Here is a 114,950-nt window from a genome sequence, read left to right on the forward strand (position 1 = left end):
CGGCCACCGTCCCCGCCGGCAAGGCCGTCACGATCCAGCCGTATCCCGGTGAGCGGGTGTGGATGGACGGCTCGGAGAAGATCTCCGGCTGGACAGCATCCGGCTCCTCGTATTACAGCCCCGGCTGGACGTACGACTTCGACTCGACGCCCTCGTTCACGAAGGGTCAGGCGGACGGCACCTCGCCCGGCTGGCAGTGGGTGAACCCGGCCTACCCCATGGCGGCCCACCCCGAGCAGGTCTGGATCGACGGCGTCCCTCAGCGTGAGGTCGGCTCGCTCGCGCAGCTGACGGCCGGGACGTTCTTCACCGACACGGCCGGCGACCGCCTCTACCTCGGCACCAACCCTTCGGGTCACGAGGTCCGTGCGAGCACTCTCACCAAGGCGCTGTCGCTCCGCGGCGAGGGCACCGTCGTCCGGGGCATCGGGGTTCGCGGCTACGCGACGTCGATCTGGATGATGGGCACGATCACGGTCGAGGCCCCGAAGACCCGGGTCGAGAACGTCGAGGTCTACGACAGTGCGAGCACGGGCCTGTTCGTCGGTGCCGCCGACGCCGTCGTGAAGAACGTCACGCTCGCTCGCAACGGCCTGATGGGCCTCGGCGCCAACTACGCCGACCGTCTGTCCGTCGAGGGTCTCCTCGCCGTCGAGAACAACAGCGAGCACTTCAACCAGGCGCCCGTCTCGGGCGGGCTCAAGATCGCGAAGTCCCGCGGCTTCATCGTGAAGTCGTCCGCGTTCCTGCGCAACGACGGACCGGGTCTGTGGACCGACCAGTCGGTGTACGACATGGACATCTCCGGCTCCGACTTCGTCGAGAACAAGGGCACGGGAGTCTTCCTCGAGATCTCGCAGAAGGTCGACTTCGTCAACAACCTGGTGCTCCGCAACGTGGGCAACGCGATGAAGATCAACAACACCGGCGATGTCAACATCTGGAACAACACGATCGTCGGCGGTGATCGCGTCCTCAACATCGTTCAGGACGAGCGCAGCGCGACCGACGCGTCGGTGCCGGGTCACGACCCGCGCTACCCGTTCCCGGACCCGACGATGCCCTGGGTCATCCGCAACGTCTCGATCGGCAACAACGTCATCGCCGGGAGCACCGGAAACTGCACGATCTGCGTCGAGGACTACTCGCACAAGTACGCCGCGAGCGACCTGAACATCAAGTCGAACGGCAACATCGTCCAGCGGGATGCTGTCAACAAGCCCACGTGGTTCGTGGTCTGGTCGCGCGGCGCGGCGAACGTCAACCCGTACGTGTTCTCCGCGTTCGCCGACTACCGGTTCACGACCGGTCAGGATGCCCGCTCGCTGGTGGTCGAGGGACGAGCCGTGACGGACGCCAAGGGCAAGATCCTCTCGGACGTCGCGACGCAGGCCGCCAACGTTGCGCTCGCTCCGCCGACGGCTCTTGTGGGTCTCCTCGGGAGCAGCACGGCGACGATCGGCGCACGCATCCCGTGACCCGACGCTGACGCCTCCGAGCACAAAACGCACCCGGGGTGGACTGAGAGATCAGCCCACCCCGGGTACGCCCGTCTACTGGGCGGGTCCTGCGAAGAATCCGTCGTAGCTGTAGACCACGGGGACCGTGGTCGCGCTGGATGACAGGTAGCTGTTGATCCCGACGTAGCCAGGCGCCTGCAGGACGGCCGTGCTGTCCGTCGCCGTCAGCGTCCAGGCTGCCGGCTCGGCTGTCCCAGTCCGCCAGATCTTGGCCTTGAGGGTCGTCGCGTTGACGCCCGTGACCTGCATCCGGACGTTCAGGCTGTCCGGCGTCGTGACCGACAGTCCCGGGATCGTGAGGCTCGTGAGCACCGTCTCGACTCCGCCGACGGTCCTCGTCAGCCACAGCGCGACCGCCCCTGTCGACGCGACGCGGAACTTCGCGCGGTAGTCGTTGAGGTTGTCGATCTGCCTACCGATCGCCGAGAAGTAGTAGCCGCCGCCGGTCGAGACCTGGTTCACCGCCACAGTGAAGCGCTCCTCGGTGTTCGTCGAGAGCGTGGCTCCGGGAAGCGACGCCGTGTAGCTGTTGCCGGCCGACAGCGTGACCTTCCCGACTCCGCTCGCCACCGAGAACTTGCTCAGCGCCGTCGCCGTTCCCGGGTTCATCACCCATGCGCCGCCGACCTCGGAGGTGCCCCAGCCGTTGGTCGCCGTGCGCTCGAAGCCGTCCTTCGCCCACACCAGCGGCGCCGTCGCCGTCACCTGCTTCGTCGTGGAGTTCGTGGCCCCGCGGTTGTCGGTGACGGTGAGCGTCACAGTGTAGGTGCCGGGGTTCGCGTACGCGTGCGACGTCGTCGCGCCGGAGCCGCCGGAGCCGTCGCCGAAGTCCCACGCGTACGACGTGAGCGTGCCGTCCCCGTCCGTGGATCCCGAGCCGTCGAGCGCCACCGTCTGATCGGTGGCCGTCGCCGTGAACGCCGCCGTCGGCGTCTGGTTGACGACCGCGATCACATCGCGCGTGGCGGTCGCGGTCCCGCCCCGGTTGTCGGTGACGGTGAGCGTCACGGTGTACGTGCCCGCCGCGGCGTAGGTGTGCTGAGCCGTCGGGCCGCTGCCCGTCGAACCGTCGCCGAAGTTCCACGCGAAGTCGGTGATCGTACCGTCGGAATCCGTCGAGCCCGAGCCGTCGACCGACGTGACCAGCAGATCCGTCGAGGCCGTGAACGCCGCGACAGGCAGCACGTTCGGCGCCTCCGACACGGTCAGGCTCTTGGTCGACGTGCCGACCACGCCGTCGTTGTCCGTCACGGTCAGAACCACGGAGTAGGTGCCCGCCGCCGCGTAGGTGTGCGAAGCGGTCGAACCCGTGCCCGTCTCGCCGTCCCCGAAGGCCCACGCGTAGCTCACGATGCTGCCGTCCGAGTCGGAGGACCCCGCCGCGTCGAAGCCCACGGCGAGATGCGTCGCTGTGCTCGTGAAGGCCGCGGTCGGCGCCTGGTTGGGCGCCACGGTCACCGACTTGGTCGTCGTGTGGGTGAGCGACGTGGCATCGGTGACCTTCAGCGTGATCGTGTAGGTCCCGGCCTGCGCGTAGGTGTGCGAGGCGGTCGCCCCGGTGGCGGTCGAGCCGTCGCCGAACGTCCACTCGTACGTGGTCAGATTGCCGTCGGCGTCCGTGGACGCCGTCCCGTCCACGGACACCGCGAGGTGGTTCTTCGTGACGGTGAAGGACGCTTCCGGTGCGCGCTCGGTCGGAGTGCGACCGCTCGCGGCGTAGTGCGAGCGCATGCGCTCCTCGCTCAGCGCGACGGGATACACCGCGACCTCGTCGATCGTGCCGTTGATGTAGTTGCTCGACGTGCTGCCGAACGTCCTGTCACCGCCGATGCGCCAATAGCCGCGGTAGTTCTGCCCGCCTGTGACCGCGTTGCTCGCCACGAGCTTCGTGTCGACCCACAGCTTCATGCCGGTCAGTCCTTGGGTCGCGACGGCGTAATGCCATTGGCCGTCGTTGTACGACGTGGGACTCACGAGGCTCACCTGGCCCCCGCTGTTGACGCCGAAGCTGAGCCTGCCGTTGCTCTGCATCACGATGTGGCGGTCATAGCTCGTGCTCAGCCCGCTCGTGGCGTTGCCGAAGCCGATGAGCTTGCCACCGCTTGTGCTGGTCGTCTTGAACCACAGCTCCGCGGTGAAGGCCGCCGGCGCATTCGTCGCCTCCTGCGCGACGACGAGGCCGGACGAGCCGTTGAAGCTCGTCGCTGTGTCACCCGGAACCGCACCCGCCTGGTTGCGCGTCACGGTCCCGGTCTGGTTGCCCGTCGAGCCGCCGACGGAGTAGTCGCGGATCGTGCCGGATGCCGTCTCGTTCAGGCGCCAGTACAGGTCGGGCTGGTCGGCGGAGACGTCGACCCCGTAGGCATCCGTCGGCGCCAGGGTCCACGGCGACACGCGGCCGCTCGTGATGTAGTGCGACTGGATGTCGCCCTTGGTCAGCGCCTTGGCGTAGACCGCGACGTCGTCGATCGTGCCGGCGAGCCCGGCGTCGTTCGGCCGGTTGGTGAAGCCGCTCGTCTGGTCCGCTCCGATGCGCCAGTACCCGTCGATCGCGAGAGGCGTTGTGTGGGCCTGGTCGCGGCCGACACGGGTCCCGTCGACGTAGAGCTCCATGCCGGCGCTGCCGACGGTCCCGACGATGTGGTGCCACTGACCGTCGTTGATGCTCGAACGGCTGTAGACCGTGCGGTACGACCCGTTGTTGATCGCCCAGTTGACACGTCCGGACGCGTCGAGGTAGAGCACCCGGTCGGTCTGGCCCGAGGTCGAGGTGCCCGTCGCCGAGTTGCCGTAGCCCACGATGCGGCCGCCGCGCGTGCTGGTGGTCTTGACCCATGCTTCGACGGATGCCGCGGTCCCTGCCGGAGCGATGTCCGAGGTCGTCATCCTCGGGTTGCTCCCGCCGGCCGACGTCACTGCGGCGTCGCTGTCGTTGAGCAGCGCGCCGCCGGCGCCGAGCGTCAGGCTCAGGAGCGTGCCGGGCGCATCGCCGATGTCGTCCCAGAGCTTCGTCCCGGCCGTCTCGTCGAGGCGCCAGTAGTGCGTCGCGCCGCTCGCGCGGATCGCGGACCGGTAGGCGGATGTCGCGGCGCCCGAGACCGTGATGTACGGGGACCACGCGCTCCACTGGATGTTGCCGTCGGCGTCCTTGGCGCGGACCTGATAGCGCACCTGCGCTCCCGGCGTCTGTCCCGTGTCGGTGATGCTCAGGCTCGGGAGCTTCCAGAACTCGCTGTCGGTCCGTGTGAAGGTCGCGATCTTGGTCGCGGGGCTGCGGAAGACGTCGTAGGTGATGGACGCATTGTCACGGTCCCACACGCTGCCGAAGGGAACCCGGACCACTCCGGCCTCGTTCGAGTACGGGGCAGGCGTGAACGCGGTGTTGTTGATGGGTCCCACGACGTGCGGAGCTGTGGCCCGATTTGCGAACCTCACGAGTCCCTGCTGCGACGTGTTGTTGACCTTCGGGAACTCCCCTCCCAGCACGATGTAGGTGTCGTTGCCGGTCACAGACCAGGCCGCCTGCCGGTCACTCGTGTACGTGCCGAACTCGAGGTCGGGGTACCAGTGCAGCAGTCCGGCGTAGGGGAGTCCGGTGTAGTCCCAGCCGTACGCGTCCTTCCTCGTGGTCATGCCAGTCGGGAAGGTCGGCTCGGCTGTCGCCTTCATCCAGCGCGAGCGCGGGCTCGTGTCGGGGAAGCCGCCGACGACGGTGCAGTCGTGGCGGTGTCCGACCGAGTACAGCACCTGGCCCTGCGGGAAGCTCGAATACGTGTCACCCAGGCAGTCGTTGACCCAGTTGATCTGCCCGGTGTACGGATCGGCCGCAAAGGTGCCTTCGAAGGTTGCGCCAGCGCCGAAGGCATAGCCGGTCCCGTATACCTGCGTGCCGTCGGTGCTGAGGCTCGAGATGGCGCCGTTGAGTCCCGCAGTGCGGATCCGCTCGACCGCGGCCCAGGGCAGGTTGCCGCCGCTCGTCGCGTCCAGGGACCCCATGCCGTACGCCGACTGGTCGTTGAGCATCGTGAAAGATCCGGCGACGATGACGCGCGATCGGTCGGGGCTCGTCACCATGTCCCAGACGAAGCCGTCGCCGGTCGCCGTCGGCGCCCACCCCGTGAGCGTGCCCGTGGTCACGTTCCACGCGGCGAGCTGGGTCCGGGGCTGACCTCCGCTCGAGCGGAAGTTGCCGCCGACGTAGACCGTGTCGCCCGCGAAGGCGAACCCGCGGACCTGGCCGTCCGTGCGGGGCGCCCACGAGAGCAGCGCGCCCGTCGCGACGTCGAACGCAGCCACGTGCGAGCGCGCCTGGCCGTCCGCTGTCGTGAAGTCCCCGCCGAAGTAGACCGTCTTGCCGTCCGGTGCGGCACGGACGATGAGCCCCTGCGCGTCGAGCGAGTGCGAGAAGTTGGGGATCGGATTGCCCGTCCTGATATCGAACGCGAAGATGTTCAGCGCATCGATCTCGCCGGCGCCACCGGCAGCCACCCCGGGGGGACGGGCTTTGGTGAAGCTGCCGGTGACGTAGACGTTGTTCCCGACGACCGCCTGGCTCCATACGACGCCGTTGATCTGCCACGTGGGCAGCACGTCGGCGGTCACGGTGTCGGGCAGGGGCGGCGGGTCGGCCGCTGCCGCGGGCGCGGACGGGACGACGACGAGGGCGAGGGTGGCGATGGTCACCACCGCAGCCGTGAGCGAGGCGACGATGCGGCGGGCGGAGACGCCCAGGCGGTCGCTGATTGTGGCGTGCATGCGAGGTCCTCTTGTCGGTGGTGCACTGTGCGTGTGGTGAGAGCGTGCGGACATGTCAGTCGATCCCTCCGCGGAAGACGGCGGACGTGTGATCCGCATCGAAATCGACCACGAGCGTGATCTGGGAGTGGGAGTCGTCGGGGACCGCGAAGGCGTAGACCGCGGTGGTGGACTTCCCTGAGGCCAGGGTCCCGGCGAAGTCCTGGACGTCCGCCTCGTCGGCGTAGACGGGCTGGACCCGATTGTCGTCCTTGTCGAGAACGGTCAGCACCGACGTGTTGAGGTCGATCTCTTCGGAGGATCCGTTGGACAGTTCGAGGGTCAGCCGCGCGTAGCCGCGCCCGGGGAAGCTGCCCGGGCCCTTCGCGGTCTCCTCGCCGAACGAGACGTCCGTGATCCGGACCGTCACGCCGTCCGGATAGCTCACGGGGTCCGAGGGCGCCTCGGGTTCGGCCGACTGGGTCGGCTCGACCGGTTCGCCGCCGCGGCCGACCTTCGGGATCGGCTGGTCGGGGTCGGCGCCCGGCGTGGGAGCGGGGTCCTGGCCCTGATCGCCGCCCGACGCGGACGGCGAAGCCGACGCGGTCGGGGCGGGAGTCGTGGCGGCCGATGTCCTGGTGGGGTCCGGCTCGGCGCTCTCGGCGGTCGGCGCCGCAGTGCACGCGGACAGCCCGAGGCAGAGCAGCGCTGCGGCGATCGACGCGGCCCATGCCGTCGATCGCGGACGCCGGAGCGTCAGTCGAGCACTTCGCGCGGCGACCACGAGGCATCCTTCATCGACGGGCTCGGGACAGGGAACGCCTGTTCCGCGAGCGCTTGGGACAGGCGGGCATGGAAGCTCTCGGGCCCGTAAAGGCGGCGGGCGCGCGGTGCATCGCTTCGGGCGGCGCGGCGATAGTCGGTCCACTCCTCGTGGACCCGGCTGAGTCCGAGCGCGAGCGCCTCGGCGTCATCCGGGGGCACCAGGACGGCCGCGGCGAAGCCGCTCGCCGCCTCCGCGAGGCCCGTGTGGTCGGCCACGACGACGGGCCGTTCGCTCAGGAGGGCCTCGATCACGACGTTCCCGAACGACTCGTCCAGCCGCGAGGGCACGACGGCGACGTCGGCCGCCGCGAACTCCTCCCAGACGACTTCGCGGAAGCCTGCGAACCGGACGTGGCCGGCGAGCCCGAGCTCGTCGACCAGTTCGCGGAGCTCGGCCTCGTACCACTCGTACCCGGGGAAGACCGAGCCGACCAGCTCGACGTGCGGCTCGATGCCGGCGTCGCGCAGGAGGGCTGCCGCCCGCACGACGAGATCCACTCCCTTTCGGGGAGAGAGGCGTCCGACATAGACGATGTGGAACATGTCGTCGAGGCGCTCGCGCGCCGCCAGGGTCTCGGGGGGGCCGCCCACGCCGTTGGGGACGACCCGCGCCCGATCCCTTCGCTCCAGCCCGGGCCACCCCGACACGCGTCGGCTGGTCTCGGAGTTGAAGATGACACCGTTCGCCAATCGCAGCGGGGCCGTCAGAAGCGTGCGGGCGAGCCCGGACAGCGCGGCCTCCGCCTCGTGCACGTAGACCACGACCGCCTCCCGGCACGACCGCGCCGCCAGCGTCCAGAAGGGCAGCGTCACGGTGTTGGCCAGCACGACATCCGGCTGCTCGTCCTTGATGAGTCGACGCATGCGGGGCAGCTGGGTCAAGACGTCGCGGCCGAGGGACAGCATCCCTCGCGCGCTGAGCATGCTCTTGCGGACGACCGGGACATCCAGGATCACCACCTCGGCACCGGCGGCACGCAGCTGCGGGACGAGGGGTCCGTCCACCGAGCATGTGACGACGACCCGCCAGCCGAGCGAGACGAGTCCGCGCGCCGCCTCGAGGGCCATCCGATCCGACCCGTAGAGGTCGGCCGAGGGATTGGCGATGAGGATGGTGCCGCGGGGCTGCGAGCGTTCGCCCGGGAATGCCATGTCAGCCTCCCGGCCAGTACTCGTCGACGAGGTCGACGGTGGACGCGATGTGCGCGCGGCTCGACGCTCCGAACACGATCGACTCGAGGTTCGGCAGCGCGCACACCCACTCGAGGGCCTCGCGCGGGGGGACGGCGCCGCTCGCGAAGACCGACATCGCGACGGCGCGGAACGGCCGCTTCTGCATGGCGTCGAGGTAGCCCTCGACCCCGCCCGACATCCGGAATCCGAGCTTGTTGATGTTGGAGCACACGATCGGGTTCTCGACGCCGACCCTGTCGAGGTCGTCCAGCAGGCGCGGCAGGTTCATGGTGATGAACCCGGCCTGTGCGCCGTAGCGCTTGCTCACGTGATCGGCGAAGATGCGCAGGGCGTCGGTGAACCCGAGTCCGGACAGCAGGTCGACGACGACGTTCTGCATCCAGATGACGGGCGTCTCGAGACCCGCGAACATCTTGAGCTCGGCATCCACGAGCAGTGTCGAGACGCCCTCGATGTCCTTCCGCGCGAGCGAGCCGGCGCCGCGCGCGATGCTGTCGAGCAGGCCCTCCTCGGGGAGGAACTTGCGGATCGCGCCCAGGAAGCCGTCGTCCGTCACGGCGTTGGCGTACTTGTGGGCGTATGGCATGCAGGGGAAGAGCTTGAACCCCTCGTACCGCGCCGGGTCGGCGCGCAGCCGGTCGCACACTTCGCCGATCCGGTCGTGCGTCGTGCACATGAAGGTCCGCACGCCCTCGTCGTACGCCGCGTCGATGACCTGCATGATGGCGTCGGTGTCCTGGAAGCGGATCTGCTGCGCGCGGGCCTTCTCCTCCGACATGTGGTTCACGCCGAAGAACTGGTTGTCGCCGAAGAGGAGCCGGTCCATCGTGCGGGTCGCGGTGATCGCCATGGTCAGCTCCCCACTCGCAGTCCGCGCAGCGCGGCGCCGAGACCCCGCCGGGCGGTCGGCTGGCGGCTCGACCCGGTGTGGGTCAGCCGGGCATCGTCGCGCGCAGCGTCCTCGCTGATCATCGCGATGACGCGGTCGGTGACGGATGCCGAGGCGAAGTCGTTCTCGCCCTCGATCGAGCCGTCGATGATCCGGTGCACGAAGGCGTCCAGCTGTGCGCTGTACTCCTCGCCGCGGAGGTAGAACCAGGGCGCTTCGGTGAGCTCCGTCGTGTACCTCACGTTCCACCCGGCGCGATAGCCGTCCGGGATCGGCGCCGTGTCGCGCAGGTATACCTGGATCTCCTGCCGATCGGCGTAGATCCGCCCGTGGGCGCCCCACAGGGTGATCTTGGTCGTCATCTTGCGCTGCGACTCGTCGGACCAGTTCGCCACGATCTGCGCCGTGCCGCCGGAGTAGTGCAGCGTGCTCGCGACCGCATCGTCGATCTGCGCGGAGAAGATGCTCGTGAGCTGGCTGCCGCTCACCGAGGCCGGCGCACCGAGGTACCACGTGAGGAGATTGAGCGGGTGCGCCGCGTAGTCGTAGAGACAGCCGCCGCCGGTCGCGCGCTGACTGCGCCACGTGTGCCCCGACGGCTTGAGCACGACCGGGCCGTACGCCTCGGCGAGTGCCGTGCTCACCGGGCCGACGGCACCGAGTTCGAGCAGCCGGTGCACTTCGCGGAAGGCGCCGACGAAGCGGTTGTGGTAACCGACCTGGGTGACCAGGCCCCGCGCGGCGGCGGCATCCGTCAGCACGGCGCTCTCTGCGGGGTCGATGACGAGGGGCTTCTCGCAGAACACATGGATGCCGCGATCGATGGCCGAGCGGATCATGCCGGCGTGCAGGTGGGTCGGCGTGGCGATGATGAGCGCCTGCGGCCTGGCCTCGTCCAGCATCCGATGGAGGTCCTTGAACGTCCGCACGCCGGTGTACTTCGCCAGGATGTCGAGCAGATACCCCGTCGCGTCGCACACGCCGACGACGTTCACGTCCGGATGCGCCTTGATCATCGCCAGATGGGACAGACCCATCTTCCCGAGACCCACCACCCCCACGTCGATCATGCGAGGGCTCCCACCTTCTTCTCCGGCACCTTGTTCTCGGGCACTTTGCTCTCGGGCACTTTGCTCTCGGGCACTTTGCTCTCGGGCACCTTGTTCTCGGGCACTTTGATCTCCGGCACCTTGACCTCGGGCACCTTGATCTCCGGCACCTGCCCCTTGCGCGCGAGCGCGTCGACGAGGGCGTGCTCGTACTGCGCGCCGATCTTCGCCCAGGTGAACTCGTCGCGGAACCGGGCGCGGCTGGCCGCTCCCATGCGCCGCCGCCGATCGTCGTCCCGCAGCAGGTCCGCGATGGTGCGGCTGAGATCCGCCGGACTCGAGAAGTAGGCGTTCTCGGGGCCTGCGACCCACGTGTTGTACCGGTTGCCGTGCGCGACGATCGCATTGCCGGCCGCCATCGCCTCGACCAGCGAGGGGTTGGTCCCGCCGACGGTGTGGCCGTGCAGGTAGAGCGCGGCGTGGAAGCGCAGGGCGTCGAGACGTTCGTGCTCGAAGATGGCGCCCGGGAAGATGACCTCGTCCGACGCTGCGGCCCTCACGCGCACCTGGTACGGGTCGTCGTCCCCGTACGGTCCGACGACGACGAGCGGCATCCCGCGCCGCTCGCTCGACCACGCGGTGACGATCTCGAGCACCGAGTTCTCGGGGATGGGCCGGCACACGATGATCCCGTAAGCGCCCGGGGTGAGGCCGAGTTCAATCGCCGGCGCAGTCGACGCCCGCGCCACTTCGTGGGCGCCGTACGTGATGGTCTGCACGCGCCTCCGGCCGAAGTGGCGTTCGAGGTAGGTCGCGATCACGGGGTGGTCTGCGATGAGGACGTCTCCCACCCACCCTGCGAATCGCTCGTTCCCGAGCAGGATTCCCTGCTTCACGGGTCCCCAGCGCTTCCGGGTCCACTCCATCCCGTCCATGTTGATGACGTTCGGGATGCCTCGGAGCCGCGGGATGACGTTGAAGACGCCCGTGTTGTAGCCGAACGTCAGCCACACGTCGCCGGGCTCGTGGGCCGCCATCGCATGGCGGATGGACGTCAGATCGAATGCCGACGTCCCGAGCCACCCTTCCCGCGGCTCGTGGATCATCGTGCGGGTGATGCCCTGCCACTCGTCGACCTCGAGGGGCCCCGTGCCCGTCAGCTGGCAGTAGACATCGACGGTCCACCCGCGGTCGCGGAGGTAGAACGCGACGTTCTCCGCCGCGGTCTCGAATCCGCCGTAGTTCGCGGGGACCCCATGGGTTCCGAGGATGCGCACTGTCGAAGTCACGATATGGACGTCACCTTTCCCAGCGGACGGCGGAGGCCGCGGCGCGATCGCGGCCTCCGCACAGGTAGCTGCGCCGCCCGCTCGCTATGGAGGGGACGAACACGTGCGGTCGCATGATCCTGGGTTTGGGGCTGCTGCCCAGGTGCGGGCCGCGCGGATGCGAACGGGCGACGCAGGGATCGGGGATCTGGAGGAGGCTGCTCATGTCAGTAGGCGCCTTTCGAGGCCACCATGACCTTGGCGGTGCGCCACATGATCATGAGGTCACTGGTCAGAGACCAGTTCTCGACGTAGCGGAGGTCGAGTCGCACGCTCTCCTCCCACGAGAGGTCGCTGCGTCCGCTCACCTGCCACAATCCGGTGATGCCGGGCTTGATGTAGAGGCGCCGTGAGACGGTGCCGTCGTACTCGGTGACCTCGCCCGGGAGCGGCGGTCGGGGGCCCACGACGCTCATGTCGCCGACCAGCACGTTGAAGAACTGGGGCAGCTCATCGAGCGAGAACTTCCGCAGGACAGCGCCGACCCGCGTGATGCGCGGGTCGTGCCGGAGCTTGAAGAGCGGACCCGAGCCCTCGTTCTGCCCACGGAGCGACTCGAGGCGTGCCTCGGCGTCGGCGGTCATCGTGCGGAACTTGAGCATGCCGAAGTGCCGCCCGTCGCGGCCCACGCGGGTCTGACGGAAGAACACGGGCCCGCGCGAGTCCAGCTTGATGACGAGTGCGATCAGCGGGGTGATGAGCAGGATCGGGATGAGCGCGAGCGTCGCGAAGCCGATGTCGAACGCGCGCTTGAGAACGTGCACGCCACCCTCGAACTCCGGGATCTTGACCCGGATGAGCGGCAGACCGTCGAGCGGTCGCAGCGAGATACGGGGTCCGGCGACCTCGGCGAGACGGCTGCAGAGCACGAGCTCGGCCGCCGTGCCTTCGAGCTGCCAGCTCAGCCGCCGCACGAAATCGCGGTCGTTCGTCGGAAGGCTCGCGACGATGATGGCGTCAGCACCGGCTTGACGCGCCCGCGCCGCGATGGACTGGATGGGGCCGACCACGGGGTATGAGCGGCCATCGACCTCGATCGGCTCGATGTCGGCATCCGTCGTCGTGACGCCGATGACGACGTAGCAGTGATGGGGATCGCGGACGAGGTTGCTGATGACGTACTCGACGTCGTCGCGGGTGCCGGCGACGAGGGCGCGTGAGACGCAGTCTCCCTGTCGGCGGTCGCGGATCAGCGCCTTCCGCCAGAGCCACCGGCTGATGAGCAGCGCGAGGAGCCCCGCCGGCAGCGCGATCACGAGCTGCAGCCGCAGTCCCGGGAGCTGAAGGACGAGGAAGAGCATCGAGAGGATGCCGAATGCGAGTCCGGTCGCGTGTGCGATCCGTGCGTACTCGGTCGCCCCGGACCCCAGCACCGCGGGGTCACGGGTGCGTCTGAGCCACAGGAGCGCGAGCCACGTGCTCGCCACGAGGACGGCGACGCGCATCCCGGATGAGACCAGGGCGCTGGTCGACCACACGGTGACCTCGAGGGCGCCGGTCGCGAGCGAGACGCCGACGACGCAGACGGTGTCGGTGAGGGCGAGCCGCCGACGGTATCGGCGCTCCCAAAGATGCCTCCGCACGAGCGAAGGCTGAACACGCGGCGCGATCGCAGCGGGCACAACCTCCGGCCGTAGGTGAGTCGTCGCCGGGCGCCGAAAGAGAGTTCGGGTCTCTCCTCCGGCGCCCGTAGTCGACGCGTCCCCTACGGTCAGATTCAGTCCGCGGTCCGCGGCGCGCACGACAGTGCGTCCCCAGTAGACATACCATTCCCCAACAAAGACGCACCAAACAGCGGCGAGGCTGTCCGGCTCGTCTCCTCCTGCGCGGACTCGATCGGGTCAGAATCGAATCAGTAAGGCTCCCAAGCCCTTCGCGCGTTCACACTGTACCTCTGGGTGTGGCCAAAGGAAAGGGACATTTTGCGTGTTGTTCGCACGCCCGTAACCGCAGCCCGTCCGACGTCCCGCCGATTCGCTGGGGATGCCGAATCACGTGATATCCGGTTGACCGGAGCTGGCTCATTCGGCAGGCGCGGAGTCCTCGTTCCAGGCGTTCGACCGGATTCGGCTCTCGCTTGTCCGGTTCGTCGGCGGTATCTCGAACCGCACTCCGGCGAGCTCCTCCGACACCTCCAGGATCCGCCGCGCCCGCGCGGTGTCGGCGATCCGGCGGTACACGCGCTGGCGGCGAGGCGGCCCCTGCAGATGCAGCATCCCGCCGGGTCCGTAGAACCTGCCGGGTGCAGCGTCCGGATGGGCCGCGGCGTAGAGCGCGGGGAGGGATGCCTCGGCCGGCGTCCCGCCGACGCCGGCGTCCATGATCCTCCGCGCGAGGCGGGCCCACACGCTGCGGCTCTCGAGAAGTTCTGCGGGCGCGATGTTGGTGATCGCGATGCCGGGATGCGAGAGGTTCGTCGTGATGGCCCAGCCGGCGTCCGCACTTCGGCGTCCCAGCTCGAGCGCGAAGAGGCTCAGTGCGGCCTTCGACGCGCCGTAGGCCCCGAGCACCGAGTAGTGCGTCGCGAGCTGCAGGTCGTCCCAGCGGATCCTCGCGAACCTCGCGGCGAGACTGGACTGCACGGTCACGCGCGCCCGGCCGGCGGAGAGCAGGGGGAGGATCCGCGAGACGAGTGCGAAGTGGCCCAGGTGGTTCGTCTGGAAGTGCAGCTCGAAACCGTCGGCACTCAGGTGCCGCTCCGGATCTCCGAGCGCGATCATCCCCGCATTGAGGACCAGGACGTGGATCGGCAGGCCGTCGGCGAGCAGCCGGTCGGCGGCCGCCGCGACCGAGCCGAGCCGAGCGAGATCGCAGTCGACCAGCGTGAGCGCGGCATCCGGAGCGTCCTCCCGGATGAGGGCGACCGCACGCTCGCCCTTCGCCCGGTTGCGGACGGGAAGGACGACGTCGGCCCCGGCAGTCGCGAGCCCCCTGGCGATCTCGATCCCGACGCCGTCGCTCGCCCCCGTCACGACGGCTCGCCGCCCGGCCAGATCGGGGAGGCTGACGGTCCAGCGCGGAGGACGCGACGAGTCCATGGAGGGGTCCTCTCGGCGACGGGGGTGCAAGGACCGGGTGCGCTGGTGGTCACACGCTAGCGGTCTGCACCGTCGCACGGGAAGACTGACCGTAGGAGGCCGGGTGCGGATCGGGATCATCGGAGGCGGCGGAGCCGGGCTCACCGCCGCCTGGCTGCTCGAGCAGCACCACGACGTGACCCTCTTCGAAGCCGACGAGCGGCTCGGCGGTCACGCGCACACCGTCGACGTCGAGGCGCACGGGCAGCGGTTCGGGGTCGACGCGGGGTTCCAGTTCTTCGGTCCCGGGTCGACGTACGCGACGTTCAACCGTCTGCTCGCGGCGCTCCAGGTGCCGGTGCGCACCTATCCGGCGACGATGACCCTCCACCGGATGCCGGATGGCGCGCAGGTCGCGCTGCCCCCGTGGCGCGGCGGCAGGATCGTGTGGCCGTCGGTGACCCCGTCCGCGATCCACGACCTCGTGTGCTTCCGCCGGCTGCTGAGCGGCATCCCCGACTTCCTCGGCCGCCGCGACACGACGGTGACGACCGAGGAGTACATCGCGTCGCAGCGTCTGCCCGCTCGATTCGTCGATCGCTTCCTCTACCCGCTGCTGCTCGCCCTGTGGTGCGTCGAGCCGCAGCAGCTCAAGGGATTCGCCGCGTACAACACGCTCTTCTACCTGGGCGAGTCGCTCGCAGACGGCTTCCATCCGCCGAAGCAGCTCGAGATCGAGGGCGGGATGCGGACCTACGTCGACGCGCTGGCCCGCAGCCTCACGCGGGCAGCGATCCGGACGCGTGCGCGTGTCGACGCCGTGACCCGCGACGGCGAGGCCTTCACGATCCGGGATTCCACGGGCTCGACCTTCGAGGTGGACCGCCTCGTGATCGCGACCGGCGCGCGCCAGGCGCTCGCCCTCGTCGAGCCGCTGGACGGCCTCGACGACGTGGCCGCTCAGCTGCGTCGCTTCCGATATTTCGACACGACGATCGCGGTCCACGGCGACCGCCGGCTCATGCCCCCCAGCGAGTCGGCGTGGTCGGTCGTCAACGCGCGGTGGGACGGCCGCCACAGCCAGCTGTCGATCTGGAACCCCGAGCGCGGACTGCCGGTCTTCCGCAGCTGGGTGACGTACGAGGAGCGGATGCCGGAGCCGCTGTACGCGACGGCCGGATACGAGCACCTCCTCGTGACAACCGAGCACTTCGATGCGCAGGCGCGCCTGCACCGGCTGCAGGGACGCGCCGGAGTCTGGCTCGCGGGCCTCTACACCGACGACGCCGACTCGCATGAGAGCGCAGTCCACTCCGCTGTCACGATCGCGCGAGAGCTGGCGCCGGATTCCCCGCGCCTGAGGCTCCTCACCGGGTAGGGCGGGTGACGGATGCTGTCACACCCGTCGCAGGAGGGAAAAGCGAAACCCCCGCGATGTAGAAGCTACGCGGGGGTTCCTGGGGTGATTGTAACGATCACCCTTGTGGCTCCGACCGGCATCGATCCGGTGACCTTTCGATTTTCAGTCGAACGCTCTACCAACTGAGCTACAGAGCCGCACGGCATCCGAGGAGCCGTGTCCTAGACGAAAGGCCCTCTGGAAACCAAAGGGCCCGTCGCTTTAGAGCGACCCTGACGGGACTTGAACCCGCGACCTCCGCCGTGACAGGGCGGCACGCTAACCAACTGCGCTACAGGGCCATGCTTATTCAATTGTTGTTCGGGTGGTGACCCCAACGGGATTCGAACCCGTGCTACCGCCGTGAAAGGGCGGCGTCCTAGGCCGCTAAACGATGGGGCCGGATGAACCCCCGGCTCATCGCCCGGCGCTCACGCTTACCGACGCTCAAGCATAAGAGATCTCCGGCGAAACCGCCAATCGAGGGCGGGTCCCCCTGGAAAATCGCGGGAAGTCGGCGCACGATAGGTGATGTGTCTCGCCCCGCGAAGGGCGGGGCGGCGCTACGGCAACCCCTTGCACGTGTGACTCATGTTGCTACTGTGAAAGTTGTTGTCCTGAACGGGGAGGTTCGCGTGGAGCCGGATCACGCCCTCGAAGAGTGCGGCTGCGCGCCCACTCCACGAGAGCGCCGCGCCCTGTGGCCCTCGGTCAGCAGGCGCACGGCCCTCGGATTGGGTGCCCTGGGCATCGTCGGGATCGCCGCTCTGGCGGGCCCGCTGCTCCCGCCGGCCTTCGCCGCCGACTACCCCTCGTGGGACGACGTGCAGGCCGCCCGCGCCAACGAGGCCGCCAAGGCGGGTGAGGTCAAGCGGATCAACGGGCTCATCGACGGCCTCACGGCCGAGGTGGCCCGCACGCAGGCCGAGGCCGAGCGCCTCGCGGGTGAGTTCTACACGGCACAGCAGGAGTACTTCGACGCAGCCCAGCGCGCCGAGCAGCTGCAGCAGCAGGCCGACGAACAGGCCGCCAAGGCGGTGGACGCCGCGAACAAGGCGGGCCGGGTCGCGGCTCAGCTGTATCGCAACGGCGGCGACGACACGTCGCTCGAGCTCTTCTTCGCGGGCTCCGCTGCGTCGGCGGACGATCTGCTCGCGCGGCTAGGGACGATGGATCAGCTCATCGCCCGCAACGAAGCCGTGTACTCCGAGGCGATCACGGCGCGAGACTCGGCGCAGAGCCTCAGCGACCAGGCCGTCGTCGCCCGCGACGAGCGCGATCGGCTGCAGCAGATCGCCGAGCAGAAGATGGTCGAGGCTCAGCAGGCTGCGGACGCAGCGCAGGCTGCGCTCCTCGAGCAGCAGAAGCACCTCACCGTCCTCCAGGCCCAGCTCGCCGCGCTGCAGGACAAGACCGCGAAGACGATCGCCGGCTACAAGGCGGGCGTCGAAGCGGCTCGCAAGGCCGCAGAGGAAGCCGCGCGGCGCGCTCGTGAAGAGGCCGAGCGGCTCGCCCGCGAAGCCGCAGCCAACGCCGGAGGCGGCGGTGGCGGAGGCGGTGGAGGCGGCGGCAACGGCGGAGTCGTCGTGGGCACCGGTTGGGCGCGCCCCTCGTCGGGCTGGCGCACCTCGGGGTACGGTCCCCGGTCGGTGCAGTGCGGCAACGGCTACTGCTCCAGCGGCTTCCACTACGGCGTGGACCTCGCGTCGGGGTGCGGTTCGGCGATCTACGCGGCCCATGCCGGGAGCGTCGTCTACGCAGGCCCCAACGGCGGGTACGGCAACTACATCAAGCTCGACCACGGCGAGGGCATCGGCACGGGCTACGGCCACATCCAGAACGGCGGCATCCTCGTCCGCTGGGGACAGTGGGTCGAAGCCGGACAGCTCATCGCCTACGAAGGCAACACCGGCAATTCGTTCGGCTGCCACGTCCACTTCGAGACGTACGTCAACGGCTACCCGGTCAACCCCATCAGCTTCATGGGGCAGCGCGGCATCTCGGTCTGACCCCGACGCGCCTCAACGCAAAGGGACGGATGCTGGCAGCATCCGTCCCTTTCGTTTCAGGTGACCGGTCAGACGTTCGGGCCGGGCTCCGTCGTCTTGGGGGCGACTCCCTCGCCCTGCGTGGCGGTCTGGCCCTCGTGCTCCTTGAAGCGGTCGAACGCCTCGCCCACGAGGCGCTCGGCCTCGGCCGCGTCGGCCCACTCGTCGACCTTGACCCACTTGCCGGGCTCGAGGTCCTTGTAGTGCTCGAAGAAGTGCGTGATCTCCTTCTGCGTGTACTCGGGGATGTCGGCGACGTCCTGGATGTGCGACCAGCGCGGGTCCTTGGCGAGCACCGCGACGACCTTGTCGTCGCCGCCGGCCTCGTCGCTCATCTTGAGCACGCCCACGGGGCGCACCTTCGCGAGGATGCCGGGGGAGAGGTCCTGGTCGAGCAGGACGAGCACGTCGAGCGGGTCGCCGTCCTCGCCGAGCGTGTTCTCGAAGAAGCCGTAGTTGGTGGGGTAGCCCATCGGCGTGTAGAGGATCCGGTCGAGGTAGACGCGGCCCGTGCCGTGATCGACCTCGTACTTGATCTTGCTGTTGCGCGGGATCTCGATGACGGCGTCGTACGCGCCCATGTGGGACTCCTTAGGAAGACGGGGATGCCGCGACAAGCCTAGCCGCGGGCCCTGGGCGGCCCGAACTCCGGCTGCCTGGGACGTGAGGCCTCTCCGCACGGCGTGTCGCGCCCCACGCGCACAATCCAGCCGGAGTTGCGCACGTCCCGGGTCGGTAGCGTGGTGACGTGACGCATCGACCTGGCCTCGATCCCGCCGTCGCCGAGGTGCGGCGTGCCGTGCGCGCCGCGCTCGCAGGCCTGGCCGAGGGCGCGACTGTCCTCGTGGCCCTGTCGGGCGGCGCCGATTCGCTCGCCCTTGCCGCCGCGACGGCGTTCGAGGCGCCGAAGCTCGGCCTGCGTGCGGCATCCCTCACGGTCGACCACGGGCTGCAGGCCGCCTCCGCCGCCGTCGCCGAAGCCGCGGCCCGTGCCGCGACCGCGCTGGGCCTGGAGGCGCTCGTCGTCCGCGCGGAGGTCGGTGCGGACGGGGGTCCCGAGGCGGCGGCACGCGACGCGCGCTACCGCGCGATCCGGGATGCCGCGATCCGCGTCGACGCCGCGGCGGCGCTCCTCGGCCACACGCTCGACGACCAGGCCGAGACGGTGCTCCTGGGGCTCGCCCGCGGGTCGGGCGCCGCGAGCCTGCAGGGGATGGCGCCGGCCTCCGAGCTCGACGGGCTGCCGCTGCTGCGTCCGCTGCTCGGCATCCGCCGCGTGACGACCCACGCCGCGTGCTCGGCGCAGGGCCTCCAGCCGTGGCACGACCCGCACAACAACGACCCCGCCTACGCGCGCGTGCGCGTGCGGCGCAGCGTCCTGCCCGTGCTCGAGGAGGAGCTCGGTCCCGGCATCGCCGAAGCGCTCGCGCGCACCGCGGAGCAGCTGCGTGAGGACGCCGCGGCGTTCGACGACATGATCGACGAGACGATCGAAGACATCGTCGAGCACGCCGAGGCGGGGATCTCGGTGTCCGTCCCGGCGCTCGCGGCCAACCCCGCGGCGCTGCGCAACCGGATCATCCGGCATGTCGTGGCCGCCGAGTTCGGGCAGAGCCTCACGCGCACGCAGACCCTCGAGGTCGCGCGGCTCGTGACGGACTGGGCGGGGCAGGGCCCCATCGACCTGCCCGGATGCACCGCCCGGCGTGCGGGCGCACGGCTCGAGTTCACCGCCCGCTGACCTCGTCCACACCAGTTCGTCTCCGTCGAACGCGCGTCGGCAGAGCCGAGAAGCCCGCGTTTCACGGAGAGGAACTCCGAGGGCGGGGCGGCAATCCGTCGGGTGCTTCGCCGAGACCGGCACCCTAGAGTGGGTGCCATGCGGGCTGCCGACATCCAGAGCGACATCACCGAGATCCTCCTGACGGAGGAGCAGATCCGAGAGAAGCTCGAGGAGATCGCGGCGCAGGTCGCGGCGGACTACGAGGGCAAGGACCTCCTCCTCGTCGGCGTCCTGAAGGGCGCTGTCATGGTCATGGCCGACTTCTCCCGCGCACTGCCGTTCCCCGTGCCGATGGACTGGATGGCGGTGTCCTCCTACGGCGCCGGCACGAAGTCGAGCGGCGTCGTCCAGATCCGGAAGGATCTCGACACCGACATCCACGACAAGCACGTGCTGATCGTCGAGGACATCATCGATTCGGGCCTCACGCTCAGCTGGCTGCTCGAGAACTTCGCGTCGCGCGGCGCGGCGTCCGTCGAGGTCTTCGCGCTGCTGCGCAAGCCGGAGGCCGCGAAGGTCCACGTCGACTGCCGCTACGTCGGGTTCGAGATACCGACGGAGTTCGTCATCGGGTACGGGCTGGACTACGACGAGAAGTACCGCAATCTCCGCGACATCGCGGTGCTCGCGCCCCACGTCTACGCGTGACGGCGGCGTGCGGCATCCCGTCGAGCGTCAGGGATGCTGTACGCCGTGGGCGAATGCACAGATTAGGCATAGTCGGCTAGCGATACCCTGATTCAACCGCCGCCGCAAGCTCTCGTCGCGCGCGCCGGCTCGCTGACGAAGGGAACGGGCCCAGCCCGCACCATGGACCTCAAGAAGATCACTCGCAACCCGCTCTTCTACGTGCTGATGATCGGGTTCCTCCTCGTCGTGGGGTTCTCGCTCATCTCGAGCCTGGGCGGCGCGAAGCAGATCTCGACCCAGGAGGGTCTCCAGCTGCTCGCCGGCGACACCGTCACCGAGGTCACGAACACCGACGGCGACCAGCGCGTCGACATGAAGCTCTCCGAGCCCTATGAGGGTGCGACGGACGTGCAGTTCTACTACGTGTCGGCCCGCGCGGACGAGGTCGTGGACGCCGTCAACGCGGCCGACCCGACCGAGGGCTTCAACGACGCCGTGCCGCGGGCGACGTGGTTCGACGGCTTCATCTCCCTCTTCCTGCCGATCCTGCTGCTCGGCCTGCTCTTCTGGTTCCTGCTCTCCAGCGCCCAGGGCGGCGGCAGCAAGGTCATGCAGTTCGGCAAGTCGCGCGCGAAGCTCGTGACGAAGGAGACCCCGACGGTCACGTTCGGCGACGTCGCGGGCTCGGACGAGGCGATCGAGGAGCTCCAGGAGATCAAGGACTTCCTCAAGGACCCGGCCAAGTTCCAGGCCGTGGGTGCCCGCATCCCGAAGGGCGTGCTGCTGTACGGCCCTCCCGGAACCGGCAAGACGCTCCTCGCGCGCGCCGTCGCGGGCGAGGCCGGCGTGCCGTTCTACTCGATCTCGGGCTCGGACTTCGTCGAGATGTTCGTCGGCGTCGGCGCTTCGCGTGTGCGCGACCTCTTCAACCAGGCCAAGGAGTCGGCCCCCGCGATCATCTTCATCGACGAGATCGACGCCGTGGGCCGCCACCGCGGCGCGGGTCTCGGCGGCGGTCACGACGAGCGCGAGCAGACGCTCAACCAGATGCTCGTCGAGATGGACGGCTTCGACCCCAAGGCGAACGTCATCGTGATCGCGGCGACCAATCGCCCCGACATCCTCGATCCCGCACTTCTGCGCCCGGGCCGCTTCGACCGCCAGATCGGCGTCGACGCGCCGGACCTCAAGGGCCGCCAGAAGATCCTCGAGGTGCACGGCCGGGGCAAGCCCCTCGCCGACGGCGTCGACCTCGAGGTCGTCGCGCGCAAGACGCCCGGCTTCACGGGTGCCGACCTCGCGAACGTCCTCAACGAGGCCGCGCTGCTGACGGCGCGCTCCAACGCGCAGCTCATCGACAACCGCGCGCTCGACGAGGCGATCGATCGCGTCCTGGCCGGTCCTCAGCGCCGCACGCGGGTGATGAAGGACAAGGAGAAGCTCATCACGGCCTACCACGAGGGCGGTCACGCGCTCGCGGCGGCGGCGATGAACCACACCGACCCCGTGACGAAGGTCACGATCCTTCCGCGCGGGCGCGCTCTGGGCTACACGATGGTGCTTCCGCTCGACGACAAGTACTCCGTCACGCGCAACGAGCTGCAGGATCAGCTCGCCTACGCGATGGGCGGCCGCGTCGCGGAGGAGGTCGTCTTCCACGACCCCACGACGGGCGCTTCCAACGACATCGAGAAGGCGACGAACATCGCCCGCAAGATGGTCACGGAGTACGGCATGACGACCGACGTCGGACCCGTCAAGCTCGGTCAGGCCTCCGGCGAGATGTTCCTCGGGCGCGACATGGGCCATGGCCGGGACTTCTCCGAGCGCATCGCCGAGCGCGTCGACGTCGAGGTCCGCGCACTCATCGAGCAGGCGCACAACGAGGCGTACCAGGTCATCAACGCCAACCGGGACGTGCTCGACAAGCTCGCGCTCGCGCTCCTCGAGAAGGAGACGCTCGACCACCTCGAGCTCGCCGAGATCTTCAAGGACGTCAAGAAGCTGCCGCCGCGCCCGCAGTGGCTCTCCAGCGACGACCGCCCGGTCTCGGAGCTCCCGCCGGTCGACGTGCCCCGCACGCGCGACGAGGCCGGACTGGCCGCGTCCGTCGAGGCCGAGCAGCCCGCCGCCGAGAAGGCGCCCCGCCGCCGTCCGACCGGTCAGGCGCGCCCCGCGACCGCGTAGGCTCGGCGTGTGGCGGTCGATCGTGAGCGCGTCGCGGCGCTGATCCGTGAACTGCTCGAGGCGATCGGGGAGGATCCCGATCGCCCAGGGCTGAAGGCGACGCCCGGTCGTGTCGCGGACGCCTACGCCGAGTTCTTCGGCGGCGTCGGGCAGGATGCCTCCACGCCTCTGGCCAACACGATCTCGATCGCGCACGGGCCCGCGCCCGAGACGTCGCCCTCCGGGGCCGTCATGCTCCGCGACATCCAGTTCCGGTCGGTCTGCGAGCACCACCTGCTCCCGTTCCGCGGCAAGGCGCACATCGCCTATCTTCCGGGCGACCACGTCGTCGGGCTCGGCGCGCTGCCCAAGGTCGTCGACATCCTCGCGTCGCGTCCCCAGGTGCAGGAGCGCCTGGGCGAGCAGATCGCGGATGCCATCGCGGATGCCCTGGATGCCCGCGGAGTGCTCGTCGTGCTGGATGCCTCGCACGGATGCGTCACGATGCGCGGCGACCGGCAGCACGATGCGTCGACCGTGACGATCGCTGCCCGCGGCGAGCTGGCATCCGCTGCCGCGCGGGCCGAGCTCATCGCGCTCATCGGCGCGGGCCGGGAGTGAGGGCCGCCGCGATGCCGTGCCTCGTCATGGGGATCGTCAACGTGACACCCGACTCCTTCAGCGACGGCGGCCTCTTCCTCGCCGCCGACGCCGCGATCGCGCACGGGCTCGAGCTGCGGGCGCACGGCGCCGACCTCCTCGATGTGGGCGGCGAGTCGACGAGGCCGGGAGCCGAGCGCGTCGATCCCGCCGTCGAGCAAGGGCGCGTCCTCCCGGTCGTCGAGGCGCTCGCGTCCTCGGGGGCGATCGTGAGCATCGACACCATGAACGCGTCGACGGCGGTCGCCGCTGTCGAAGCCGGCGCCCGCATCGTCAACGACGTATCGGGCGGCCTCGCGGATCCCGCAATGCTCGCCGCCGTGGCGGGGACGGATGCCGAGATCGTCGTGCAGCACTGGCGCGGGCACTCCGCCGACATGTACGCGCAGGCGACGTACGACGACATCGTGTCGGACGTCGTCGGCGAGCTCGCGCGTCGCGTCGAGGCCGCCGTGACCGCGGGCATCCCGCCGGAGAGGGTCATCGTCGACCCGGGGATCGGGTTCGGCAAGAAGGGCGCACAGAACTGGGCCGTGCTGCACGGGCTGCCGCGCCTGGCGGCCCTCGGCCACCGCGTGCTCGTCGGCACGAGCCGCAAGCGCTTCCTCGTCGAGACCCTCGAGACGCGCGGAGGCGAGGCATCCATCCCCCGTCGCGATCTGGCGACCGCCGTCACGAGCGTCCTCGCGGCGCAGGCCGGCGCGTGGGGTGTGCGCGTCCACGACGTCGCGGCGACCGTCGATGCGCTCGATGTCGCGGCGCAGTGGGAGAGTGGATCGACATGGACTTCGTAGACGAGATCGCGATCACGGGCATCCGCGCCTTCGGATTCCACGGTGTGTACCCGGACGAGAAGCGCGACGGGCAGGAGTTCGTCATCGACGCGCAGCTGTTCCTCTCGACGGCCCGCGCGGCCGAGACCGATGACGTCGCCGACACGGTGCACTACGGCGAGCTCGCCGAAGAGATCGCGGCGATCGTGGCCGGCGACCCGGTCGACCTCATCGAGACGCTCGCGAGCCGCCTCGCCGAGGCCGTCCTCGCGCACGACCTCGTCCAGATGACGCGCATCACGGTGCACAAGCCGTCGGCGCCCATCGCGGCGCCGTTCGCGGATGTCACGGTGACCGTCACGCGCACGAGGAGCGAGCGATGAACCGGCGCCTGGCGCAGGGATTCCGCGGCGCCGAGCGCGGCGAGCCCCGTCCGCCCGTTCGCGCGGTCGTCGCCCTGGGCGCGAACCTCGGCGACCGGGCGGCCACCCTGCGCACCGCCGTCGCCGAGATCGCGCGGCTGCCCCTCACCGCCGACGTCCGTGCCGCCGACGTCATCGAGTCCGTCGCCATCAAGCCCGAGGGACCGGATGCCTCGGCCCCCGCCTACCTCAACACCGTCGCCCTCGTGACGACGCGCCTCGCGCCCTCCGTCCTGCTCTCGTACCTCCACGCGATCGAGGCGCGCCACGGCCGCGAGCGGACGGAGCGCTGGGGCGACCGCACGCTCGACCTCGATCTCATCGCCTACGGCGACGCGCGCAGCGACACCCCCGAGCTGCGCCTCCCGCATCCGCGCGCGGCCGAACGGGACTTCGTTCTGGCCCCCTGGCTCGCCCTGGATCCCGACGCGGAGCTCCCCGGAGCCGGCCGCGTCGACGAGCTGCTGCGCCGGCTGAGGTCGGCTTCGTGAGGCGCACAGGCGCCGGCATCCTGATCCTGACGGCGGCGATCGGGCTCGGAATCGGCTTCCTCGTCGATCAGCTGCTCACGAGCGCGGGGCGCGCGACCTTCGTCCCCGGCGTGACGCTCCCGATCCTCCTCGTACTGCTCGGCGGCTTCGTCGTCGTGCTCGCGCTCCCGATCCGCCGTGCGACCCGTGGAGTCGCCGGGACGCCCGTCGACCCCTTCCGCGCCGTCCGGATCGCGATGCTCGCGAAGGCCTCGAGCATCGTCGGCGCGGCGTTCGCGGGGTTCGCCGGCGGGCTGGCCCTCTTCCTCCTGACGCGCCCCGTCACGCCCTCGGTAGGCTCATGGGGCGCCGTCATCGCGACCATCGTGTGCGGCGTGCTCCTCGTGGCCGCGGGCCTCGTGGCCGAGCATCTGTGCACCATCCGGAAGGACGACGATGACGAACACCCCGGCGACCCCGGTCCCGGATTCGACGCCCATTCCCACTGACGCCGACCCCGCCCCCGTCGGCGCCGCCGTCGAACTCGAGCAGGCGCAGGTGGCGGTCGCCGCGACGGATGCTGCTCCCGCCGCGGTCGTGGGAGGGACGGATGCTGCTCCCACCCCCGCGGCCGTCGAGGGAGCGACGGATGCCCCTCCCGCTGCGGCGCCGAGCGTGCCGGCATCCCTCGACCAGGGCACCTACTCGCGTGTGATCGAACCGCGCTCCCCGCACCGGCTGGAGCTCGAGCGGGGCACGTGGCACCAGATCTCGCGCAAGTACCTCTGGGTGCAGCTCATCTCGTCGGGCGTCGTGCTCGTGCTGGTCGTCGCCGCGATGCTCACGCTCACGCTCGCTCTGGGCCAGCCGTGGGCGCTCATCCCGGGCGGCATCGTGAGCGTCATCCTGATCTGGACGATGGCGATCCTCCCGCGGCAGGTCCGGGCGATCGGCTATCAGCTCCGCGACGACGACCTCGTCTTCCGGCGCGGCATCCTGTGGCAGCGGATGGTCGCGGTGCCCTACGGGCGCATGCAGCTCGTCGACATCACCCACGGCCCGCTCGACCGCGGGTTCGGCATCGCGCAGCTCAAGTTCGTGACGGCGGCCGCGACGACGGGCGTCACGATCCCGGGTCTCCAGCAGACGACGGCCGAGACGCTCCGCGACCACCTCGTCGCGGTCGCTGAGAGCCGCCGGACCGGGCTGTGACCGACTTCAGCCTCCCACCCGCCGAGTCGCCGGCCGAGGCGACGGCCGCACCGACGGCCGCACCACCGCCTCAGGACCTCGTGCGCTCGCCGCTCAGCGACGGCGAGTGGCACCGGCTGCATCCTCTGACTCCGCTCCTGCGCGGCGGGCTCTTTCTCGTCGTCGTGATCGGCATCATCGTCGCGAACCTCCGCGACCGGCTCATCTTCCTTTTCCTGCCGATGTTCGCGCCGGATCTGCCCGCCGAGGAGCTCGAGGAGTTCGAGTCGAGCGGTGACCCGATCGACTTCATCATCGCGAACAACCTCTATCTGGTCGCCGGCGGCGTCGTGCTCCTCGTGCTCGTCGCGCTCGTCGTGATCTTCTACCTGTCGTGGCGCTTCCACACCTTCCGCATCACGGGTGACGACGTCGAGGTTCGCAGCGGCATCCTCTTCCGCACGCAGCGCCGCGCGCCCCTGGACCGCGTGCAGGGCGTCAACCTGACGCGGCCGATGATCGCCCGGCTCCTGGGCATGGCCAAGCTCGAGGTCGTGGGTGCCGGCACCGACGCCAACGTCAAGCTGGAGTATCTGTCGACCGCGAATGCCGAGGCCGTGCGCGCCGACATCCTCCGTCTCGCGTCCGGACGCAGGCTCGCCGAGACGCACGCGGGCGCCCCCGCGGCCGGGCGCACGCGGATGGGCGCGCTCACCGACACGGTGTCGCGCGGGATCACCGGGATGATCGAGGGCGACGAGGCACCCGTCGCGATCCCGGAGTCGGTGGTCCACATCCCCGTCATCCGGCTCATCGTGTCGCACGTCATCAGTCCTGCGACGATCGGGCTCGTCGTCGGACTGGTCGCGATCGCGGCGGGCTCCATCACGAGCACGCCGTGGCTCCTGTTCGGCATGATCCCGGCAGTCATCGGCTTCGTCGCGTACTGGATCCGCTCGATCGTGCGCTCATTGCGGTACTCGATCGCGCCGACGCCCGACGGCGTGCGGATCACGTTCGGCCTCCTCACGACGATCACCGAGATCGTCCCGCCCGGCCGCGTGCACGCCGTCGAGGTCTCGCAGTCGATCCTGTGGCGGCCGTTCGGCTGGTGGTCGGTGCGCATCAACCGCCTGACGGGCCGAAGCCTGAGCGATTCGAACACCGACCAGTTCACGACGGTGCTCCCCGTGGGGACGCTCGCGGACGTCGAGCGCGTGCTCCGGCTCCTCCTCCCGGGCGTCCCGGATGCCGAGTGGCCGCTCATCGCAGGCGAAGGCGTGCTGGGCTCCGGCAAGGGCGACTCGTTCACCGATACGCCGCGCCGCGCATGGTTCCTGCGCCCGTTCTCGTGGCGGCGCAACGGCTTCCGCCTGACCTCGGACGTCCTGCTGCTGCGCCGCGGCGTCGTGTGGCGAAAGCTCGCGATCCTTCCGCTCGCGCGGCTGCAGAGCCTCGCGCTGCACCAGGGACCCGTCGACCGGGCCCTGGGCGTCGCCTCGGCGCGCGCGCACACCGTCGCGGGGCCGGTCTACAGCGCGCTCTCGGCCATCGACCGGACCTCGGCGCTCGGGCTGTTCGAGGATGTCGCGGCAGGCGCCGTGCGCGCAGCATCCGTCGACCGCTCCCACCGCTGGGCGCAGGAGCAGGCATGACGCGTGCAGGACGCCTCGGTGTCGGCATCATCGGGGCGGGCAAGGTCGGCCCCGTGATCGGCGCCGCGCTCGCGGGCGCCGGGCACGCCCTCACCGGGATCACGCCCGGCTCGGACGAGGAGCGGGTCGAGGCGATCCTGCCGGGGCTCCCCGTTCTCGATGCCCTGGAGGTCGTGCGGCGCAGCGAGCTCGTCGTCATCGCGGTGCCGCACGACGACCTTCCGGGGCTCGTCGCGGGGCTCGCCGAGATCGGCGCGTGGCAGCCCGGTCAGCTCGTCCTGCACACCGACCCCGGATACGGCACCGACGTCCTGGCGCCCGCGGTCGCGCGCGGTGTCATCCCGCTCGCCGTCCACCCCGCGATCACGTTCACCGGCACCTCGATGGACCTCAGACAGCTCGCCCACGCCTACGCCGCCGTCACGGCGCCCGCCGCGGTGCTGCCGATCGCTCAGGCGCTCGCCGTCGAACTCGGCTGCGAGCCCGTCGTGGTGGCGGAGTCGGACCGGGCCGCGTACGGCGAGGCGATCGCGATCTCGACCGAGTTCTCGCGCTCGATCGTCGCGCAGGCTGCGGCGCTGCTGCGCGACGCCGGAGTCCCGCATCCGGGCTCGTATCTGTCGGCGCTCGCGCATTCGACGCTGGACCAGGCGCTCACAGAGGCGGGATCGGCGGGTTCCGCGGATGCCGGACCCTCCGCCGCTACGATCGACGGGTGACGCCGCGCGGGAGCGCTCTCAGCCCGAGGACGTCCGTCTGAAGGACCCACGAACATCTTGACTGCCGAGCCGGCTCGGCGGAACCTCGGAGGGCGCATGCACATCACGCGGATCGGCGGCCCCACGGTCTTCATCGAGTGGTCGGGATGGCGCATCCTGACGGATCCGACCTTCGACCCGCCGGGGCGCACGTACTCGTTCGGGCTGGGGACGAGCTCGACCAAGCAGGTGGGCCCCGCCCTGCCGCTCGACGCGCTCGAGCCGATCGACATCGCGCTCGTGAGCCACCACGGCCATGCCGACAACCTCGACGATGCAGGCCGTGAGGGGCTCGAGAGGGCGACGACCGTCCTCACGACGCAGGCCGGTGCGAGGGCCCTGTCGCACCCCGACATCCGCGGGCTCGCGGCGGGCGAATCCGTCACCCTCGGAGCACCCGGCAAGCCGGACCTCACGATCACGGCGACCCCCGGTCGTCACGGCGCGGCCGTCACGCGTCCCATCGTCGGCCCCGTCATCGGCTTCGCGCTCGCGCTGGACGGCGCCGCGCGACCGGGCCTGTGGGTGACGGGCGACACGGTGATCTCGGGCGCTGTGCGCCGCTATGCCCAGGACCTGGCCCCCGAGGTCGCGATCGTCCACGTCGGCGCCGTCCGCTTCGGCATCACGGGCCCCCTCCGCTACACGATGGACGTCAAGGAGGCGATCGAGCTGATCGAGCTGGCCCGTCCCGACGTCGTCGTGCCGACCCACGTCGAGGGGTGGAGCCACTTCTCGGAGCAGGAGGATGCTGCGCGCCGCGCGTTCGCGGCCGCTCCGGCGGGCGTCGCCGACCGCGTGCGCTGGGCGCCGCTCGGCGAAGCGCTGGATCCCGCTGCGGCCGGCTGAGTCCGCGCTCGGGGCCGGGCCTGCTGAGGGTCACCGGCCCGCTCCCCGGCGGGCGCCCAGGAGCCCGTCGATAGACTGGGCGGCGACTTTTCCGAGGAGCCCCCTGCGATGACTGACACGAGCGCGCCCGCTGCATCCCCCGTCGACGAGACGACCGACGACGATATCTTCGAGCAGAAGGCCGTGCGTCTGGCGAAGCGCGAGCGTCTCATCGAGGAGAGGGCGGATGCCGCCGGCGGTGCCTACCCCGTCACGGTTCCTGTGACCGACACCATCCCGGAGCTCCGCGCGCGCTACGGCGAGCTGGAGGCGGGCGCCGAGACCGGTGTGACCGCGGCCGTTGCGGGCCGCATCGTCTTCAGCCGGAACACCGGCAAGCTGTGCTTCGCGACGCTCCAGTCGGGCGACGGCAGCCGGATCCAGGCCATGGTCTCGCTCGCGGCCGTGGGCGACGAGTCGCTGCAGCGCTGGAAGGAGCTCGTCGACCTCGGCGACCACGTCTTCGTCAGCGGCGAGGTCATCTCGAGCCGCCGCGGCGAGCTGTCGATCATGGTGTCCGACTGGACGATCGCGTCGAAGGCGATCCTGCCGCTGCCGAACATGTACTCGGAGCTGAGCGAGGAGAGCCGCGTCCGCAGCCGCTTCCTCGACCTCATCGTGCGCGACCGTGCACGAGAGACGGTCGTGGCGCGCTCGAAGGCCAACGCGAGCCTTCGGCGCACCTTCGCCGACCGCGGCTTCATCGAGGTCGAGACGCCCATGCTGCAGGTGCAGCACGGCGGAGCGTCGGCCCGGCCGTTCATCACGAAGTCCAACGCGTTCGACACCGACCTCTACCTGCGCATCGCGCCCGAGCTCTTCCTCAAGCGCGCCGTCGTGGGCGGTCTCGACCGCGTGTTCGAGATCAACCGCAACTTCCGCAACGAGGGTGCGGACTCCACGCACAGCCCCGAGTTCGCGATGCTCGAGGCCTACCAGGGATACACCGACTACAACGGCATCGCCGACCTGACGCAGGCGCTCATCCAGGATGCCGCGATCGCCGTCACCGGGTCGACCACCGTCACCTGGGCCGACGGCACCGAGTACGACCTGGGCGGGCAGTGGGACCGGCTCTCGATGTACGGCTCGCTGTCGGAGGCGGCCGGCCGCACGATCACTCCGGAGACGCCGTTCGAGGACCTCGTCGCGCTCGCCGAGGCGGAGGGTGTGGACCTTCCGCCGCACGCGATCCACGGGAAGCTCGTCGAGGAGCTGTGGGAGCACTTCGTCAAGCCGGGCCTCGTGCGCCCGACCTTCGTCATGGACTTCCCCCTCGACACGAGCCCGCTCGTGCGCGAGCACCGCTCGATCGAGGGCGTCGTCGAGAAGTGGGACCTCTACGTCCGCGGCTTCGAGCTCGCGACGGGCTACTCGGAGCTCATCGATCCCGTCATCCAGCGCGAGCGCTTCGTCGAGCAGGCGAAGCTCGCGGCCCGTGGCGATCTCGAGGCCATGCGGATCGACGAGGAGTTCCTGCGCGCCATGGAGCACGGCATGCCGCCCATGGGCGGCATGGGCATGGGCATCGATCGCCTGCTCATGGCGATCACAGGGCTCGGCATCCGCGAGACGATCCTCTTCCCGCTCGTCAAGTAGCCGAGGGCGACGGGCGCTCACGCGCGCCGGAACGCCCAGTCGGGCAGGTGCCCGGCGTGCACGAAGGACTGGACGATCTCACCCAGCCCGTGCTCGGGTTCGATGTCGCACGCCTGCTGTGCGTACAACTCCGCGTGGGTCGAGCGTCCGAGCGCCCACGAGAGCCACGCGCACGTCGCGAGGGGTCCGGGTCGCATGTCGCGCGGCGCCACGGCAGCCGCCTGGCGAGCGAGGGCGAGCGCGCGCTCCAGGCGGTCGACCTCGGGGCGCGGTCCCTCGCCCCACATCTGCATCGCGAGGTGGGCGGGATACTCCTCTCCCGCCTCCCACCGCAGCTGCGCGTCGAACGCCTCGTCGCCCGCCGCAAGGCCGCCGCACCAGTCCACGAGAGCGATGTCGCGCAGCGCCGGCCGGGACAGGCACCAGACCAGCGCCGCCGCGTCGTACGGCGCGAGGTCGCCGGCGTCCCAACGCAGCACGTCCTCGAAGAGTGCCGGAAGGTCGTCGAGCCGGCACACCGTCGCGAGGGCGAGCGGGTCGACACGAGCCTCCGCAGTCGGGGCGTCGCCCGTCGCATCCGGTCCGCACAGCAGCCCCACGGCGTCGGCGAGGCTGCTCAGGGCACGCGCGACGTCGTCGCGCTCCCCATCCTCGACCGCGGGCAGTTCCGTTCCGGCGGCCTGATCGCCGGCTCCGACCTCCAGGTGCTCCGCGCCGGGCGGCTCGTCCCCGAGGTCGGCGAGGGGATGCCCGCTCAGCGGAAGCTCCGGGTCGAGATAGGACCCCCACGCATCGGCGGCCACGCACAGCGAGTCGGTGACACGGAGGCCGCATTCGTCGGCCCGATCGACGAGGGCCGACGAGAGCGCCGTGCGCGGCATCCCGTCGGCGAAGCCCTCGTCGGTGTAGACGATCGCGGCGACGGCGTCGGCATCGGGGAGACGGCACACCATCCCGATGACGGTCGCGGCGACCGCGTCCGCGGGCTCGAGGGGGCCCGGGAGGTCGACGCGCATGGCGCCGAGGCTGCGCGAGCCGGCGAATGGGATGAGCACGAGGCTCCGCGTCGGGCGGTAGCCGAGCATGCGGGGGACAAGGGCGAGGAACTGCGCCGCGTTGGCGGCTTTCACGATGGTCGTCATGCGTCGAGGCTCGCCGTGCGCACGGTCCGCGAACGGATCGATTCGCCGGCGTTCCACAACTGATGCTCGGACGTCGTCGGTGCAGGAGAGGCCGACGTCCCGGCCGCGTATCCTTGACGGGTGGAGAACTACTGGGTCGCCGTCTTCTGGTCGCTGCTGCCGACCGTCGTCGTGAGCGCCCTGTTCTTCTGGATCCTGCACAGCATCCTGCGCGCGGACCGCACCGAGCGGCGCGCCTACGCCCGCATCGAGGCCGAGCAGCGCGCCAAGCGGGGACTGCCGCCGGCCGACGCCGCGGCATCCGACGCTCCCCGCTGACGTCCGGCGCGGGCACTACGCTGGGCTCACCGCCGGCAGGCGGGTGGTGAGGGGGCGACCGGGGTGATCACGATCACGTTCGACGCCTCGTGGTGGCTCTGGCTCGTCTTCTTCTTCGATCTGATCGTCCGCATCCTCGCGATCATCATCGTGCCGCGCAACCGCCGTCCGACCTCGGCCATGGCCTGGCTGCTGGCGATCTACTTCATCCCGATCATCGGCGTCTTCCTCTTCCTGCTGATCGGCAACCCGCGCCTGCCGCGCAAGCGCCGGCGCAAGCAGGAGCGCATCAACGAGTACATCCACGACACGAGCGCCCACCTCGACTTCGGCACGCTGCGACCGCACGCGCCGGAGTGGTTCACCTCGATGGTCTCGCTCAACCGCAACCTCGGCGCGATGCCGCTCGCGGGCGACAACGGCGCGCACCTCATCTCGGACTACCAGGAGAGCCTCGACGCGATGGCCAACGCCATCCGAGAGGCCGAGCGCTACGTGCACGTCGAGTTCTACATCCTGCAATCGGATGCCTCGACCGACAACTTCTTCCGCGCGCTCGAGGAGGCGACCGACCGCGGTGTCACCGTGCGGGTCCTGCTGGATCACTGGGCCAACCGCGGAAAGCCCTTCTACAGGCACACGATCAAGCGACTCACCGCGATGGGCGCTCAATGGCACCTGATGCTTCCGGTGCAGCCGTTCAAGGGGAAGTACCAGCGGCCCGACCTGCGCAACCACCGGAAGCTCCTCGTGGTGGACGGGCGCGTCGCGTTCATGGGGTCGCAGAACGTGACCGACTCGACGTACAACCTCCGGAAGAACATCAGGCGCGGTCTGCACTGGGTCGACCTCATGGTGCGTGTCGAGGGTCCGGTCGTGGCATCCGTGAACGCCGTGTTCCTCAGCGACTGGTACAGCGAGACCGATGAGACGCTGACCGACGAGATCGACCTCTTCGAGGTCACGCCCGGCCCCGGCGACCTCGACTGCCAGATCGTCCCATCCGGGCCCGGATTCGAGTTCGAGAACAATCTGCGCCTCTTCCTCGGCCTCATGTACTACGCGCAGCGCAAGGTCATCGTCGTGAGCCCCTACTTCGTGCCCGACGAAGCCCTCCTGCTCGCGATCACGACGGCGTGCCACCGCGGACTGCAGGTCGAGCTCTTCGTCTCGGAAGAGGGCGATCAGGCCGTCGTCTACCACGCCCAGCGCAGCTACTACGAGGTCCTGCTGCGGGCCGGGGTCAAGATCTGGATGTACCGGAGGCCGTACATCCTGCACTCGAAGTCGATGACGATCGACGACGAGGTCACGATCATCGGGTCGAGCAACATGGACATGCGCTCGTTCGGTCTCAACATGGAGGTCTCGATGCTCGTGCGCGGCGAGGAGTTCATCCGCGAGATGCGCGCCGTCGAGCAGCACTATCGGGACCTCAGCCGCGAGCTGACGCTCGAAGAGTGGGAGAAGCAGCCGCTCCGCTCAACAGTGCTCGACAACCTCGCACGCCTGACGTCCGCGCTTCAGTGAACTCCCGGCGACTCGTGACCGGGGCGTGACCCGAAAGCCTGTCGACGAACCCCTGATCACGCCATGATGGAACCGGCCCGGCCAGCGGCATCGCCGAGTCGCAGCATCCGTCCATCGAAAGGCTTGACCATGGCACGTTCCACCCTCGCCGGCCTCGGGTCCCTCGCTCTTGCAGCGCTCCTCCTGTCGGGCTGCGCGACCGCGAGCCAGAATCCGGCCTCGAACCCGGAGCCGTCGGAGACCGACGAGACCGTCGCCCCCGATCCTGACCTCGGGGCGGCGTGGCTCGACAGCGGCCGGATGATCGGGCTCGTGACCGTCGGAAGCTCGACCTGCATCCCGCAGGCCGAGACCGCCGAGCTGAAGGACGGAACGCTCGAGGTCACGCTCGTCGAGCCGGAGGAGGACGAGGCCTGCACGATGGACCTCGTGCCGCGCGTGACGCTCGTGGGCGTGCCGGAGGACGTCGATCCTGCCCAGAACCTGCCGATCAGCGTCACGGGCGACGACTACCTCGGCGAGGTCGAGCTCGCGGGCGTCGCAGGCCTCGAGCCCGGCGGCGAGACGGACTACCTGCCGAGCGCCGGCTGGGCCACCGTGCAGGGACAGTTCGTGATCCTCACGTGGGGCTCGTCGTCGTGCGCCCCCGTCATCCAGGATGTCGCGGCGACCGGCCCGGCCGAGGTCACCGTCACGTACGAGACGCCCGCCGAGGACCAGGTCTGCACGATGGATATGGCGCCCCGCGCCGCCGTCACGGCCGTCAACGGCCTCGAAGAGAGCTCCGACGTCCAGGCGATCCTCACCGGCGGCGAGTTCGACGACGTCACCATCCCCATCTACGGTGTGAACGCCTGACCGACACGATTCGGGATGCTGTGCCCTGCGGCATCCCGGATCTCCATCGTCGGATCTTCACGGCTCGGTCGGAGGGACGGTCGGCCATCCTCCGACCTTGACGCGATGCTCCGACGTCGACCCGCCGGCCGTCAGTCGGCGCGGACGAGGAGCTCGCCGATCTCGCAGTCCAGGGCGCGGCAGATGGCAGAGAGCGTCGAATAGCGGATCGCCCGGGCCCGGTCGTTCTTGAGGACCGAGAGGTTAACGACCGAGACGCCGACGAGCTCCGACAGGTGGGTCAGCGTCATGCCGCGCTCGTCGAGCAGCTCGTCGAGGCGGCAGTGGACTCCCGAGGGCCCGTCGTCCTCGGCGGGGCTCACACGAGCGCCTCGGTGTCGTGCTGCATGCGCGTGCCGATGCGGAACGCCGCAGCGACGAGGGCGAGGCCGAGTGCCCAGCCGATCGGTGCGAGATCGAGCCCGAGCGTGAAGTACGCCAGGGCCCCGGTGCCCTCGTCGTCGGTGGTCACGGCGGCGTTGCCGAGATAGTCGACGACGGCCGCGCGCCCGAATGCGGCGGCGGCCTGACCTCCGATCCCGCCCACGCCGATCGCGATCGCCGCGATGACGATCGCCGTCGGGACGGCCCGCACGAACGGACGCTCCCGGATCAGCGCGATGGCGAGCCAGGTGACCGCGACGCCGATGCAGATCGCGGCGAGCGCCGGCAGAGCGCCCTCGAGGAACAGAAGCCATCGAGCACCGACCGGAACACCGGTGACATCGAGCCACGCCGACTCGTACCCGCTGGACGCGACGAGCTCGATGCCCTCGAGCCGATCGATGGGCGAGCCCCAGTACGGCATGCGGGGAACCTGAAGGGGGTCGCTGCCGAAGGTGAGCACTCCCGTGCTCACGAGCGTCAGGACTCCGCCGACGACCGTCACCATCGCGCCGGCGCCGATGAGCGACGCGGTCCAGGACTCGGCCCTCGACAGGCTGCCCGAACCGGGGGCGCGCCTGCCTGCGAGGACGGCGATCAGGACGGTGACGATCACGATGGGGACGGCGACCCACAGCGCGAAGAACTCCAGCGGCACGCCGCATCCCCCATATCGATAAACGTTGTTATCGACAAACGATATGGTCTCGGAACCGCCGACACAAGGGGTCACCGCGCTATGCCGACGGCGAACACCGGCATGCGGCATCCGGTCGCTCGTTACCCTCTTTGGTAAGGCGCCACCAGTGCACCCGCATCAGTAACGCCCGGAGGAGAACGATGTTCGAGAGATTCACGGATCGTGCCCGTCGTGTGGTCGTCCTCGCCCAAGAAGAGGCGAAGATGCTCAACCACAACTACATCGGCACGGAGCACATCCTGCTCGGCCTCATCCACGAGGGCGAAGGCGTCGCCGCCAAGGCCCTCGAGAGCCTGGGCATCTCGCTCGACGCCGTGCGCGAGCAGGTGCAGGACATCATCGGCCAGGGCCAGCAGCAGCCGACGGGGCACATCCCGTTCACGCCGCGCGCCAAGAAGGTCCTCGAGCTCTCACTGCGCGAGGCGCTGCAGCTGGGCCACAACTACATCGGCACGGAGCACATCCTGCTCGGCCTCATCCGCGAGGGTGAGGGCGTCGCAGCCCAGGTGCTCGTGAAGCTCGGCGCCGACCTCAACAAGGTCCGCCAGCAGGTCATCCAGCTGCTGTCGGGATACCAGGGCAAGGAGCCGGCGGCTGTCTCGGGCGCCGCGCACGAGAGCCAGCAGTCCGCTCAGGGCGGGTCGCAGGTGCTCGACCAGTTCGGCCGCAACCTCACGCAGGCCGCGCGCGAGAACAAGCTCGACCCGGTCATCGGGCGCGAGAAGGAGATCGAGCGCGTCATGCAGATCCTGTCGCGCCGCTCGAAGAACAACCCCGTCCTCATCGGCGAGCCGGGCGTCGGCAAGACCGCCGTCGTCGAGGGCCTCGCGCAGGCGATCGTCAAGAACGACGTCCCCGAGACGCTGAAGGACAAGCAGCTCTACTCGCTCGACCTCGGATCGCTCATCGCCGGCTCCCGCTACCGGGGCGACTTCGAAGAGCGGCTGAAGAAGGTCACGAAGGAGATCCGCACGCGCGGCGACATCATCGTCTTCATCGACGAGATCCACACCCTCGTGGGTGCCGGTGCCGCCGAGGGCGCGATCGACGCCGCGTCGATCCTCAAGCCCCTCCTCGCCCGCGGCGAGCTCCAGACGATCGGTGCGACGACGCTGGACGAGTACCGCAAGCACTTCGAGAAGGATGCTGCCCTCGAGCGCCGCTTCCAGCCGATCCAGGTCGCCGAGCCGTCGCTGCCGCACGCGATCAACATCCTGAAGGGTCTGCGCGACCGCTACGAGGCGCACCACAAGGTGCAGATCACGGACGGTGCGATCGTCGCCGCCGCCAACCTCGCCGACCGCTACATCTCGGACCGGTTCCTGCCTGACAAGGCGATCGACCTGATCGACGAGGCCGGCGCGCGCCTCCGCCTGTCGATCCTGTCGTCGCCGCCCGAGCTGCGCGAGTTCGACGAGCGCATCGCGAAGGTGCGCCAGGACAAGGAGCAGGCCTCCGAGGACCAGGACTTCGAGAAGGCCGCGAGCCTGCGCGACGAGGAGAAGTCGCTCCTCGCCGAGCGCCTCCGGCTCGAGAAGCAGTGGCGCAGCGGCGACGTCGCGTCCCACGCCGTCGTCGACGAGGGCCTCATCGCCGAGGTGCTCGCCCAGGCCACCGGCATCCCGGTCTTCAAGCTGACCGAGGAGGAGTCGAGCCGTCTCGTCTTCATGGAGAAGGCGCTGCACCAGCGCGTCATCGGCCAGGAAGAGGCGATCGCCGCGCTGTCCAAGACGATCCGCCGCCAGCGCGCGGGCCTCAAGGACCCCAAGCGTCCGAGCGGTTCCTTCATCTTCGCCGGCCCCACGGGCGTCGGAAAGACCGAGCTCGCCAAGGCGCTCGCGGAGTTCCTCTTCGACGACGAGGCTGCGCTCATCTCGCTCGACATGTCGGAGTTCGGTGAGAAGCACACCGTCTCGCGGCTGTTCGGCGCCCCTCCCGGATTCGTCGGATTCGAAGAGGGCGGCCAGCTCACCGAGAAGGTGCGCCGCAAGCCGTTCTCGGTCGTGCTCTTCGACGAGATCGAGAAGGCCCACCCCGACATCTTCAACTCGCTCCTGCAGATCCTCGAGGAGGGTCGTCTGACCGACGGTCAGGGTCGCGTCGTCGACTTCAAGAACACCGTCATCATCATGACGACCAACCTCGGCGCGCGTGACATCGCGGGCGGTCCGGTCGGGTTCCAGGTCGAGGGCGACACGGCGACGTCGTACGACCGCATGAAGGGCAAGGTCAACGAAGAGCTCAAGCGGCACTTCAAGCCCGAGTTCCTCAACCGCGTCGACGACATCATCGTCTTCCCGCAGCTGTCCAAGGAGGAGCTCGTCCAGATCGTCGATCTGTTCACGAAGCGCCTCGGCGAGCGCCTGCTCGACCGTGACATGACGATCGAGCTGACGCAGGCCGCCAAGGAGCGCCTCATCGAGATCGGCTTCGACCCCGCGCTCGGCGCCCGGCCCCTGCGCCGCGCGATGCAGCACGAGGTGGAGGACCGGCTCAGTGAGCGGATCCTCCACGGCCAGCTCGAGACGGGTGACCACATCACGGTCGATGCGAAGAACGGCGAGTTCATCTTCGAGAACGGCCCGCGCGGCGAGAAGGTCGCCGTCGGCGTCGTCTCGACGCCGGAGATCTCGGCGACGCCGGATCTCGCGGCGAACGCGTAAGGCGTCGGCCCGGAGGGGTTGGTACGACGGAGAGCGGATGCTGTGGCATCCGCTCTTCGTGGTTTGTGGGTTGTTATTTGATGCTGCCGGCGGTGAGGCCTTCGGTGATCTGTTTGTTGAAGGCGATGTAGATGATGATCATCGGGATGGTGACGATGGAGAGTGCGGAGAAGAGCAGGCTGTAGTCGGTGACGTAGCGGCTGGAGAAGGCGAGCAGTCCGGTGGGGATGGTTTTGAGTTCGTCGTCTTGGATGTAGAGCAGGGCGAGGAGGAATTCGTTCCAGCAGGACAGTGCGGAGAACACGGCGACGGTGGCCAGTCCGGGGCGGAGGAGGGGGATGGCGATCATGCGGAAGATGCGGAAGTCTCCGGCGCCGTCGATGCGGGCGGCTTCGAAGAGTTCTTCGGGGATGGCGTCGAGGAACACTTTGAGGAGGTAGGTCGCCAGCGGCAGGCCCATGGCGGTGTAGGGGATGATGAGCGCCCAGTAGGTGTCGGTCAGGCCGAGGCTGGTGAAGATCGTGCTCTGCGCGATGAAGTAGGACTGCAGGGGCAGGATCAGGCCGAGTGAGAGCAGCCCGAGCAGGAGTTTCGCGCCGCGGAAGCGGTAGCGGCTGAACGCGAACGCGGCGGCGGAGGCGAGGAGCAGGATCGCGAGGACTGACACGGAGGTGACGATCGCGCTGTTGAGGGCGTAGCGGCCGATGTTGCCGACTTCCCATGCCTGCGCCCAGATCGTGAAGTCGAATCCTGTGGGCAGGGAGAACGGTGTGGTGAAGATCTCGGCGTTGCTTTTGAAGCTGGAGAGGACCATCCACACGAGTGGGATGAAGAAGACCAGTGCCAGGGTGGCCAGCCCGATGTAGACGAGGCTTCGGCCGAGGCGGATGGCGGGGTTCATCGGACCAGCTCCAGGGTGTTGACGGGTGCCGTGGTCACGGCCGGTGCGGGCGGCGGGGTGTGCGCGGCTCGGCGCGGCGGGCGATCCGGGCGTTCGCGCCGCTCGCTGCGCTCGGCGCGGCGGCGGATGGCGGTTGCGGTGAGGCCGATGGCGACGACGACGGCGGTGAGGACGACGGCCATCGCGGAGCCGTAGCCGACTTGGCCGGTGTGGAACACGGACTGCACGAGGTAGGTGGTGGGGATCTCGGTCGCGTGGTAGGGGCCGCCGTTGGTGAGGACGTAGAACAGGTCGAAGGACTGGAAGCCGCCGGTGACGCAGAGCAGGATCGCGACTTCGATGGAGGTGCGGATGATCGGCACCCGCACGCGCCAGAAGATCGTGCTTTCGCGGGCGCCGTCCAGGCGTGCGGCTTCGACGACCTCGGTGGGCACCTGGCGGAGCGCGGCGTAGAAGATCGTCATGTAGAAGCCGGCGTAGACCCAGCCCGAGACGAGGCAGATCGCCAGGAGCGCGGTCTGCTCGTCGCCGAGCCAGACGCGGGTGAAGTCTTCGAGGCCGAACGCGCGCAGGGCGCCGTTGACGAGGCCGAAGTCGGGGTTGTAGACGAACGACCACAGCACGGCGACGACGACCATGGGGAGCATGACGGGGGTGAAGATCGCGACGCGGAACCACAGCGAACCGCGTTTGACCGTGATCGCGATGCCGGCCAGCACGAGTCCGAGCAGCACCTCGACGACGAGGGTCACGAGGATGTAGACGACGACGTTGACGAACGACTGCTGGAAGACGGTGTCGCCGAAGGCCTCGAGGTAGTTGTCGAGGCCGACGAACACGGCGTCGCTGTAGCCGTCCCAGTCGGTCAGGCTGTAGGCGCCGGTGAAGACGAACGGCATGAGCACCGCGAAGCCGAAGACGGCCAGCGCGGGTGCGATGAACAGATAGGGGGCGAGGGGTCGGTGCGCCCTCATGGCATCCTCCGGTCGTGCGTGTGCGGGACCGAGGGGTCTGCTCGGTCCCGCACAGGGCTTACTTGGCGAGCTGCTCCTGCAGCTGGGTGAGGGCGTCCTGCGCGGTCGTGCGACCGCCCAGGACCTCGGCGAGGCTGCGGTAGAAGGCGTCTGCGACGTCCAGGTCGTAGCCGGTGTCCGGGGGGCTGATGACGACCTCGGACTCGGACAGGAGCGAGTTCAGGCGGATGGTGCGCTCGTCGATCGTGTCGGACGCGGTCGCGGTGACGGGAACGGCCTCGGCCTCGATGAAGGCCTGCGTGTTCTCGGCCGAGCCCAGCAGCGCGAGGAACTCGGCTGCCTTCTCCTGCTTCGCGTCATCGCTCTCGGCGTTGACGACATACCCGGTGACGACGCCGATGACGCTGTCGGGGTCGGCTTCGGCGGGCATCGCCGGCAGGTTGACGAAGTCGAAGTCGAGGTCGGGGGCCTCGTCGATCGCCCAGCTGACCAGCCACGAGCCGATCGCGTGCATCGCGGCCTTGCCCTGGAAGAACAGCTGCGCGCCCTCGTTGTCGTCGATCGCGTTGACCGACTCGTTGACGCACTTGTGCTCGGCGAGCTGCTCGACATAGCCGAACGCGTCCTGCCACTGGGGCGCGCTGAAGTCCGCCTGACCGCTGAGCGCCTTGTCGTACTCCTCGTGGCCCACCACGCGCGAGACCAGGTGGGCGAGCCAGTTGCCCGCGGCCCAGAGGTCCTTGTTGCCCGAAGCGATCGGGATGACACCGTCCGCGCTGAGCGCGTCGCACGCGTCGAGCAGCTCGTCCCACGTGGTGGGCGCCTGAATGCCGGCGGCGTCGAGGATCTCGGTGTTGTACCACAGCACGTTCGTGACGTCGGCGATGTGCGGCACCATCAGCACCCGGCCATCGACCGTCGCGGCGCCGTACTGGCCCTCGTCCAGGACACCGGTCAGCGGGCCGTCCTCGATGAACGGGGTCAGGTCGGCGACGAACCCGTCCGCGTCACGCTGAAGCAGACGATTGCCGACCCACTCGAAGTAGACGTCCGGGGCGTTGCGGCCGTTCAACAGGTTCGGCAAGCCGATCGTCTGGTACATGTCGTCGTCCTGGAAATTCAGGTCGACCTTCCAGCCGTCGTTCTCAGCCTCGAACTGCTCCGCGACCGACTCCCAGACACGGATCTGCGCCTCACCAGGCGAACCCATCGCAATCCGAAGAGTCTTGTCATCAGCGCCCGACGCGCCCGCGGCGCAACCGGCGAGCGCGACCGTCGCGACGCCCGCCAAGGCGACCGCGGTGGCGGTGTGCAGGTGCTTCCTCGCCGCGAATGCGGCTGTGTCTGCCCGATGCGGGCGGGCATGTGCGGCTCTGCGCATGGTGTCTCCTGTAGTTAGTAAACTTTCCTATCCGAAGTTAGACGCTCGTCACGGTTCTGTCAATGACGAGGACCACGCGGATGGAAAACGCCACGAGCCGCCGCTCCGTAGTGGGCCGACGCCTGGAGGCGCCTCACGGACTCCCGCTGTTCGCATCCGCCGGCCGGCGAGACGTTGACGCGAAGCCGACCGTTGACACATCGACCCACCGCCAGTACGGTTCAGTGATAGTAAAGTTTCCTAACTTGGTGGATGCCGCGGCTCAGCGGAGTGGCGAAAGCTCGCAGCAACCATCGATCGGGATTCGGAAACACATCGAAGCAGCACAACTGGGAAGGAAAACCATGCGCTTCAAATGGAAACCAGCGGTTCTCACCGTCGCCGTACTCGTCGGCCTCACGGGAGCGGTGCCGTCAGCATTCGCTGCTCCGCCTGCCCCGGCGGCCCAGTCACAGCACGCCACGGTGCTGTACACCTACGATGAGGCTCTCAATGAGCTCGGTTCATCCGATGCAGAGATCTCTGTGAAGATGTACATCGGCTTCGTTCAGGACGCGACCTACCACCCCGGTACGGCGAACCCGGGTGTCGACATGCCGACAGAGCTGTCCAACGCCAACACCTTCGTCAACTACCAGTTCGACGTGAAGCCGTCTCTTTTCCCGTCGCTTCGCGGTGTGAACACCTCGGTGCTCGACCACAGCCGCAAGTACCTGTGGATCGGCACGGATGAGGGCGTCACGAAGATCCACCTCAAGAGCAACAAGATGACGGAGTACACGACAGCCGGCCACCAGCTCGTCGACGACAAGGTGCTGCTGCTCATCTCCGATGGCGACAAGGGCGTCTTCGCGATCACGGAATCCGGCGTTGCCCGGATTCACCAGTGAGGAAGGGTAGCGACTCCATGTCGATCATGAACAAGAACATCAAGAAGGTGATCGGCTGCGCCGCAGCCGCCGCTTTGCTGATCTCGCTTCCTGCTGTGCCCGCACTTGCGGCCAAGCCGGAGGCCACCGCGTTCTCGGCGGTCAAGCTGGAACCGGTTCGCACGAAGGAGGTGACCTACTACGGGCCCGGGGCGACAACGCCGAAGATCCAGTGGGTGACCGACGCGAAGGCGCCGGCATTCCTCCCGGCGGCAGCGACCGCTGATGTCACGAGCGTGGTGAAGGACGCTCAGGGCGTCTACTGGATCGGAACCCTGAACGGACTGCAGCGCGTCAACTTCGAAGAAGCAGACGAGCGCGACATCGTGCAGTACTTCGCGGGACCCCGCTACCTGTTCGATGGTGACGATCACGTGACGGCGCTGGCCAGTGACGGACAGGGCGGTGTGTGGGTTCAGAATGCGCGAGGCATCACGCACATTGCGATGCCGTTCAAGACGCTGGCGGAGAAGGCCACCGCCTATGAGGACATCATTCAGGCGGTTCATGACCGTAGAGGGATGACCTCGGACGCAGGGTTCACCTTCACGCCCACCGACGCAGCACGCGGGATCAACTACAGCGACGGCACGTTCACGTCACATGCAGGTACGGACGACAACGACGGACTGTGGACGGCGATGTACGCCATCGGTGAGATCTACCGTTACAAGACGCTGCTCGAGCAGGGCGGCTCGCAGGCGGAGATCGCGGCGGCGAAGAGCGCTGCACTTCGCGCCACGAAAGCGGTGCTGCTGCTCGACTACGTGTCCGGCCGTGGCAATGGCTTCCCGGCGCGCTCGTACATGTTGACGAGTGAAGCAGGCGCACGGACATCTGACGGCACGGACTTCGGCTACCAGAGCCAGAATGGATTCTGGTTCCATCCGGTGATGGACGGCTCGCCGAACCCGAACGGCATCATCCCGACCATGGAGCGCTTCGATGAGGACGGCCAGCTCATCGAGCCGATCGGCTACTCGATCGTCCGTGTGACCGGCGATGCGATGACCAAGATCGGCGGCAAGCTGTTCCCCTCCGGTGGAGACGCCGAGACGAACTACAACGGTCTCACGCTGACGGCGGATGCGGTCACGAAGCTGAACGCTTCGCGACCTGCCGGTGCGCAGCTGGGCACGGACATCTATGTGAAGGTGAGCGACACGGCGCAGCAGGTGCTTCCTGTCATCACCTCGGCCACCAACACGAAGAAGAAGCCGGGCGCTGACACCACGACGAGCGCTGCGAATCCGGCCTTGTTCCAGCTGACCGTGCCGGTCTACGAGCAGATCCCGACGTTCTTCAACGACTTGTTCCCGCAGTCGGCGATCAAGGACGGCCACATTGATCTGAGCCAGATCGTCTACAAGGCAGACACGTCGTCTGATGAAGTCATCGGACACTATTCTCTGTTCTTCGCAGCCAGCGAGTTCCTGGTGGGCGACAGCCAGGATCCGGAGATGCTCGCGCTCAAGGGCATCCTCGAGCAGACGACCGAGCGCATGACCGATCTGATCCTGAAGGACGACCACTTCTACATCGAAGATGCGACGGGCAAGTCGACTCTCTGGTCCAAGTGGTTCGCCAAGTACTTCAACGACACGACCGGTGCGATGGAGCAGCGTCCGGAATGGGCCGCCCACGTCGGCGTCGACGCGAACGGCGACGATTCGCTTTCATACGGCTATGAAGATGCGCCGCTGAATGCGCTGGAAGTGATGTCCATCCTCAAGACCGCCGGCAACATCATCGGCAAGCAGGAGTACAAGGACGCCTATGACGCGCTGTTCGACGCTTCGGGATACAGCAAGGAAGAGCCATATATCAACGGCAAGGGGTATATCGGCATGGCGCACGAGTACATCGACCGCCGTCTCGTCCGGCAGGCGACGAATGCATACGGGACCAACAACAATGAATTGGTGACGCCGGGCAACTATGAAGCCGCCTATGCCGAAGCCGGTGCCAACATCCAGGCTCGTTCCAACATCAACGCCACTCTGCACAATGATTGGACGCAGTACATCAACTACTCCGACGAGGAGTTGGCTTGGTTCGCGCTGTACCCGCTCATTCTGCAGGAGAACGATCCGACCAAGCGTCCGCAGATCGTCGCGGCATTCGATCAGTGGTATGCGAATGAGGTGCGGGAGGAGAACCCGTACTACACGTTCCTGTACCAGCTGGCGCACCCGGAGCGGAAGGACATCGATCTGCAGTCGGCCGTTCGATACCTGTCTCGGCAGTACGAATATCAGATCGAGTTCCCTGTGCAGATGGACCGCCAGGATGTCTTCTACATCGAGCCGGGCGACCGCGACAAGTCCGGCAAGCAGACGAACTACGTGCTGCCGCCTGACGAGCGACGTGCGATGAAGAACAACGGCAATCCGTTCAAAGTCGAGGGCCAGACGGCGGGTGTTTATCCCAATTACGATTACACCAATGGCCGGTTCGTCATGGGATTCACGTTCACGCTGCCTTACTGGATGGGTCGTTACCACGGCATCATCAAGGAGTAGCGCGACGCGAGTCGCATGAGAAGGCCACCACACCGGCGCGTAACAACGTCGTGTGGTGGCCTTCTCCGTTTATGTATGAAGAGCACGAATCCGGGTTTGACACCTTGGCCAGTGGTCATTACTCTTAAGATAGTAAAGTTTCCTAACTTCGCGGAGGATCCCGGTGAACACATCGGTACCAGGCGACAGCCGCGGGCCGGCGCCCGCATTGCCAGGCTTGCTGCGCACGATGAACAACCGTGTCGTGCTCGACCTTCTGATCGAGCACGACACGTTGAGCCGCAGCGACGTGCGCACGCTGACAGGGCTCTCGAAGCCCACCGCCTCGTCGCTGCTTCAGCGGCTCGAAGAGAGCGGCCTCGTGCGCCCGAGCGGGCTGGGCGATACCGGCCCCGGAGGCCGTGCGCCGCAGCTCTACCGCATCAATCCGACCGCCGGGTACGCCGCCGCCGTCGACGTACGCCCCGGGAGCGTGTGGGTGCGCATCTCGAACATCGCGGGGGCCATCGTCGCGGAGCGTCTGGAAGAGAACGATCAGGCCGCAAACGGCCCTGACAGTGCCGCCGCCATCCTGCGGTCCTGCTGCGACACGGCAGGACTCTCCCCCGCCCAGCTCGACGCGATCGTCGTCAGCGTGCCCGGTTCCTACGACATCGCGACCGACACCCTCAGCTACGTCGACCATCTGCCAGGCTGGCAGCGCCCCTCGGTCGCCGCCGAGCTGCGGACGCTGTTCCCCAATGCGTCGGTCGCCGTCGAGAACGACGTGAATCTCGCCGCGATCGCCGAGCGGCATTCCGCCCGCGGAGAGTCCGACAGCTTCTTCCTCTTCTGGCTTGGTGATGGCGTCGGCGGAGCGATCATGATCGACGGGGCGCTTCATCGCGGCAGTCGCGGCGCGGCCGGCGAGGCCGCATTCCTGCTCATCCCCGGTGCCGTGCTCGATGCGGATAGTCGCAGAGACGGAGCGCTCGAGCGCCTCGTCGGCGATGAGGCGCTGCGCGGGCTCGCCGCGGGAGCCGGGCACGAGGCGGCAACCGCACCCCAGGCGCTCAGCGCACTGCTCGATGATCCCGCCGCAGCGCCCGCCCTCGCCGAGCTCTGCAACCGCTACGCGTGCGCCATCGCCTCGGTGATCGCATTGCTCGACCCGGCGCGTATTGTGCTCGCCGGCAAGCTCGCGCGGCTCGGCGGCGAAAGGCTGCGCGCCGAGGTCGCCCTGCAGCTCGCCGCGATCATGCCGGCGGCACCCCAGCTCGCCGTCACCGTGGCGACCGACACTCCGATCCTCGACGGCGCGATGGTCATGAGCCTCGGGATCGCACGCGACCGGGTGTTCACGACATGAGCGGGCGGCGCATCCGGCTGGCCGTCGTGGGCGGCGGCTCGACCTACACTCCCGAGCTCGCGGACGGCATCGCTCGGCTCGGCAAGACCCTCCCCGTCGAGGAGCTCGTGCTGGTGGACCCTGACCCCGCACGCATCGAGGTCGTCGCGGGGCTCACATCGCGCATACTCGCGGCTGCCGGCAGCACCTGCCGCGTCACCACGACTGCCGACATCTCGGCGGCCGCGGAGGGTGCAGACGCAGTGCTCGTGCAGCTGCGCATCGGCGGGCAGGCCGCGCGCGGTCGCGACGAGAGCTGGCCGCTCGAGTGCGGCTGCATCGGGCAGGAGACGACGGGGGCCGGCGGACTCGCCAAGGCACTCCGCACGATCCCCGTCGTACTCGACATCGCCCGTCAGGTGCGTGCCGTCAACCCCGACGCCTGGATCGTCGATTTCACCAACCCCGTCGGGATGGTGACTCGTGCGCTGCTCGACGACGGGCATCGCGCGGTCGGCCTGTGCAACGTCGCGATCGGCTTCGAGCGGCTCTTCGCTTCGCTGCTCGGCGTCGAACCGGAACGGATCGAGCTCGACCACGCCGGGCTCAACCACCTCAGCTTCGAGCTCGGCGCGCGCATCCGGCACGACGACGGGACAGCCACCGAGGTGCTTGATCGTCTCATCGACGTGCACGGCGAAGCGCTCGTCGACGAGACCGAGCTGCCCCTTCCCCTGCTGCACTCCGAGCGCATCATCCCCTCGTACTATCTGCGCTACTACTTCCAGCACGACGAGCTCGTGTCGCTCGCAGCCGACCGGCCCTCGCGCGCCGCGCAGGTCGCGGCGCTGGAGGCTGAATTGCTCGAGTTGTATGCCGATCCGGCGCTCGACCGCACACCCCCGCAGCTGCGCGGCCGTGGCGGTGCGTACTACTCGGATGCCGCGGTCGGCCTGCTCGCGAGCCTGCTCGGCACGGGCGAAGCACGCGATCACATCGTGAACGTGCGCAACCGCGGCATCCTGCCGTTCCTCGACGACGAGGCGATCATCGAGGTGCGTGCGAAGGTGGGGCCGGACAGCATTCTCCCGCATCCGGTTCCCGCGCCACCCCCACTCGTCTCGGGGCTTGTCGCGCATGTCGCGCGCTACGAGCAACTCGGCGTGGAGGCCGCACTGCACGGCGGTCGCGACCGGGTCGTGCGGGCGCTCCTCGCGCATCCGCTCGTCGGGCAGTATGCGACCGCGCAGGCGCTCGCCGACCGGCTCATCGCCGAGAACAAGGAGTGGCTGCCGTGGGCGCAGTGAACGAACCGCGACTGCTCGCCTTCGACGGCGGCAACAGCAAAACCGACGTGCTGCTCGTCGCGCTCGATGGCACGGTCCTCGCGCGCGCGCGTTCGGGGCCTTTCACACCTCACATCATCGGCGCAGGCCCCGCCGTCGCGACGGTGGCACCTGCCGTGGAGCGCGTGCTCGCGATCGCCGGCCTCACCCATGTCGACCTCGTCGCCGGCTACCTCGCCAACGCCGATCTCCCGGAGGAAGAGGCGGCGATCGCCGACGCGATCGCGTCCCACAGGTGGGCCCCCCGTGTCGAGGTGCACAACGACACCTTCGCCATGCTGCGTGCGGGCACCGACGCCGCAGCGGGCGTTGCGGTCGTCTGCGGGGGCGGCATCAATTGCGTCGGGATCGCGCGCGACGGGCGTCACGTGCGCTTCCCTGCAATCGGCCACGCCACCGGCGATTGGGGCGGCGGGTTCGCGATCGGCGAAGAAGTGCTCTGGCATGCGAGTCGCCACGAGGACGGCCGCGGCCCGGCGACCCTGCTCACCGACCTCGCCGCACGGCACTTCGGATGTGGGTCCGCCGTCGAGATCGCGACAGGCATGCACCTCGGCACCATCGATCGTGATCGATTGCACGAACTTGTGCCGTTGCTGTTCGCCGCGGTCGACGCGGGCGACTCCGTCGCAGCCGGCGTCGTGCAGCGTCAGGCCGAAGAGATCGCACTGCTCGCGACCACGACGATCCGCCGCATCGACGCGCTCGACGTCCCCATCGACATCGTGCTGGGCGGCGGCATGCTCACGAGCCGTCACCCAGCGCTCATCGAGCCCGTGCTCGAACGCATCCGCGAGGTCGCGCCGGGCGCCGTCGTCTCGATCGTCACCGATGCGCCGATCGTCGGCTCCGCGCTGCTCGGCCTCGAGCACCTGGACGCGCTCGTGGGACAACGCGGCTCCGCCGCCGCCCGCCGTGAACGGCTGCGGGCCACGCTGAACACCCCTCACGAAGTCCGCCGGCATGACGTGCCCGACCTCGTGGCCAGCGCATAGCGCCGGGCCCGAGGGCTTGGGTCGGACGGAGAGCGGATGCTGTGGCATCCGCTCTTCGTGGTTTGTGGGTTGTTATTTGATGCTGCCGGCGGTGAGGCCTTCGGTGATCTGTTTGTTGAAGGCGATGTAGATGATGATCATCGGGATGGTGACGATGGAGAGTGCGGAGAAGAGCAGGCTGTAGTCGGTGACGTAGCGGCTGGAGAAGGCGAGCAGTCCGGTGGGGATGGTTTTGAGTTCGTCGTCTTGGATGTAGAGCAGGGCGAGGAGGAATTCGTTCCAGCAGGACAGTGCGGAGAACACGGCGACGGTGGCCAGTCCGGGGCGGAGGAGGGGGATGGCGATCATGCGGAAGATGCGGAAGTCTCCGGCGCCGTCGATGCGGGCGGCTTCGAAGAGTTCTTCGGGGATGGCGTCGAGGAACACTTTGAGGAGGTAGGTCGCCAGCGGCAGGCCCATGGCGGTGTAGGGGATGATGAGCGCCCAGTAGGTGTCGGTCAGGCCGAGGCTGGTGAAGATCGTGCTCTGCGCGATGAAGTAGGACTGCAGGGGCAGGATCAGGCCGAGTGAGAGCAGCCCGAGCAGGAGTTTCGCGCCGCGGAAGCGGTAGCGGCTGAACGCGAACGCGGCGGCGGAGGCGAGGAGCAGGATCGCGAGGACTGACACGGAGGTGACGATCGCGCTGTTGAGGGCGTAGCGGCCGATGTTGCCGACTTCCCATGCCTGCGCCCAGATCGTGAAGTCGAATCCTGTGGGCAGGGAGAACGGTGTGGTGAAGATCTCGGCGTTGCTTTTGAAGCTGGAGAGGACCATCCACACGAGTGGGATGAAGAAGACCAGTGCCAGGGTGGCCAGCCCGATGTAGACGAGGCTTCGGCCGAGGCGGATGGCGGGGTTCATCGGACCAGCTCCAGGGTGTTGACGGGTGCCGTGGTCACGGCCGGTGCGGGCGGCGGGGTGTGCGCGGCTCGGCGCGGCGGGCGATCCGGGCGTTCGCGCCGCTCGCTGCGCTCGGCGCGGCGGCGGATGGCGGTTGCGGTGAGGCCGATGGCGACGACGACGGCGGTGAGGACGACGGCCATCGCGGAGCCGTAGCCGACTTGGCCGGTGTGGAACACGGACTGCACGAGGTAGGTGGTGGGGATCTCGGTCGCGTGGTAGGGGCCGCCGTTGGTGAGGACGTAGAACAGGTCGAAGGACTGGAAGCCGCCGGTGACGCAGAGCAGGATCGCGACTTCGATGGAGGTGCGGATGATCGGCACCCGCACGCGCCAGAAGATCGTGCTTTCGCGGGCGCCGTCCAGGCGTGCGGCTTCGACGACCTCGGTGGGCACCTGGCGGAGCGCGGCGTAGAAGATCGTCATGTAGAAGCCGGCGTAGACCCAGCCCGAGACGAGGCAGATCGCCAGGAGCGCGGTCTGCTCGTCGCCGAGCCAGACGCGGGTGAAGTCTTCGAGGCCGAACGCGCGCAGGGCGCCGTTGACGAGGCCGAAGTCGGGGTTGTAGACGAACGACCACAGCACGGCGACGACGACCATGGGGAGCATGACGGGGGTGAAGATCGCGACGCGGAACCACAGCGAACCGCGTTTGACCGTGATCGCGATGCCGGCCAGCACGAGTCCGAGCAGCACCTCGACGACGAGGGTCACGAGGATGTAGACGACGACGTTGACGAACGACTGCTGGAAGACGGTGTCGCCGAAGGCCTCGAGGTAGTTGTCGAGGCCGACGAACACGGCGTCGCTGTAGCCGTCCCAGTCGGTCAGGCTGTAGGCGCCGGTGAAGACGAACGGCATGAGCACCGCGAAGCCGAAGACGGCCAGCGCGGGTGCGATGAACAGATAGGGGGCGAGGGGTCGGTGCGCCCTCATGGCATCCTCCGGTCGTGCGTGTGCGGGACCGAGGGGTCTGCTCGGTCCCGCACAGGGCTTACTTGGCGAGCTGCTCCTGCAGCTGGGTGAGGGCGTCCTGCGCGGTCGTGCGACCGCCCAGGACCTCGGCGAGGCTGCGGTAGAAGGCGTCTGCGACGTCCAGGTCGTAGCCGGTGTCCGGGGGGCTGATGACGACCTCGGACTCGGACAGGAGCGAGTTCAGGCGGATGGTGCGCTCGTCGATCGTGTCGGACGCGGTCGCGGTGACGGGAACGGCCTCGGCCTCGATGAAGGCCTGCGTGTTCTCGGCCGAGCCCAGCAGCGCGAGGAACTCGGCTGCCTTCTCCTGCTTCGCGTCATCGCTCTCGGCGTTGACGACATACCCGGTGACGACGCCGATGACGCTGTCGGGGTCGGCTTCGGCGGGCATCGCCGGCAGGTTGACGAAGTCGAAGTCGAGGTCGGGGGCCTCGTCGATCGCCCAGCTGACCAGCCACGAGCCGATCGCGTGCATCGCGGCCTTGCCCTGGAAGAACAGCTGCGCGCCCTCGTTGTCGTCGATCGCGTTGACCGACTCGTTGACGCACTTGTGCTCGGCGAGCTGCTCGACATAGCCGAACGCGTCCTGCCACTGGGGCGCGCTGAAGTCCGCCTGACCGCTGAGCGCCTTGTCGTACTCCTCGTGGCCCACCACGCGCGAGACCAGGTGGGCGAGCCAGTTGCCCGCGGCCCAGAGGTCCTTGTTGCCCGAAGCGATCGGGATGACACCGTCCGCGCTGAGCGCGTCGCACGCGTCGAGCAGCTCGTCCCACGTGGTGGGCGCCTGAATGCCGGCGGCGTCGAGGATCTCGGTGTTGTACCACAGCACGTTCGTGACGTCGGCGATGTGCGGCACCATCAGCACCCGGCCATCGACCGTCGCGGCGCCGTACTGGCCCTCGTCCAGGACACCGGTCAGCGGGCCGTCCTCGATGAACGGGGTCAGGTCGGCGACGAACCCGTCCGCGTCACGCTGAAGCAGACGATTGCCGACCCACTCGAAGTAGACGTCCGGGGCGTTGCGGCCGTTCAACAGGTTCGGCAAGCCGATCGTCTGGTACATGTCGTCGTCCTGGAAATTCAGGTCGACCTTCCAGCCGTCGTTCTCAGCCTCGAACTGCTCCGCGACCGACTCCCAGACACGGATCTGCGCCTCACCAGGCGAACCCATCGCAATCCGAAGAGTCTTGTCATCAGCGCCCGACGCGCCCGCGGCGCAACCGGCGAGCGCGACCGTCGCGACGCCCGCCAAGGCGACCGCCGTGGCGAGGGAAAGGCTTCTGTTCATTGTTGTTCTTTCTGGGTGAGGAGCGGCTCTTCAGTGAGCGGCTGTGGTTGCGGGTGGGGGAGATCGTGGGTACGGCAGAGGCCGTCGAGGGTCATGTCGAGCACGTCGCCGAAGATGCGGACGCGCCGCGCGCGGAGGTCGTCGAGGAACGGCCGGAGGACGCGCGGTCCGTCGGTCTCAAGAAGGCCGTCGGCCGTGAGCCGCGCCATGACCTGCATCGCCTCGGCTCCGACGGCGAACGCCTCGATCCAGGGCCGGCTCTCGGCGATGAGCCGCGCGTTCTCGACCGGTCCGTCGAGGAGTCGGCGCGCCGAGGCCGCGAGCCGGTCGGCGAGAGGGCCGAGGATGCGGACAGCCCGGTCCGTGTCGCCGATGAGAAGACCGAAGGTGTGCTCCTCGAGCGCGAACGTCACTTCGGGCGCGTCGAGCTGGCTGAGGCACGACGATCGCGAGTTGTCGGCGAAGTCCCGGTAGGCGTCGGCGTCGCGCCCGGCGACGTCGCGGAGCGCGGCATCCCAGCTCTTCTCGGCGTCGTACTCGGCGGGCGACGCGAGGTAATCGGCGATCGTCGCGATCGCGATCTTGGAGGACTCGAAGCGCTCCATCGCGTTCGCGATGACCCCCTCGGCGTTGCGGGCGAGGTCGGCCGAGCGGCCGCGGTACGGACCGACGTGCAGCTCGTGGCCCATCGCGACGTCGTTGACGGGGTAGTTGTCCCAGTAGGTCGGAGGGTGCCCCGTCGCGCGCGTGAAGACACCGGCATCGGCGGCATCGAGCGTCGCGGAGCAGATCGCCCGGCCCGTCCAGAACAGCGCGATGCCGGCGTCGAGGGTCTGGCCGAGCTCGGCGATGTAGGGCTCGTCGCCATAGCCCCAGTAGTCGGTGGGGCACACGATGAGACTCGCGCCCGGCACACGCGCGCGCAGGCCCTGGAAGACGAGGTTCGCCAGCGTCGCCTGCGCCTCGGCGAGTGACGCGTAGCGCGCGATGTCGGCGTCGTGCTGCAGGCGGCCGGGGACGTCGTCGACGAGCAGCCCGAAGTGCGTGATTCCCAGCGCGGCGACGGATGCCAGCTTGTCGAGGACGCGCTCGGCATCGGCTTCGTCCGAGTACCGGATGCTGAGCCCCGGCGAGAGGCAGTAGATCAGGTCGACGCCGACCGCGGTGCCCGCGGACACGAGTTCTGCGAGATCGGCGAGCGCCTCGGGGCCGTACGGCTGGGCCCAGTCGCGGCGGAGGAAGGGGTCGTCCTTCGGCGAGTACACGAAGCGGTTCATGCCGCGCGCGCCGATGAACCGGATCATCTCGAGGCGATCGGCGTGCGTCCACGGCGTGCCGTAGAAGCCTTCGACGACGCCCCGGATGCCGAACGCCGGCGAGTCGCGCCGCGAGGCGTCGACGACGCTCACCGTCGCTGCTCCAGGAGTGCGCCGTTGATCGCGTCGCCCGTGTCGACATTGCTGCTCGCGTAGACGCGCGGCTCGTGCCCCGCAGCGACGATGAGCCCGACGCTCTGCGCGACGATCGCGTTGACGATCGCGGCTCCGACGGCGGTCGAGGTCGGCGCGACACGGCGGTCGAACCCGGGCACCTCGACGGCGGCATCGCCCAGCTCGCCGCGGTTGTCGATGACGATGTCGGCGATCTCGAAGAGCCGGCGTCCGCCGCCTCGCGGGCTCGTGCCGCGCGAGTGCGTGAGACTCGTGACCGCGATGACAGTGAGGCCCCGGTCGCGTGCTTCGGCCGCGAGCTCGGTCGCGACCTGGTTGCGTCCCGAGTTCGAGAAGACGAGCAGGACGTCGCCGCGCGCCACCCCGTGGTCGTCGAGGAGCTCGCTCGCCAGGCCCGGGAGGCGCTCGAGGCGCGTGCTGAGCGGGGCGTTCGCGTGCAGCATGAGGGCCTCGAAGAGGATCGGCCGCACGTCGACGAGCCCGCCGGCGCGATAGAAGAGCTCTTCCGCGAGCATGTGGGAGTGCCCCGAGCCGAACGCATGGATTTCGCGGCCGCTCCGCAGCGCTGCGGCGACCGCTTCGGCGGCGAGGGCGATCGCATCCCACTGGGTATCGATCACCTCCTGCAGCAGTTCGGTCACGCGCGCGAGATACGAGCGTCCCGGGTCGGCGGAACTCGGTTCGTGCATGATCAACCTCTCGTCCAGACATGCAGGCCGTTGCCGGCGGGGGAGTGCGCAAGGAGCATCGCGCCGTCGAGGGCGTCGCCGAGGGGCACCCTCGCGTCGAAGGCGCCGGGGTCGGCGTTCAGCCGATCGACGACCTGCGGGGCGAGGTCGGCGCCGAGGCGTCCGAGGATGACGAGCGGCGTCGCGACCTGAGCGCCCGCAGGTCGAGCGACGCGGGCGAGGAGGGCGAGCTCGTCGACGGCCTCGTCGACGATCGCGGCGGCTACGGGGTCACCTGCGCGAGCTGCTGCGAGAACCTCGGGAGCGAAGTGCGCGATCTCGTCGACGGCGCGTTCCGAGGAATGAAGGCGGATCGGGATGCCGCGCACCGCGCCGAACCGTGACTCCGCGGCCGACACGAGCGTGCTGGACGGCCCGCGGCCGTCGGCGGCTCGCAGGGCCGCTGCAACGCCCCCGCGCCCGATCCAGTACGCGCCGCCTTCGTCGCCGAGCAGGTAGCCGTGTCCTCCCAGGAGGACGGGAGCGGCATCCGCCGGTCCACGCGTCGCGCACGCGACGCCGGTGCCGACCGACAGCGCGACTCCCCAGTCGCCCGCGAAGGCGCCGGCGTGGGTCGTGACACCGTCGTCGCACACGACGATCCGGTCGGCTCCGAGCTCCTCGGCCACCAGTCCGGCCAGGTGCGCGCAGCCCTCCTCGTCGGGCACGGTCGTCAGGCCGAGCACAGCGGCGTGGACCAGCGGCGCTCCGGCGACGCGCCAGGCCTCCACGATCGCAGCGGCCGTGGCCTCGAGGGTGCGGGGGCCGTGCCAGCTGATTCCGGGCACCTCGGCGGCGCCGCCCGACGAGTGCCGCACGCGGACGGCCGACTGACCGCCGTCCACCGCGAGGACCCGGATTGCGGCATCCGGCGTCATGAGACGGCCCTGCCGTCGGCCTCGCCGGCCGCTCCGCTGACCTCGGCACGGAGCTGGTACTTGTCGCCGCGGTACACGCATGTCGCGAGCATGACGACCCGGCCGGATCGGTCCGTGTCGACCATCCGCACGCGCAGGCACGCCTGCTCGACGCCGATGCCGAGCAGGTCGGCGCTCGCCTGGTCGGGGAGGATCGGCTCGATGCGCATGCTCGCGGCGCTCGCGACCAGGCCGTGCTTCGCGCCCAGGACCTCGTAGAGCGATCCCTCGAGATCGTCGCGCGTCAGGTGCGGCGCGTAGGACACCGGGATGCTGACGCTCTCGATTGCGACGGGTTCGCCGTTGCCGAGACGCAGGCGCGAGATCCAGAAGACGGGCGACCCCACCGGGATGCGCAGGTGCGCCGCGAGCGCGTCGTCAGCCGTGATCGTGCGGAAGTCGAGGATGCGGCTGCTCGGCTCGATGCCGCGCGAGCGCATGTCGTGCGTGAAGGACGTGAGGCCGATGACACGGAGGACGGGGCTGAAGACGATGTAGGTGCCCGAGCCGTGCCGGCGCTCGAGGAGACCCTCGCCCACGAGCTCGTCCACAGCAGCGCGCAGCGTCATGCGGGCGACGCCCCACTCCGCGGAGAGGTCGCGCTCGCTCGGCAGCCGGCGCCCGGGACCGAGCTCGGCGATCAGGTCACGCAGACGCCCGCGCAGCAGGCCGCGGGTGCGTGTCTTCGACGTTGAATGCACCAGGAGAGTAGAACGCATCGGGCGCCGAACTGCAAATCCGGACTAGACCACTTGGCGAGCCAGGCCATCGAATGCGCTGGACCTCGTGAAATCCGGCTTTGCGGCTGATTCCGCTCCAGGTCGGTAAGGATGGGCCGTGAAAAATAGACCAAGTCGACCACCCAGTCGGCCGGTTTGGACTAGACCACTTGGCGACACTCTTCCCGCAGAGGTGGCCGCAGCTGTTCCGTCGGCTATCGTGTCGGCGTGCTTATACGCGCCGCTCGCCTCGACGATCTTCCCGCCGTCTACCGCATCTGCCACGAGACGGGACTTCCGCAAGACGGGTCCGCCCGGTCTCCAGAACTGCTCGGCCACGTCTACGTGGGTCCGTACCTCGTCGCCCCCGGCGCCCGCGCCGTCGTCGTCGTCGATGACGAGGGCGTCGGCGGCTATCTGCTGTGCGCGCGCGACACGCGGGCGCACGAGGCCTGGGTCGAGCAGCACTGGCTGCCGGGCCTGCGCGCCGACCATCCGCTCGACATCCCCCGGTCGCCCGCCGATCAGGAGGTCGTGGAGCTCCTGCACACACCGGACATCGCTCCCGACTCGGTCGTCGCCGACTTCCCCGCGCACCTGCACATCGACCTGTTCGGGCGGCTGCAGGGACAGGGGCTCGGGAGGTCCCTCATCGACGAGCTCATCACAGTCCTCACCGAGGAGGGGATCCCCGGGATCCACCTCGGCGTCGGCCTCGACAACGCGGGCGCGATCCGCTTCTACGGCCGCCTCGGATTCGTCGAACTGACCCGCAGCGCCTCGACCGTCTACATGGGCCGCCGACTCTAGGCTTGAGCCGTGAGTGAATTCGTCGTCCGGCCCGCGACGGCCCTCGACGTCCGCGGGATCTGGGACATGCTCGACCCGTTCGTGCAGCGACGGATCCTCCTCGGCAAGGACATCGTCGTGCTGTACGAGTCGGTGCAGCAGTTCCTCGTCGCGGAGGACGAGAGCGGCCGCCTCATCGGGTGCGGCGCGCTGCACGTCATGTGGGAGGACCTCGGCGAGGTGCGCACGCTGATCGTGCTCGACGAGTGGCTGCACCACGGCGTGGGCCGGGCGATCGTCGAGGGTCTCGAGGAGAACGCGCGGGCGCTCGGGCTGTCCCGCCTGTTCTGCCTCACGTTCGAGGTCGACTTCTTCACGCGCCGTGGATTCTCGCCGATCGGGGAGCAGGTCGTGGATCCCGACGTGTACTCGCAGCTCATCCGCTCTCCTGACGAGGGCGTCGCGGAGTTCCTCGACCTCGCGCACGTGAAGCCGAACACCCTCGGCAACACCAGGATGCTCAAGCAGCTCTGACGAGCGCGTTGAGAAGGGCGCTCCCAGGCGCCGCGCTTAGCCTGGACTCATGACCCGGGCCACGACGCGCAAGCGCCGCCAGTCCGCCGCGGTGTACCGCCGGCGGCGGCTCATGCTCGTGATCGGGGTGCTCGCTCTCACGGGCGGGATCGTGTGGCTGCTCATCGCGCAGCCGTGGCTGAGCTTCGCGGCGGTGTGGGAGGCGGCCGTCGGCGACGACGAGACGCCGAGCTCCTCGCCCAGCGTCACCCGCACCGTGACGACTCCCTCAGCATCCCCGACCCCGTCCGCGACGAAGACGCCGACGCCGGAGGCGACGACGCCTGCGCCCGTCGGGACGGCCAAGCCCTGCGTCACGAGCGACATCCTCGTCGAGGCGCTGTCGGATGCCGACACCTATGCGGCCGGGGTGAACCCGAAGCTCTCGATCCGGCTCACGAACGAGGGCGAAGCGGACTGCACGCTCAACGTCGGCACGACGACGCAGAAGTTCACCGTGACGAGCGGAGACGACGTGTGGTGGCGCTCGACCGACTGCCAGTCGGAGCCGAGCGACATGATCGCGACGCTCGCTGCCGGCCAGACGGTGTCCAGCGCGACTCCCGTGGTCTGGGATCGCACGCGCTCGTCGGTCTCGACGTGCGACACGGGCAACCGTCCCGCCGCGCCGGGCGGCGGCGCCTCGTACCACGTGACCGTCGAGATCGGCGGCATCCTGTCGACCTCGTCGAAGCAGATCCTGCTCTATTGACCGGAAGTTCGCCCGGCGGCCCGCACACGGGGTGACGGCCGAGCGGCCCGGCCGCACACGGTGACGGCCGAGCGGCCCGGCCGCACACGGTGAGGGCCGGGCGCCCCCCCGACACCCGGCCCTGACTCCCCTCGGCCGAGCTCACACCTTGTCTTCGAAGACCTCGCCCTCCATCGCGTCGTAGCCTTCCGCCTGGGGGTCGCCGTGGACGCCGCCCGACAGCGCGTACTCCTCCTCGGGCGACAGCACGAGGCGGTTCCGCCCGACCAGCGCGAAGAGCACGATGCCGACCGCGAAGACGATGAGGAACGTGATGACAGCCGTCTGGAAGACGCTGTTGAAGATGATCCCGAGGAAGGCGCCGAACGACAGGAGGAAGGCGACGACTGCGCCCCACACGCCCGTCGGCGACACCCACGGGCGTTTGGCGTTCGGGAACTTCCGGCGGAGGATCACGAACGCGATCATCTGCATCATGTACGAGATGACGGCGCCGAAGACCGCGATGAAGAGGATGACGCCGCTCGCGGAGGTCGCGGCATTCTCGTCGATCTGAGGCAGCACCATCAGGACGAACGTCAGGATGAGGTACCCGATGACGCCGCCGACCAGCAGCGAGACCCACGGCGTCTGACGCTTGGCGCTCGTGAGCGAGAGGAACTTCGGATAGTAGCCGGCCCTCGAGAGCGAGTACATGTTGCGGCCGTACGCGAACATGATGCCCTGCAGCGAAGCGAGCAGTCCGACGAGGGCGAAGAGGGCGAGGACCGCTGCGAGCTCTTCCGGCATGAAGACCCGGAACCCGGCGAGCAGCGGCTCATCGCCGTCGCCCGGCGAGACCGTGATCGCAGCGGTGCCGGTCACGGCGGGGTTGAGGAACAGCACGATGAGTCCCGTGACCGTGAGAGTCACGACACCCCACACGCTCGCCTTCGGGATGTCCTTCGCGGGCGTGTGGGACTCCTCGGCCGCGAGCGGCAGCTCCTCGATGCCGAGGAAGAACCAGATGGCGAACGGCATGGCGAACAGGATGCCGATCGCTCCGAAGGGCAGGAACTCGGTGTTCCCCTCGGTTGGCGGGATGTCGAAGAGACGAGAGAAGTCGACCGACCCCGTCGCGATCGCGGCGATCGCGAAGAAGGCGATGACGGCGAGCGAGATGAACGTCACGATGAGTGCGAACCGGAAGCCGATCGAGGCGCCGAGCGAGTTCAGCCCGATGAAGACGATGTACAGGATCGCCCACCAGACCATCGGGTGCAATGAGATCCCCGTGAGCGCCACCAGCGCCGAGTCTGCGTACACGCCGGAGAACCAGACGATCACGCCGGTCGTCACGACGTACTCGATGGTCTCGGCGAGGCCCGTCACGAACCCGCCCCACGGTCCCATCGCCGCGCGTGAGAAGGAGTACGCGCCGCCCGTGTGGGGCATCGCCGCCGACATCTCGCCGATCGAGAAGATCATGGTGAAGAACATGACCGTGATGAGGAGGGTGCCGATGAGCATGGCACCCCAGCCGGTCGTGCCGAGACCGACGTTCCATCCGGAGAAGTCGCCGGAGATGACCGCCGCGATGCCGAGGCCCCACAGGCCCCAGACGCCCGCGCTGCGCTTGAGCTTTCGCTTCTCGAAGTAATCCGCTCCTGCCTGCGTGTAGGTGACGCCGCTCACGGACCTGGACTCGGACATGTCTGTCTCCTCGCACTCGGGGGAAGGCACGGCGCGACCTGCGGGTGGACGTCGCGTCTTGGCTTAGAGAATGGCGCGAAAGGTACTTCGTGTCTACCTTTAGAGATGAATTCCTCTCGCGCCTGCGCCGGGAGGGCGGACAGAGCGCGCTGCAAAGGTCGCGGCACGCACCAATGAAGGAGACCTCAATGGCGGCATCCGCCCCACTCAGCGTCGAAGACCTGGATGCCGCGATCGCGGCCGGCGAGATCGACACCGTCATCGTCGCGTTCGCCGACGCGCAGGGGCGACTCGTCGGCAAGCGGGTCGCGGCACGGTTCTTCCAGGAGGAGGTCCTGCCGCACGCCGCGGAGGCATGCAACTACCTCCTGTCGGTCGATGTCGACATGAACACCGTCGACGGCTACCGGATGTCCAGTTGGGACACCGGCTACGGCGACATGCTCCTGCTCTCGGACCCGTCGACCCTCCGGCGCATCCCGTGGTTGCCCGGCACGGCGCTCGTCATGGCCGACCTCGCGTGGGAGGGCGGGGCGCCGGTCGTCCAGTCGCCGCGCGAGATCCTCAAGCGGCAGCGTGCGCGCCTCGCGGAGCGAGGCCTGGTCGCCTACTCCGGCACGGAGCTGGAGTTCATCGTCTTCGACGAGACGTACCGGGATGCCTGGGCCCGGGGCTACCGCGACCTCAAGCCGTCGACCGACTACAACGTCGACTACAACCTCCTCGCCTCGACGAGGCTCGAGCCGCTGCTGCGCGACATCCGCCTCGGCATGGAGGGCGCCGGGATGTACTGCGAGGGCGTCAAGGGCGAGTGCAACTTCGGCCAGCAGGAGATCGCGTTCCGCTACGACGAGGTCCTCGTGACGGCCGACCAGCACGCGATCTACAAGAACGGCGCGAAGGAGATCGCCGACAAGCACGGCAAGGCCATCACCTTCATGGCGAAGTACAACGAGCGCGAGGGCAACAGCTGCCACATCCACCTCTCGGTGCGCTCCGACTCCGGCGAGGCCGTCATGGCCGGCGAGGGTGCGCACGGCTTCAGTCCCCTCATGGAGCACTGGATCGCGGGCATCCTCGCGACGCTGCGCGAGTTCACGTTCCTCTACGCGCCGAACATCAACTCGTACAAGCGGTACGCGAAGGGGTCTTTCGCACCGACGGGCGTCGCGTGGGGCGTCGACAACCGCACGTGCGCGCTGCGGCTCGTCGGCCACGGCTCGTCGCTGCGCGTCGAGAACCGGGTGCCGGGCGGCGACGTCAACCCCTACCTCGGCATCGCGGCGATCATCGCCGGCGGACTGCACGGCATCGAGAACGAGCTGCCGCTGCCCGAGCCGCTCAGCGGCAACGCGTATGCTTCCGAGGTCGACCACCTCCCGACGACGCTGCGTGAGGCCGCACAGCTGTTCGCCGACTCGGCCGTCGCACGCGCCGCCTTCGGCGACGAGATGGTCGAGCACTATCTGAACCAGGCGCGCATCGAGGTCGAGGCCTATGACGCGGCCGTGACGGACTGGGAGCGCGTGCGTGGCTTCGAACGACTCTGACCCTTCGACGCCGCGCAGGGATCGACGGCCGGCCGCGGCCAGACAGGCCTTCGACGCCGCCCGACCTCCCGTCATCGGTCTGACGACGTACCTCGAGCAGGCGAAGCAGGGCGTGTGGGACGTCCGTGCCGCGTTCCTGCCGCAGCAGTACTTCGACTCCGTGACGGCGTCGGGCGGCATCGCCGTCCTGCTTCCGCCGCAGCCCGCTCCGGATGCCGCGGCCGCGGCCGTTCTGGAGGGCCTCGACGGCCTCATCCTCACGGGGGGAATGGACGTCCAGCCCGAGCTGTACGGTGCGCCGCGGCATCCGCTCACCGACCCGGCCCGTGCCGACCGCGACGAATGGGAGCTCGCCCTCTTCCGCGGTGCGGAGGAGCGACGGATGCCGGTCCTCGCGATCTGCCGCGGGCTGCAGCTCGTCAACGTCGCGCGGGGCGGGACGCTGCATCAGCACCTCCCCGAGGCACTTGGGACGGAGCGCTACCGCATCGGCGGCGGGGTCTTCGCGACGAACACGGTCGAGGTCGCGGCCGACTCGCGGCTGGCCGGGATGCTGGGCCCCGGCGCCTTCGCCGTGCACAGCTACCACCACCAGGGCGTCGACCGGCTGGGTGAGGGGCTCGTCCCGACGGCCGCGACGGCCGACGGCCTCGTGCAGGCGTTCGAGTCGGACGGCGAGGGCTACGTCGTGGGCGTGCAATGGCACCCCGAGGAGAATGCCGAGGACAAGCGGCTGTTCGCGGGGCTCGTCGCCGAGGCATCCGCGTTTCGTCTCGCTTCGCTCGCTCAACGATCGCGATCTCGGTCGTTGAGCGAGGAGCGAAGCGACGAGACGAAACGCCCTGGACCCCCGGGAGGAGCCGCATGAGCGGAACGTTTACGCTGATCGACCCCGCCACGGGGCAGGGGTTCCGCGAGGTGTCGCGGGCGACGGTCGACGAGGTCGACGCCGCCGTGGCACGCGCCGTCGTCGCTCAGCGAGCGTGGGCTGCGCTCGCGCCGGTCGCGCGGGCCGATGCGCTCCGCTCGTTCGCACGGACCGTCGAGGCCCATGTCGAGGAGCTCGCGCAGCTCGAGGTGCGCAATTCGGGGCATCCGATCTCATCCGCCCGGTGGGAGGCGTCGCACGTCGCGCAGGTGCTCAACTTCTACGCGGGCGCGCCCGAGCGGCTGAGCGGGCAGCAGATCCCGGTCGCGGGCGGACTCGACGTGACATTCCACGATCCGTACGGCGTGGTGGGGATCATCGTCCCGTGGAACTTCCCCATGACGATCGCATCGTGGGGCTTCGCGCCGGCGCTCGCCGCGGGCAATGCCGTCGTCCTCAAGCCCGCCGAGCTCACGCCGCTCACGGCGGTCCGGCTCGGCCGGCTCGCGCTCGAGGCCGGACTGCCCGAGGGTCTCTTCACGGTCATCACGGGCTCGGGCTCGGTCGTCGGCCAGCGGTTCGTCTCGCACCCGGACGTCCGGAAGGTCGTCTTCACGGGCTCGACCGAGGTGGGCGTCGACGTCGCGGCCGGCTGCGCGCGGGGGCTCAAGCCGGTGACGCTGGAGCTCGGCGGCAAGAGCGCGAACATCGTGTTCGCCGACGCGGACCTCGAGAAGGCGGCTCTGTCGGCGCCAGGTTCGGTGTTCGACAACGCGGGGCAGGACTGCTGCGCGCGCAGCCGCATCCTCGTCGAGCGGTCGGTGTACGACCGCTTCCTCGAGCTGCTCGAGCCCGCCGTCGCCGCGTGGCGCGTCGGCGACCCGTCGCTCGAGACGACCGAGATGGGCCCGCTCATCTCGGCGGCGCACCGGTCGGCGGTCGAGGGGTTCCTCGACGGCGCCGACGTCGCCTTCCGCGGGTCGGCCCCCGCCGGCGACGGCTTCTGGCTCGCGCCGACCGTCGTGCTCGCCGCGCCCGAGGACCGGATCGCGCGCGAGGAGGTGTTCGGACCCGTCGTCGCCGTACTGCCGTTCGATGACGAAGCCGACGCCGTCCGCCTCGCCAACGACACGATCTACGGGCTCGCGGGGTCGCTGTGGACAGAGAACCTCGGCCGCGCCGTGCGCGTCGCGCGGGGGGTCAAGAGCGGCGTGCTGTCGGTCAACTCGCACTCGTCGGTCCGCTACTGGACGCCGTTCGGCGGCATGAAGGCCTCGGGCCTCGGCCGCGAGCTCGGACCCGACGCCGCCGAGCACTTCACCGAGACCAAGAACGTCTTCTTCGCGACGGATGACTGATGGACAGCATCCCGATCGCCCCACCCGCCGGCCGCGAGACTCCACGAACGGGGCTCGACCCGCCGTGCTCGACCCCCATTCGTGAAGTTTCGCGCACTGCACTCTGAACCGGAGGAACACATGGATCTGACCGCACGATTGAAGGACCGGGTCGCGATCATCACGGGCGGCGCGAGCGGCATCGGGCTGGCGACCGCCCGGCGATTCGCCGCGGAGGGGGCCGCGGTCGTGATCGCCGACCTCGATCCGGCGAGTGGCGAGAAGGCCGCGGCCGAGGTGGACGGGATCTTCCGTCTCGTCGACGTCGCGGACGAGGCATCCGTCGATGCGCTCTTCGACGGGGTGGCGGGCCACTTCGGGCGGCTCGACATCGCGTTCAACAACGCCGGCATCTCGCCCGCGGACGACGACTCGATCGAGACGACCGGGCTGCCGGCGTGGGATCGCGTGCAGGACGTCAACCTCAAGAGCGTGTACCTGTGCTCGCGCGCGGCGCTGCGTCACATGGTGCCGCAGGGCCGGGGGTCGATCATCAACACGGCCTCGTTCGTCGCGCTGCTGGGGTCGGCGACGTCGCAGATCTCGTACACGGCGTCCAAGGGCGGCGTCCTCGCCATGACGCGCGAGCTCGGCGTGCAGTTCGCGCGGCAGGGCATCCGGGTCAATGCGCTGTGCCCGGGCCCCGTCAACACGCCGCTCCTGCAGGAGCTCTTCGCGAAGGACCCCGAGCGCGCGCAGCGCCGGCTCGTCCACGTGCCGATGGGCCGCTTCGCCGAGCCCGAGGAGCTCGCCGCCGCCGTCGCCTTCCTCGCCTCGGACGACGCGTCGTTCGTCACCGCGACCGCGTTCGTCGTCGACGGCGGCATCACGAACGCCTACGTCACGCCGCTCTAGGTCGCTCGATGTACCGAACTCCGGCGGAATGGGGAAGACGGATGCCGCGCACGGCGTGGCGCGGCGCGCTCGTCACAGCGAGCCGGAGGTCGGCACGCCTTCGGAGCCTGCCATGACCGACGCGCCGCTCAAGGAGGTCCGCCGGGCCGTCTACCGGCCGGTCCGCGAGGGCAATGCGCTCGAGGACACCGTCGCCCGGCTCGTGCAGACGATCCGCCTGGGCGTGGTCGCGCCGGGGGAGTCGCTCCCGCCCGAGCGCGAGCTCGCGGCGCTGTACGCCGTGTCCCGCGACACGGTCCGGGAGGCGATCCGCGAGCTCGCCGACACGGGGTTCCTCGTGCGGCGCCGGGGGCGATACGGCGGAACCTTCGTCGCCGACCCCCTGCCGCGACCGTCGGAGCCGGCCGGAGTCGCGATCGAGGAGCTCGAGGACGTCCTGGGCCTTCGGCGCGTCCTGGAGGCGGGGGCCGCGCGGGCGGCCGCGAGCCGGACGCTCGAGCCCGCCGTCCGAGCCGAGCTCTGGGCGCGGCACGAGGAGGCGTGCGCGGCGAGCGAACCGGACTATCGCAGGCTCGACACGCTCCTGCATCTGACGATCGCGGAGGTCGCCGGCATCCCGTCCCTCGTCGCGCTCGTCGCCGAGAACCGCGCCCGCGTCAATGCGTGGCTCGACACGTTCCCGCTCCTGCCGCGCAACATCGAGCACTCCAACGCGCAGCACGAGGGCATCGTGACCGCGATCCTGGCGGGGCGGGCGGATGCTGCCGAGGCAGCCGTCCTCGAACACCTGGCCGGTTCGGAGGCTCTGCTGCGCGGGTTCCTCGCCTGAGGCTCGCGTCGGCTCGGGTCCCACCCCTCGACAAGCTCGGGGACCGTGAGCGGCGTGTGCTGGTTCGGAGGATTCGGGTCGTTTCGGAGGAGTTCGAGGCGGAGTTCCTCCTCCGATCGGGGACATCTCCTCGCGAAGGCGGCGTCTACGCTGGACTGATGGCCGGAAAGAAGCGCTCGAAGAAGCAGGAGCCCCTCGAGTTCCGCAACACGGCGCTGAGCGACGCGCTGCAGACGCAGGACATGGCCGCCGTCGCGTTCGCCCTGCGTCACGGGCCGACCGTCGTCCCGCTCCTGAAGCCGGGCAACCGCGACAACCCGCTCGATGTCGGCGAGGTCTGGACCTACCGCGACCCCAACACGGGCGACATCGCGCTCCTCCTCTTCAGCGATGCGAAGCACAAGCCCGCAGCGCTGCCGCCCGCCGTGGCGCTGCAGTCGCCGGGCGCCCTCCGCGCGTTCCTCGGCACGCACGGCGCCGTCATCACGACCGTCTTCTTCGACATCGCGGGTCCGCACCCCATGCAGGCCACCCCCGATGAGGTGCTCAAGGCGCTCGACGCCTGAGGGCGATCGCTACTGTGGCGCCATGCGCCGCCGCATCGCCCTCGTCCCCGTCCTCGCGATCGCGATCGCCGGGCTCAGCGGCTGCGTGCCCGCCGACGGTCCCATCGCGGTGCGCCCGGCGACGGGCGCGAACGAGGACGCGCTCCTGCAGGGCATTCTGCGGATCGAGGAGGACTGCGTCTGGGTGCAGGCCGGCGACGAGGTCTACGTCCCCGTCTTCGAGATCGGCGGAGCCCGCATCGAGGGCGGTGACACGCTCGTCTACGGCAACCGCTACGTCGACGGCGACGACATCGAACTGCCCGGCGGCGAAGCTCAGAAGCCGGGGGCCGACTGGTACCTCCCGGCGCGATGCCCCGACGTCAGGCTCTGGGCGGCGGGCCCGCCCCTGCGCCCCTCGTAGGCCTAGAAGTCGGGAATGCCCTCGTCGCGGGACGGGCGGCCGCGCGTCGTGAGGTCGCGGAGGGCGTTCTGGAGCGACTCCGACGAGGCATCCACGACAGTCCGGTAGCCGAGCCGGGCGGCCTCGGCCCGTCGCTGCGCGCCCTGCGTGACGGGCCGCACCTCCCCCGCGAGGCTCAGCTCGCCGATCGCGGCGGTCCCCTTCGGCAGCGCGCGGTCGCCCACGGCACTCGCGACGGCGACCGCGATCGCGAGGTCGGCGGCCGGCTCGACGAGGCGGACGCCTCCCACGGTCGAGACGTACACGTCCTGATCCGACACCGTGACGCCGGCCCGGCGCTCGAGCACGGCGAGGATCATCGCGACACGCGCGGCATCGACGCCGCTCACGATGCGCCGCGGGTTCGGCCCGCCGTTCTTGATCGTGAGGGCCTGCACCTCGACGGGCAGCGCGCGCCGCCCTTCGAGCGCGATCGTGACGCACGTGCCGGCGACGGGCGCCCCGTGCCCGAGGAAGAGGGCGCTGGGATCGGCGACCTCGGCGATGCCCGACCCGGTCATGTCGAAGCATCCCACTTCGTCGGTCGGCCCGAAGCGGTTCTTGAGCGCCCGCACGAAGCGCAGGGATGTCTGCCGGTCGCCTTCGAAGTGGCACACGACGTCGACGAGGTGCTCGAGGATGCGAGGGCCCGCGATCGAGCCGTCCTTCGTCACGTGACCCACGATGATGACGGGCAGGTCGCGCTCCTTCGCGATGCGGATGAGGGTCGCGGCGACCTCGCGCACTTGAGAGGGATGCCCCGCCATGCCGTCGGAGAGCGCCGACGAGACGGTCTGCACCGAGTCGACGATCAGGAGGTCGGGGCCCACATCGTCGACGTGCCCCAGAAGCGTCGCGAGATCGGTCTCGGCCGCGAGGTAGAGCTCGTCGTGGAGCGCGCCCGTCCGCTCGGCGCGGAGCCGCACCTGTGCCGTCGACTCCTCAGCCGACGCGTAGAGGACGCGTCGCCCGGCACGCGCGGACTGGGCCGCGACCTCGAGCAGGAGCGTCGACTTGCCCACGCCCGGCTCACCGGACAGGAGGATCGCGGCACCGGGAACGAGCCCGCCGCCGAGCACGCGGTCGAACTCGCCGACCCCGGTCGTCCGTCGCGCGGCCTCGCTCGTCGTCAGGCGCGTGATGGGGCGCGCGGCCCGCTCGGCGGACGGCGCGATCGGCGCGACCGAGCGCAGGATGCCGGTCTGCTCGGATGCCTCGACCACGGTGCCCCACTGCTGGCACTCGCCGCAGCGACCGACCCACTTGATCGTGGTCCACCCGCACTCGGTGCACCGGTAGGGGGCGGCGGTGGGGCGGCGGGCTGGCACGGACTCAGGCTAGACCGGACGGGCGACATCGCCCGGATGCCCCGGCGACACCGGGCGCGTCGGCTGGGGTTCGACCCCCTCGACAGGCCCGGGGAGCGGGCCTTGCCGGGCGCGTGGGCTCGGGGCTTGCGGGTGGGGTGAGGTCAGCCTCGGAGGGAGGCGGCGACCTCGCGCAGGGCGTCGGCCGAGCGACGGAGCAGTCCGAGCTCGTTCGGCGAGAACTGCGTCTCCTTGATCGGCGTGGCGCCCGAGGCGCTCACGATCGAGGGGACCGAGAGGGCGACGCCGCTCAGGCCGTGGAATCCGTCGAGGACCGTCGAGACCGGCATGACGGCGTGCTCGTCGTTGAGGATCGCCTCGACGATGCGCGCCGACGACAGGCCGATCGCATAGTTCGTCGCGCCCTTGCCCTGGATGACCTTGTACGCGGCATCCCTGACGTCCACGGCGATCTGGTCGAGCTCGTCGACCGTCATGGGGTCGCCGTCGACGGGGTCGAAGTCGAGGATCGGCACCGTGCCGATCGTCGTGGACGACCACAGCGGGAACTCCGTGTCGCCGTGCTCGCCGATGATGTAGGCGTGGACGCTCGACGTCGACACACCCGCACGGCGGCCGAGCAGCCAGCGCAGGCGAGATGTGTCGAGCACCGTGCCGGAGGCGAAGATGCGCTCCACAGGCAGCCCCGTGGATTCCTGCGCGAGCACCGTCAGCACGTCGCACGGGTTGGTCACGATGACATAGATCGCGTTCGGCGCCACCTCGAGCAGCTGCGGGAGCATCGACTTGAGGATGTTGGCGTTGACCCCCGCGAGCTCGATGCGCGTCTGGCCCGGGCGCTGCTTGGCCCCGGCCGTGATCACGACGACATGCGAGCCTTCGGCGACCGAGACGTCGCTGCCGCCGATGATGTCGCTCGTGCCGGTGAACTGGGTTCCGTGCGCGAGGTCGAGGACCTCGGCCTCGACCTTCTCGGTCGCGATGTCGTACAGCGCGACATGCCGCGCCGATCCGCGGATGAGGGCCGCATACGCGACGCTCGACCCGACCGCTCCGGCCCCGACGACGGTGAGTTTCGAGTTCTCGATCACGCTCATGGGGTCAGTCTGGCAGTGACGGGTCGCGCGGTGCCAGAGTCGCCCTGCGAACAGACTCCATCGACTCAGGTGCGGAGAGGCGGACGGATGCGGCTCACCACCGATATCACCCGGTTCTCTGCCGTGGCAACCCCCTGGATCAGGACGACTGCAGGTCCCATCCTGTGCCCGACAGCATCCCGAGGATCCCCGAGAAGGTGAGATGGCCCGTACCTCTTCGGCCCGCCGTGTATCGATCGTCCCGCACGAGACAGCGCTCGCGGCCCTCACTGTGCGGCTCATCTCCTGGCCGCCGCAGGCTCAGCGCCCCCGGCGCTCGACGTGGCGCGCGACGCTCGATGACGAGCAGCGGGCGAGCGCCTCGCGCCCGCTCGCGTGAGCGGAGCCGGAGCCGGAGCCGCGCCCACGGTCTCGGTCGTGATCCCGGTGAAGGACGACGCCGAAGCCCTCGCGCGCTGTCTGGGGGCGCTCCGCGCGCAGTCGCGCCCGCCTGACCAGCTCATCGTCGTCGACAACGGCTCGAGCGACGGCAGCGCCGCCGTCGCGCTCGCGGCAGGCGCCCACCTGGTGTTCTGCGACGAGCCCGGCATTCCCGCAGCAAGCGCCCGCGGCTACGACGCTGCGACAGGCGATCTCATCCTGCGCCTGGACGCCGACTGCGTGCCGGGACCCGATTGGATCGAACGGATGCTGTCCGCCTTCGCACAGCATCCCGACGCCGGTGCCCTCACGGGCCGCGCCGTGTTCGCCGAGGGGCCGCGATTCGTGCGGCGCGCGCTCGCAGCGCTCTATCTCGGCGCGTACTTCGCTGCGACGTGGCCCGCGCTCGGGCATTGGGCGCTGTTCGGCTCGGACTTCGGCATGCGCCGCGACGCGTGGCGGGATGTCGCCCCCTCGGTCCATCGGCATCGGGACGACATCCACGACGATCTCGACCTCGCGTTCCACCTCGGTGAGCGGCACCGGATCCGCTTCGTGCACGGGATGCCGATGGCGATGTCCGTCCGGCCCTTCGCGAGTGCGAGCTCGTTCCGGACGAGATTCGTGCGCGGGGTCCGGACCGTCGTGCTGCACTGGCCCGACGACTTCCCGCCCAGGCGCTGGGCCCGGCTGCGGGCGGCGGCGCGCTCGCGTGACCTCCAACCCTGGCCGGGATGAGCACCTCGGGCCGCGGGGTCAGTCCGTCGGCTGGATGAGGAACCCCTTCGATCCGGGGAGGGCGGGGAGGCGCCGCAGGTCCACGCCGAGATCCTGCCGCGGCACCGTCCACTGCGAACGGGCGAGGATCCGCGTCGCAACGGCCAGCAGGTCGACCGTCGCGGGCTCGCCGGGGCAGCGATGTCCCGTCGCCATCGCGCCGGCACCCTGCGGGACGATCGGCGCTTCGCGCTCCATCCCGATGAAGCGCGCGGGGTCGAACGTGTCGGGGTCGGTCCACCGGGCGGGGTCACGGTCGGTCGCGAAGAGATCCAGGACGACCCAGTCACCGGGCTCGAAGGTGACCGAGCCCCAGCGGCACGCCTCCGTCGCCCGGCCGGCGATCGCCGGGAAGAAGGGGGCTGCGCGGCGGACCTCCTGGCAGAACGGCAGGAGCAGGGCGTCGTCGGCCGCGACGCGGTCGCGCCAATCGGGATTGAGGTGCAGTGCGAGGCCGGCGAACGCGATGAAGTGCGAGATCGCGACGGTGGGGCGCAACAGATTGAGCAGCTCGACGGCCGCAGTCGCCTCGTCCAGGAGGCCGTCCCCGTCGCGATGTCGGGCGACGCGCGCGAGCGGCGACACGGCGCCCGCGTCGGTGAGCAGCCGTTCGTCCCGGATGAGCGCCCGCGCCCACCGCTCCGTGCGCAGGCGCAGCATCCGTCCTCTCCAGTTGCGCGGACCGAAGGATCCTGCGCCGTCGATCATCGCGCGGAACTCCCTCGTGCGCCGGTCGACGTCGGCGTCCGGGGCCGAGACCCCGGCCCACCGGAGCGAGGCCTCGGTCAGCACGCGCGCCGAGCCCTCGAGGAGCGACACGGGTCCCGTCGACTGCCACGTCGGCCACGCGCGCTTCCAGGAGCGCGAGAACTCCGAGGCGAGGGTCGCGCGGGACTGGTGGTCGAGGGCGTCGAGGAACAGCGCCTTGCGCTCCTTGTGAGGGCCGCCGTCGAGCGCCTGGACGCTTCCCTCGTCCTGGAGTGAATGGACGACCGACGTCGGGACGGCGCCCACGCGCGTGAACCGGTCGTCGGCGTAGAAGAATGCGGCGGCGTCGAGGCCGCGGAGAAGCGTCACGGGGCGTCCCATGAGGCGCGTGCGGACAGCATCCGTCCCGTGCTCCTCGAACCGGCGCCGGCCGAACCCGTACCCCTCGAGGAGGAAGGCGGCCGACTGGTCGGCGTGGATGACGGCGGGCTCGGTCGTGGTCACGCCGCGACTCTAGGCGCGCCGGCGCGGGAGGAGATGGGGGTTGCCGCGGTGCGGCCCGGCGGCTACGCCCGCTCGGGCACCAGGACGCGGGCCAGCGGCACGTGCTGCTGACCGGAGTGCATGTCGCGATCGGCGAAAGAGCCCTGCGTGACGGGGCGGGGCAGCGAGATCTTGATCGCCCGGAGCGCGGGCATCGGGAAGATCCGGACGACGTCTGGCGTCGCACGGTACAGGTCCGCGATCACGACGGGGTCGACGACCGGCGAGGCGGCCACGCGCGCGAAGACCTCGTCGCTGGGGAGGAACACGTCGAGCGTGAGCCAGAACGGACCGGCGTTCTTGGCGCGGACGAGGTCGGCGAGCTCGTCGAGGGTCTGATCAGCCACGGGGCGCGACCTCCTGGTACTCGGTGCGGAACAGCTCGGCCTCGTCCTCGACGGCGATCGTGTGCTGCAGGACGAACTCGAAGGTCGCACCGCGCTCGATCTCGGCGGGCGAGGTCGCGAACGCGAAGCTCGGCAGGTGGGTCATGCCCTCGAGCGGCAGGTGGAGCAGGAGCGGGTTGGCGATCTTCGCGATGGCCGTGGCGGTCGCCTGGTCTGCGGCCCGAGCCTTGAACAGGACCCCGACTTCGCGGGGCGGCGCACCGCCCGGCTCGATCGCGCCGAGCACGGCGTTGTAGCCGTAGGCGCGCAGATCGGTCGCGTACTCGTCGCGCGCGAGGCCGAGGTGGGCTGCGACGCGACGGGCGAGCTCGCCCGTGAAGCGGGCGATCCAGGCGTCCATGTGGGCGAGGATGTGCGGGTCGCGGATGCCGACGAGCGACACCGTCTCGTAGCCTCCGATCGCAGCGCCCTCCAGCTTGATCGTGGGCTGCTGCGCCTCCTCGAAGAGCGAGCCCTCGACGCGGGTGACGCGGGCGTCGACGGCCGTGTAGACGGCCGCGCTCGTGTCGAGCGTGCCGCCCGGCTCGCGGAGGCGGAACGGGTCGGCGTTCTCGTACAGCATGTGCGCCGCGACGGTCATGGGCGTCGCCGCGGACGTGTCGTCGAGCGGGTGCACCGTGAAGCCGAGGTCGTCGATCTCGACGAGCACTCCGCCGCCGAGCGGATCCGTCGTGCACTGGGAGCCGCACTCGACCGTCTTGGCGGCGTGCCACGTCGGTCCGGGCGCGATGCCGCGGCCGAGCGCGATCCCCGCGACGGAGGCCGTGTCGGACGCGCGGCCCGTGAGGACGAGGTCGGCGCCGGCGGCGAGCGCCTCCGCGATCGGCACATGGCCCATGAGCCCCACGATGTGCTCGCAGCGGGCGACGTCGCCCGAGTGCAGAGGACCGGCCGGCTCGAGCGGCGCCACACGACCGGCGTCGAGCGCTGCGAGCACCGTCGCACGGTCGAGCTCGCTGTAGATGGTCGCCATCGTGAAGCGGAGATCCTCTTCGCGGGCGATCTCGCGCGCGATGTCGGCGACCCATTCGACGCCGGCGTCCGTGCCCGACGTGCCGCACGTCGTCACGACGACGGGGATGCCGGCTCGCCGCGATGCGACGAGGAGCGTCCGCAGGTCGCTCTTGAGCGATCCGCGCGACGACTTGGGCACGCCGGCTCCCAGGTAGTGCGGGCCCGAGTCGGTCGATCCGCCGTCGACGGCGATCGCGTCGGCGCCCAGCTCGATGCCGCGCTCGACGGTCTCGGGGGCGATGCCGCCGCCCAGCATCCCGATCGGGAAGACGATGCGCACCGCGGTCGGGCGGGCGGCGTCGTCGTCGTGTGAAGCCATGGGATCTGCCCCTTTCCGCGGTCGACACTATTTGCTATAGCAAATGGTGTCAATCTCGCGGCGAGCTCCGGCGCCGTTTGCGAGGGGTACCGTGGAGGCGAACCGAACGGGGGCGAGATCGCATGAGTCTCAGTGACGTGCTGCCGCAGGTGGCCCGCGCGGGTTCGCTCTCGGAGCAGGTCTACCGGGCGCTGCGTGAGAGCATCGCCGACGGGCGGCTCGCCGCCGGGAGCCGTGTCACCGAGCGGCAGCTTGCGGCGGCGCTCGACGTCAGCCCCACGCCCGTCCGCGAGGCGCTCGGCAAGCTCGAGCACGAGGGCCTCATCGAGCGCGTCGGCCCGCGGCGCCTCCAGATCGTCGATCATCCGGCCGAGACCCTCCGTGAGCTCATGGAGGTCGAGGTGATGCTGCGCGGCGCCGAGGCGCGGTTCGCGGCGCGCAAGATCAGCCCCGACGCGATCGAGCGGCTGCGCGGCTACATCGACGACCTCGTCGCGGCGCGGGACGAGCTGAGCCTCGCGGAGCAGTTCGAGCGCGCGCAGCGGTTCGACGCCGAGATCGCCGCCGCCGCCGCCAATCCGGCCCTGCGATCGCTCATCGACAGCTACGCCATCTACGGCGCCGACCATCGGCTCAGCCGCGCCGCGGAGGACGCGAAGGACCCGGACTGGATCGAGGCCCGCATCGCGGAGCACCGCGCGATCGTCGAGGCGCTCGCCGCGGGCGACGAGGACGCGGCCGAGCGCATCATGCGCGGGCATGCCCGTTCGGCGATCAAGAACCTGTGACGAGACGGGATGCTGGGCGTACAGCATCCCGCATCTCTGTCGGTCCTGTCCGCCCTCGCGACGTCGCCGACCCCTACCCGCCGTACCCGCGGATCGCCTTGTATGCCTCGAGCGTGAAGTCCGGGCCGTCGATGAAGTCGAGGTCGCGACGCTCGGAGGACTGGACCGCCGCCACGGCGTCGCGCAGGACCGCGAGCCCGTCCCAGGGCACGATCACGATGCCGTTCGCGTCGCCATGCAGGATGTCGCCGGTGCGGACGACCTGCCCGTCGATCCACACCGGGTCGCCGACCTTCGAGAGCTCGAAGTTCGCGTGCGACACGACGGGGTATCGCATGAAGTAGTGGAAGCCCTTCTCGCGCACTTCTGCGACGTCGCGCAGAGCGCCGTCCGTCACGATGCCGATCGCGCCCAGGCGCAGGGCGAGCGTCACCATGATCTCGCCCGCGTAGGCGACGCGGCTCGGCGTGCCGCTCGCGTCCTTCATGACGATGACCGTGGGCCCGGGCAGTGCCTCGAGCGTCTCCCAGAGCCGCCAGTAGCCGTCCTGGCGTGCCGGGCGGCCCACGGCGTCGTCGACCGTCACGGTCAGCGCCGTGCCGACCATCGTGCCGAGCTCGGGGAAGGCGCACTGGACGGAGCCCCCGATGTATCCCTCGCTCCGGTCGCGCAGCGAGAGTCGCTCGAGCGCGTTCGCGATCGTCGGGCTGTCGATCCCGCGGAGGTATGTCAGGTCGGACTGGGTGAGGGTCGTCGGCATCGCTCGCCACTCTCAGTGAGGCGGGCGTCGTCGCCCGGTTTACTATTTGCAATAGCAAATGGTAGCTTGCTCCCGATGAGCGCGCGAGGCGCTCGCCGCTGACCGACGATGGAGTCAACAGTGAAAAGTGCTCAACCCGACCGAGCCGACCGCGGCCGCTTCCAGCTGCGCCTCGCGCTGCTCGTGGCGCTCGGAGTCTTCGCGCAGGAATCCGTATGGAACTTCCACGATTCCCAGACGCCCGTGACGCTCGCGCAGTACACGACGAGCGTCGCGCTCATCGGCCTCATCATGGGGCTCGACAACATCATCGGCATCTTCGTGCAGCCGCTCATGGGGTTCCTCAGCGACCGCACGCGGTCCCGCTGGGGGCGACGCACGCCGTTCATCCTCATCGGGGTGCCCGTCGCGGCGCTCCTGTTCGTCCTCATCCCGCTCGCGCCGGCGTTCCCGATCCTCATCGCGGTCATCGTGCTCTTCTCCCTGACCGCGAACAGCTTCAAGCCCGTCACGGAGGCGCTCATCGCCGACCAGCAGCTGCCGCAGCACCGCAGCAAGGGCAATGCCCTCGGCCGCGCCGCGTCGAGCCTCACGATCATCGTCTCGGCGCTGCTGAGCCTGTTCGTCGTCGACGAGAGCGTCGAGCTCGCCTACATCATCGCCGCCGCAGTCATGGTCGGATGCTTCGCGATCCTCGTCTTCACACTCCGCGAGCAGCGCACCGCGGGATACCTCGCGGTCGTCGACGAGGACCGCGAAGCGGGGGTCGAGAAGCCGGGCTTCTTCGCGATCCTCAAGGAGATCGTCACCGACCGCGACCGCAGCCGGCTCTTCATGATCGCCGCCATCATCGTGACGTGGGGATCGTGGGCCGCGATCCGCGCACTCCTCACCCTCTACGGCGTCGAGCAGCTCGGCCTGTCGCGCGGCGATGCGGGCGGGTTCACGCTGCCCGCCGGCGTCGCGTTCCTCGTCGTCGTGATCCCCGTCGCGATCCTGTCCGACCGGTTCGGGCGCCGCCTCATGATGCGCCTCGGCATCATCGTCTTCGCGCTCGGCGCGCTCATCGCCTTCGCCTTCAACACGTCCTCGACGGCGACGCTCATCGGCGTGCTCGTCGCGGCGTGCGGCTTTGCGGGGTTCGCCGTGAACGCGACCGTCATGCTGTGGAACCTCGCGCCCTCGCAGCGCCTCATCGGCATCTACACCGGGATCTTCGCCGTCGCGCAGGCGATCGGCTCGTCGGCGGGCCCCGCCACGGTGGGCCTGCTCGTCGACGCGACGGACTGGGGCTTCCTCATGCTGTTCCTCGCGGGCATCTCGCTCGTCGGGCTCCTCCTCACCTTCGGCGTCCGCCGCGAGTACGCGCCGGAGCAGCTCGCCGAAGCGACCTTCGTCGAGGCCGAGCGGGCCGAGATCGCGCACGCCGATGAAGCGGGCGCGAAGCAGGCGCGCGTCGAGGCCGACCGCGAGAGCTGAGCCGTCGAACCCCCGGGAAGAGGGAGGGATGCTGTCAGCGCCGGGCTGACAGCATCCCTTCCGCCTTTCCCGGGGCTTCGGTATCGTCCGAGCCAGCGCCGCCCACCGGCGCGCCGGATCATGCCTCGACCGCCGGAGCTCGGAGGAACACGATGACCGCACAGACCTCGCCGCCGGTCGTGCCGCTGTCCGGCCGCGGGCGAAACCTCGGCCTCGCACTCCTCGCCTTCACGATCACGTTCTGGGCGTGGAACATCATCGGGCCGCTCGGCGTGCGCTACGCCGACGAGCTCGACCTGAATCCGACACAGCTGTCCCTCCTCATCGCGACCCCCGTGCTCGTCGGCTCGGTCGGCCGCATCATGACAGGCGCGCTCACCGACCGGTTCGGCGGCCGGATCATGTTCACGATCCTCACGGCGGCCTCCGCCGTCCCGGTCCTGCTGGTCCTGTGGGCGGGGACGATCGGGTCGTATCCCTTCCTCATCGCGTCGGGATTCGTGCTCGGAATCGCCGGCACGACCTTCGCCGTCGGCATCCCGTTCGTGAACGCCTGGTACGAGCCCGCCAAGCGCGGGTTCGCGACGGGACTCTTCGGCGCGGGCATGGGCGGGACCGCGCTCTCGTCGTTCTTCACTCCGCGATTCGTCCTGTGGTTCGGCTACGCGGCGACCCACCTCATCATCGTCGCAGCCCTCATCATCGTCGCGATCGTCGTGTGGTTCGGCATGCGGGATTCGCCGGTCTGGACCCCCAACCGCGACAAGGTCGCGCCGAAGCTCAAGGCCGCGGGCAAGCTCGCCGTCACGTGGCAGATGGCGTTCCTCTACGCCGTGACGTTCGGCGGATTCGTCGCCTTCTCGACGTACCTGCCGACCTACCTCAACGTCATCTACGGCTTCGACCTGGCCGACGCGGGAGCCCGCACGGCCGGCTTCGCGATCGCGGCGGTCATCGCGCGTCCCGTCGGCGGCTGGCTCTCCGACCGCATCGGCCCTGCGGCGGTCCTCATGATCTCGCTCTCCGGCGCCGCGGTCATGGCGGTCGTCGTGGCGCTGCAGCCGCCGCCCGAGCTGCTCGCGGGAGCGACGTTCGTCGCGATGGCGGTCTTCCTCGGACTCGGGACGGGCGCCGTCTTCACGTGGGTCGCGCAGAAGTCGCCGGCCGAGCGGGTCGGGTCGGTCACGGGCATCGTCGGCGCGGCGGGAGGCCTCGGCGGCTACTTCCCGCCGCTGGTCATGGGTGCCACGTACAACGCCGAGGCCAACAGCTACACGGTGGGCCTCATGCTCCTGTGCGCCACGGCGATCGTCGCACTCGTGTTCACGGTGATCCTCGCGCGGCGCTCGCGGAAGACGCCGGTCGCGCGAGGTTGAGGCTGGAAGGGCTCGGTCAGGTCGCCAGGAGGTCGGCGACGCCGGTGAGAGCCTCCGGTCGCAGCCGGTAGTACGCCCAGGTGCCGCGCTTGGACCGGGTGAGGAATCCGGCTTCGGTCAGGACCTTCAGATGGTGGGACACGGTCGGCTGCGACAGCCCGACCGGATCGATCAGGTCGCACACGCACGCCTCCTGACCCTCGGAGGCCGCGACGATCGACAGCAGCCGCAGGCGCGCCGGGTCGGCCAGGGCCTTGAGCGTCACCGCGAGCTGTTCGGCGTCCTGCTGGCCGAGCGGCTCGCGCAGCAGTGGCGTGCAGCACTCCGCGCGCGAGGCGGTGACATCGGTGAGGCCGAGCAGGGTGACCATATATCGACGATAGTCGATATTGACGAACTTCGATAGATGGCGCGATACTAGGCATCGACGTTCATCGATATCTTCGGAGGCACCCGTGACCCTGGTGGACCTGACCCCGCGAGCGAGGGCGGCCGAGCGGCTCGCGACGCTTCCGGTCGTGATCATCGGCGCCGGCCCCATCGGCCTGGCGGCGGCCGCGAACCTGCTCGAGCGGGGCATCGACTTCACCGTCCTCGAGGCGGGCGAGGGGGCAGGTGCGTCGATCGGCCTCTGGGGGCACACGCGCCTGTTCTCCCCGTGGAGGCACCTGATCGATCCGGCGTCGCGCAGGCTGCTCATCGCGGCGGGGTGGTCGGCGCCTGCCGACGAGGGCCGCGCTCCGACCGGGCATGAGCTCGTCGACGAGTACCTCGTACCCCTTGCGCGGCTCGACGCCATCCGTGCGCGGATCCGCTTCGCCACCCGCGTGACGGCGGTGACCCGGGAGGGCATGGACCGCACCCGCACCGCCGGCCGGGAGGAGACTCCGTTCCTCGTCCGCCTCCAGTCCGCGGACGGCACCGTCTCGGAGCTCGGGGCACGAGCGGTGATCGACGCATCCGGCACGTACACCAGCCCGAACCCGCTGGGCGCGTCCGGACTGGAGCCGCTCGGAGCGGCCGATGTCGAAGACCTGATCGTGCACGCGCTTCCCGACGTCCTCGGCGCCGACCGCGCGCGGTTCGCGGGACGGCACACGACCGTGGTGGGGGCGGGGCACTCCGCCGCGAACACCCTCATCGCTCTCGCGCGGCTGGCGGAGGAGGAGCCCGGCACGCGGATCACGTGGCTGATCCGAAACCCGACCGCCGTGCGGGTGTCCGCCTCGCCGGACGACGAGCTCGCCGACCGCGCGCGACTGGGCTCGCGCCTCGACCAGCTCGTCGCGGTCGGAGCGATCGACACGGTGGACTCGTTCCGGATCGCGCGAGTCGCCGCACACGGCGACGGGGTCCGGCTGCTCGGAACCCGCCGCGGCGAGCCGGCCGCTCACGACACCGACCTCGTCGTGAACGCGACCGGCTTCCGCCCCGACCTGACGATGCTGCGCGAGGTCCGCCTCGAACTCGACGACATCGTCGAATCGCCGATCCGCCTCGCACCCCTGATCGACCCGAACGTGCATTCCTGCGGCACCGTCGCCCCGCACGGATTCGCCGAGCTGCGCCATCCCGAACCGGGCTTCTTCGTCGTGGGGATGAAGTCCTACGGGCGCGCGCCGACCTTCCTGCTCGCCACGGGCTACGAGCAGGTCCGCTCCGTGGTCGCGTGGCTGGACGGCGACATGCCCGCCGCCACCCAGGTCCGACTCACGCTGCCGGCGACCGGCGTCTGCTCCACCGACCTGGGCGCGGGGTCGTGCTGCTGATGACCGGCATCCGACCCCTCCGGGAGGACGACTGGCCGCAGGTCGAGACGATCTTCGCCGCGGGGATCGCAGAAGGCGAGGCCACCTTCGAGACCCGCACGCCCACCTGGGAGCAGTTCGACACTGCGAAGATCCCGGACGCGCGCCTCGTCGCCGTCGACGGTGCCGGGATCATCACGGGGTGGGCGGCGGCATCCCGTGTCTCCTCCCGCGATGCCTACCGCGGCGTCATCGAGCACTCCGTCTACATCCACCCCGACCACCGCGGGCGCGGCATCGGCCGGCAGGTTCTGCTCGCGTTCCTCGACGCGGCCGACACCGCCGGCTACTGGACGGTCCAGTCGAGCATCTTCCCGGAGAACACGGCCAGCATCCGGCTCCACGAGCAGGCCGGGTTCCGGATCATCGGAACCCGCCAACGCATCGCGCGCTCGGAGCTCGGCCCGCACGCCGGCACATGGCGCGACACCGTCCTCGTCGAGCGCCGCTCGACCCGCAACGGCACAGGAAGCAGCACATGACCGACCGGCCCACCGTCCTCTTCGTCTGCGTCCACAACGCGGGTCGCTCCCAGATCGCCGCCGGTTACCTCCGGCACCTGTCCGGCGGCATGGTCGACGTCCGCTCCGCAGGCTCGGAACCCAAGGACCGGATCAACCCCGTGGCCGTCGAAGCCATGCGGGAAGAGGGGATCGACATCACGGCCGGCACCCCCAAGCTGCTCACGGTCGACGACGTGAAGCACGCCGACGTCGTCATCACGATGGGCTGTGGAGACGCCTGCCCGATCTTCCCGGGCAAGCGCTACGAGGACTGGGAGCTCGACGACCCCGCCGGGCAGCCGATCGAGACCGTCCGGCGGATCCGCGACGACATCAGACGGCGCGTCGAAGCGCTCCTCGGCTCGCTGGCCTGACGCGCGCCGCGCGCTGCGGTTCGCGTCAGTGCGCCCGCAGCGGCTTGAGCTGCGAGGCGAGGTATCGACGGACCTCGCCGGTGCTCATCAGGACCGTGACGACGCGGAGGACGAAAGGCCCGTCCAGGGAGTCGAAGAAGTCGACCGGCGGCGATGTCGTGGGGTAGAGGATGGTGGCCGTATCTCCGTCCGGCAATTCGACGATCTCGCCATGGTCGAACATCTGCACTTCCTGCATGACCTCGATGATCGAACCCCGAGTGGCACGTTGTCGAGGGCGCTTGACAAACGCGGGGATGCTTACCCCCGCGTCGGATCAGTCGGCCTTCAGCAGCTCGCTGATGCGATACGGGATCACTTCGCGCAGGAAGAGGCTCGTCGACGTGCGCAGGATGCCGGGGCAGAGCCTCACGACCTCGGCGACGCGATAGAGGTCGTCGGGACTCTTCGCGACGACCCGCAGCAGCAGGTCGGTGTCGCCCGCCGGCGCGAAGCATTCGAGGACTTCGGGCACGCCGCGCAGGGCCTCGATCGCGGCACCGATCTGGTGCTGATCGAGCTCGACCCGTATCGACGCGGCGACGCCGCGGCCGAGCGCCTCGGGCCGGACTCTCGCGCTGTGCGCACGCAATACACCGGAACCTGCCAGCTTCTCCAGCCGCGCGTGGACGGTGCCGCGCGCGAGTCCGAGGCGCTGGGCCAGGAGGGCCACGGGCAGCCGTGGGTCGTCGTCGAGCGCGAGGAGGATGCGACGGTCGGTCTCGTCGAGGACGTTCATACTGATCAGTCTCCTCCCGGCTGCGCCGTGCTGATTGGACAGATCGACCAGTCTGAAACCCGCCTGTTGTGTGATCTGACCGATGGATGCTGTGATCTTTGCACACGCGAGCGCGAGCCGCCACGAGCGGCGAGCGCAGGTCACGAGAGGCCACGAGCCGGGGAGACCGCATCGAACGCGAACGGCCGGGCGCCTTCGCTGCCGGAGAGCAGCGGGGGCGCCCGCGGTCTGCGGGGCATGGTAGACCTCACGACGAGGCGGGTAAAGACCCGCGCGATCGCGAGGGAGCGCGCCTAGCGTTGCTGGCTTACCCGACGTTCCAGCCATCCTCGCAATACCCGAGAGGATCAGGCGGGCGCCCTGACGAGTCGCCCTCGGCCGTCCGCGCGCGTGCCCCCAGCATCCGATGCCTGACAGTCCCGTTTCATTCTTCGACGACCTCGCCGCCTTCTTCGACCAACTCTTGTCCGCCATCGACTGGCAGGCGATCGAGCAGTTCTTCACAACCGTCCGCCCGTACTTCCCGGTCGCGATCGCGGGTCTCATCGTGTGGTCGCTTTGGTTCTACCGGTTCTTCCTGTCGCGCTTGGCGCGGCCGACCCGCAACGATCATCGCGAGACGACGTCTGTCGTCGTGCCCTCCTTCCACGAGGATCCCGACATCCTCATGCGATGCCTCGAGTCGTGGCGCTCGCAGGATCCGGACGAGATCATCGTCGTCCTCGACGTCGCCGACCTCGAGGCGTACGACCGGATCACGGCGCTCGAGGACCCCCGCGTACGGCCCCTCCTGTTCCACCACGTGGGCAAGCGGTCGGCGCTGGGTGCCGGCATCCGGGAAGCCCGCTTCGACGTGCTCGTGCTCACCGACTCCGACACGATGTGGCGCGACGGTCTGCTGCGCTCGGTGCAGATGCCCTTCGTCGACCTCCGCGTCGGAGGCGTCGGCACGCACCAGAACGTGTATCAGCGCGAGTCGAGCATCTGGCGCCGCGTCGCGGACTGGCTCGTCGATCTGCGCTACTACGATTACGTCCCAGCGATGGGTCGCGCGGGAGCCGTTCCCTGCCTCTCCGGCCGCACGGCCGCATACCGCCGCGAGGCCGTCCTGCCGGTGCTCGAGCACCTCGAGAACGAGTTCTTCCTCGGCCGCCGGTGCATCGCCGGCGACGACGGGCGCCTCACATGGCTCGTCCTCGCTTCGGGCTACCGCACGATCCACCAGTCCGACGCGCGCGCCCTCTCGATGTTCCCCGACACGCTCCGCGCGTTCGTCAAGCAGCGCGTGCGCTGGAGCCGCAACTCCTATCGCTGCTATCTCACGGCGATCGGCAAGGGGTGGCTGTGGCAGACGCCCTTCGTGACGAAGATCACCGTCCTTCAGATCCTCCTGACGCCCGTCACGATGGGGCTGACGCTCTTCTACCTCTTCTTCGCGCGACTCGAGCTCACGGCCGTCGGGATCGCGGCGGCGATCATCTGGGTGCTCGCGGGTCGCGGCATCCGGGGCATCTCGCATCTGGTTCGCAAGCCCGGCGACATCCTCCTCCTGCCGATCGTCGCGCTCACGGTGATCTTCATCGCGCTGCCCATCAAGCTCTGGGCGTTCATCACGATGAACCAGCAGGGATGGCTGACGCGCCGCGCGTCGCAGATCGGCGGCGACGGCCAGACGACCGCCTCGGCGCGCGGCCCGCGTGGGCCGAAGCCCGCCCGGGTGCCGGCACATGCGCGGGTTCCCGCACCCGCGCGGCCCGCGCCCCCGCTTCCCGCGTCGACTCGTCCCGCGTCGACTCCCGCCGCCGTCGCGCCCACCGCGGTCGCGAATGAAGGGCCGCCCTCATGACCGTCATGCAGCGGCTTCTCGGTGCCGTCCTGCTCGTGGTGGCGGTCATCGCGACGGCGCTCGTCGTGGCGATCGTCGTGGGGCCGGGGTTCGGAGGGCCCTTCACCCGGATCTCTGTGACGCTCGACGAGTCGGCGGGCCGGCCCTACGCCGGCGATCCGGAAACCGAGCCGTCGCTCGTGCAGGCGGAGCGGGAGCGCGTGGCCTTCGTCGTCGGACTGTCCGCGTCGCTGCCCTGGCGCAACGGCGTGCAGGGACCCTTCGTGGTCCCGACCGCGCCCGCCCCGACGCTCGTCCTGCCGGCCCGCCCCGAGCCGTACACGATCGACGACCTCGCGGCGCTCGCACCCGACGCGTTCGCGGCTCAGCCCGACGGCTCGTTCCTGGTCTCGGAGAGCATCGTGGTGCTGCCGGATGCCGCGCTCGACCTGTCCGGCGCGGGAGCCGTCAACCTCCTGAGCACCCCCGACGTCTTCGTCTCGATCGTCGCCGCAGGCGGCGCACTCACGCTCGCGGGCGACGCGGCCGCGCCCGTCGCCGTGTCCAGCTTCGATCCGGCGACATCGGCGCCGGACACGACGACATCCGACGGCCGGGCCTACGTCCGGGTCGTCGGCGGAGCGGTCGACATCCGCAGCGCCGCTTTCACCGATCTCGGGTTCTGGAGCGGCGAGACGGGCGGCCTCGCGTTCACCGGTGCCACGAAGCCTGCGAAGGAACCCGCGCTCGCCCAGCCCGACGGGACCGGTGCGGGGCAGGCATGGATCCTGACGCCGGACGACCTCGCGTGGGCGGTCGAGGACCGCAACGTCGGCGACGCCCCGGTGACCGGCGCTCTGAGCGGCGTGACGACCAGCGGCAACGCCTTCGGGATCTTCGTGTCGGGCGCCGAGGGCTTCGCGATCGAGGACAGCCGGGTCGAGCGAAGCCTCGTCGACGGCATCGTGCTGCATCGCGGTGTCACCGATGCGACGATCACGTCCACATCGTCGATCGGGAACGGGGCGGACGGGATCGTCGTCGACCGCTCGAGTTCGTCCGTCATCCTCGACGGCATCACGTCCTCCGGCAACGGCCGCAACGGCGTCTCGATCGACGGGCGTCCGCTTGCCGAAGGCCCGAACGCCTCCGGCGCGCCTGCCACCGAGGGCGGTCACGTCACGATCGTCCGCTCGCGCGTATCCGCCAACGAGCGATACGGCATAGAGGTGAACGGCGGTCGCGAGATCGGGATCGCGCGCACGGACGTCGCGGGCGGCATCGTGGGCGTGGTCGTCGCGGACGACGCGACGGACGTGAACGTGAGCGAGAGCACGTTCGCGAACCAGGAGCGCCAGTCGATCTCGCTGCGCTCGGGGGCGACGGATGCTGTCATCCGCGGCAACCGGATCTCCTCGGTCGCCACCGGTATCCACGTCTACGACGCCACGGCTCGCATCGAGGACAACGACTTCCTGGCGATCTCGCAGCACGCCGTGACGCTCTCGGGCCACGCGATCGGCGCCCGGATCGTCGACAACACCATCGCGGGTCACGGCACGACGGCGATCCACGACGGCGCGGTCGGCGGCTACGCCGCGCGCAACGACACGGAGGGATGGCGGACCCCCGTGACACCCCGCTCCTCGATCGAGACCCTCGCGCAGCCCCTCACCCTCGTCTGGATCGCGCTCGGCGTGCTGGTCGTGGCGACGGCGTTCATCCGCCGGCGCGGAGGGCGCACGAATCCGTATCCCGAGCACCTGCCGCTGACGCAGCTGAGCCAGGGCATCGTGTCGCGCGACGCCGTGGGAAAGGCCAAGCCATGACGACACGCAGGACCCCCGTGAACCTGCGCACCGGTGCCGTGGCACTCGCGCTGATCGGCGCCTTCGACCTCCTGGCCGGATGCGCCGCACGAGCCCCCGAGACCGCGGAGCCCTCGCCCACGTCGAAGAGCACGCCGGGGACCTCGCCGTCGGCCGCGGGCGAATGCCCCGAGGCGACCATCGAGGCGGGGTCGGCACAGGAGCTCGAGAAGGCCCTCGAGGACGCGCAGCCGGGCGACGTCATCGCGCTCCAGCCCGGCACCTACGAGGGGGAGTTCGTCGCGACGACCAGCGGCACGGAGGATGCTCCCATCACGCTGTGCGGGACGCCCGACGCGATCCTCGACGGCGGCGCGATCGACGGCGGGTACGTGTTCCACCTCGACGGGGCGACCCACTGGATCCTGCAGGGCTTCACCGTCCGCAACGGGCAGAAGGGCGTCATGGCCGACGGCACGACGGGATCCGTCATCCGGAACCTCACCGTGACGGGCATCGGGGACGAGGGGATCCACCTCCGCAAGGGCAGCACCGACAACCAGGTGATCGGCAACACCGTGAGCGACACGGGACAGCGCAAGCCGAAGTTCGGCGAGGGCATCTACATCGGCACGGCCGAGAGCAACTGGTGCGACATCAGCGACTGCGAGCCCGACCAGAGCGATCGCAACGTCGTCGAGGGCAACACGATCTCGGGGACGACGTCCGAGAGCGTCGACATCAAGGAGGGCACGAGCGATGGTGTCCTGCGCGGAAACACGTTCGACGGTGCGGCGATGACCGACGCCGACTCGTGGGTCGATGTCAAGGGGAACGGCTGGCTCATCGAGGGCAACACCGGCAGCGGCTCGGCCGAGGACGGCTTCCAGACGCACGAGATCCTCGACGGCTGGGGAGACGGCAACACCTTCCGCGGCAACAGCGCGGAGCTGGACGGCGCGGGGGTCGGGTTCGCGCTCGAGCCCGAGCTCGACAACGTCGTGACGTGCGACAACACCGTCTTGGGCCCGCAGGCCGAGCTCACCAACGTCGACTGCACCGACTGACCATCAGCGAAAGACACGATCACTTGGAGGATCACCATGTCTCTCACCGACCTCGTGGACGTCACCGTCCGCAAACCCGAGCACCTCACCGTCGTCGGACTCGGCTACCTCGGAGCGACGCACGCCATCTGCATGGCCAAGCTCGGCCACCGCGTCGTCGGCGTCGACGTCGACGCCGACAAGGTCGACGCGCTGCGCCGCGGCATCCTGCCCTTCCACGAACCCGGACTGCAGGAGCTCCTCGTCGAGCAGCTCGCCGAGGGGCGCGTGTCGTTCACGACCAACTTCGACGTCGCCGCGGAATTCGGGGACGTGCAGTTCGTGTGCGTCGGCACCCCGCAGAAGGACGGGACCGATGCTGCCGACCTGAGCTACGTCGAGCAGGCGTTCGACGTCCTCGCCGCCGGCATCAACCGCCGAGTCCTCATCGTCGGCAAGTCGACCGTTCCAGTCGGCACCGCGGAGCTGCTCGCCGAGCGCGTCGCCCAGCGGTCGCGCCCCGGCATCGCGGTGGAGGTCGCCTGGAATCCGGAGTTCCTCCGCGAAGGGTTCGCGGTCGACGACACCCTGCACCCCGACCGGCTGGTGTTCGGCGTCGCGTCCGATTGGGCGCAGCAGCGCCTTTCCGAGGTCTTCGCCCCCGTGCTCGCGGTCGGCACTCCGGTGATCGTCACGGACCTCGCCACGGCCCAGCTGGTCAAAGTCGCCGCGAACGCCTTCCTCGCGACCAAGATCTCGTTCATCAACGCGATGGCCGAGGTGTGCGAAGCCGTCGGCGCCGATGTCGAGCTCCTCGCGACAGCACTCGGGCACGACGCCCGCATCGGCAGCCGCTTCCTCGAGCCGGGGCTCGGCTTCGGCGGAGGATGCCTCCCCAAGGACATCCGGGCGTTCGCGCATCGCGCGGAGGAGCTCGGCGTGGGCGCATCGGTGGCCTTCCTCCGTGAGGTCGACGACATCAACCGCCGTCGTCGCGTCCGGATGGTCGACGTCATCCGCGAGCTTGCAGACGGCGATCTCGACGGCAAGCGCATCGCCGCGCTCGGTGCGGCCTTCAAACCGGACTCGGACGACGTGCGCGACGCACCGGCGCTCGAGGTCGCGTGGATGCTGTCGCTCGAGGGCGCGCACGTGCGCGTGTACGATCCCGAGGCGACCGCGAACGCCCGCCGCATCTGCCCCGATCTGGACTACGTCTCGTCCGCGGCCGAGGCGCTCGAGGGCGCAGACGTCGTGGCGCTGCTCACGGAGTGGCGCGAGTTCATCGACGCCGATCCGGACGAGCTCGGTCGGCACGTGGCCCAGCGCCGCATCGTCGACGGCAGGAATGCGCTGGATGCCGAGCGCTACCGCGGTGCGGGCTGGGTCCACCGGGGGCTCGGACGGCCCGAGGCGGCTGAGCTGCCAGAACTGGCGGCGACGGTCGTGTGATCTGTATCAGGCTCGGTGAAGTGGGCAACCGAGAACTATAAGCATGGACAAGCCCCATTGACCAGGGGGTCCATGGCACTTTCGACCCGACATATACTGATCGTCTTGGGGGGGCGGACGGGGAACCACAGGTGGATTCCCCGCCCACTCCAAGGACAGTGCTCATGCGGCGGGCAAGGATCGCCCGAGGGACGCCCTTCAACCGCCATCAGCCCGCGAGCACCGCCGTGAGCTCGGGCAGCTCGTCGCCGGCCGTGCCGCGGACGAGGAGGCGTACGCTGCCGCGGTTCCACGCCGCCGGCAGCAGGATGCGGCCCGCGTCGCCGCCGGTGAACCGCGGACGCGCGGCATCCGTGAGCCACACGCGGCCGAGCAGCTCGCCCGCCGCGAAGACGCTCACGCGTACGTGCGTGCCCTCGAAGCGCAGCGACAGCCCTCCTGCGGGGACCGGGAGGTCGAGCCACGCCTCCTCGCCGGCCTCGAGGCGCAGCGGCAGCTCGGTGAGCTCGCCGACCGCCTCGGAGCCGGCGAGCGCCACGAGCGCCGTGTCGGGCTGCGGCTCGACCTCCCAGTCGCGGACCTCGGCGAGGCGGTAGAGCGTCGCCCCCGCGAGCGCGCTCGGCTGGTGGGGGAGCATCACCGCGACCTCGCGGCCGTCGCCGGGGGAGAGGTGCAGCCACGGGTCGTCGGCTGTCACGACCTGCGTCCGGCCGCCGCCCACGACGACCGTGATCGCACCGGGGACGAGGCCGAACCGCACGGCGTGGTGGTGCTCGCCGTCGATCGGGAGCGGCCGGCGATAGGTGATGGGCACGCCCACGCGCGTGCTGCTCCACCCGCCGAGCACGGGCAGGGGAGCGGGGTCGCCGGCCCACTGGTCGGTGCCGTCGACCGCCCACATCCCGGTGACGTCCTCCTCGTGGACGACGTTCCAGACCCGGCCGAGACCCCGCAGCGAACCGAGGCCCAGTGCGGGCAGGCGTGCGTCGTCGAAGTTGGCGTGGCCCCACGTCTCGACCGTCGCGTCCAGACGCGCGGCGCCGCCGGTCGGGACGAGCTCGGTCGCACCGAAGCGGGCGATCGTCGGTCGTGCGCGGCCGTCGAAAGCGAGGTCGACGATGTCGCTCGCGCCCTCGATCACGAGTGCACCGGCGGCGGACACGTCCGCGCTGCAGTGCACGCGACCGCGGTGGACGCCGAGCGCCTCGGAGGACGGCGCGACGTCATGCCGCTGCGTGGCCCCCTCGCGCGTAGGCAGGTCCAGGCGCGTGCCGATGGTCAGCACGGCGGCCTGGACGGTCTCGACCTCGTCCGTGCCGCGCGGCGATCCATCGGCGTCGGGCAGGTCCTCGGGGTGCCGCACCGTGACGCTCCACTCCGTCGAGCCGAGGCGCAGGATGCTGTGCACCGGCGCGCCGATGACGGGTGCAGGCAGTTCGGCCAGGACGACGCCCGGACCCGCCGGGGCGAGGTCGCCCGTGCTCGCGGCCGGCTCGCCGTCGGGCTCCGCGAGCGCGAAGGCGACGGAGCTCGGCACACGAGAGGCGAAGGACACGCCGGTCGCATCGGCGCCGACGAGATCGGCCGTCGCGAGGGCGAGCACACCGGGCAGGCCGAAGCGCTCGAGCGGCAGATCGCGCGTCACGAGGGCGCAGGACTTCGCCGGCAGGGTGAGCGGGACATCGGGCAGTCCGCCCGCGGCCAGGAGGACGGCATCCGCCTGCTCCTCGCCGAGGTTCGGGATGCCCAGCAGCGTCCCGCCGCCCTCGAGCTCGAGGAGCGACGGCGACGAGGACGTCGGCGCATCGGTGCGGTAGGCGTCCGGGGCGGCCTGGACCGCAGAGCGTGCGAGCGACGCTCCGAGGGTGCGCACGAGCGCCGTGAGGACCCGTGCCTCGGTGTGCTCGGGCCTGCGCTCGCCCTCGGGGGAGAGGTAGCCCGCGAAGTCGTAGTCGTGCGACATGAATCCCCCCGGGTCGCCCCAGTTGCCGACCGACGGCGTGTAGCCGAAGTTGTAGCCGGATGCCTGCAGGTACGGCGCGATGACGCGGGCGCCGCTCACGAGGAGACGGCGGAGGGTCCGGTGCGCGCGGTTCGTCTCGGTGACCAGGAGCGGGAGCTCGAGGTCGGCGAGCCGGTCTGCATACCGGCGGACGAGCGGCTCGATGTCCGACCAGTCGTCGTCGGGGTAGAAGTTGAAGGTCGGGACGACGCCGTCGACCCCGCCGGTCGCGCCCGTCATGTCTCCCTGACCCGCGCACGCGATGAGCGGGACGGTGATGCCGGCGGCGAGGGCGAAGTCGCGGAGTGCCGTGAGGTAGCCGTGGCGGTCGAGCGTGTCGAAGAAGTCGAGCTCGTTCTCCAGCTGCACCGCGATGACGGAGCCGCCGGCACCCGCCTGGCGTGCGGCGACGATCGGCAGCACCCGTCCGAACCACTCCCGGACGTGCGCGAGGTACCGCGGCTCAGCCTGGCGGATGCCCAGCCCCTCCTCGAGCCCGAGCCACGCGGGCAGCGCGCCGCCGTCCCACTCGGAGCAGATGTAGGGGCCGGGTCGCGCGATGACGGCGAGCCCGGTCTCGTGCGCGAGGTCGAGGAACTCGCCGACGTCGCGGCGGCCCGTGAAGTCCCACCGGCCCGGTGCGAGCTCGTGGAAGTTCCACGGGATGTAGACGTCGATGACCTGATAGCCCGAGTCGCGCACGGCGTCGAGGCGCTGCACCCACTCCTCCCGCGGGATGCGGAACGGGAACAATGAGGCGCACAGGAGCACCTCGTCGCGGCCGTGGAGGGAGAGGCCGGCGGCGCTCAGGCGGACGGCGGGGACGACCCCCGCGCCGGCCGTCACGTCGGCGTCGATCTCGGTGGGGATGCTGCGCACCTCGGTTGCTGCCATGTTCATCGCTCTCGTGGTTCGGACGCGCGAGCACATGGGATTCATGCTCCGTCGCATTAATACAACTATTAATCTAACTGTCGACTTTCATGCCGACAAGAGCCGTCTCCGACCTTCCCGCAGGGAACCCGGATCGGCGGCGGAAAGCCCGTGCGCTAGAGAGCCACGGGGATGTTCGACGTGAGGAGTCCCGCGTCCACGAGGAACCGCTCCAGGACGACCGTCGCGATCCCGGTCGCGACCGAGTTGCCGCGGACGGTCGAGACGACGAGCTCGACGCCGCGCGTCGAGCCGGCGGGGGACTGCTCGAGGAGGTGCTTGCGCGTCGCGGCGAGGAGGTGCTCGCCGATGGCCCACGTCGTCCAGCCGGTCAGGGTCACGACCTCGGGGTTCACGACCGCGACGAGGTCCGCGAGCGCGGAGCCCAGGTAGTAGGCGGTGCGGTCGATCGTCTCGAGGACCGCGGGGTCGGGCTCGGGCCCGTCCGCCACGGCGGCCAGCGCGAGGATGAAGTCGTTCTGCATGTCCAGATCGGCCAGCGGATGCTGGGGCGCGATCTCGCGGAGCGTCTGCTGGATGCCCGGCGCGCCGATGTACGCCTCGACGCACCCGTGCCGCCCGCAGCGGCACCGGCGGCCGTCGAGCACGAGCAGCGTGTGACCCCACTCGCCCGCGGTGTTCGTCGCGCCGCGGAGGATCCGGCCCTCCAGGACGATGCCGGCGCCGACGCCGGTGCCGAGGTTGATGGTCGCGAGGCTCGAGTAGCTGCGCCCACGGCCCAGCCACAGCTCGGCGGTCGCGATCGACTTGAGCGGGTTCTCTATGACCAGGGGCAGGCCGATGCGCTCACGGAGGTGCTCGAGCTCGACCGTCTGCCACGTCCAGTGCGGCACGATGACCGAGACACCCTGTGGCCCCTGGATGATTCCGGGCAGAGCGATGCCGACGCCGAGGACATCGGCGCGCGAGACGCCTGCCTTCTCGAGCAGCTGGTCCAGCGTCCGCCCGATGCCTTCGACGACCGAGTCGGGGTCCAGGACGTGCTCGTCGCGCGCGCTCTCGAAGGACAGGATCTCGTTGAGCGCGGCGTCGAACATGACGGCGCGCACGTACGTCTCGGCGACGTCCATGCCGACGACGAGGCCGCGGGCCTTGTTCATGCCGAGCATCGCGGTGGGCCGGCCGATGCGACCGGCGGTCACCTTGCGCTCCTCGATGATGCCCTCGGCGAGCAGCTCACCGACGACCGTGACGACGGTCGCGAGGCTGAGCCCGGTGGACTGCGCGAGCGCGTTGCGGGTCGTCTCGCCTGCGGACAGGACGGCGTGCAGGACGTCCAGGCGCGAGTCGCTGCGGATGTCGCGCGCCGTCCTCCGCGGGACCACGGCGGACGGCGTCGACGAGGAGTCGCGCCACGGCTCACCCGTCGACGGCTCGGGCCGACCCTGGATCGGTTCCGGTGAGGGTGTCATCAGGAGCACTCCAATCGAACGTCCGGGAGGCCCGGCGAAGTCAGCACGACGTAGGCGTTCTCGTCGGGTCGCACGAAGACCATGAGGCGGCCGTCGCGGGTCCGGCGGGAATCCGCGGTGTACGGGGTGTTGTCGCTCTGATCGCCATTCTCCAGCCCCAGGAGCTCCCCGTGGGAGATGCGTGCCGTGACGACTCGCTCGTCGCGGGCGATCTCGCCGCTCGCGTCCCGCAGCGTGCACTCGAGCTGGACGACGCCGTCGTCCGCGATGCCGGCGTGGACGCACCGGGCGACGGCGCCTTCGGGGGCGACCCAGCGGACGGCGTCGATCCGCACCGCTTCGCGGCTCGGCCGCAGCTCATCGCGCGCCACGACGAGGCCGTCGCGGCGGGACTCGAGCGCGAACGCCGCGTCGCGCGTCGTCGTGACGGCTCGCCAGCACCCGTGCTCGTCGTCGCGCACGAGCGGGATCGGCTCTCCCCCGTACGTCAGGGTCAGCTCGTCGCCGTTCGCGAAGCACAGCACTTCGAGCGGCCGACCGGGCTCGGCATCCCACCGTCGGGACGCCGGGTGCGACCGGAACGTCTGGGCGGATTCGTCGTCGATGCGCGGGCGGACCGCGATGCGGGCGACCGGCTCGTCCGTCCACCAGCTGCGGCGAAGGTGGAACGTCTCCTTCGGGAAGCCGGCGACCGTCAGCAGGCCGGCCTCGGAGCCGTGCGACGGCCAGCCGCGGGTCTCGCCGAGGAAGTCGATCCCTGTCCACAGGAACTGCCCGGCCACGTAGTCGTTGCGCTCCACAATGAGCCAGTCCGCGTAGCGGTGCGAGTTCTCGCTGCCGACGAACGGCTTGTCGGGGAACCGGCGGTGGTCCTCTTCGTAGAGGTGCTCCTTGTAGTTGTAGCCCACGAGGTCGAGCGGGTCGAGGAAGCCGGTCTGGCTCGACAGCTCGGGCAGCGCCGCGGCGAGAGTCACGGGCCGCGTCGGGTCGGCCTCGCGGACGATGGCCGCGAGGCGCTTCGCGATGGTCGTGAGCCGGCGGACGTCGGGCCGGTCGGGGTCGTAGAGGCGCTCGGCCTTGGGCTTTCCCGCATCGTTGTTGCCGACGGCCTCCTTGAACAGGGGATGCGCGTACGGGTCGTTGGGGTAGTCGATCTCGTTGCCGATGCTCCACGCGATGATCGACGGGTGGTTGCGGTGCGCGTCGATCATCGCGACGAGATCGCGCTCGTGCCAGAGCGGGAAGTCCTTCGCGTAGCCCTCGTGCCGCGGCGGGTAGACGTTGTGGCCGTGCCACCACTTGTTCTTGGGGTTCTCCCACTCGTCGAAGGCCTCGTCGATGACGTACAGCCCCAGGACGTCGCACAGCGCGTACAGCTCGGGGGAGTGCGGGTTGTGCGCCATCCGCACGGCGTTGGCGCCCATCTCCTTGAGCTTCAGCAGCCGCCGCAGCCAGACGCTCGCAGGCACGGCCGTGCCGAAGCATCCCGCGTCCTCGTGCAGGCAGACGCCCTTGAGGGTCCGCGGGCTGCCGTTGATCGAGAAGCCGGTGTCGGGGTCGAACCGGAAGACGCGGACGCCGACGGTCGACTCGGCGACGGCCCCGCGGTCCTCGCCGTCGGCCCGCCACTCGAGCGTCGTCGTGAGGCGGTGCAGGCGCGGATCCGTGTCGGACCACAGCTCGGCCTCGGCGAGCTCTGCCGTGGCCGCGGCCTCCGCGGAGCCGCCGGCCGGCACCTCCACCTCGGTGCCGAACGAGTGGACGCGGCTCGTCGTGAGCGAGCGCAGCTCGTGCCGCACCTGGACGGTCGCATCGGACGTCGTGTCGTTGACCAAGGTCTGGACGACGCGCACCTCGGCCCTCGCCTCATCCGCCGACAGCGTCGTGAAGACGGTGCCGTTCTCCCGGACGCGCACGAGCTCGTCCACGACGAGCTCGACGCGGCGCGTGATGCCGGAGCCGTTGTACCAGCGCGAGTCCGAGATGTCGGTGTGGTCGACGCGGACGGCGACGACGAGTTCGTCGTCAGGGGCGTAGGAGAGGATCTCGCTGACGTCGAAGGAGAACTGCGCGTAACCGGAGGGGCGGCTGCCCAGATGGTAGCCGTTGACCCACACATCGGCGTTCTTGTAGACCCCGTGGAAGACGAGGCGCACGTGCTTGCCGTCGGTGGGGCCGAGACCGGAGAGGGCCACGCGGGCGCGGTACCAGCCGACGCCTCCAGGGAGGTAGCCCGTGCCGCTGGAGTGCGACTGCGCGAACTCCTGCTCGACACTCCAGTCGTGGGGCACCGTGACGGCCCGCCAGGAGGCGTCGTCGTACCCCTTCGCCCAGGCATCCCGCTCGTCGGCGAGGGCGAAGGCCCACCGGCTGATCGGCGTCGTGTGCATGCGGTCTATTCCTCGTCGGGTTCCTCGGCCGGGGCCAGTTCAGGCGCGTACTTCGCGAAGACGCGCGAGAACAGCACGCCGGTGATGAAGGCGACACCGGCGAAGCCGATGAGCAGCCACAGAAGACCGAAGCCCGTCGCCTGGGGGGAGAACACCGTGACGATGACGGTGAGGGCGATGATCGCGGCGACGGCGAAAGACGTGAAGGGATGTTTCCACGAGAGCTTCCGCGACGTGCTGAGCACCTCGCGAAGGGTTCCCTCGAAGGTCGCGAGATAGGGGAAGACCCAGATCAGGTTCAGTGCGAAGCCGAACGCGACCAGGTACCACAGTGCGAGAAGGACGAGCCGTGCCAGCCCCTCCGGAGCCAGGTCGGTCACCACGACGAACCAGGCGTAGAAGACGGCGATCAGCAGCAGCATCCCGAGCCCGAGGATCGTCGCCTGGCGGAAATTCTGCCGGAACGACCGGAAGTAGTCCCGCGTGACGGACTCCTCCTTGCCGCGCACGAGCCGCATCGCCGTGAAGTTGAGGGCGGTCAGTGCTGCGCCGAGCGTGACGATCGGGATCGAGGTCGCGATGAAGATCAGGTTCAGGATCATCAGATCGGCGATCCGCGTCAGGAACCGCATGAGCGGAGAGTCCTGGGCGAAGATGCTGCTCATCTTCCGTCCTCTCGGGATGGGTCGGGCGGGCCCGCGGTGCGCGGACCCGCCCGACCTCGATCAACGCGTCCTACAGGCCGCGTGCTTCCTTCCAGGCGTCCATGTCCGCCTGGATCGAGGCGCGAGCGTCCTCGTAGCCGGCTGCGAGGAGCGCCTCGCGCATCTCGGCCACAGCCGCCGCCGGGTCGTCGACCTTGCCGTAGTTGATCTGCGGGAGGTACTGCGAGAGCACACCGGCCATCGCCGCGAGGGTCGGGTCGATCGCGTCCTTGTTGATGATCAGCGTCGAGTACGGGTAGTCCACCGCGACCGAGTCGAGCTCGGCGTAGATGTCCGCCTTGGTCGGCGCGTCGGTCACCTTGTCGAGCTCGAACTCATCCATGCGACCGGCCCAGAAGTTGGAGCCGAGCGAGTCGGTCGACGAGTCGTAGCCCTCGGGGTAGCCGAGCTTGCCGTCGTCCGTGATGACGTAGTCCGTGCCCTCGATGCCGTAGTTGATGAGGCGGTAGGCCTCCTCGTCGTTGCGGATGACGTCATACACCTCGAGAGCCTTCTCCGGGTTCTTCGAGTAGGCGCTGACCGCCATGGCGCCGTGCGTCAGGATGTCCTTGTACACGTTGCCGTTCTCCTGACCCCAGTAGAAGAACCGCGGGTCGGATCCCGGCTGCTTCTTCGTCATGTTGTCGTAGATCTGGCCGATGTAGGTCTGCGTGTGGTGCTGGTCGGTTCCGTTGAGTCCGGCGTACATGAGCTCACGCGCGTCGCCGTCGTAGTTCTGCGCGTCCTCACGCCAGACGCCGAGCTCGTTCCACTGCTTGGCCAGCTCGGCCCATTCGACGAGCGCGTCGCCCTCCATGAGCCACGAGGTGACCGTGTAGGGGTCGGCCTCGGAGGTCTCGAAGGGGTAGTAGTTGCCGGCGCTGACCTGCTGGATCCAGTTCAGGTCGGTGTGGCCCGTCAGGTAGCCGTTCATCGCACCGACGTTGTCGCCCGCGACATCCCACGGATAGGCCTCGGGCTTGTTGGCCTTGACCCACTCGAAGTACTTCGTGAAGTCCTCGAACGTCGTGATCTCGCCGTTCGCGAAGCCCGCCTCCGTCGCCCAGTCGCCGCGGTAGAAGAAGCCGTGGTTGGTGTACTGCGTGAAGTTGTCCTCGGGCATGAAGTAGATCTGTCCGTCGTCCAGCTTCGTGAGGTCCCAGTGGCCGTCGGCGTCGACCTGCGCCCACGTCTTCGGGGCGTGCTCCTGGAGCATCTCCTCGGACAGGGGGAGGAAGGCGCCCTTCTCGGCGTTCTCCCACGCGAACAGCCAGTCGGTCGCGGTCGTGATGAGGTCGACGTTGTCATCGCCCGAGAGAAGCTGCAGGTTGTACTGCGTCTGCCAGTCCGCCCACTCGACGTAGAAGAAGTCGAGCTTCGCGTTGACCTCCTTGACGAGCTTCTCGTTGAGCTTGTCGAGCATCGCCTCGAGACGGCCGTTCGTGGGCTTGTCACCCATCACGAGCATCGTGATCTCGGTCGGGGCGCCTTCCTCCTCGGCCGCCTGGGGGGCGCAGCCGGCCAGCGCCGTCGCGCCGAGGCCGAATGCGAGCATCGCCGCTCCGACCTTGACGAATTTCCTTGCCATGTGAGGCTCCTTTGGCTCTCAGTACTTGGTGATTGCAGTGGTTTCGCCTCGGAGAGGCGGTTGGGGGGCCACGACCGGACATCGGTGACCGGCCGTGGATCGTCAGCAGCGGTGGTCAGCCCTTGACGGCACCGACCGTGATGCCGCTGACGAAGTATTTCTGAACGAAGGGGTAGGCGAACAGGATCGGGAGCGTCGCCACGACGGCGCTCGCCATCTTGAGGGTGTTGCTCGGCAGTTCGGTGATCGAGACGTTCGAGCCGGCGACCGAGTTCCGGAGGGCGTTCGCCGTGTTGATGATGTTGTAGAGGTAGTACTGGAGCGGCTTGAACTCCACGGTGCTGCCGAGGTACAGCGACGACAGATACCACTCGTTCCAATAGCCCAGTGCGAGGAACAGCCCCACCGTCGCGAGCGCCGGCTTCATCATCGGCAGCGTCAGCTGCCAGAAGATCCTGAAGTCGCCGGCTCCGTCGACCTTGCCGGACTCGATGATCTCGTAGGGGATCGACTTCATGAAGTTGCGCATCAGGATGATGAGCCACGGCGTCATCAGCAGCGGCAGGAACACCGCGAGGTAATTCCCCCGCAGACCGAGATCGCGACCGATCCACAGGAATGTCGGTGCGAGACCCGCCGCGAAGAGCGTCGTGAAGTAGATGAAGAACGCGATGTAGTTGCGCAGGCGGAAGTCCTGGCGGTTGAGCGCGTAACCGGTCATCGCGATGATGAACAGGCCCAGCGCCGTTCCGGCGAGGGTCATCGTGATCGTGACGACGTAGGAGCCGATGATCTGGCGCGGCGCCTTGAAGATGTACTCGTACGCCGTCGTCGAGAAGCCCTTGGGGAACAGCCCGAACCCGCTCTTCATGATCTCGGACTCGCTCGAGAACGAGGCCGAGACGATCATCACGAAGGGCAGCAGGCAGAACAGCACGAAGATGCTGATCGCGACATACGAGATGCCCCGGATCGTGTAATCGCTGCGGTCGAGTTTGATGCGCGTCGCGCGAGCCGCCTTGGCGGGCCGTACGCGGCTCGGGGTTTTGCCGATCGCCTCGCTCATCGGCGCACCGGCCAGATCAGAAGAGAGCATAGTCAGGGTTCCTCCTCCGGACGATCCAGTTGGCCGTGATGACGATCAGGAACCCGAACAGCGACTGGTACAGACCCACGGCGGTCGACGTCGTGAAGTTGTTCTGCGACATCACCATCCGGTAGACCGAGGTCTCGATGATGTCGGTGGACTGGAACAGGGCTGCATTGTTGCCGACGAGGTTCCAGAACAGGCCGAAGTTCCCGTGCATGATCCCGCCCAGTGCGAACAGGAGCAGGATGATGAAGATCGGCTTCAGGCTCGGCAGGATCACGTAGCGGATCCGGTGCCAGGCGTTCGCCCCGTCGATGGACGCGGCTTCGAACAGCACACGATCGATCCCCATGATCGCCGCGAAGTAGACGATCGTGCCGTATCCGGTGCTCTGCCAGAGGTGGACCAGGGTGATGATGCCCGGCCACGCCGCCGGCGTGCTGTAGATCTTGACGGGTTCCGCTCCGATCTGCGTGAGGAAGCCGTTGAGCGCGCCGCTGTCGTAGTTCAGGAGGTTGAACGCGATGACGCCGACGAGCACGACCGAGATGAAGTACGGCAGGAACATGATGCTCTGGCTGATCTTCTTGAAGTACTTCATCCGCACTTCGTTGAGCATCACTGCGAAGGCGATCGCCAGGATGTTCCCGAGGACGATGAACGCGAGGTTGTAGAGGATCGTGTTCCGCGTGAGCAGCCAGAGCTGGCCCGACTTGATCAGGAACTCGAAGTTGCGGAGCCCGACGAAGGGGCTGCCGAAGATCCCGTCCCGGTAGTTGAAGTTGGTGAACGCGATCCAGATGCCGGGCAGCGGCGCGTAGTTGAACACGAGGAAGAACGCGATCGCCGGCACACACATCAGCAGCAGCATCTTGCTCGCGCTCAGCTTCTTCCACAGCGACCGTCGTCGCCGCTGTGGCACTTCTGTCAAAGCCATCCGTCCGCCTCTTCGCGTTCGTGGCCGCCGCTCCTTCGCGACGGGCTACCAGTTAACCTAACCATTGAATTAACTCGGCGAAATATAAAGTACCTCGCCGGTCCCGCACACGCAAGACACATTCGGCTAACGCTTTCTCACGATCGATCCGGCGACTCGGCGTCGATTCGGCGGGGGTTCCGCTCGACGACTTCGCCGAGTGCGTCGTCGATCCGCGCCATGAGTTCGGCGGGGATGACGACGCCGGAGGCGGCGGCGTTCTCCCTCACCTGCTCGGGCCGGGACGCCCCGATGATGGCGGCGGCGACGTTGTCGTTCTGCAGGACCCACGCGACCGCCAGCTGCGCCATCGTGAGCGACAGCTCCGCCGCGATCGGGGCGAGCAGCTGCACGCGCTCGAGCACCTCGTCGCGCATCCAGCGGTTGTTGAGGTCGCCTCCCACGCTCTCGTCCCGGGCGCGGCTGCCCTCGGGTGCCGATCTCCCGGGGAGGTACTTGCCCGTCAGCACGCCCTGTGCGACGGGAGACCACACGATCTGCGAGATGCCGAGCTCCCGCGAGGCGGGCACGACCTCGGCCTCGATCGGCCGCCAGAGCGCGGAGTACTGCGGCTGGTTGGAGACGAAGGGGATGCGGAGCTCCTTCGCGAGCGCGGCGCCGGCGCGCAGCTGCTCGGCGTTCCATTCGCTCACGCCGATGTAGAGCGCCTTGCCGGAGCGGACGATGTCCGCGAACGCGACCATCGTCTCCTCGACCGGCGTCGCGTTGTCCCAGCGGTGGGCCTGGTAGAGGTCGACGTAGTCCATGCCGAGGCGCCGCAGCGACCCGTCGATCGACTCCATGAGGTGCTTGCGCGACAGGCCCGAGTCGTTCGGGCCGCCGGGGCCCACGGGGAAGTAAGCCTTCGTGAAGATCTCCAGCGATTCGCGGCGCTGGCCCTTGAGCGCATGGCCCAGCACGGTCTCCGCGGCCGTGTTCGCGTACATGTCGGCGGTGTCGAACGTCGTGATGCCGGCATCCTGTGCCGCGTGCACGCACGCCGTCGCCGCGTCGTCAGCCAGCTGGCCGCCGTGCGTGAGCCAGTTGCCGAACGTGATCTCGGAGATCTTCAGTCCCGAGGCGCCGAGGTGGCGGTACTTCATGTGGGTGCACCCTTCGTGTGCGTCGCGGTCTCGTGCAGGCTGTCGATGCGCCCCGTGCGCGCCAGGCGCGCGAACGCGTGAGCGCTGGGCTTGGGATGGCGGGCGAAGCCTCCCGAGCGGTCCACGGCGATGAGCCCGAACTTCGGGCGGTAGCCCTCCGACCACTCGAAGTTGTCGAAGGCGGACCAGTGCAGGTACCCGCGGACATCGACGCCCTCGGCCCGAGCATCGACGACGGCGCGCAGGTGCGCGTCGAGGTAGTCGATGCGCTCGCGGTCGTCCTCGGTCGCGATCCCGTTCTCGGTGACGAAGAGCGGCAGCCCGCAGTCCGCCGCGCGATGCAGCATCTGCCGCAGCCCGTCCGGGTACACGGCCCAGCCCATCTGGGTCGTCGGGAAGCCGGCAGGCGGTGTCGCGAAGATCGTCGGGCTCGCGGGGTCGACCCAGCTCTTGCGGTAGTACTGCACGCCGAGCCAGTCGCCGCCTTCAGGACCGCGGATGCCGTCGATGTACAGGTCGACGATCTCGGCGCGCAGCGCGTCGCGGAACGCGGTCGTCACGTCGTCGTCGCGCACCGGCGCAAGGAGGGGCAGCTGCACGGCGAGGCCGGGACTGGCCGAGCTGAGCTCGCGCGTCGCGGCGACGGCGCGGTGGTGCGCTTCGAGCAGGACGCGTCCCACGCGCGTGAACAGCGTCGGGTTCGTGACGCCCGGCGGGTGGTACCCCTCGAGGTAGCCGTGCAGGGCCACCATCTGCGGCTCGTTGATCGTGCAGACGTAGTCGACGAGGTCGCCGAGCGCCGCGAGCGCGCGGCGCGCGTACCGCTCGAACGTCGCGACGGCATCCGGCGCCATCCACCCGCCGCGGGCGGCGAACCACGCGGGCAGCGAGAAGTGGTGCAGCGTCACGAACGACACGAGCCCCTCGGCGCGCAGGGCGACGAGGACGTCGCGGTAGTGCGCGAGCGCCGCCGCGCTGAACTCGCCTTCGGCGGGCTCGATCCGCGCCCACTCGACGGACAGGCGGTGAGCGGTGTGGCCCAGCCGGGCGAGCAGCGCGAAGTCCTCGGCATACCGGCGGTAGTGGTCGATCCCGTCGCCGGAGGACTCGACCGCAGCCGTGCCCGGTGCGTGCTCGAACGCCCACCAGTCGGAGTTGACGTTCGAGCCCTCGACCTGATGCGCCGCGGTCGCCGCACCCCAGAGGAAGTCGGCGGGGAAGTCGCGTCCGGCCGTCACCGCAGCGCCGCCTGCGTCACGACGACTCCACGCGGCGGGACGGTCACGAGCGACTCGCGGGCGATCGCCCCGTGAAGCAGGCGGTCACCGCCGAGCGGGGAGGTGACGGGGACATCGGTGCGGTTGACGAGGAACGTGTATGCCGTGTCCTCGTCCGCCCGCACGATGATCTCGAGCGCCCCGCCGGCGGCGCGCACGTCGCCCTGGAGGGACGGGATGCTGTCGCTCAGGGTGTGGAGCAGCATCCGGAGCCCCTCGACGCCGAGGTCGGAGGCGACGTACGTCGCGCCGCCTCCCGCGACGGGACGCCGGGTGATCGCCGGGGATCCGGCGAGGTCGCCGTCCGAGTAGGACGCCAGCACGGCGACGGAGTCGTCCGCGACGCGCATGCGCTCGGTCCAGGCCGACGCCGCAGCGCCGTTCGTGAGGGCGACGGGCTCGCCGGGCAGCAGCGGCGCGAACTCCTCGACGACGATCCCGAGGAGGTCGCGGAGGGCTCCCGGATAGCCGCCGAGCCAGACGCGGTCGTGCTCGTCCACTGTGCCCGAGAAGTAGGTCGCGATGAGCTCGCCGCCCGCCGCGACGTAGGCCTCGAGCCGCCCGCGCAGCTCGTCGGGGACGACGTGGAGCATCGGGGCGATGACGACCTCGTAGCCGTCGAACGAGGAGCCGACCGGGACGATGTCGGCACGCACGCCGAGGTCGAGGAGCGCCGTGTACCAGTCGAGCGCCTCGTCGCGGTAGCGCAGAAGGTTCGAGGGATGCGAGTCGCGCTCGGCGACCCACCACGACTCCCAGTCGAAGAGGATCGCGACGCGGGCGGGCACGCGGTGCGAGCCCGTGACGGGCGCGAGCCGGGCGAGGGTCGCGCCGAGCTCGGCGACATCCCGGTACACGCGGCTGTCCTCGCCCGCGTGCGGCACCATCGCCGAGTGGTAGCGCTCGCCGCCGGCGCGCGACTGCCGCCACTGGAAGAAGCAGACGGCGTCGGCGCCGTGACCGACGTGGGTGAGAGCATCCCGCTCCAGCTCGCCCGGGCGCTTGACGGTGTTGACGTCCCGCCAGTTCACGGCGCTCGTCGCGTGCTCCATGAGGAACCACGGCCGGCCCTGAGCGAGCCCGCCGGTGAGGTTCGCCGAGAACGAAAGCTCCTCGCGTCCGCCGGCACCGGGGCGCAGGTAGTGGTCGTTCGAGACGAAATCGACATCGTCCACCCACGTCGCGTAGTCGACGGAGGGGAAGACCTCCGTGACCATGAAGTTCGTCGTGCGCGGCACCGACGGGGCGACCTCGGCGAGCACGGCGTTCTCGGCGCGCAGGTAGTCCCGCAGCGCGTCGGACGAGAAGCGCTCGAAGTCCAGCTGGCGGCCGGGGTTCACGTGGGTCGGCGCGACCCGCGGGGGGACGATGTCCTCCCAGTCCGTGTAGTGCTGCGACCAGAAGGCCGTGCCCCACGCGTCGTTCAGCGCGTCGAGGGAGTCGTAGCGATCGCGCAGCCAGTCGCGGAACGCGCGAGCGGCGTCCTCCGAATGGTCGTAGACGTTGTGGCAGCCGAGCTCGTTCGAGATGTGCCAGGCCACGACCGCGGGGTGGTCGCCGTAGCGCTCGGCGATCGCGCGCACGAGACGGAGGGCGTACGTGCGGAAGACGGGGGACGTCGGGCGCCAGTGCTGCCGGCCGCCGGGGTGCAGCACGGTCCCCTCGTCGGTGACGGGAAGGACTTCGGGGTGCAGCCGCGAGAGCCACGGCGGGGGCGAGGCCGTCGCCGTCGCGAGGTCGATGTCGATGCCGTTCTCGTGCAGCAGCTCGACGATGTCGTCGAGCCAGCCGAAGTCCCATTCGCCCGGGCGCGGCTCGAGCAGCGCCCACGAGAAGATGCCGAGCGACACGACGTTGACGCCGGCCTTCTTCATGAGCCGCATGTCCTCGTGCCACACGTCGCGCGGCCACTGTTCGGGGTTGTAGTCCGCGCCGAAGCGCAGCCGGCCGGCGCCCAGTGCGCCGTCCTTCACCCATCGGTGCTGCTCGGCGGTACGCGTGTGCGTGGACATGTCTGAGCCTCCTCGCTCGGATTTCCTTCGGTCTGACACGCGGCTCAGAACCTTGCGCACTCCCGGTTCGCAAGGGTAAGCCGACTGATGCTCGGGATTGGCTGTGATGTGGATAACGAAGCCGTCACACGGCGCCGGTGCCCCATGCCGTCGGGACGGCGGACATGGTGAACTTCACGGCGGCGCCGCGGGCGATGTCGGCGTGGCGGATGAAGGGACGATCGACGGGCCTTCCGTCGATCGCGAGCCCCGCGACGAACGGATGCTGCGAGGCACCGTGCGCGTCGATCGTGAGGGGCCGCGCGGCCCCCGGCAGGTCGACCTCGAGGTGCTCGAAGAGCGGCGCGGCGACGACGTACTCGCCCGAGACGGGGTCGACGGGGTAGAACCCCATCGCGGCGAAGACGAGCCACGCCGACATCTGCCCGAGATCGTCGTTGCCGCACAGCCCGTCCGGGGTGGCGCGATAGCTGTCGCGCGCGATGCGGCGCACGACCTCGGCGGTCCGGTGCGGGAGCCCTGCATAGGAGTAGAGGAACGGGATGTGGTGGCTCGGCTCGTTGTCGTGCCGGTTCCACCCGCCCGCGAAGTGCTCGTCGAGGCGGTCGATGAACAGCTCGTCGCCCATGAGGTCGCGCAGGCCCGGGATGTCGTGCAGCACCTGGAAGAGGTAGGGCCATTTCGTGCCCTCCGTCCAGCCGCCGGCCAGCCAGCCGCCGTCCGCCGCGCGCGTCTGGATGAATCCGCGCTCGGCATTCCAGAGGTGGCGCCAGCTGTCCGCGCGGGCTTCGAGGCGCTCGGCATCCTCGCCCATGCCGGCAGCGCGGCACAGGACTGAGGCCGCACGATCGCCGTTCGCGTAGTCGAGGGTCCGCGAGCCCGCCTCCGCCGTCTCGTCGCCCGCGACCCAGCCCAGCTCGAGGTAGCGGGTCAGGCCCGGTCGCGCGGCCTGCAGGCGATCGGGCTCCCGGTCGCCCCACCACCGCTCGGTGTCCTCGTCCGGCGGCATCTCGGAGTCCTTCAGCGCGGCGCGGGCCGCGGCCTGGACATCCATCGGGATTCCCTTGACCTGCGCCTCCGCGAGGAGCGACTGCGCGTGGGTGCCGACCATGATGTTGGTCTCGACGAGGTTCTCCCAGATCGGCAGGCGTCCCGACGATTCGAACGTGCGCAGGAGGGATGCCGTCATGTCGGCGACCTCGCCGGGTGCGAGGAGGATGAGCAGCGCGTTCTGCGCACGGAAGGTGTCCCACAGCGAGAAGCTCGTGTACTCCGGCCGCGGCGCCTCGCGCACCACGTCGAGGTAGCCGTCGTACCGCAGGCCGCCCTCGTCGACGCGGCTCGGGTACTGCAGGGCGTGGAACAGGGCCGTCGCGAGGGACGCGCGATCCTCGGGCGCTGCGCCCTGGACGCGCACGCGGTCGAGCCGCGCCGCCCACGCCCGATGCAGCTCGTCCACGGTGTCGTCGAAGGCGCGGCCGTCCGGCACCTCGGCGTCGAGGTTCGCCCGTGCCTGCGCCGCCGAGACGAGCGACGTCCCGACGCGCGCGAAGACGCGGCGTGTGCGCTCGGGGAACCGGACGTACGCCGAGAGGTGGTCGCCGGCCGCTTCGAGCGAGCCCTCGTCGAGCGTCGCGCCGTTGGCCGTGCCCCACGACGCGAAGGGTGCCGTGCCCGCATCCACCTCGAAGCGCGCGACGAACCACCCGCGGAACGAGGCCGCCTGCTCAGGCCCGAGGTGGGCGTCCTGGCGCTCGGGGTTGAAGCCCGTGATCTCGCCCCGCTCGGGGTCGATCGCGATCCCGCCGCGGAAGCCCTCGCGGGTCGCCTGCACGACGGCGAAGGGGGAGTCGCCGGGCTCGAAGCGCCACTCCAGCACGCCGACGCGGCTCGTCCCCGTGAGGCGGGTCGCGATGCGGGTCCCGGCACCCGTCACGAGATCGGCCCGGTAGCACGCGGCCGTCGACTCCTCGCTGCCGCGGTCGAGCGCGAGCCCGCGCTCGGCGGCCGTCACCCGCACGTCGCCCACACCGGGCATGACGGCGACGCTGCCCCAGTCGCCCATCCAGATGGCGGGCTGGCGCGAGCCGAGGAACCCGATGATCCGCTCGTCGCGACGGTGGAATGCGCACCGCGAGATGCCGTTCTCGCGCGTCATGGGCGTCCACCGGGTCATCGCGAACGGCGGCGCCGTCGCCGGCACCATCCCGCCGTACTCGGTCGGGTCTTCGCCGTCCGTCCCGATGAGCGGGTCGATCCAGTCGACGAGTCCTACTCGCGTCCGTCTCATCGCCTCGTGTCCCTCATTCCGGCAGCTTCTGGGCGCGCTCGAGCCGGGCGTAGCGGCCGCCGCTGGCCATGAGCTCGTCGTGACGGCCGACCTCGACGATCCGCCCCTTCTCCAGCACGACGATGCGGTCGGCGCCGCGGATCGTCGAGAGGCGGTGCGCGACGACGAGCGTCGTCCGGCCGTGCATGAGCCGCGCGAGGGCGTCGCGCACGAGCACTTCGGACTCGGGGTCGAGCGCCGAGGTCGCCTCGTCGAGCAGGAGGATGCGCGGGTCGCGGATGAGGGCGCGCGCGATCGCGATGCGCTGCCGCTGGCCGCCGGAGAGGCGGGCTCCGCGCTGACCGGCGACCGTGTCCCATCCCTCGGGAAGGGCGTCGACGAACTCGGCCGCGTTCGCGTCCTCGAGCGCGCTGCGGACGCGGTCGTCCGAGACCTCGCCGAGGCCGTACGTCACGTTGTCGCGGATCGAGCCCTCGAAGAGCACCGACTCCTGCGGCACGACCGAGACGCGGCGCCGGAAGGTCCGCAGGTCGAGGGTGGCGGCATCCACTCCGTCCAGGAGCAGGCGTCCGCTCGTGGGCCGGATGAACCCGAGAGCGAGGTTCAGGAGCGTCGACTTGCCCGAGCCGGACTTGCCGACGAACGCGACGTTCTCGCCCGCCGCGATCTCGAGGTCGATGCCGTCGAGCGCGGGCGCCCGCCCGTCGGGGAAGCGGAACGAGACGTGCTCGAACCGCAGCTCGCCCTTCACCTCGCCCACGACCGCCTTGCCCTCGTTGACCTCGAGGTCGGGCTCGGTGAGCACCTCGGCGACGGAGCGGACCGACTCCACGCCCTTCGCCGCGATCGGCAGGAGCATGAGCACCTGCGTGATGCCGCCCGTGATGAGGCCGAAGTAGGCCGAGAGCTGCACGACCTGGCCCGGCGTGATCGATCCGGGATCCGCGATCGCGACCCACGCCGCCGTGATGAGGCAGCTCACCGACAGCAGCTGCAGGATGACCCACGACAGCGACTGGAACCGCCCGTTGAGCATGTCGAGCTCGTAGCCGGAGGTCCGCACATCCTCGGCGCCCTCCGCGACGCGGGCGCGCGCCGTCTCCTCCAGGCCGTGCGCGCGCGTGATCGGCATGAGCGTCGCCATCTCGCCGACGCGGTTCGAGAAGGCCTCGACGTCGTGGCGGAAGGCCTCGTTGCGGCGCCGCGAGCGCGCCGCGAGCATCGCACGCAGCATCACGGCGATGGGGATCGTGAGCGCGTAGACCGGAAGGAAGTACGGCATCGAGATCGCCGTCATGACGATCGCGCCGAGGATCACCATCGACTCGGCGAGCACCGCGTGGGTGACCTGCTGCAGCATGAGCTCGACGTTCTCGACGTCGCGCACGACCTTCGTCTGCACGATGGATGCCGACACCCGCGTGTGGAAGCCGATCGACAGGCTCTGCAGCCGGGCCGTCAGAGCATTGCGCAGGTCGGCGCCCAAGCGGCGCACCGACCCCATGAAGAGCCTCGTCCACAGCACGTGGGTCGGATAGTTCTGCGCGAGCGCGACGAATGCGATCGTCGCCCACAGCAGGAGCTCGTTCAGCGGCCCGCCGGCGACGACGAGGTCGATGACCTGCGCCGTCACGACGGGCATGAGCCAGCGCGGCGAGTCCTTGATCGGGAAGATGCACGCCGACGCGATGACGCGCCAGCGGTGCCGGTCCAGGAGCCGGAAGACGGAGCGCACGGGGTGCGCGCCGTCGACCTCCGCCGCGACGTTCATCGCGGCGGCTGTCATGGCGTGCCCTCGCCTCGCGCCAGGGCGAACACGCGCGCGCCCGTGTCGCCCGTGACCGCGACGGCTCCGGATGCTGTCACCTGCGCGCCGAACACGCCCCGCTGCGTCGCGATCTCGAGGATCGGCCCGTCCACGACGATCCGCACGTCGCCGCCGAGCGGCAGGGCCGAGGTCTGCGTGGGCGTCTCGATGAGGAGCTGATCGTCGGTCGCGCGCAGGCTGACCTCGGCGACCCTGAGCTGCGCGCCGGGAGGCGCGGCCCAGACGATGTCGGCGGCGGAGGCGACAGCATCCGTCTCGGACCGGTAGCGCTCGAGATCAGGGTGCGGCTCGAGGACGAGCTCGTCGCCGCGGAGGGCGAGGAGGTAGGGGATGCTGTGCGCACCCGCCCACCCCTCGCCGCGGATGTCCTGGAGCCAGAAGAGGAGCGCCGGGCGATCCTGCGCGTCGCGGAGGAACGTCGGCGCGTAGTGGCGGCCGCCGAAGGTCAGGCGACCCCAATGGTCGGCCTCGAATCGGCCGTCCGCCCAGCGTCCGACCGCGTAGCCGACGTAGCGGCCGTCCTCGTCGTCGCCGGACAGCACGAGAACGTGGCGGCCGTCGATCTCGAACAGCTGCGGGCACTCCCAGAGGGTGCTGCGCGTGCCCGGCACGCCGGCGCCGCCCTCGGGGCGCAGTGCGACGCCCTCGCGATCCCAGACCTCGAGGTCGTCCGAGCGGTAGGAGACGAGGGCCGCTGCGCCGTCGCGGTGCCGGCCGCTGAGGATCATGCTCCAGCCGTCACCGTCGCGGAACACCCACGGGTCGCGGAAGTGCGCCATGAACTCGGGGGTGTCGACGACGAAGGCGCCCTTCGTCCACGTGACCCAGTCGGCGCGGTCGGGCGTCGCGACGCGGACGCGGCCCAGGTCGTAGTCCGGCGCATCGGTCGACGTGTAGAAGATGCGCGCATCGCCCTCGTCGTCGACGATGAGCGACCCCGTCCAGACGCCGCCGTCGTCGTCGCCCGGCGCGATCGCGATCGGGAGCTCCGCGAGCGAGAGCAGGTCGGGCCCCTTGACGTGCCCCCAGCGCATCTCATGGGACCACTCGGTGCGGTCGGGGAGGTGCTGGAAGAAGACGTGGTACTCGCCGTTCCAGTGGTGCGCGCCGTGCGGGTCGTTGATCCACCCGGCGGCGGGCGTGAAGTGGAAGGCGGGGCGCATGGCGTGAGGCTCCGGTGACTCGACGGCGGGCGGTGGGCGGTCAGGCGGTGCCGCGGATGATGGCGCGCAGGCGCTCGACGGGGAGCTTCGGGACGCGGTTCTCGTCCGTGAGCCCGTTGGTCTCCTGCACGGTGTCCGTCAGCTGCGTGTACACCCAGCCGGCCAGGCCCGTGCTCGCGTCGAGCGCGCCGAAGATCCCGCTCAGGTGCCGGTCGAGATCCTCGGGCGTGCCGACCAGCCGGTAGCCCCACGCGTCGACATCGGCGTCGGGCGTGAAGCTCACGCCGCCGAACTCGGTGAGCAGGGCGGGGGCGGATGCTGTCGCCTCCGCCTCCGCGGCGGTTCCGACGAGGACGCGCTTGCCGAAGGGCGACATGCCCTCGAGCGACGTCTCGATCGCCTCCCGCGTGCCGTAGCGCGCACCGAGCACTTCGTGGTCGTTCTCGTAGTCGTGGAGGGTCAGCAGGTCCGACTGCGTGTGCTCCCACCCGTCGTTCGAGATGACGGGTCGCGTGCCGTCGAGCGCCTTCGTCAGGTGGTACAGCGACCGGATGAAGTCGCGCTGGCGCGCGTCGACCGCGAGGTTGCGGACCGCCCAGCTCTCGTTGATGGGCACCCAGGCCACGACGCTCGGATGGGACGAGTCGCGGCGGACAGCATCCGTCCACTCCCGCGTGAGGCGGGTCACGGAGGTGTCCGAGAACTCGTAGGCGCTGGGCATCTCGACCCACAGCAGCAGCCCCAGCCGGTCGGCCCAGTAGAGGAGGCGCGGGTCTTCGAGCTTCTGGTGCAGTCGCGCCGTGTTGAAGCCGAGCTCCTTGATGAGCTCGACCTCGGCGCGCAGCGCCTCCGGCGAGGGTGCGGCGAGGTGCGACTGCGGCCAGTAGCCCTGCGACAGGACGCCCCGGACGAAGTACGGCCGGTCGTTGAGGAGGAAGCGCTCGCCGACGGTGCCCACCGAGCGCAGCCCGAAGTACGACGATGCGGCGTCGGAGGTGTCGGCGGGGTCGGCGGTGCCGTCCGTCAGGAGCTCGATGCGGGCGTCGATCAGGACGGGGCGCTCGGGGGTCCACAGCAGCTCGTCGTACCCCTGCTCGGTGCCGACGACGGGGAGCGAGATCGAGACCTCTTCACGCGTGCTCGCCAAGGCGACCGTCACCTCGGCGAGCTGCTGCTCTCCGTGGCGGAGGGTCACGCGGGCCCGCGTCGGCGCGACGGGCTTCTGAGCGACCTCGAACGCGAGGTGGACGCATTCGCCGTCGATATCGGGGCGCCACGCGACGCGCGTGACGTGCTGGCGCGGGACGGACTCGATCCACACGGGCTGCCAGATGCCGGTCGTGCGGTGGTACCAGATCGAGTGCGGGGCGACGCGCCAGTCCTGCTTGCCGCGGGGCTGGCTGAAGTCGCGCGGATCGTCCTCGGCGCGCACGACGATCTCGAAGCCGCCGTCGCCTGCGGGCACCTCGACCGTGAACGGGGTGTGCCCGCCTTCGTGGGCCCCGACGTGACGACCGTCGATCCACACGTCGGCGCGGTAGTCGACGGCACCGAAGTGGAGCAGGAGGACCCGGCCGGAGGCGTGGCCCGCGCCCGCTACCTCGGCCGCCTCGACACGGCGGCGGTACCAGACGACGGGGTGGTGGCCCGTCTCGTGGACGCCGGACAGCGGCGACTCGGGCGGGTAGGGCACGACGATCGTGCGCCCGAACTCGGCGGGGGTGCCGACACGGGCGTCGACTTCGACGTCCTCGTCGAAGGCGAAGTCCCACTCGCCGCTCAGATCGAGCCACTCGGAGCGGACGAGCTGGGGGCGCGGGTAGGCGCCGTCCTGCGTGGACGCGCGGAGCTCCTCATCAAGCATGCGCACGAGCATAGGCGGGAATTCCAGCGCTGTAAAACGATCAGCTCTCGGATGCTGTCGTGCCGCGTTCCGCGATCGTGTGAGCCACGATCCGGTGCCTGCCGACGCCGTCGAATCCGGCCATCCGATCCTCGAGCAGATCCAGCGCCGTGCGCGCGATCGCGGCCTTGTCGGGCGAGATCGTCGACAGTGCGGGCGTGCTGTAGCGGGCGAGCGCCGTGTCGTCCCAGCCGAGCACGGCGATGTCCTCTGGGACCCGCATCCCGACCCGGTCGAGGGCTCGCAGCGCGGCCTGCGCGAACAGGTCGTCGCGGCACAGCACGGCGTCGAACCGCGCTCCCGCTTCGAGCGCGGCGGTCATCGCGGCCACGCCGTCGTCGACGGAGAACCAGTCCGTCTCGATCACGAGCGCGGGGTCGCTGAAGGCGCCGGCCGTGTGGAGGGCCTCCTGATACCCGAGCAGGCGCAGGTGCGTCGACTGCGTCGGATCGCGGCGCACCATGCCGAGGAACGCGATCCGCGTGCGCCCCTGCCGGAGCAGCAGTTCGACGCCTTCCCTGGCCGCCGCGACGTTGTCGATCATGACGTGGTCGGTCGTGAGCGGCCGGGCGCCCTCACCGAGCAGGACGAGCGGAGTGTCGGGCCGGAGGCGCGCGATCTCCATCGTGTCGATGCGGACGGGCTGGAAGATCACGCCGTCCACGAGGCCCTCCTCGCGGTCGCGGATGACGGCGCGCTCGGCCTCGATGTCGTTCAGCGTCTGCTCGATGATGATGCGGTAGCCGCGCCGTGTGGCCTCCTCGCCGATGTGGCGCGCCACCTCGGCGAAGTAGGGCTGGTCGATCTCGGGGATCGCGAGTGCCAGCATCCCCGTCCGTCCCGTCGCGAGCCTGCGCGCCGTGAGGTTCGGGCGGTAGCCGAGCTCGGCGATCGCCGCCTGCACGCGCTCGCGCGTCTTGGCCGACACGTGGGGGTAGTCGCGGACGACGTTGGAGACGGTCTTCATCGAGACGCCGGCGAGCTTCGCGACGTCCTCGAGGCGAACGCCCCGGCCCTGCCTTCCGCTTTCCATGTCGCTCATCCTAGGATTTCCGGTGAAATGTACAGCGCTGATATTTCGTCGCACCTTCGCGTCGCCACTTCGCCCCTCGCCCACCCCGATGCGATCGTCAGGGGTGATCGCTGGCGATTGACCGTCCTGACCGACGGTCTCGTCCGCGCCGAGTGGTCGGACGACGGCGTCTTCGAGGATCGCGCGACGATGTTCGCCCTGCGTCGGGACCTGCCCGTGCCGGAGTTCCGGGTCGTCGACGGACCCCAGGCGATCGAGATCATCACGGCGCGGCTGCACCTGCGCTACGACCGCCGGGCCTTCAGCCCGAGCGGTCTGACCGTGCGGCCGCTCGGCATCGGGCGCGGGCTCGAGGAGTGGAAATTCGGCGAGGTCTTGGACCTCGGCGGTACGGCCCGCACGCTCGACAACGTCGATGGGCGCGCGCCGCTCGGGAGCGGCATCGTCTCGAAGAGGGGCGTGGGCGTCATCGACGATTCGTCGTCATTCGTCTTCACCGACGACGGCTGGGTCAGCCCGCGCGCCGGCAGCGAGACGGATCTCTACGTCTTCGCCTACGCGCACGACTACCGCGGTGCGCTGCGGGCGTTCTACGACGTCTCGGGCTCGACCCCCGTACTGCCCCGTTGGGCGTTCGGCAACTGGTGGAGCCGCTACCACCGGTACACCGCGGACTCCTACCGCCGGCTGCTCGACCGGTTCGAGCGCGAGCGCGTGCGGTTCTCGGTGGCCGTCCTCGACATGGACTGGCACCGTGTCGACAGCGTGCCGCCCGAGCACGGCAGCGGCTGGACGGGGTACAGCTGGGAGCCCGAGTTCTTCCCCGACCCCGAGGCCTTCCTCGACGAGCTGCACCGGCGCGGCCTCAAGGTCACGCTCAACCTGCACCCCGCCGACGGTGTGCGCTCCTTCGAGGACGCGTACCGGGCGATGGCCGAGGCGCTCGGCCACGATCCCGACCTGGGGGAGCGCATCCCGTTCGAGATCACCGACCCCGCGTTCCTGGCGGCGTACTTCGAGGTGCTGCACCACCCGCTCGAGGCGCAGGGTGTCGACTTCTGGTGGATGGATTGGCAGCACGGCCCGCACTCGCAGGTGCCCGGCGTCGATCCGCTGTGGATGCTGAACCACTTCCACTACCTCGACTCCGCGCGGCGGGGCGAGCATCCGCTGCTGCTCTCGCGCTACGCCGGCCCGGGAAGCCACCGCTACCCGCTCGGCTTCTCGGGCGACACGTACATCAGCTGGGACTCGCTCGCATTCCAGCCCGAGTTCACCGCGACGGCGTCGAACATCGGCTACGGCTGGTGGAGCCACGACATCGGCGGTCACATGCTCGGCTCGCGCGACGACGAGCTCACGGTGCGGTGGGTGCAGCTGGGCGTGTACTCGCCGATCCTGCGGCTGCACTCGACCGACAACCCGTTCCTCGCGAAGGAGCCGTGGGCGTTCCCCGCTGAGCCGCGCGCGGCGCTGGGCGACGCGCTGCGCGAGCGCGTCCGGCTCGTGCCGTACCTTCACGCCATGAACCACCGTGCCGCGGCGGGGGCGCCGCTCGTGCAGCCGCTCTATTACGAGTGGCCCGAGGAGCCCGAGGCCTATACGGTGCCGACTCAGTTCCTCTTCGGCTCAGAGCTTCTCGTCGCACCCATCACGTCGCCCCGCGACGAAGTCACCCTGCGCGGCTCGGTGACGGCGTGGCTGCCGCCGGGCGTGTGGACCGACATCCATTCCGGAGAGGTGCTGCAGGGCGGCCGGCGGATCGAGCTGCATCGAGACCTCGCGTCGATCCCGGTGCTGCTGAAGGCGGGAGGCATCCTGCCCCTCGCCGCCGCGGACGAGACGGATGCTGCGGCCAACCCCGCGCGCTTCGACCTGGTGATCGCGCCCGGTGCCGACGGCGAGTTCACGCTGGTCGAGGACGACGGCGAGCTCGACGGCGACGTCGTGCGCACCCCGATCCGCTGGGATCGGGCACGCGGCGAGCTGGTCGTCGGTCCTGCTTCGGGGCAGTCCGGGGTCGTGCCGGAGGTGCGCACCTGGGCGGTCACGTTCCTGGGGCTCGGCGCCGAGGAGGTGCCGGGCGCGGAGGCGTCGGCCAGCGGTGCGACGGTGACAGTGTCGGGTGATGCGGAGTCGAGGCTGGTCGTCTCGACGGCGCCCGGTGCAACTCCGCGCACGCGTGGCCGTGAGGAGCGGATCTTCGCCGTGCTGAACGCGGCCCAGTGCCCTTACGACACCAAGGAGCGAGCCTGGAAGCTGCTGACGTCGGGTCGCCCCGCCGTCGACGTCTGGGCCGACCTGCACGCCCTCGGGCTGCCGCCGGCACTCGTCGGGGCGCTTGCGGAACAGCTCACGGCTCTCTGAGGCTCGGGGGTATCGGTCGCTCCCGGCTAGGGCTTTCCCTGATCGACCCAGCGCGTGTGCGCCTTCAGGGCATGTCCGACGCCGAGGCGGACAACCAGGTAGAGGACCGCACCGATGACGGCGAGCGCGCCGCCGTAGATCACGAGAATCATCAAGAATCCGTCCAGGCCGAAGAACATAGCTCGAACGTAGCGGGCGCGGCGGGCCGCGCCGTCACCTTCCACAGGGACGGGGCCATCGTCCGCCAGGCGAGCCATGATCAGGCCGGCAGCCGCCTCAGGATCTTCGACCTGCGGAGGACTACCCGGCGAGGACGCCACGGATCAGCTCGGTCATCGCAATCCGCGCCTCCTCGGTATCCAGCGCGCCATCGCGCCGGAGCAGCTGCCATGTGCCGACATCGCAGGCCGCGATCAGCCGTGCCATCCGTCGCGCGTGCTCGCCCTGTGTGAGGCCCTCCGTCAGGTGCGGTGCGAATGATCGATGCAGCCACTCCAGGTACTCGGCCCTTCCCCGCGCGGCGATCGGCTCGAGCCCCTCGACAAGGTGGGCCTCCGCGAACATCTTCGCCATGACGTCGCCGTACTGCACGTACGTGCTCAGCAGTGCCTCGATGGCCTCCTCGAGTCCGAGGCCGGGCACCTGAAGCTCGTCGACGCCCTCGCTCGCCGCCTCTACCGCGGCGATCATGAGCCCCGCTTTGCCGCCGAACCGGCGAATCACCGTCTGTGTCGTCACGCCGGCGCGCTCGGCGACGTCCGAGAGCCGGATAGCGGGGTAGGGGGTGTTCGCGAAGCACTCGACCATCGCCCACACGATCCGCTTCCCGGTCTGTTCCGCTGAACGTGCGCGATTCGACATGTCGTACTTGCGCCGGGAATTCATGTTAGCTACATTAACATCAAATGCCCCGAAGACCGGGAGGAAGCGCCATGATCAGCACATCCGCATCGAGCGCGGCCGGACACCGCATCCAGACCGCTGTGGGCGAGCTGAGCGTGCGGGTGGTCGGCTCCGGTCCACCTGCGCTGCTCTGGCACAGCCTGTTCGTCGACAGCACGAGCTGGGATCGAATCCTCCCCGCGCTCGAGCCGAAGCGTCGGCTGGTGCTCATCGATGGGCCGGGTCACGGACGCAGCGGCGACTCCGGTCACCGCTACACCTTGACCGATTGCGCGACGGCGGCGTGGCAGGTGCTCGACGAACTGAGCATCACGGCTCCGGTCGACTGGGTAGGCAATGCCTGGGGTGGGCATGTCGGCATCCTCGCGGCCGTCGGGCATCCCGAGCGGGTGCGCAGCCTCGTCACGCTCAGCACTCCGGTTCGCTCGTACCGTCCCGAGGCGCGGCGACGGGTACGGCTGCTGACCGCGGCCTATCGACTCCTCGGGCCGGTGGACTTCCTCGTCGACGGCGTCGCCGAAGTGCAGTTGTCACCGGCTACACGGCAGAAGGACCCCGACGCGGTGGCGCTGCAGCGAGATCTCCTCAAGGCAGCCCACCGACGCAGCCTCGCCAACGCGATTCGCTCCATCTCCATTCATCGCGAGGACCTCACTCCGCAGCTCGCAAGGCTCCGTGTGCCGACGCTCTTCGTCACCGGTATGGATCACGACGACTTCCCGCCCGACGAGGCACGCGCCGCAATTGCGCTCGTCCGTGGAGGACTAGTCGAGATCGTGGAGGATGCCGCGAAACTCATTCCGCTGGAACAGCCCGCCCGCACGGCGGAGCTCGTCCTGAACTTCTGGGGGCGTATCCCATGAGCGCTCGCGGGTGGGTGGCCGGGGTCGCCGGTGCGGTGATCGTCGCCTGGTCCGGGTTCCTCATCCACAATCTGGCAGACCTTCCCGGGCAGTCCCTCCTCAGTCCCGAGTCGCTCTTCCCGACGCTCGTCTGGATCGGTTGCCTCGCGCTATGGCTGATCCCGGCCACGAGACTGGCAGGCGCCT

The 114,950-nt window shown here is 69.6% G+C and carries 99 protein-coding genes and 3 tRNA genes (2 of these 102 only partly in view); 50 read left to right on the forward strand and 52 right to left on the reverse strand.

What is annotated here, in order from left to right; genetic code table 11:
* Positions 1–1,478, forward strand: partial view of a right-handed parallel beta-helix repeat-containing protein gene (locus ABZ477_RS09820; protein WP_360131636.1) — the 3' portion only. Its footprint begins 1,135 nt before the window's first position; only the last 1,478 of its 2,613 coding nucleotides appear in the window; its start codon lies off the left edge, out of view; it ends in the stop codon at positions 1,476–1,478.
* 75 nt (positions 1,479–1,553) lie between these two features.
* Here the strand turns inward: ABZ477_RS09820 and ABZ477_RS09825 are convergent, their stop codons facing one another.
* The 8 genes from ABZ477_RS09825 to ABZ477_RS09860 form a co-directional block, all read right to left on the reverse strand.
* Positions 1,554–6,275 carry a PKD domain-containing protein gene (locus tag ABZ477_RS09825; RefSeq protein ID WP_360131639.1) on the reverse strand — a complete coding sequence of 1,574 codons (4,722 nt, stop codon included), beginning with the start codon at positions 6,273–6,275 and terminating at the stop codon, positions 1,554–1,556.
* A gap of 55 nt (positions 6,276–6,330) precedes the next feature.
* Complete coding sequence (locus ABZ477_RS09830) at positions 6,331–7,038, reverse strand: DUF4352 domain-containing protein (RefSeq protein WP_360131642.1); 708 nt, start codon at positions 7,036–7,038, stop codon at positions 6,331–6,333.
* Complete coding sequence (locus ABZ477_RS09835; RefSeq protein ID WP_360131645.1) at positions 7,011–8,231, reverse strand: glycosyltransferase; 1,221 nt, start codon at positions 8,229–8,231, stop codon at positions 7,011–7,013. The genes ABZ477_RS09830 and ABZ477_RS09835 overlap by 28 nt, the downstream gene beginning before the upstream one ends.
* 1 nt (position 8,232) lies before the next feature.
* Positions 8,233–9,123, reverse strand: coding sequence for a hypothetical protein (locus tag ABZ477_RS09840; RefSeq protein WP_360131648.1), 891 nt, complete (start codon positions 9,121–9,123; stop codon positions 8,233–8,235).
* 2 nt (positions 9,124–9,125) lie between these two features.
* Positions 9,126–10,232 carry a Gfo/Idh/MocA family oxidoreductase gene (locus ABZ477_RS09845; protein WP_360131651.1) on the reverse strand — a complete coding sequence of 369 codons (1,107 nt, stop codon included), beginning with the start codon at positions 10,230–10,232 and terminating at the stop codon, positions 9,126–9,128.
* The gene (locus ABZ477_RS09850) at positions 10,229–11,500 is read right to left on the reverse strand and encodes a DUF1972 domain-containing protein (protein ID WP_360131654.1); all 1,272 of its coding nucleotides are present in this window, start codon (positions 11,498–11,500) and stop codon (positions 10,229–10,231) included. The genes ABZ477_RS09845 and ABZ477_RS09850 overlap by 4 nt, the downstream gene beginning before the upstream one ends.
* 206 nt (positions 11,501–11,706) lie before the next feature.
* Positions 11,707–13,122, reverse strand: a complete 1,416-nt coding sequence (locus ABZ477_RS09855) for a sugar transferase (RefSeq protein WP_360131657.1) — start codon at positions 13,120–13,122, stop codon at positions 11,707–11,709.
* A gap of 438 nt (positions 13,123–13,560) precedes the next feature.
* A complete protein-coding gene (locus ABZ477_RS09860) occupies positions 13,561–14,577 on the reverse strand; it encodes an SDR family oxidoreductase (RefSeq protein ID WP_360131660.1) in 1,017 nt (338 codons plus the stop codon).
* Between the two features lie 103 nt (positions 14,578–14,680).
* Between ABZ477_RS09860 and ABZ477_RS09865 the strand changes: the two genes are divergently transcribed.
* On the forward strand, positions 14,681–15,934 hold the full coding sequence (locus ABZ477_RS09865) for an FAD-dependent oxidoreductase (RefSeq protein ID WP_360131663.1): 1,254 nt from the start codon (positions 14,681–14,683) through the stop codon (positions 15,932–15,934).
* Between the two features lie 106 nt (positions 15,935–16,040).
* On the opposite strand, the gene ABZ477_RS09870 is transcribed toward ABZ477_RS09865, so the two are convergent.
* The 3 genes from ABZ477_RS09870 to ABZ477_RS09880 all read right to left on the reverse strand — a co-directional run bounded on the left by ABZ477_RS09870 (position 16,041) and on the right by ABZ477_RS09880 (position 16,357).
* Positions 16,041–16,113 (reverse strand) — tRNA-Phe (locus tag ABZ477_RS09870).
* A 70-nt stretch (positions 16,114–16,183) separates the two neighbouring features.
* Positions 16,184–16,257, reverse strand: a tRNA-Asp gene (locus ABZ477_RS09875).
* A gap of 24 nt (positions 16,258–16,281) precedes the next feature.
* Positions 16,282–16,357 (reverse strand) — tRNA-Glu (locus tag ABZ477_RS09880).
* A gap of 233 nt (positions 16,358–16,590) precedes the next feature.
* Here ABZ477_RS09880 and ABZ477_RS09885 point away from each other — a divergent pair.
* Positions 16,591–17,964: a peptidoglycan DD-metalloendopeptidase family protein gene (locus ABZ477_RS09885; RefSeq protein ID WP_360131666.1), complete on the forward strand. Its 1,374-nt coding sequence runs from the start codon at positions 16,591–16,593 to the stop codon at positions 17,962–17,964.
* 68 nt (positions 17,965–18,032) lie between these two features.
* Here ABZ477_RS09885 and ppa read toward each other — a convergent pair whose 3' ends face one another.
* Entirely contained in the window at positions 18,033–18,584 is a 552-nt protein-coding gene (gene ppa / locus ABZ477_RS09890; RefSeq protein ID WP_360131669.1) for an inorganic diphosphatase, read from the reverse strand.
* Positions 18,585–18,751: 167 nt separating this feature from the next.
* Between ppa and tilS the strand changes: the two genes are divergently transcribed.
* The 13 genes from tilS (at position 18,752) to lysS (ending at position 30,998) form a co-directional block, all read left to right on the forward strand.
* Positions 18,752–19,744 carry a tRNA lysidine(34) synthetase TilS gene (gene tilS, locus ABZ477_RS09895; RefSeq protein WP_360131672.1) on the forward strand — a complete coding sequence of 331 codons (993 nt, stop codon included), beginning with the start codon at positions 18,752–18,754 and terminating at the stop codon, positions 19,742–19,744.
* A gap of 138 nt (positions 19,745–19,882) precedes the next feature.
* Positions 19,883–20,434, forward strand: a complete 552-nt coding sequence (hpt, locus tag ABZ477_RS09900) for a hypoxanthine phosphoribosyltransferase (RefSeq protein WP_360131674.1) — start codon at positions 19,883–19,885, stop codon at positions 20,432–20,434.
* Between the two features lie 162 nt (positions 20,435–20,596).
* The gene (ftsH, locus tag ABZ477_RS09905) at positions 20,597–22,603 is read left to right on the forward strand and encodes an ATP-dependent zinc metalloprotease FtsH (RefSeq protein WP_360131677.1); all 2,007 of its coding nucleotides are present in this window, start codon (positions 20,597–20,599) and stop codon (positions 22,601–22,603) included.
* 9 nt (positions 22,604–22,612) lie between these two features.
* Complete coding sequence (folE, locus tag ABZ477_RS09910) at positions 22,613–23,203, forward strand: GTP cyclohydrolase I (protein ID WP_360131680.1); 591 nt, start codon at positions 22,613–22,615, stop codon at positions 23,201–23,203.
* Between the two features lie 11 nt (positions 23,204–23,214).
* Positions 23,215–24,036 carry a dihydropteroate synthase gene (gene folP / locus ABZ477_RS09915; RefSeq protein ID WP_360131979.1) on the forward strand — a complete coding sequence of 274 codons (822 nt, stop codon included), beginning with the start codon at positions 23,215–23,217 and terminating at the stop codon, positions 24,034–24,036.
* Entirely contained in the window at positions 24,024–24,398 is a 375-nt protein-coding gene (folB, locus tag ABZ477_RS09920; protein ID WP_360131683.1) for a dihydroneopterin aldolase, read from the forward strand. The genes folP and folB overlap by 13 nt, the downstream gene beginning before the upstream one ends.
* Complete coding sequence (folK, locus tag ABZ477_RS09925) at positions 24,395–24,928, forward strand: 2-amino-4-hydroxy-6-hydroxymethyldihydropteridine diphosphokinase (protein ID WP_360131686.1); 534 nt, start codon at positions 24,395–24,397, stop codon at positions 24,926–24,928. The genes folB and folK overlap by 4 nt, the downstream gene beginning before the upstream one ends.
* Positions 24,925–25,416 (forward strand): DUF3180 domain-containing protein, encoded by a 492-nt coding sequence (locus tag ABZ477_RS09930; RefSeq protein ID WP_360131689.1) that lies wholly within the window; start codon positions 24,925–24,927, stop codon positions 25,414–25,416. Before folK ends, ABZ477_RS09930 begins: the two co-directional genes overlap by 4 nt.
* A 166-nt stretch (positions 25,417–25,582) precedes the next feature.
* Positions 25,583–26,119 (forward strand): PH domain-containing protein, encoded by a 537-nt coding sequence (locus ABZ477_RS09935; RefSeq protein ID WP_360131982.1) that lies wholly within the window; start codon positions 25,583–25,585, stop codon positions 26,117–26,119.
* The gene (locus tag ABZ477_RS09940; RefSeq protein WP_360131692.1) at positions 26,116–27,753 is read left to right on the forward strand and encodes a PH domain-containing protein; all 1,638 of its coding nucleotides are present in this window, start codon (positions 26,116–26,118) and stop codon (positions 27,751–27,753) included. The genes ABZ477_RS09935 and ABZ477_RS09940 overlap by 4 nt, the downstream gene beginning before the upstream one ends.
* The gene (locus ABZ477_RS09945) at positions 27,750–28,472 is read left to right on the forward strand and encodes a DUF2520 domain-containing protein (protein ID WP_360131695.1); all 723 of its coding nucleotides are present in this window, start codon (positions 27,750–27,752) and stop codon (positions 28,470–28,472) included. Before ABZ477_RS09940 ends, ABZ477_RS09945 begins: the two co-directional genes overlap by 4 nt.
* 96 nt (positions 28,473–28,568) lie before the next feature.
* Positions 28,569–29,360 (forward strand): MBL fold metallo-hydrolase, encoded by a 792-nt coding sequence (locus ABZ477_RS09950; RefSeq protein WP_360131698.1) that lies wholly within the window; start codon positions 28,569–28,571, stop codon positions 29,358–29,360.
* A gap of 108 nt (positions 29,361–29,468) precedes the next feature.
* Positions 29,469–30,998, forward strand: coding sequence for a lysine--tRNA ligase (lysS, locus tag ABZ477_RS09955; RefSeq protein WP_360131701.1), 1,530 nt, complete (start codon positions 29,469–29,471; stop codon positions 30,996–30,998).
* 17 nt (positions 30,999–31,015) lie between these two features.
* On the opposite strand, the gene ABZ477_RS09960 is transcribed toward lysS, so the two are convergent.
* Entirely contained in the window at positions 31,016–32,140 is a 1,125-nt protein-coding gene (locus ABZ477_RS09960; RefSeq protein ID WP_360131704.1) for a DUF4192 family protein, read from the reverse strand.
* Between the two features lie 120 nt (positions 32,141–32,260).
* Between ABZ477_RS09960 and ABZ477_RS09965 the strand changes: the two genes are divergently transcribed.
* The 3 genes from ABZ477_RS09965 (at position 32,261) to ABZ477_RS09975 (ending at position 34,846) form a co-directional block, all read left to right on the forward strand.
* Entirely contained in the window at positions 32,261–32,458 is a 198-nt protein-coding gene (locus tag ABZ477_RS09965; RefSeq protein ID WP_360131707.1) for a hypothetical protein, read from the forward strand.
* A 63-nt stretch (positions 32,459–32,521) separates the two neighbouring features.
* Complete coding sequence (gene cls / locus ABZ477_RS09970; RefSeq protein ID WP_360131710.1) at positions 32,522–33,988, forward strand: cardiolipin synthase; 1,467 nt, start codon at positions 32,522–32,524, stop codon at positions 33,986–33,988.
* A 129-nt stretch (positions 33,989–34,117) separates the two neighbouring features.
* Positions 34,118–34,846, forward strand: coding sequence for a hypothetical protein (locus tag ABZ477_RS09975; RefSeq protein WP_360131713.1), 729 nt, complete (start codon positions 34,118–34,120; stop codon positions 34,844–34,846).
* 131 nt (positions 34,847–34,977) lie between these two features.
* On the opposite strand, the gene ABZ477_RS09980 is transcribed toward ABZ477_RS09975, so the two are convergent.
* Positions 34,978–35,208 (reverse strand): helix-turn-helix domain-containing protein, encoded by a 231-nt coding sequence (locus ABZ477_RS09980; RefSeq protein ID WP_360131716.1) that lies wholly within the window; start codon positions 35,206–35,208, stop codon positions 34,978–34,980.
* Positions 35,205–35,927: a hypothetical protein gene (locus ABZ477_RS09985; RefSeq protein WP_360131719.1), complete on the reverse strand. Its 723-nt coding sequence runs from the start codon at positions 35,925–35,927 to the stop codon at positions 35,205–35,207. The genes ABZ477_RS09980 and ABZ477_RS09985 overlap by 4 nt, the downstream gene beginning before the upstream one ends.
* A 182-nt stretch (positions 35,928–36,109) precedes the next feature.
* Here ABZ477_RS09985 and ABZ477_RS09990 point away from each other — a divergent pair, with 182 nt between their 5' ends.
* Entirely contained in the window at positions 36,110–38,632 is a 2,523-nt protein-coding gene (locus tag ABZ477_RS09990; RefSeq protein WP_360131721.1) for an ATP-dependent Clp protease ATP-binding subunit, read from the forward strand.
* A 73-nt stretch (positions 38,633–38,705) separates the two neighbouring features.
* Here ABZ477_RS09990 and ABZ477_RS09995 read toward each other — a convergent pair whose 3' ends face one another.
* The 3 genes from ABZ477_RS09995 to ABZ477_RS10005 are packed head-to-tail and all read right to left on the reverse strand — an operon-like array spanning position 38,706 to position 41,717.
* Positions 38,706–39,533 carry a carbohydrate ABC transporter permease gene (locus ABZ477_RS09995; RefSeq protein WP_360131724.1) on the reverse strand — a complete coding sequence of 276 codons (828 nt, stop codon included), beginning with the start codon at positions 39,531–39,533 and terminating at the stop codon, positions 38,706–38,708.
* A complete protein-coding gene (locus ABZ477_RS10000; protein WP_360131726.1) occupies positions 39,530–40,507 on the reverse strand; it encodes a sugar ABC transporter permease in 978 nt (325 codons plus the stop codon). The genes ABZ477_RS09995 and ABZ477_RS10000 overlap by 4 nt, the downstream gene beginning before the upstream one ends.
* Positions 40,508–40,565: 58 nt before the next feature.
* The gene (locus tag ABZ477_RS10005; RefSeq protein WP_360131729.1) at positions 40,566–41,717 is read right to left on the reverse strand and encodes an extracellular solute-binding protein; all 1,152 of its coding nucleotides are present in this window, start codon (positions 41,715–41,717) and stop codon (positions 40,566–40,568) included.
* A 419-nt stretch (positions 41,718–42,136) separates the two neighbouring features.
* Between ABZ477_RS10005 and ABZ477_RS10010 the strand changes: the two genes are divergently transcribed.
* The 5 genes from ABZ477_RS10010 (at position 42,137) to ABZ477_RS10030 (ending at position 49,007) form a co-directional block, all read left to right on the forward strand.
* Complete coding sequence (locus tag ABZ477_RS10010) at positions 42,137–42,778, forward strand: hypothetical protein (protein ID WP_360131732.1); 642 nt, start codon at positions 42,137–42,139, stop codon at positions 42,776–42,778.
* A 17-nt stretch (positions 42,779–42,795) separates the two neighbouring features.
* Positions 42,796–45,339 carry a hypothetical protein gene (locus ABZ477_RS10015; RefSeq protein WP_360131735.1) on the forward strand — a complete coding sequence of 848 codons (2,544 nt, stop codon included), beginning with the start codon at positions 42,796–42,798 and terminating at the stop codon, positions 45,337–45,339.
* A gap of 229 nt (positions 45,340–45,568) precedes the next feature.
* Positions 45,569–46,687, forward strand: a complete 1,119-nt coding sequence (locus ABZ477_RS10020; RefSeq protein WP_360131738.1) for an ROK family transcriptional regulator — start codon at positions 45,569–45,571, stop codon at positions 46,685–46,687.
* On the forward strand, positions 46,684–47,973 hold the full coding sequence (locus ABZ477_RS10025) for a 6-phospho-beta-glucosidase (protein WP_360131741.1): 1,290 nt from the start codon (positions 46,684–46,686) through the stop codon (positions 47,971–47,973). Before ABZ477_RS10020 ends, ABZ477_RS10025 begins: the two co-directional genes overlap by 4 nt.
* A complete protein-coding gene (locus tag ABZ477_RS10030) occupies positions 47,961–49,007 on the forward strand; it encodes a BadF/BadG/BcrA/BcrD ATPase family protein (protein ID WP_360131744.1) in 1,047 nt (348 codons plus the stop codon). Before ABZ477_RS10025 ends, ABZ477_RS10030 begins: the two co-directional genes overlap by 13 nt.
* 72 nt (positions 49,008–49,079) lie before the next feature.
* Here the strand turns inward: ABZ477_RS10030 and ABZ477_RS10035 are convergent, their stop codons facing one another.
* From ABZ477_RS10035 to ABZ477_RS10065, 7 genes are all read right to left on the reverse strand, one after another.
* Complete coding sequence (locus tag ABZ477_RS10035; protein ID WP_360131724.1) at positions 49,080–49,907, reverse strand: carbohydrate ABC transporter permease; 828 nt, start codon at positions 49,905–49,907, stop codon at positions 49,080–49,082.
* Positions 49,904–50,881, reverse strand: a complete 978-nt coding sequence (locus tag ABZ477_RS10040; RefSeq protein WP_360131726.1) for a sugar ABC transporter permease — start codon at positions 50,879–50,881, stop codon at positions 49,904–49,906. Before ABZ477_RS10040 ends, ABZ477_RS10035 begins: the two co-directional genes overlap by 4 nt.
* A gap of 58 nt (positions 50,882–50,939) precedes the next feature.
* Complete coding sequence (locus ABZ477_RS10045) at positions 50,940–52,091, reverse strand: extracellular solute-binding protein (RefSeq protein WP_360131729.1); 1,152 nt, start codon at positions 52,089–52,091, stop codon at positions 50,940–50,942.
* A 113-nt stretch (positions 52,092–52,204) separates the two neighbouring features.
* Positions 52,205–53,617: a protein O-GlcNAcase gene (locus ABZ477_RS10050; protein WP_360131747.1), complete on the reverse strand. Its 1,413-nt coding sequence runs from the start codon at positions 53,615–53,617 to the stop codon at positions 52,205–52,207.
* Entirely contained in the window at positions 53,614–54,348 is a 735-nt protein-coding gene (locus tag ABZ477_RS10055; protein ID WP_360131750.1) for an SIS domain-containing protein, read from the reverse strand. The genes ABZ477_RS10050 and ABZ477_RS10055 overlap by 4 nt, the downstream gene beginning before the upstream one ends.
* Positions 54,349–54,350: 2 nt before the next feature.
* The gene (locus ABZ477_RS10060; protein ID WP_360131753.1) at positions 54,351–55,265 is read right to left on the reverse strand and encodes a BadF/BadG/BcrA/BcrD ATPase family protein; all 915 of its coding nucleotides are present in this window, start codon (positions 55,263–55,265) and stop codon (positions 54,351–54,353) included.
* On the reverse strand, positions 55,262–56,005 hold the full coding sequence (locus ABZ477_RS10065) for a GntR family transcriptional regulator (RefSeq protein ID WP_360131756.1): 744 nt from the start codon (positions 56,003–56,005) through the stop codon (positions 55,262–55,264). The genes ABZ477_RS10060 and ABZ477_RS10065 overlap by 4 nt, the downstream gene beginning before the upstream one ends.
* Positions 56,006–56,251: 246 nt before the next feature.
* On the opposite strand from ABZ477_RS10065, the gene ABZ477_RS10070 reads away from it, so the two are divergent.
* From ABZ477_RS10070 to ABZ477_RS10080, 3 genes are read left to right on the forward strand one after another with little or no spacing between them, the layout of a single operon-like run.
* Positions 56,252–56,833, forward strand: a complete 582-nt coding sequence (locus ABZ477_RS10070) for a GNAT family N-acetyltransferase (protein WP_360131758.1) — start codon at positions 56,252–56,254, stop codon at positions 56,831–56,833.
* A gap of 9 nt (positions 56,834–56,842) precedes the next feature.
* Positions 56,843–57,346, forward strand: coding sequence for an amino-acid N-acetyltransferase (locus ABZ477_RS10075; protein WP_360131761.1), 504 nt, complete (start codon positions 56,843–56,845; stop codon positions 57,344–57,346).
* A gap of 49 nt (positions 57,347–57,395) precedes the next feature.
* Complete coding sequence (locus ABZ477_RS10080; RefSeq protein ID WP_360131764.1) at positions 57,396–58,097, forward strand: hypothetical protein; 702 nt, start codon at positions 57,396–57,398, stop codon at positions 58,095–58,097.
* A 141-nt stretch (positions 58,098–58,238) separates the two neighbouring features.
* On the opposite strand, the gene ABZ477_RS10085 is transcribed toward ABZ477_RS10080, so the two are convergent.
* Positions 58,239–59,789 (reverse strand): amino acid permease, encoded by a 1,551-nt coding sequence (locus ABZ477_RS10085; protein WP_360131767.1) that lies wholly within the window; start codon positions 59,787–59,789, stop codon positions 58,239–58,241.
* A 188-nt stretch (positions 59,790–59,977) separates the two neighbouring features.
* Between ABZ477_RS10085 and ABZ477_RS10090 the strand changes: the two genes are divergently transcribed.
* The 7 genes from ABZ477_RS10090 (at position 59,978) to ABZ477_RS10120 (ending at position 66,257) form a co-directional block, all read left to right on the forward strand.
* Positions 59,978–61,339 (forward strand): glutamine synthetase family protein, encoded by a 1,362-nt coding sequence (locus ABZ477_RS10090; RefSeq protein ID WP_360131770.1) that lies wholly within the window; start codon positions 59,978–59,980, stop codon positions 61,337–61,339.
* Between the two features lie 73 nt (positions 61,340–61,412).
* Positions 61,413–62,207, forward strand: a complete 795-nt coding sequence (locus tag ABZ477_RS10095; protein ID WP_360131985.1) for a gamma-glutamyl-gamma-aminobutyrate hydrolase family protein — start codon at positions 61,413–61,415, stop codon at positions 62,205–62,207.
* A complete protein-coding gene (locus ABZ477_RS10100) occupies positions 62,204–63,565 on the forward strand; it encodes an aldehyde dehydrogenase family protein (protein ID WP_360131773.1) in 1,362 nt (453 codons plus the stop codon). The genes ABZ477_RS10095 and ABZ477_RS10100 overlap by 4 nt, the downstream gene beginning before the upstream one ends.
* 120 nt (positions 63,566–63,685) lie before the next feature.
* Positions 63,686–64,459, forward strand: a complete 774-nt coding sequence (locus ABZ477_RS10105; protein ID WP_360131776.1) for a 3-oxoacyl-ACP reductase — start codon at positions 63,686–63,688, stop codon at positions 64,457–64,459.
* Positions 64,460–64,571: 112 nt separating this feature from the next.
* The gene (locus ABZ477_RS10110; protein WP_360131779.1) at positions 64,572–65,288 is read left to right on the forward strand and encodes a GntR family transcriptional regulator; all 717 of its coding nucleotides are present in this window, start codon (positions 64,572–64,574) and stop codon (positions 65,286–65,288) included.
* Between the two features lie 158 nt (positions 65,289–65,446).
* On the forward strand, positions 65,447–65,854 hold the full coding sequence (locus tag ABZ477_RS10115) for a dehydrogenase (protein WP_360131782.1): 408 nt from the start codon (positions 65,447–65,449) through the stop codon (positions 65,852–65,854).
* A 22-nt stretch (positions 65,855–65,876) separates the two neighbouring features.
* Positions 65,877–66,257 (forward strand): dihydrolipoamide dehydrogenase, encoded by a 381-nt coding sequence (locus tag ABZ477_RS10120; protein WP_360131785.1) that lies wholly within the window; start codon positions 65,877–65,879, stop codon positions 66,255–66,257.
* 2 nt (positions 66,258–66,259) lie between these two features.
* Here ABZ477_RS10120 and radA read toward each other — a convergent pair whose 3' ends face one another.
* On the reverse strand, positions 66,260–67,624 hold the full coding sequence (gene radA / locus ABZ477_RS10125) for a DNA repair protein RadA (protein WP_360131788.1): 1,365 nt from the start codon (positions 67,622–67,624) through the stop codon (positions 66,260–66,262).
* Positions 67,625–67,767: 143 nt separating this feature from the next.
* A complete protein-coding gene (locus ABZ477_RS10130) occupies positions 67,768–68,721 on the reverse strand; it encodes an L-lactate dehydrogenase (protein WP_360131791.1) in 954 nt (317 codons plus the stop codon).
* 202 nt (positions 68,722–68,923) lie between these two features.
* On the opposite strand from ABZ477_RS10130, the gene ABZ477_RS10135 reads away from it, so the two are divergent.
* Together ABZ477_RS10135 and ABZ477_RS10140 are read left to right on the forward strand one after the other, a co-directional pair.
* Positions 68,924–69,100, forward strand: coding sequence for a hypothetical protein (locus tag ABZ477_RS10135; protein WP_360131794.1), 177 nt, complete (start codon positions 68,924–68,926; stop codon positions 69,098–69,100).
* Positions 69,097–69,879, forward strand: coding sequence for a glycosyltransferase family A protein (locus ABZ477_RS10140; RefSeq protein ID WP_360131797.1), 783 nt, complete (start codon positions 69,097–69,099; stop codon positions 69,877–69,879). Before ABZ477_RS10135 ends, ABZ477_RS10140 begins: the two co-directional genes overlap by 4 nt.
* An 18-nt stretch (positions 69,880–69,897) precedes the next feature.
* On the opposite strand, the gene ABZ477_RS10145 is transcribed toward ABZ477_RS10140, so the two are convergent.
* From ABZ477_RS10145 to ABZ477_RS10155, 3 genes are all read right to left on the reverse strand, one after another.
* Positions 69,898–71,130: a cytochrome P450 gene (locus tag ABZ477_RS10145; RefSeq protein WP_360131800.1), complete on the reverse strand. Its 1,233-nt coding sequence runs from the start codon at positions 71,128–71,130 to the stop codon at positions 69,898–69,900.
* A gap of 62 nt (positions 71,131–71,192) precedes the next feature.
* The gene (locus ABZ477_RS10150) at positions 71,193–71,516 is read right to left on the reverse strand and encodes a DUF4387 domain-containing protein (RefSeq protein WP_360131803.1); all 324 of its coding nucleotides are present in this window, start codon (positions 71,514–71,516) and stop codon (positions 71,193–71,195) included.
* Positions 71,509–72,909 (reverse strand): acyclic terpene utilization AtuA family protein, encoded by a 1,401-nt coding sequence (locus tag ABZ477_RS10155; RefSeq protein WP_360131806.1) that lies wholly within the window; start codon positions 72,907–72,909, stop codon positions 71,509–71,511. Before ABZ477_RS10155 ends, ABZ477_RS10150 begins: the two co-directional genes overlap by 8 nt.
* Positions 72,910–73,031: 122 nt before the next feature.
* Here ABZ477_RS10155 and ABZ477_RS10160 point away from each other — a divergent pair, with 122 nt between their 5' ends.
* Entirely contained in the window at positions 73,032–73,697 is a 666-nt protein-coding gene (locus tag ABZ477_RS10160; protein ID WP_360131809.1) for a GntR family transcriptional regulator, read from the forward strand.
* A 73-nt stretch (positions 73,698–73,770) separates the two neighbouring features.
* On the opposite strand, the gene ABZ477_RS10165 is transcribed toward ABZ477_RS10160, so the two are convergent.
* Positions 73,771–74,457 (reverse strand): RraA family protein, encoded by a 687-nt coding sequence (locus ABZ477_RS10165; RefSeq protein ID WP_360131812.1) that lies wholly within the window; start codon positions 74,455–74,457, stop codon positions 73,771–73,773.
* 120 nt (positions 74,458–74,577) lie between these two features.
* Between ABZ477_RS10165 and ABZ477_RS10170 the strand changes: the two genes are divergently transcribed.
* Positions 74,578–75,936 carry an MFS transporter gene (locus tag ABZ477_RS10170; RefSeq protein ID WP_360131815.1) on the forward strand — a complete coding sequence of 453 codons (1,359 nt, stop codon included), beginning with the start codon at positions 74,578–74,580 and terminating at the stop codon, positions 75,934–75,936.
* A gap of 152 nt (positions 75,937–76,088) precedes the next feature.
* On the forward strand, positions 76,089–77,312 hold the full coding sequence (locus tag ABZ477_RS10175) for a nitrate/nitrite transporter (RefSeq protein ID WP_360131818.1): 1,224 nt from the start codon (positions 76,089–76,091) through the stop codon (positions 77,310–77,312).
* Between the two features lie 16 nt (positions 77,313–77,328).
* Here the strand turns inward: ABZ477_RS10175 and ABZ477_RS10180 are convergent, their stop codons facing one another.
* Positions 77,329–77,682: a metalloregulator ArsR/SmtB family transcription factor gene (locus ABZ477_RS10180; protein ID WP_360131821.1), complete on the reverse strand. Its 354-nt coding sequence runs from the start codon at positions 77,680–77,682 to the stop codon at positions 77,329–77,331.
* A gap of 85 nt (positions 77,683–77,767) precedes the next feature.
* Here ABZ477_RS10180 and ABZ477_RS10185 point away from each other — a divergent pair, with 85 nt between their 5' ends.
* The 3 genes from ABZ477_RS10185 to ABZ477_RS10195 are packed head-to-tail and all read left to right on the forward strand — an operon-like array spanning position 77,768 to position 79,997.
* Complete coding sequence (locus ABZ477_RS10185) at positions 77,768–79,081, forward strand: FAD-dependent oxidoreductase (RefSeq protein WP_360131824.1); 1,314 nt, start codon at positions 77,768–77,770, stop codon at positions 79,079–79,081.
* Entirely contained in the window at positions 79,081–79,602 is a 522-nt protein-coding gene (locus ABZ477_RS10190; RefSeq protein WP_360131988.1) for an N-acetyltransferase family protein, read from the forward strand. Before ABZ477_RS10185 ends, ABZ477_RS10190 begins: the two co-directional genes overlap by 1 nt.
* A complete protein-coding gene (locus ABZ477_RS10195; RefSeq protein WP_360131827.1) occupies positions 79,599–79,997 on the forward strand; it encodes an arsenate reductase ArsC in 399 nt (132 codons plus the stop codon). The genes ABZ477_RS10190 and ABZ477_RS10195 overlap by 4 nt, the downstream gene beginning before the upstream one ends.
* 25 nt (positions 79,998–80,022) lie before the next feature.
* Here ABZ477_RS10195 and ABZ477_RS10200 read toward each other — a convergent pair whose 3' ends face one another.
* Positions 80,023–80,235 (reverse strand): hypothetical protein, encoded by a 213-nt coding sequence (locus ABZ477_RS10200; RefSeq protein WP_360131830.1) that lies wholly within the window; start codon positions 80,233–80,235, stop codon positions 80,023–80,025.
* A 78-nt stretch (positions 80,236–80,313) separates the two neighbouring features.
* Positions 80,314–80,775, reverse strand: coding sequence for an Lrp/AsnC family transcriptional regulator (locus ABZ477_RS10205; protein WP_360131833.1), 462 nt, complete (start codon positions 80,773–80,775; stop codon positions 80,314–80,316).
* 406 nt (positions 80,776–81,181) lie between these two features.
* Here ABZ477_RS10205 and ABZ477_RS10210 point away from each other — a divergent pair, with 406 nt between their 5' ends.
* The 4 genes from ABZ477_RS10210 to ABZ477_RS10225 are packed head-to-tail and all read left to right on the forward strand — an operon-like array spanning position 81,182 to position 86,906.
* Positions 81,182–82,621 (forward strand): glycosyltransferase, encoded by a 1,440-nt coding sequence (locus tag ABZ477_RS10210; protein ID WP_360131836.1) that lies wholly within the window; start codon positions 81,182–81,184, stop codon positions 82,619–82,621.
* Entirely contained in the window at positions 82,618–84,429 is a 1,812-nt protein-coding gene (locus tag ABZ477_RS10215) for a right-handed parallel beta-helix repeat-containing protein (RefSeq protein ID WP_360131839.1), read from the forward strand. Before ABZ477_RS10210 ends, ABZ477_RS10215 begins: the two co-directional genes overlap by 4 nt.
* Positions 84,426–85,475 carry a right-handed parallel beta-helix repeat-containing protein gene (locus tag ABZ477_RS10220; protein WP_360131841.1) on the forward strand — a complete coding sequence of 350 codons (1,050 nt, stop codon included), beginning with the start codon at positions 84,426–84,428 and terminating at the stop codon, positions 85,473–85,475. The genes ABZ477_RS10215 and ABZ477_RS10220 overlap by 4 nt, the downstream gene beginning before the upstream one ends.
* A 36-nt stretch (positions 85,476–85,511) precedes the next feature.
* Positions 85,512–86,906, forward strand: a complete 1,395-nt coding sequence (locus tag ABZ477_RS10225) for a UDP-glucose/GDP-mannose dehydrogenase family protein (protein WP_360131844.1) — start codon at positions 85,512–85,514, stop codon at positions 86,904–86,906.
* Positions 86,907–87,114: 208 nt separating this feature from the next.
* Here ABZ477_RS10225 and ABZ477_RS10230 read toward each other — a convergent pair whose 3' ends face one another.
* The 15 genes from ABZ477_RS10230 to ABZ477_RS10300 all read right to left on the reverse strand — a co-directional run bounded on the left by ABZ477_RS10230 (position 87,115) and on the right by ABZ477_RS10300 (position 110,631).
* On the reverse strand, positions 87,115–89,802 hold the full coding sequence (locus ABZ477_RS10230) for a beta-galactosidase (protein WP_360131847.1): 2,688 nt from the start codon (positions 89,800–89,802) through the stop codon (positions 87,115–87,117).
* A gap of 155 nt (positions 89,803–89,957) precedes the next feature.
* Positions 89,958–91,274 carry an ROK family transcriptional regulator gene (locus ABZ477_RS10235; protein WP_360131850.1) on the reverse strand — a complete coding sequence of 439 codons (1,317 nt, stop codon included), beginning with the start codon at positions 91,272–91,274 and terminating at the stop codon, positions 89,958–89,960.
* A complete protein-coding gene (locus ABZ477_RS10240) occupies positions 91,274–93,664 on the reverse strand; it encodes a glycoside hydrolase family 2 TIM barrel-domain containing protein (protein WP_360131853.1) in 2,391 nt (796 codons plus the stop codon). Before ABZ477_RS10240 ends, ABZ477_RS10235 begins: the two co-directional genes overlap by 1 nt.
* 5 nt (positions 93,665–93,669) lie before the next feature.
* Positions 93,670–94,329: a YesL family protein gene (locus ABZ477_RS10245; RefSeq protein ID WP_360131856.1), complete on the reverse strand. Its 660-nt coding sequence runs from the start codon at positions 94,327–94,329 to the stop codon at positions 93,670–93,672.
* Positions 94,330–94,399: 70 nt separating this feature from the next.
* Positions 94,400–95,956: a DUF3502 domain-containing protein gene (locus ABZ477_RS10250; RefSeq protein ID WP_360131858.1), complete on the reverse strand. Its 1,557-nt coding sequence runs from the start codon at positions 95,954–95,956 to the stop codon at positions 94,400–94,402.
* A gap of 115 nt (positions 95,957–96,071) precedes the next feature.
* Positions 96,072–97,052, reverse strand: coding sequence for a carbohydrate ABC transporter permease (locus ABZ477_RS10255; RefSeq protein ID WP_360131861.1), 981 nt, complete (start codon positions 97,050–97,052; stop codon positions 96,072–96,074).
* Positions 97,039–97,983, reverse strand: a complete 945-nt coding sequence (locus tag ABZ477_RS10260) for an ABC transporter permease subunit (RefSeq protein ID WP_360131864.1) — start codon at positions 97,981–97,983, stop codon at positions 97,039–97,041. Before ABZ477_RS10260 ends, ABZ477_RS10255 begins: the two co-directional genes overlap by 14 nt.
* A gap of 137 nt (positions 97,984–98,120) precedes the next feature.
* On the reverse strand, positions 98,121–99,125 hold the full coding sequence (locus ABZ477_RS10265) for an aldo/keto reductase family protein (RefSeq protein ID WP_360131867.1): 1,005 nt from the start codon (positions 99,123–99,125) through the stop codon (positions 98,121–98,123).
* Positions 99,122–100,363 carry a glycoside hydrolase family 1 protein gene (locus tag ABZ477_RS10270; protein ID WP_360131870.1) on the reverse strand — a complete coding sequence of 414 codons (1,242 nt, stop codon included), beginning with the start codon at positions 100,361–100,363 and terminating at the stop codon, positions 99,122–99,124. Before ABZ477_RS10270 ends, ABZ477_RS10265 begins: the two co-directional genes overlap by 4 nt.
* Positions 100,360–102,414 (reverse strand): beta-galactosidase, encoded by a 2,055-nt coding sequence (locus tag ABZ477_RS10275; protein WP_360131873.1) that lies wholly within the window; start codon positions 102,412–102,414, stop codon positions 100,360–100,362. Before ABZ477_RS10275 ends, ABZ477_RS10270 begins: the two co-directional genes overlap by 4 nt.
* 124 nt (positions 102,415–102,538) lie before the next feature.
* Entirely contained in the window at positions 102,539–104,704 is a 2,166-nt protein-coding gene (locus ABZ477_RS10280) for a GH92 family glycosyl hydrolase (protein WP_360131876.1), read from the reverse strand.
* Positions 104,705–104,717: 13 nt separating this feature from the next.
* Positions 104,718–106,490 (reverse strand): ABC transporter ATP-binding protein, encoded by a 1,773-nt coding sequence (locus ABZ477_RS10285; protein ID WP_360131879.1) that lies wholly within the window; start codon positions 106,488–106,490, stop codon positions 104,718–104,720.
* Positions 106,487–107,695 (reverse strand): glycoside hydrolase family 32 protein, encoded by a 1,209-nt coding sequence (locus ABZ477_RS10290; protein ID WP_360131882.1) that lies wholly within the window; start codon positions 107,693–107,695, stop codon positions 106,487–106,489. The genes ABZ477_RS10285 and ABZ477_RS10290 overlap by 4 nt, the downstream gene beginning before the upstream one ends.
* Positions 107,696–107,735: 40 nt before the next feature.
* On the reverse strand, positions 107,736–109,559 hold the full coding sequence (locus ABZ477_RS10295) for a glycoside hydrolase family 2 TIM barrel-domain containing protein (protein WP_360131885.1): 1,824 nt from the start codon (positions 109,557–109,559) through the stop codon (positions 107,736–107,738).
* 40 nt (positions 109,560–109,599) lie between these two features.
* Entirely contained in the window at positions 109,600–110,631 is a 1,032-nt protein-coding gene (locus ABZ477_RS10300) for a LacI family DNA-binding transcriptional regulator (RefSeq protein ID WP_360131888.1), read from the reverse strand.
* Between the two features lie 117 nt (positions 110,632–110,748).
* On the opposite strand from ABZ477_RS10300, the gene ABZ477_RS10305 reads away from it, so the two are divergent.
* Positions 110,749–112,998 carry a TIM-barrel domain-containing protein gene (locus ABZ477_RS10305; RefSeq protein ID WP_360131891.1) on the forward strand — a complete coding sequence of 750 codons (2,250 nt, stop codon included), beginning with the start codon at positions 110,749–110,751 and terminating at the stop codon, positions 112,996–112,998.
* A gap of 26 nt (positions 112,999–113,024) precedes the next feature.
* Here the strand turns inward: ABZ477_RS10305 and ABZ477_RS10310 are convergent, their stop codons facing one another.
* Positions 113,025–113,177: a hypothetical protein gene (locus tag ABZ477_RS10310; RefSeq protein WP_360131894.1), complete on the reverse strand. Its 153-nt coding sequence runs from the start codon at positions 113,175–113,177 to the stop codon at positions 113,025–113,027.
* Positions 113,178–113,298: 121 nt separating this feature from the next.
* Entirely contained in the window at positions 113,299–113,883 is a 585-nt protein-coding gene (locus ABZ477_RS10315; protein ID WP_360131897.1) for a TetR/AcrR family transcriptional regulator, read from the reverse strand.
* A gap of 47 nt (positions 113,884–113,930) precedes the next feature.
* Between ABZ477_RS10315 and ABZ477_RS10320 the strand changes: the two genes are divergently transcribed.
* Together ABZ477_RS10320 and ABZ477_RS10325 are read left to right on the forward strand one after the other, a co-directional pair.
* Positions 113,931–114,764 (forward strand): alpha/beta fold hydrolase, encoded by an 834-nt coding sequence (locus ABZ477_RS10320; RefSeq protein WP_360131900.1) that lies wholly within the window; start codon positions 113,931–113,933, stop codon positions 114,762–114,764.
* Positions 114,761–114,950 carry the 5' portion of a hypothetical protein gene (locus ABZ477_RS10325; protein WP_360131903.1) on the forward strand. The gene runs 236 nt beyond the window's last position, so only the first 190 of its 426 coding nucleotides appear in the window; the start codon lies at positions 114,761–114,763; its stop codon lies beyond the right edge, outside the window. Before ABZ477_RS10320 ends, ABZ477_RS10325 begins: the two co-directional genes overlap by 4 nt.

Origin of the sequence: Microbacterium sp. NPDC019599 (genome assembly GCF_040632175.1) — a bacterium.
Taxonomy (GTDB): domain Bacteria; phylum Actinomycetota; class Actinomycetes; order Actinomycetales; family Microbacteriaceae; genus Microbacterium.

Bases quoted from the DNA above. Each gene is read 5' to 3' on its own strand.
- ABZ477_RS10315 (WP_360131897.1), bottom strand. From the start codon at position 113,883: ATGAATTCCCGGCGCAAGTACGACATGTCGAATCGCGCACGTTCAGCG.
- ABZ477_RS10200 (WP_360131830.1), bottom strand. From the start codon at position 80,235: ATGCAGGAAGTGCAGATGTTCGACCATGGCGAGATCGTCGAATTGCCG.
- ABZ477_RS10275 (WP_360131873.1), bottom strand. From the start codon at position 102,414: ATGTCCACGCACACGCGTACCGCCGAGCAGCACCGATGGGTGAAGGAC.
- ABZ477_RS10060 (WP_360131753.1), bottom strand. From the start codon at position 55,265: ATGACGCCGGATGCCGCAATCCGGGTCCTCGCGGTGGACGGCGGTCAG.
- ABZ477_RS10160 (WP_360131809.1), top strand. From the start codon at position 73,032: ATGAGTCTCAGTGACGTGCTGCCGCAGGTGGCCCGCGCGGGTTCGCTC.
- ABZ477_RS10255 (WP_360131861.1), bottom strand. From the start codon at position 97,052: ATGCTCTCTTCTGATCTGGCCGGTGCGCCGATGAGCGAGGCGATCGGC.
- ABZ477_RS09840 (WP_360131648.1), bottom strand. From the start codon at position 9,123: ATGGCGATCACCGCGACCCGCACGATGGACCGGCTCCTCTTCGGCGAC.
- ABZ477_RS10000 (WP_360131726.1), bottom strand. From the start codon at position 40,507: ATGAGGGCGCACCGACCCCTCGCCCCCTATCTGTTCATCGCACCCGCG.
- ABZ477_RS10100 (WP_360131773.1), top strand. From the start codon at position 62,204: ATGAGCGGAACGTTTACGCTGATCGACCCCGCCACGGGGCAGGGGTTC.
- ABZ477_RS09860 (WP_360131660.1), bottom strand. From the start codon at position 14,577: ATGGACTCGTCGCGTCCTCCGCGCTGGACCGTCAGCCTCCCCGATCTG.
- ABZ477_RS10165 (WP_360131812.1), bottom strand. From the start codon at position 74,457: ATGCCGACGACCCTCACCCAGTCCGACCTGACATACCTCCGCGGGATC.
- ABZ477_RS09945 (WP_360131695.1), top strand. From the start codon at position 27,750: ATGACGCGTGCAGGACGCCTCGGTGTCGGCATCATCGGGGCGGGCAAG.
- ABZ477_RS10080 (WP_360131764.1), top strand. From the start codon at position 57,396: ATGACCCGGGCCACGACGCGCAAGCGCCGCCAGTCCGCCGCGGTGTAC.
- ABZ477_RS10015 (WP_360131735.1), top strand. From the start codon at position 42,796: ATGTCGATCATGAACAAGAACATCAAGAAGGTGATCGGCTGCGCCGCA.
- ABZ477_RS10290 (WP_360131882.1), bottom strand. From the start codon at position 107,695: ATGCGCCCCGCCTTCCACTTCACGCCCGCCGCCGGGTGGATCAACGAC.
- ABZ477_RS10105 (WP_360131776.1), top strand. From the start codon at position 63,686: ATGGATCTGACCGCACGATTGAAGGACCGGGTCGCGATCATCACGGGC.
- ABZ477_RS10040 (WP_360131726.1), bottom strand. From the start codon at position 50,881: ATGAGGGCGCACCGACCCCTCGCCCCCTATCTGTTCATCGCACCCGCG.
- ABZ477_RS10120 (WP_360131785.1), top strand. From the start codon at position 65,877: ATGCGCCGCCGCATCGCCCTCGTCCCCGTCCTCGCGATCGCGATCGCC.
- folB (WP_360131683.1), top strand. From the start codon at position 24,024: ATGGACTTCGTAGACGAGATCGCGATCACGGGCATCCGCGCCTTCGGA.
- ABZ477_RS10285 (WP_360131879.1), bottom strand. From the start codon at position 106,490: ATGACAGCCGCCGCGATGAACGTCGCGGCGGAGGTCGACGGCGCGCAC.
- ABZ477_RS10045 (WP_360131729.1), bottom strand. From the start codon at position 52,091: ATGGGTTCGCCTGGTGAGGCGCAGATCCGTGTCTGGGAGTCGGTCGCG.
- folK (WP_360131686.1), top strand. From the start codon at position 24,395: ATGAACCGGCGCCTGGCGCAGGGATTCCGCGGCGCCGAGCGCGGCGAG.
- ABZ477_RS10310 (WP_360131894.1), bottom strand. From the start codon at position 113,177: ATGTTCTTCGGCCTGGACGGATTCTTGATGATTCTCGTGATCTACGGC.
- ABZ477_RS09960 (WP_360131704.1), bottom strand. From the start codon at position 32,140: ATGACGACCATCGTGAAAGCCGCCAACGCGGCGCAGTTCCTCGCCCTT.
- ABZ477_RS10110 (WP_360131779.1), top strand. From the start codon at position 64,572: ATGACCGACGCGCCGCTCAAGGAGGTCCGCCGGGCCGTCTACCGGCCG.
- lysS (WP_360131701.1), top strand. From the start codon at position 29,469: ATGACTGACACGAGCGCGCCCGCTGCATCCCCCGTCGACGAGACGACC.
- ftsH (WP_360131677.1), top strand. From the start codon at position 20,597: ATGGACCTCAAGAAGATCACTCGCAACCCGCTCTTCTACGTGCTGATG.
- ABZ477_RS10195 (WP_360131827.1), top strand. From the start codon at position 79,599: ATGACCGACCGGCCCACCGTCCTCTTCGTCTGCGTCCACAACGCGGGT.
- ABZ477_RS10025 (WP_360131741.1), top strand. From the start codon at position 46,684: ATGAGCGGGCGGCGCATCCGGCTGGCCGTCGTGGGCGGCGGCTCGACC.
- ABZ477_RS10055 (WP_360131750.1), bottom strand. From the start codon at position 54,348: ATGCACGAACCGAGTTCCGCCGACCCGGGACGCTCGTATCTCGCGCGC.
- ABZ477_RS10265 (WP_360131867.1), bottom strand. From the start codon at position 99,125: ATGAAGTACCGCCACCTCGGCGCCTCGGGACTGAAGATCTCCGAGATC.
- ABZ477_RS10225 (WP_360131844.1), top strand. From the start codon at position 85,512: ATGTCTCTCACCGACCTCGTGGACGTCACCGTCCGCAAACCCGAGCAC.
- ABZ477_RS10190 (WP_360131988.1), top strand. From the start codon at position 79,081: ATGACCGGCATCCGACCCCTCCGGGAGGACGACTGGCCGCAGGTCGAG.
- ABZ477_RS10115 (WP_360131782.1), top strand. From the start codon at position 65,447: ATGGCCGGAAAGAAGCGCTCGAAGAAGCAGGAGCCCCTCGAGTTCCGC.
- ABZ477_RS09950 (WP_360131698.1), top strand. From the start codon at position 28,569: ATGCACATCACGCGGATCGGCGGCCCCACGGTCTTCATCGAGTGGTCG.
- ABZ477_RS10280 (WP_360131876.1), bottom strand. From the start codon at position 104,704: ATGAGACGGACGCGAGTAGGACTCGTCGACTGGATCGACCCGCTCATC.
- ABZ477_RS10220 (WP_360131841.1), top strand. From the start codon at position 84,426: ATGACGACACGCAGGACCCCCGTGAACCTGCGCACCGGTGCCGTGGCA.
- ABZ477_RS10240 (WP_360131853.1), bottom strand. From the start codon at position 93,664: ATGCACACGACGCCGATCAGCCGGTGGGCCTTCGCCCTCGCCGACGAG.
- ABZ477_RS10230 (WP_360131847.1), bottom strand. From the start codon at position 89,802: ATGGCAGCAACCGAGGTGCGCAGCATCCCCACCGAGATCGACGCCGAC.
- ABZ477_RS09975 (WP_360131713.1), top strand. From the start codon at position 34,118: ATGGCACGTTCCACCCTCGCCGGCCTCGGGTCCCTCGCTCTTGCAGCG.
- ABZ477_RS09835 (WP_360131645.1), bottom strand. From the start codon at position 8,231: ATGGCATTCCCGGGCGAACGCTCGCAGCCCCGCGGCACCATCCTCATC.
- ABZ477_RS10180 (WP_360131821.1), bottom strand. From the start codon at position 77,682: ATGGTCACCCTGCTCGGCCTCACCGATGTCACCGCCTCGCGCGCGGAG.
- ABZ477_RS10130 (WP_360131791.1), bottom strand. From the start codon at position 68,721: ATGAGCGTGATCGAGAACTCGAAACTCACCGTCGTCGGGGCCGGAGCG.
- ABZ477_RS10005 (WP_360131729.1), bottom strand. From the start codon at position 41,717: ATGGGTTCGCCTGGTGAGGCGCAGATCCGTGTCTGGGAGTCGGTCGCG.
- ABZ477_RS10175 (WP_360131818.1), top strand. From the start codon at position 76,089: ATGACCGCACAGACCTCGCCGCCGGTCGTGCCGCTGTCCGGCCGCGGG.
- ABZ477_RS10250 (WP_360131858.1), bottom strand. From the start codon at position 95,956: ATGGCAAGGAAATTCGTCAAGGTCGGAGCGGCGATGCTCGCATTCGGC.
- ABZ477_RS10245 (WP_360131856.1), bottom strand. From the start codon at position 94,329: ATGAGCAGCATCTTCGCCCAGGACTCTCCGCTCATGCGGTTCCTGACG.
- ABZ477_RS10300 (WP_360131888.1), bottom strand. From the start codon at position 110,631: ATGGAAAGCGGAAGGCAGGGCCGGGGCGTTCGCCTCGAGGACGTCGCG.
- ABZ477_RS09995 (WP_360131724.1), bottom strand. From the start codon at position 39,533: ATGAACCCCGCCATCCGCCTCGGCCGAAGCCTCGTCTACATCGGGCTG.
- ABZ477_RS10155 (WP_360131806.1), bottom strand. From the start codon at position 72,909: ATGGCTTCACACGACGACGACGCCGCCCGCCCGACCGCGGTGCGCATC.
- ABZ477_RS10205 (WP_360131833.1), bottom strand. From the start codon at position 80,775: ATGAACGTCCTCGACGAGACCGACCGTCGCATCCTCCTCGCGCTCGAC.
- ABZ477_RS10090 (WP_360131770.1), top strand. From the start codon at position 59,978: ATGGCGGCATCCGCCCCACTCAGCGTCGAAGACCTGGATGCCGCGATC.
- ABZ477_RS10235 (WP_360131850.1), bottom strand. From the start codon at position 91,274: ATGACACCCTCACCGGAACCGATCCAGGGTCGGCCCGAGCCGTCGACG.
- ABZ477_RS10295 (WP_360131885.1), bottom strand. From the start codon at position 109,559: ATGCTTGATGAGGAGCTCCGCGCGTCCACGCAGGACGGCGCCTACCCG.
- ABZ477_RS10135 (WP_360131794.1), top strand. From the start codon at position 68,924: ATGGCCCGTACCTCTTCGGCCCGCCGTGTATCGATCGTCCCGCACGAG.
- ABZ477_RS10260 (WP_360131864.1), bottom strand. From the start codon at position 97,983: ATGGCTTTGACAGAAGTGCCACAGCGGCGACGACGGTCGCTGTGGAAG.
- folP (WP_360131979.1), top strand. From the start codon at position 23,215: ATGCCGTGCCTCGTCATGGGGATCGTCAACGTGACACCCGACTCCTTC.
- ABZ477_RS09825 (WP_360131639.1), bottom strand. From the start codon at position 6,275: ATGCACGCCACAATCAGCGACCGCCTGGGCGTCTCCGCCCGCCGCATC.
- ABZ477_RS09990 (WP_360131721.1), top strand. From the start codon at position 36,110: ATGTTCGAGAGATTCACGGATCGTGCCCGTCGTGTGGTCGTCCTCGCC.
- ABZ477_RS10020 (WP_360131738.1), top strand. From the start codon at position 45,569: ATGAACAACCGTGTCGTGCTCGACCTTCTGATCGAGCACGACACGTTG.
- ABZ477_RS09845 (WP_360131651.1), bottom strand. From the start codon at position 10,232: ATGATCGACGTGGGGGTGGTGGGTCTCGGGAAGATGGGTCTGTCCCAT.
- hpt (WP_360131674.1), top strand. From the start codon at position 19,883: ATGCGGGCTGCCGACATCCAGAGCGACATCACCGAGATCCTCCTGACG.
- ppa (WP_360131669.1), bottom strand. From the start codon at position 18,584: ATGGGCGCGTACGACGCCGTCATCGAGATCCCGCGCAACAGCAAGATC.
- ABZ477_RS10210 (WP_360131836.1), top strand. From the start codon at position 81,182: ATGCCTGACAGTCCCGTTTCATTCTTCGACGACCTCGCCGCCTTCTTC.
- ABZ477_RS10320 (WP_360131900.1), top strand. From the start codon at position 113,931: ATGATCAGCACATCCGCATCGAGCGCGGCCGGACACCGCATCCAGACC.
- ABZ477_RS10035 (WP_360131724.1), bottom strand. From the start codon at position 49,907: ATGAACCCCGCCATCCGCCTCGGCCGAAGCCTCGTCTACATCGGGCTG.
- ABZ477_RS10085 (WP_360131767.1), bottom strand. From the start codon at position 59,789: ATGTCCGAGTCCAGGTCCGTGAGCGGCGTCACCTACACGCAGGCAGGA.
- ABZ477_RS10215 (WP_360131839.1), top strand. From the start codon at position 82,618: ATGACCGTCATGCAGCGGCTTCTCGGTGCCGTCCTGCTCGTGGTGGCG.